Source organism: Pseudomonas sp. MHK4, assembly GCF_054600775.1.
The window spans coordinates 1-112339 of record NZ_BAAIAK010000005.1 but is presented as its reverse complement, the minus strand read 5'-3'; the positions used below and the strand labels follow the sequence as shown (position 1 = coordinate 112339).

The 112339-nt window shown below is 59.9% G+C and carries 108 protein-coding genes, 5 tRNA genes and 3 pseudogenes (1 of these 116 cut by a window edge); 35 read left to right on the top strand and 81 right to left on the bottom strand.

The genetic code is table 11. From position 1 onward, the window contains the following. Window positions 1-17, bottom strand: a pseudogene (locus tag ACYP2Q_RS14840) (DUF4113 domain-containing protein) (its annotated part extends 278 nt beyond the left edge of the window); the annotation flags it as partial. 349 nt (window positions 18-366) lie between these two features. Here ACYP2Q_RS14840 and ACYP2Q_RS14835 point away from each other — a divergent pair. Further along, on the top strand, window positions 367-1065 hold the full coding sequence (locus tag ACYP2Q_RS14835; RefSeq protein WP_459731133.1) for a hypothetical protein: 699 nt from the start codon (window positions 367-369) through the stop codon (window positions 1063-1065). Between the two features lie 505 nt (window positions 1066-1570). Here ACYP2Q_RS14835 and ACYP2Q_RS14830 read toward each other — a convergent pair. Next, window positions 1571-1924, bottom strand: a complete 354-nt coding sequence (locus ACYP2Q_RS14830) for a hypothetical protein (RefSeq protein ID WP_459731131.1) — start codon at window positions 1922-1924, stop codon at window positions 1571-1573. 76 nt (window positions 1925-2000) lie between these two features. Here ACYP2Q_RS14830 and ACYP2Q_RS14825 point away from each other — a divergent pair, with 76 nt between their 5' ends. Beyond that, window positions 2001-2126, top strand: a complete 126-nt coding sequence (locus ACYP2Q_RS14825) for a type II toxin-antitoxin system CcdA family antitoxin (RefSeq protein WP_459731426.1) — start codon at window positions 2001-2003, stop codon at window positions 2124-2126. A gap of 1033 nt (window positions 2127-3159) precedes the next feature. Here the strand turns inward: ACYP2Q_RS14825 and ACYP2Q_RS14820 are convergent. Genes ACYP2Q_RS14820 through ACYP2Q_RS14810 form a run of 3 tightly spaced genes read right to left on the bottom strand, consistent with a single transcriptional unit; the run spans window position 3160 to window position 4751 of the window. Beyond that, window positions 3160-3564, bottom strand: coding sequence for a DUF6957 family protein (locus tag ACYP2Q_RS14820; protein ID WP_459731130.1), 405 nt, complete (start codon window positions 3562-3564; stop codon window positions 3160-3162). A 9-nt stretch (window positions 3565-3573) separates the two neighbouring features. Further along, window positions 3574-3966 (bottom strand): hypothetical protein, encoded by a 393-nt coding sequence (locus ACYP2Q_RS14815; protein WP_459731129.1) that lies wholly within the window; start codon window positions 3964-3966, stop codon window positions 3574-3576. Between the two features lie 47 nt (window positions 3967-4013). Further along, window positions 4014-4751, bottom strand: a complete 738-nt coding sequence (locus tag ACYP2Q_RS14810) for a metallophosphoesterase (protein ID WP_459731128.1) — start codon at window positions 4749-4751, stop codon at window positions 4014-4016. Between the two features lie 188 nt (window positions 4752-4939). Here ACYP2Q_RS14810 and ACYP2Q_RS14805 point away from each other — a divergent pair, with 188 nt between their 5' ends. Beyond that, a complete protein-coding gene (locus ACYP2Q_RS14805) occupies window positions 4940-5404 on the top strand; it encodes a helix-turn-helix domain-containing protein (RefSeq protein WP_459731127.1) in 465 nt (154 codons plus the stop codon). 596 nt (window positions 5405-6000) lie between these two features. On the opposite strand, the pseudogene tmk reads toward ACYP2Q_RS14805, so the two are convergent. The 10 genes and pseudogenes from tmk to ACYP2Q_RS14755 form a co-directional block, all read right to left on the bottom strand. Then, window positions 6001-6306: pseudogene (gene tmk, locus ACYP2Q_RS14800) on the bottom strand (dTMP kinase); the annotation flags it as partial. Window positions 6307-6325: 19 nt separating this feature from the next. Next, window positions 6326-7627 carry an endolytic transglycosylase MltG gene (gene mltG, locus ACYP2Q_RS14795; protein ID WP_459731125.1) on the bottom strand — a complete coding sequence of 434 codons (1302 nt, stop codon included), beginning with the start codon at window positions 7625-7627 and terminating at the stop codon, window positions 6326-6328. Window positions 7628-7630: 3 nt separating this feature from the next. Then, a complete protein-coding gene (gene pabC, locus ACYP2Q_RS14790; protein WP_459731124.1) occupies window positions 7631-8446 on the bottom strand; it encodes an aminodeoxychorismate lyase in 816 nt (271 codons plus the stop codon). Continuing rightward, window positions 8446-9690 (bottom strand): beta-ketoacyl-ACP synthase II, encoded by a 1245-nt coding sequence (gene fabF, locus ACYP2Q_RS14785; protein WP_459731123.1) that lies wholly within the window; start codon window positions 9688-9690, stop codon window positions 8446-8448. The genes pabC and fabF overlap by 1 nt, the downstream gene beginning before the upstream one ends. A gap of 109 nt (window positions 9691-9799) precedes the next feature. Then, window positions 9800-10036: an acyl carrier protein gene (acpP, locus tag ACYP2Q_RS14780; protein ID WP_003175607.1), complete on the bottom strand. Its 237-nt coding sequence runs from the start codon at window positions 10034-10036 to the stop codon at window positions 9800-9802. 191 nt (window positions 10037-10227) lie between these two features. Continuing rightward, window positions 10228-10971 (bottom strand): 3-oxoacyl-ACP reductase FabG, encoded by a 744-nt coding sequence (gene fabG / locus ACYP2Q_RS14775; protein ID WP_274072961.1) that lies wholly within the window; start codon window positions 10969-10971, stop codon window positions 10228-10230. Window positions 10972-10987: 16 nt separating this feature from the next. Then, on the bottom strand, window positions 10988-11926 hold the full coding sequence (gene fabD, locus ACYP2Q_RS14770; RefSeq protein ID WP_459731122.1) for an ACP S-malonyltransferase: 939 nt from the start codon (window positions 11924-11926) through the stop codon (window positions 10988-10990). 125 nt (window positions 11927-12051) lie between these two features. Further along, entirely contained in the window at window positions 12052-13062 is a 1011-nt protein-coding gene (plsX, locus tag ACYP2Q_RS14765; protein ID WP_459731121.1) for a phosphate acyltransferase PlsX, read from the bottom strand. A gap of 4 nt (window positions 13063-13066) precedes the next feature. Continuing rightward, window positions 13067-13249 carry a 50S ribosomal protein L32 gene (rpmF, locus tag ACYP2Q_RS14760; RefSeq protein ID WP_003179396.1) on the bottom strand — a complete coding sequence of 61 codons (183 nt, stop codon included), beginning with the start codon at window positions 13247-13249 and terminating at the stop codon, window positions 13067-13069. Window positions 13250-13262: 13 nt separating this feature from the next. Further along, window positions 13263-13790 (bottom strand): YceD family protein, encoded by a 528-nt coding sequence (locus ACYP2Q_RS14755; RefSeq protein WP_008066540.1) that lies wholly within the window; start codon window positions 13788-13790, stop codon window positions 13263-13265. Between the two features lie 105 nt (window positions 13791-13895). On the opposite strand from ACYP2Q_RS14755, the gene ACYP2Q_RS14750 reads away from it, so the two are divergent. After that, a complete protein-coding gene (locus tag ACYP2Q_RS14750; RefSeq protein ID WP_459731120.1) occupies window positions 13896-14474 on the top strand; it encodes a Maf family protein in 579 nt (192 codons plus the stop codon). A 155-nt stretch (window positions 14475-14629) separates the two neighbouring features. Here the strand turns inward: ACYP2Q_RS14750 and ACYP2Q_RS14745 are convergent, their stop codons facing one another. The 3 genes from ACYP2Q_RS14745 to rluC are packed head-to-tail and all read right to left on the bottom strand — an operon-like array spanning window position 14630 to window position 17264. Beyond that, window positions 14630-15628 carry a S49 family peptidase gene (locus tag ACYP2Q_RS14745; RefSeq protein ID WP_459731119.1) on the bottom strand — a complete coding sequence of 333 codons (999 nt, stop codon included), beginning with the start codon at window positions 15626-15628 and terminating at the stop codon, window positions 14630-14632. A gap of 24 nt (window positions 15629-15652) precedes the next feature. After that, window positions 15653-16315 (bottom strand): HAD-IA family hydrolase, encoded by a 663-nt coding sequence (locus ACYP2Q_RS14740; RefSeq protein WP_459731118.1) that lies wholly within the window; start codon window positions 16313-16315, stop codon window positions 15653-15655. Beyond that, window positions 16302-17264 carry a 23S rRNA pseudouridine(955/2504/2580) synthase RluC gene (gene rluC, locus ACYP2Q_RS14735; protein WP_274072956.1) on the bottom strand — a complete coding sequence of 321 codons (963 nt, stop codon included), beginning with the start codon at window positions 17262-17264 and terminating at the stop codon, window positions 16302-16304. Before rluC ends, ACYP2Q_RS14740 begins: the two co-directional genes overlap by 14 nt. A 702-nt stretch (window positions 17265-17966) precedes the next feature. On the opposite strand from rluC, the gene rne reads away from it, so the two are divergent. Then, entirely contained in the window at window positions 17967-21206 is a 3240-nt protein-coding gene (rne, locus tag ACYP2Q_RS14730) for a ribonuclease E (RefSeq protein WP_459731117.1), read from the top strand. Between the two features lie 92 nt (window positions 21207-21298). Here rne and ACYP2Q_RS14725 read toward each other — a convergent pair whose 3' ends face one another. The 12 genes from ACYP2Q_RS14725 to ACYP2Q_RS14670 all read right to left on the bottom strand — a co-directional run bounded on the left by ACYP2Q_RS14725 (window position 21299) and on the right by ACYP2Q_RS14670 (window position 32754). Further along, window positions 21299-21889, bottom strand: a complete 591-nt coding sequence (locus ACYP2Q_RS14725; RefSeq protein ID WP_459731116.1) for a nucleotidyltransferase family protein — start codon at window positions 21887-21889, stop codon at window positions 21299-21301. Further along, on the bottom strand, window positions 21886-22869 hold the full coding sequence (locus ACYP2Q_RS14720) for an XdhC family protein (RefSeq protein ID WP_459731115.1): 984 nt from the start codon (window positions 22867-22869) through the stop codon (window positions 21886-21888). The genes ACYP2Q_RS14725 and ACYP2Q_RS14720 overlap by 4 nt, the downstream gene beginning before the upstream one ends. Next, window positions 22869-25190 (bottom strand): xanthine dehydrogenase family protein molybdopterin-binding subunit, encoded by a 2322-nt coding sequence (locus ACYP2Q_RS14715; protein ID WP_459731114.1) that lies wholly within the window; start codon window positions 25188-25190, stop codon window positions 22869-22871. Before ACYP2Q_RS14715 ends, ACYP2Q_RS14720 begins: the two co-directional genes overlap by 1 nt. Beyond that, window positions 25187-25657 carry a (2Fe-2S)-binding protein gene (locus ACYP2Q_RS14710; RefSeq protein WP_323608675.1) on the bottom strand — a complete coding sequence of 157 codons (471 nt, stop codon included), beginning with the start codon at window positions 25655-25657 and terminating at the stop codon, window positions 25187-25189. Before ACYP2Q_RS14710 ends, ACYP2Q_RS14715 begins: the two co-directional genes overlap by 4 nt. Window positions 25658-25898: 241 nt before the next feature. Then, complete coding sequence (gene murB / locus ACYP2Q_RS14705) at window positions 25899-26918, bottom strand: UDP-N-acetylmuramate dehydrogenase (protein ID WP_459731113.1); 1020 nt, start codon at window positions 26916-26918, stop codon at window positions 25899-25901. Continuing rightward, window positions 26915-27379, bottom strand: coding sequence for a low molecular weight protein-tyrosine-phosphatase (locus tag ACYP2Q_RS14700; RefSeq protein ID WP_459731111.1), 465 nt, complete (start codon window positions 27377-27379; stop codon window positions 26915-26917). The genes murB and ACYP2Q_RS14700 overlap by 4 nt, the downstream gene beginning before the upstream one ends. After that, window positions 27379-28143, bottom strand: a complete 765-nt coding sequence (gene kdsB, locus ACYP2Q_RS14695; protein WP_459731110.1) for a 3-deoxy-manno-octulosonate cytidylyltransferase — start codon at window positions 28141-28143, stop codon at window positions 27379-27381. Before kdsB ends, ACYP2Q_RS14700 begins: the two co-directional genes overlap by 1 nt. Further along, a complete protein-coding gene (locus ACYP2Q_RS14690) occupies window positions 28140-28325 on the bottom strand; it encodes a Trm112 family protein (RefSeq protein ID WP_007945752.1) in 186 nt (61 codons plus the stop codon). The genes kdsB and ACYP2Q_RS14690 overlap by 4 nt, the downstream gene beginning before the upstream one ends. A gap of 25 nt (window positions 28326-28350) precedes the next feature. Continuing rightward, window positions 28351-29361 (bottom strand): tetraacyldisaccharide 4'-kinase, encoded by a 1011-nt coding sequence (gene lpxK, locus ACYP2Q_RS14685; protein ID WP_459731109.1) that lies wholly within the window; start codon window positions 29359-29361, stop codon window positions 28351-28353. Next, window positions 29361-29789, bottom strand: coding sequence for an ExbD/TolR family protein (locus ACYP2Q_RS14680; protein ID WP_459731108.1), 429 nt, complete (start codon window positions 29787-29789; stop codon window positions 29361-29363). Before ACYP2Q_RS14680 ends, lpxK begins: the two co-directional genes overlap by 1 nt. Continuing rightward, window positions 29786-30421: a MotA/TolQ/ExbB proton channel family protein gene (locus tag ACYP2Q_RS14675; protein WP_459731107.1), complete on the bottom strand. Its 636-nt coding sequence runs from the start codon at window positions 30419-30421 to the stop codon at window positions 29786-29788. The genes ACYP2Q_RS14680 and ACYP2Q_RS14675 overlap by 4 nt, the downstream gene beginning before the upstream one ends. 98 nt (window positions 30422-30519) lie before the next feature. Then, window positions 30520-32754, bottom strand: coding sequence for a DNA internalization-related competence protein ComEC/Rec2 (locus ACYP2Q_RS14670; RefSeq protein WP_459731106.1), 2235 nt, complete (start codon window positions 32752-32754; stop codon window positions 30520-30522). A 136-nt stretch (window positions 32755-32890) separates the two neighbouring features. Here ACYP2Q_RS14670 and ACYP2Q_RS14665 point away from each other — a divergent pair, with 136 nt between their 5' ends. Next, a complete protein-coding gene (locus ACYP2Q_RS14665; protein ID WP_459731105.1) occupies window positions 32891-33406 on the top strand; it encodes a DUF2062 domain-containing protein in 516 nt (171 codons plus the stop codon). Window positions 33407-33599: 193 nt separating this feature from the next. Here ACYP2Q_RS14665 and ACYP2Q_RS14660 read toward each other — a convergent pair whose 3' ends face one another. The 4 genes from ACYP2Q_RS14660 to ACYP2Q_RS14645 all read right to left on the bottom strand — a co-directional run bounded on the left by ACYP2Q_RS14660 (window position 33600) and on the right by ACYP2Q_RS14645 (window position 36768). After that, window positions 33600-34379, bottom strand: coding sequence for an ABC transporter permease (locus ACYP2Q_RS14660; RefSeq protein ID WP_459731104.1), 780 nt, complete (start codon window positions 34377-34379; stop codon window positions 33600-33602). Next, on the bottom strand, window positions 34376-35308 hold the full coding sequence (locus ACYP2Q_RS14655; protein ID WP_459731103.1) for an ABC transporter ATP-binding protein: 933 nt from the start codon (window positions 35306-35308) through the stop codon (window positions 34376-34378). Before ACYP2Q_RS14655 ends, ACYP2Q_RS14660 begins: the two co-directional genes overlap by 4 nt. 132 nt (window positions 35309-35440) lie before the next feature. After that, the gene (locus ACYP2Q_RS14650; RefSeq protein WP_459731102.1) at window positions 35441-36064 is read right to left on the bottom strand and encodes a glutathione S-transferase family protein; all 624 of its coding nucleotides are present in this window, start codon (window positions 36062-36064) and stop codon (window positions 35441-35443) included. A 44-nt stretch (window positions 36065-36108) separates the two neighbouring features. Then, the gene (locus ACYP2Q_RS14645; protein WP_459731101.1) at window positions 36109-36768 is read right to left on the bottom strand and encodes a transglutaminase-like domain-containing protein; all 660 of its coding nucleotides are present in this window, start codon (window positions 36766-36768) and stop codon (window positions 36109-36111) included. A gap of 249 nt (window positions 36769-37017) precedes the next feature. Here ACYP2Q_RS14645 and ACYP2Q_RS14640 point away from each other — a divergent pair, with 249 nt between their 5' ends. Then, the gene (locus tag ACYP2Q_RS14640) at window positions 37018-39465 is read left to right on the top strand and encodes an acyl-CoA dehydrogenase (RefSeq protein ID WP_459731100.1); all 2448 of its coding nucleotides are present in this window, start codon (window positions 37018-37020) and stop codon (window positions 39463-39465) included. 81 nt (window positions 39466-39546) lie between these two features. Next, the gene (locus ACYP2Q_RS14635) at window positions 39547-39954 is read left to right on the top strand and encodes a PA2817 family protein (protein ID WP_007991629.1); all 408 of its coding nucleotides are present in this window, start codon (window positions 39547-39549) and stop codon (window positions 39952-39954) included. Between the two features lie 96 nt (window positions 39955-40050). Here ACYP2Q_RS14635 and ACYP2Q_RS14630 read toward each other — a convergent pair whose 3' ends face one another. Next, window positions 40051-41049: a LysR family transcriptional regulator gene (locus tag ACYP2Q_RS14630; RefSeq protein ID WP_459731099.1), complete on the bottom strand. Its 999-nt coding sequence runs from the start codon at window positions 41047-41049 to the stop codon at window positions 40051-40053. Window positions 41050-41140: 91 nt separating this feature from the next. On the opposite strand from ACYP2Q_RS14630, the gene ACYP2Q_RS14625 reads away from it, so the two are divergent. After that, a complete protein-coding gene (locus tag ACYP2Q_RS14625; protein ID WP_459731098.1) occupies window positions 41141-41767 on the top strand; it encodes an alanyl-tRNA editing protein in 627 nt (208 codons plus the stop codon). Window positions 41768-41884: 117 nt separating this feature from the next. Here ACYP2Q_RS14625 and ACYP2Q_RS14620 read toward each other — a convergent pair. The 5 genes from ACYP2Q_RS14620 to ACYP2Q_RS14600 all read right to left on the bottom strand — a co-directional run bounded on the left by ACYP2Q_RS14620 (window position 41885) and on the right by ACYP2Q_RS14600 (window position 42449). Beyond that, window positions 41885-41960, bottom strand: a tRNA-Gly gene (locus ACYP2Q_RS14620). A 76-nt stretch (window positions 41961-42036) separates the two neighbouring features. Next, a tRNA-Gly gene (locus tag ACYP2Q_RS14615) sits at window positions 42037-42112 on the bottom strand. Window positions 42113-42115: 3 nt separating this feature from the next. Continuing rightward, window positions 42116-42191: transfer RNA gene (locus tag ACYP2Q_RS14610), tRNA-Glu, on the bottom strand. A gap of 104 nt (window positions 42192-42295) precedes the next feature. Continuing rightward, window positions 42296-42371, bottom strand: a tRNA-Gly gene (locus ACYP2Q_RS14605). 2 nt (window positions 42372-42373) lie between these two features. Beyond that, window positions 42374-42449, bottom strand: a tRNA-Glu gene (locus ACYP2Q_RS14600). Between the two features lie 384 nt (window positions 42450-42833). Between ACYP2Q_RS14600 and ACYP2Q_RS14595 the strand changes: the two genes are divergently transcribed. Next, window positions 42834-43592, top strand: coding sequence for a hypothetical protein (locus ACYP2Q_RS14595; protein WP_459731096.1), 759 nt, complete (start codon window positions 42834-42836; stop codon window positions 43590-43592). A gap of 105 nt (window positions 43593-43697) precedes the next feature. Here the strand turns inward: ACYP2Q_RS14595 and ACYP2Q_RS14590 are convergent, their stop codons facing one another. From ACYP2Q_RS14590 to ACYP2Q_RS14580, 3 genes and pseudogenes are all read right to left on the bottom strand, one after another. Further along, window positions 43698-44561, bottom strand: a complete 864-nt coding sequence (locus tag ACYP2Q_RS14590) for a methyl-accepting chemotaxis protein (RefSeq protein ID WP_459731425.1) — start codon at window positions 44559-44561, stop codon at window positions 43698-43700. Further along, window positions 44556-44783 (bottom strand): annotated as a pseudogene (locus ACYP2Q_RS14585) (HAMP domain-containing protein); the annotation flags it as partial. The gene ACYP2Q_RS14590 and the pseudogene ACYP2Q_RS14585, both read right to left, overlap by 6 nt. 1012 nt (window positions 44784-45795) lie before the next feature. Then, entirely contained in the window at window positions 45796-46557 is a 762-nt protein-coding gene (locus ACYP2Q_RS14580; protein WP_008062892.1) for an SDR family oxidoreductase, read from the bottom strand. A gap of 235 nt (window positions 46558-46792) precedes the next feature. On the opposite strand from ACYP2Q_RS14580, the gene ACYP2Q_RS14575 reads away from it, so the two are divergent. Next, complete coding sequence (locus ACYP2Q_RS14575; RefSeq protein ID WP_459731095.1) at window positions 46793-47797, top strand: NADP-dependent oxidoreductase; 1005 nt, start codon at window positions 46793-46795, stop codon at window positions 47795-47797. 105 nt (window positions 47798-47902) lie between these two features. On the opposite strand, the gene pyrF is transcribed toward ACYP2Q_RS14575, so the two are convergent. Then, entirely contained in the window at window positions 47903-48601 is a 699-nt protein-coding gene (gene pyrF, locus ACYP2Q_RS14570) for an orotidine-5'-phosphate decarboxylase (protein ID WP_274072934.1), read from the bottom strand. Window positions 48602-48897: 296 nt separating this feature from the next. Between pyrF and ACYP2Q_RS14565 the strand changes: the two genes are divergently transcribed. After that, entirely contained in the window at window positions 48898-49656 is a 759-nt protein-coding gene (locus tag ACYP2Q_RS14565) for a response regulator (RefSeq protein WP_459731094.1), read from the top strand. Then, window positions 49656-50723 carry a sensor histidine kinase gene (locus ACYP2Q_RS14560; protein WP_459731093.1) on the top strand — a complete coding sequence of 356 codons (1068 nt, stop codon included), beginning with the start codon at window positions 49656-49658 and terminating at the stop codon, window positions 50721-50723. The genes ACYP2Q_RS14565 and ACYP2Q_RS14560 overlap by 1 nt, the downstream gene beginning before the upstream one ends. Window positions 50724-50725: 2 nt before the next feature. Here ACYP2Q_RS14560 and ACYP2Q_RS14555 read toward each other — a convergent pair whose 3' ends face one another. The 9 genes from ACYP2Q_RS14555 to ACYP2Q_RS14515 form a co-directional block, all read right to left on the bottom strand. Further along, a complete protein-coding gene (locus ACYP2Q_RS14555; RefSeq protein ID WP_459731092.1) occupies window positions 50726-51778 on the bottom strand; it encodes an AI-2E family transporter in 1053 nt (350 codons plus the stop codon). A 69-nt stretch (window positions 51779-51847) separates the two neighbouring features. Next, window positions 51848-52654, bottom strand: a complete 807-nt coding sequence (locus tag ACYP2Q_RS14550) for a DUF4892 domain-containing protein (RefSeq protein WP_459731424.1) — start codon at window positions 52652-52654, stop codon at window positions 51848-51850. Window positions 52655-52772: 118 nt separating this feature from the next. Next, the gene (locus tag ACYP2Q_RS14545; RefSeq protein ID WP_459731091.1) at window positions 52773-53627 is read right to left on the bottom strand and encodes an alpha/beta hydrolase; all 855 of its coding nucleotides are present in this window, start codon (window positions 53625-53627) and stop codon (window positions 52773-52775) included. Beyond that, a complete protein-coding gene (locus tag ACYP2Q_RS14540) occupies window positions 53624-54430 on the bottom strand; it encodes an alpha/beta fold hydrolase (RefSeq protein WP_459731090.1) in 807 nt (268 codons plus the stop codon). Before ACYP2Q_RS14540 ends, ACYP2Q_RS14545 begins: the two co-directional genes overlap by 4 nt. A gap of 113 nt (window positions 54431-54543) precedes the next feature. After that, window positions 54544-54987, bottom strand: a complete 444-nt coding sequence (locus ACYP2Q_RS14535) for a hotdog fold thioesterase (protein ID WP_459731089.1) — start codon at window positions 54985-54987, stop codon at window positions 54544-54546. A 32-nt stretch (window positions 54988-55019) separates the two neighbouring features. Further along, complete coding sequence (locus ACYP2Q_RS14530; protein ID WP_459731088.1) at window positions 55020-56675, bottom strand: AMP-binding protein; 1656 nt, start codon at window positions 56673-56675, stop codon at window positions 55020-55022. 150 nt (window positions 56676-56825) lie between these two features. Next, entirely contained in the window at window positions 56826-57281 is a 456-nt protein-coding gene (gene sixA / locus ACYP2Q_RS14525; protein ID WP_459731087.1) for a phosphohistidine phosphatase SixA, read from the bottom strand. Continuing rightward, a complete protein-coding gene (locus tag ACYP2Q_RS14520) occupies window positions 57278-57625 on the bottom strand; it encodes a DUF4389 domain-containing protein (protein ID WP_008062869.1) in 348 nt (115 codons plus the stop codon). Before ACYP2Q_RS14520 ends, sixA begins: the two co-directional genes overlap by 4 nt. A gap of 30 nt (window positions 57626-57655) precedes the next feature. Beyond that, on the bottom strand, window positions 57656-58681 hold the full coding sequence (locus tag ACYP2Q_RS14515; RefSeq protein ID WP_459731086.1) for an NAD(P)H-dependent glycerol-3-phosphate dehydrogenase: 1026 nt from the start codon (window positions 58679-58681) through the stop codon (window positions 57656-57658). Window positions 58682-58939: 258 nt separating this feature from the next. On the opposite strand from ACYP2Q_RS14515, the gene ACYP2Q_RS14510 reads away from it, so the two are divergent. The 5 genes from ACYP2Q_RS14510 to ACYP2Q_RS14490 all read left to right on the top strand — a co-directional run bounded on the left by ACYP2Q_RS14510 (window position 58940) and on the right by ACYP2Q_RS14490 (window position 64238). Continuing rightward, window positions 58940-59872: an ABC transporter substrate-binding protein gene (locus tag ACYP2Q_RS14510; protein ID WP_459731085.1), complete on the top strand. Its 933-nt coding sequence runs from the start codon at window positions 58940-58942 to the stop codon at window positions 59870-59872. Then, on the top strand, window positions 59869-61773 hold the full coding sequence (locus ACYP2Q_RS14505; protein WP_459731084.1) for an ATP-binding protein: 1905 nt from the start codon (window positions 59869-59871) through the stop codon (window positions 61771-61773). The genes ACYP2Q_RS14510 and ACYP2Q_RS14505 overlap by 4 nt, the downstream gene beginning before the upstream one ends. A gap of 247 nt (window positions 61774-62020) precedes the next feature. Further along, window positions 62021-62536, top strand: coding sequence for a 3-hydroxyacyl-[acyl-carrier-protein] dehydratase FabA (gene fabA / locus ACYP2Q_RS14500; protein ID WP_003179264.1), 516 nt, complete (start codon window positions 62021-62023; stop codon window positions 62534-62536). Between the two features lie 11 nt (window positions 62537-62547). After that, window positions 62548-63768, top strand: coding sequence for a beta-ketoacyl-ACP synthase I (fabB, locus tag ACYP2Q_RS14495; protein ID WP_007957797.1), 1221 nt, complete (start codon window positions 62548-62550; stop codon window positions 63766-63768). A 281-nt stretch (window positions 63769-64049) separates the two neighbouring features. Next, entirely contained in the window at window positions 64050-64238 is a 189-nt protein-coding gene (locus ACYP2Q_RS14490; RefSeq protein WP_459731083.1) for a hypothetical protein, read from the top strand. A gap of 70 nt (window positions 64239-64308) precedes the next feature. Here the strand turns inward: ACYP2Q_RS14490 and ACYP2Q_RS14485 are convergent, their stop codons facing one another. The 8 genes from ACYP2Q_RS14485 to ACYP2Q_RS14450 all read right to left on the bottom strand — a co-directional run bounded on the left by ACYP2Q_RS14485 (window position 64309) and on the right by ACYP2Q_RS14450 (window position 73848). Then, window positions 64309-64851, bottom strand: a complete 543-nt coding sequence (locus tag ACYP2Q_RS14485) for a DUF2058 domain-containing protein (protein ID WP_459731082.1) — start codon at window positions 64849-64851, stop codon at window positions 64309-64311. Window positions 64852-64879: 28 nt separating this feature from the next. Further along, window positions 64880-65713 (bottom strand): nucleoside triphosphate pyrophosphohydrolase, encoded by an 834-nt coding sequence (mazG, locus tag ACYP2Q_RS14480; protein WP_459731081.1) that lies wholly within the window; start codon window positions 65711-65713, stop codon window positions 64880-64882. A 133-nt stretch (window positions 65714-65846) separates the two neighbouring features. Beyond that, window positions 65847-68090: a GTP diphosphokinase gene (relA, locus tag ACYP2Q_RS14475; RefSeq protein ID WP_459731080.1), complete on the bottom strand. Its 2244-nt coding sequence runs from the start codon at window positions 68088-68090 to the stop codon at window positions 65847-65849. Window positions 68091-68211: 121 nt separating this feature from the next. After that, window positions 68212-69564 (bottom strand): 23S rRNA (uracil(1939)-C(5))-methyltransferase RlmD, encoded by a 1353-nt coding sequence (gene rlmD, locus ACYP2Q_RS14470; protein WP_459731079.1) that lies wholly within the window; start codon window positions 69562-69564, stop codon window positions 68212-68214. After that, a complete protein-coding gene (gene cysM / locus ACYP2Q_RS14465; protein WP_248687716.1) occupies window positions 69564-70466 on the bottom strand; it encodes a cysteine synthase CysM in 903 nt (300 codons plus the stop codon). The genes rlmD and cysM overlap by 1 nt, the downstream gene beginning before the upstream one ends. Window positions 70467-70572: 106 nt before the next feature. Continuing rightward, window positions 70573-71619 carry a PDDEXK nuclease domain-containing protein gene (locus tag ACYP2Q_RS14460; protein ID WP_459731423.1) on the bottom strand — a complete coding sequence of 349 codons (1047 nt, stop codon included), beginning with the start codon at window positions 71617-71619 and terminating at the stop codon, window positions 70573-70575. Between the two features lie 116 nt (window positions 71620-71735). Next, window positions 71736-73139 carry a histidine kinase sensor domain-containing protein gene (locus tag ACYP2Q_RS14455; RefSeq protein WP_459731078.1) on the bottom strand — a complete coding sequence of 468 codons (1404 nt, stop codon included), beginning with the start codon at window positions 73137-73139 and terminating at the stop codon, window positions 71736-71738. Beyond that, entirely contained in the window at window positions 73129-73848 is a 720-nt protein-coding gene (locus ACYP2Q_RS14450; protein ID WP_459731077.1) for a response regulator transcription factor, read from the bottom strand. The genes ACYP2Q_RS14455 and ACYP2Q_RS14450 overlap by 11 nt, the downstream gene beginning before the upstream one ends. Window positions 73849-74063: 215 nt before the next feature. On the opposite strand from ACYP2Q_RS14450, the gene ACYP2Q_RS14445 reads away from it, so the two are divergent. From ACYP2Q_RS14445 to ACYP2Q_RS14430, 4 genes are all read left to right on the top strand, one after another. Continuing rightward, window positions 74064-76817 carry a response regulator gene (locus tag ACYP2Q_RS14445; RefSeq protein ID WP_459731076.1) on the top strand — a complete coding sequence of 918 codons (2754 nt, stop codon included), beginning with the start codon at window positions 74064-74066 and terminating at the stop codon, window positions 76815-76817. Between the two features lie 142 nt (window positions 76818-76959). Beyond that, complete coding sequence (locus ACYP2Q_RS14440) at window positions 76960-77952, top strand: 2-hydroxyacid dehydrogenase (protein ID WP_459731075.1); 993 nt, start codon at window positions 76960-76962, stop codon at window positions 77950-77952. A gap of 77 nt (window positions 77953-78029) precedes the next feature. Next, window positions 78030-78464 (top strand): hypothetical protein, encoded by a 435-nt coding sequence (locus ACYP2Q_RS14435; RefSeq protein WP_020799714.1) that lies wholly within the window; start codon window positions 78030-78032, stop codon window positions 78462-78464. Further along, the gene (locus ACYP2Q_RS14430) at window positions 78464-78868 is read left to right on the top strand and encodes an META domain-containing protein (protein WP_459731073.1); all 405 of its coding nucleotides are present in this window, start codon (window positions 78464-78466) and stop codon (window positions 78866-78868) included. The genes ACYP2Q_RS14435 and ACYP2Q_RS14430 overlap by 1 nt, the downstream gene beginning before the upstream one ends. 118 nt (window positions 78869-78986) lie before the next feature. Here ACYP2Q_RS14430 and ACYP2Q_RS14425 read toward each other — a convergent pair whose 3' ends face one another. Then, window positions 78987-79454 carry a TlpA disulfide reductase family protein gene (locus ACYP2Q_RS14425; protein ID WP_459731072.1) on the bottom strand — a complete coding sequence of 156 codons (468 nt, stop codon included), beginning with the start codon at window positions 79452-79454 and terminating at the stop codon, window positions 78987-78989. A 114-nt stretch (window positions 79455-79568) separates the two neighbouring features. On the opposite strand from ACYP2Q_RS14425, the gene arsC reads away from it, so the two are divergent. From arsC to ACYP2Q_RS14410, 3 genes are read left to right on the top strand one after another with little or no spacing between them, the layout of a single operon-like run. Further along, a complete protein-coding gene (gene arsC, locus ACYP2Q_RS14420) occupies window positions 79569-79922 on the top strand; it encodes an arsenate reductase (glutaredoxin) (protein ID WP_459731071.1) in 354 nt (117 codons plus the stop codon). Further along, complete coding sequence (gene wrbA / locus ACYP2Q_RS14415) at window positions 79919-80515, top strand: NAD(P)H:quinone oxidoreductase (protein ID WP_459731069.1); 597 nt, start codon at window positions 79919-79921, stop codon at window positions 80513-80515. The genes arsC and wrbA overlap by 4 nt, the downstream gene beginning before the upstream one ends. 2 nt (window positions 80516-80517) lie before the next feature. Continuing rightward, complete coding sequence (locus tag ACYP2Q_RS14410; RefSeq protein ID WP_459731068.1) at window positions 80518-80943, top strand: DUF2069 domain-containing protein; 426 nt, start codon at window positions 80518-80520, stop codon at window positions 80941-80943. Between the two features lie 63 nt (window positions 80944-81006). On the opposite strand, the gene ACYP2Q_RS14405 is transcribed toward ACYP2Q_RS14410, so the two are convergent. Next, on the bottom strand, window positions 81007-81681 hold the full coding sequence (locus ACYP2Q_RS14405) for a DNA-3-methyladenine glycosylase I (protein WP_459731067.1): 675 nt from the start codon (window positions 81679-81681) through the stop codon (window positions 81007-81009). 41 nt (window positions 81682-81722) lie between these two features. After that, on the bottom strand, window positions 81723-82547 hold the full coding sequence (ttcA, locus tag ACYP2Q_RS14400; RefSeq protein ID WP_090324525.1) for a tRNA 2-thiocytidine(32) synthetase TtcA: 825 nt from the start codon (window positions 82545-82547) through the stop codon (window positions 81723-81725). Between the two features lie 345 nt (window positions 82548-82892). On the opposite strand from ttcA, the gene ACYP2Q_RS14395 reads away from it, so the two are divergent. Both ACYP2Q_RS14395 and ACYP2Q_RS14390 read left to right on the top strand, forming a co-directional pair. Beyond that, entirely contained in the window at window positions 82893-83495 is a 603-nt protein-coding gene (locus tag ACYP2Q_RS14395; protein ID WP_046817737.1) for a Yip1 family protein, read from the top strand. A gap of 157 nt (window positions 83496-83652) precedes the next feature. Next, window positions 83653-84150: a SprT family zinc-dependent metalloprotease gene (locus ACYP2Q_RS14390; RefSeq protein ID WP_459731066.1), complete on the top strand. Its 498-nt coding sequence runs from the start codon at window positions 83653-83655 to the stop codon at window positions 84148-84150. A gap of 76 nt (window positions 84151-84226) precedes the next feature. Here ACYP2Q_RS14390 and ACYP2Q_RS14385 read toward each other — a convergent pair whose 3' ends face one another. Next, window positions 84227-85408 carry a CaiB/BaiF CoA transferase family protein gene (locus tag ACYP2Q_RS14385; RefSeq protein ID WP_459731065.1) on the bottom strand — a complete coding sequence of 394 codons (1182 nt, stop codon included), beginning with the start codon at window positions 85406-85408 and terminating at the stop codon, window positions 84227-84229. Between the two features lie 142 nt (window positions 85409-85550). Beyond that, window positions 85551-86885 (bottom strand): dicarboxylate/amino acid:cation symporter, encoded by a 1335-nt coding sequence (locus tag ACYP2Q_RS14380; protein ID WP_459731064.1) that lies wholly within the window; start codon window positions 86883-86885, stop codon window positions 85551-85553. A gap of 337 nt (window positions 86886-87222) precedes the next feature. Here ACYP2Q_RS14380 and ACYP2Q_RS14375 point away from each other — a divergent pair, with 337 nt between their 5' ends. Further along, window positions 87223-88221, top strand: coding sequence for an AraC family transcriptional regulator (locus ACYP2Q_RS14375; protein WP_459731063.1), 999 nt, complete (start codon window positions 87223-87225; stop codon window positions 88219-88221). A gap of 23 nt (window positions 88222-88244) precedes the next feature. On the opposite strand, the gene ACYP2Q_RS14370 is transcribed toward ACYP2Q_RS14375, so the two are convergent. From ACYP2Q_RS14370 to ACYP2Q_RS14360, 3 genes are all read right to left on the bottom strand, one after another. Then, a complete protein-coding gene (locus ACYP2Q_RS14370) occupies window positions 88245-89588 on the bottom strand; it encodes an ATP-binding protein (RefSeq protein ID WP_459731062.1) in 1344 nt (447 codons plus the stop codon). Then, complete coding sequence (locus tag ACYP2Q_RS14365) at window positions 89585-90262, bottom strand: response regulator (RefSeq protein WP_459731061.1); 678 nt, start codon at window positions 90260-90262, stop codon at window positions 89585-89587. The genes ACYP2Q_RS14370 and ACYP2Q_RS14365 overlap by 4 nt, the downstream gene beginning before the upstream one ends. Before the next feature lie 118 nt (window positions 90263-90380). Beyond that, on the bottom strand, window positions 90381-90983 hold the full coding sequence (locus tag ACYP2Q_RS14360) for a hypothetical protein (RefSeq protein WP_459731060.1): 603 nt from the start codon (window positions 90981-90983) through the stop codon (window positions 90381-90383). Between the two features lie 147 nt (window positions 90984-91130). Here ACYP2Q_RS14360 and ACYP2Q_RS14355 point away from each other — a divergent pair, with 147 nt between their 5' ends. Both ACYP2Q_RS14355 and ACYP2Q_RS14350 read left to right on the top strand, forming a co-directional pair. Continuing rightward, on the top strand, window positions 91131-91922 hold the full coding sequence (locus tag ACYP2Q_RS14355) for a dienelactone hydrolase family protein (protein WP_459731059.1): 792 nt from the start codon (window positions 91131-91133) through the stop codon (window positions 91920-91922). A 114-nt stretch (window positions 91923-92036) separates the two neighbouring features. Further along, on the top strand, window positions 92037-92759 hold the full coding sequence (locus ACYP2Q_RS14350) for a 4'-phosphopantetheinyl transferase family protein (protein WP_459731058.1): 723 nt from the start codon (window positions 92037-92039) through the stop codon (window positions 92757-92759). An 81-nt stretch (window positions 92760-92840) separates the two neighbouring features. Here ACYP2Q_RS14350 and ACYP2Q_RS14345 read toward each other — a convergent pair whose 3' ends face one another. Continuing rightward, window positions 92841-94451, bottom strand: coding sequence for an ATP-binding protein (locus tag ACYP2Q_RS14345; RefSeq protein ID WP_459731057.1), 1611 nt, complete (start codon window positions 94449-94451; stop codon window positions 92841-92843). Continuing rightward, window positions 94448-95170 (bottom strand): winged helix-turn-helix domain-containing protein, encoded by a 723-nt coding sequence (locus tag ACYP2Q_RS14340; protein WP_459731055.1) that lies wholly within the window; start codon window positions 95168-95170, stop codon window positions 94448-94450. Before ACYP2Q_RS14340 ends, ACYP2Q_RS14345 begins: the two co-directional genes overlap by 4 nt. A gap of 738 nt (window positions 95171-95908) precedes the next feature. Here ACYP2Q_RS14340 and ACYP2Q_RS14335 point away from each other — a divergent pair. After that, the gene (locus ACYP2Q_RS14335; RefSeq protein WP_459731054.1) at window positions 95909-98803 is read left to right on the top strand and encodes a ribonucleoside-diphosphate reductase subunit alpha; all 2895 of its coding nucleotides are present in this window, start codon (window positions 95909-95911) and stop codon (window positions 98801-98803) included. Window positions 98804-99041: 238 nt separating this feature from the next. Here ACYP2Q_RS14335 and flgE read toward each other — a convergent pair whose 3' ends face one another. The 6 genes from flgE to ACYP2Q_RS14305 all read right to left on the bottom strand — a co-directional run bounded on the left by flgE (window position 99042) and on the right by ACYP2Q_RS14305 (window position 104074). Beyond that, window positions 99042-100391 carry a flagellar hook protein FlgE gene (gene flgE, locus ACYP2Q_RS14330; RefSeq protein WP_459731053.1) on the bottom strand — a complete coding sequence of 450 codons (1350 nt, stop codon included), beginning with the start codon at window positions 100389-100391 and terminating at the stop codon, window positions 99042-99044. 31 nt (window positions 100392-100422) lie between these two features. Continuing rightward, complete coding sequence (gene flgD, locus ACYP2Q_RS14325; RefSeq protein ID WP_459731052.1) at window positions 100423-101151, bottom strand: flagellar hook assembly protein FlgD; 729 nt, start codon at window positions 101149-101151, stop codon at window positions 100423-100425. Between the two features lie 15 nt (window positions 101152-101166). After that, window positions 101167-101610 carry a flagellar basal body rod protein FlgC gene (gene flgC / locus ACYP2Q_RS14320; RefSeq protein WP_459731051.1) on the bottom strand — a complete coding sequence of 148 codons (444 nt, stop codon included), beginning with the start codon at window positions 101608-101610 and terminating at the stop codon, window positions 101167-101169. Window positions 101611-101613: 3 nt separating this feature from the next. Beyond that, the gene (flgB, locus tag ACYP2Q_RS14315; protein WP_401318273.1) at window positions 101614-102021 is read right to left on the bottom strand and encodes a flagellar basal body rod protein FlgB; all 408 of its coding nucleotides are present in this window, start codon (window positions 102019-102021) and stop codon (window positions 101614-101616) included. A gap of 246 nt (window positions 102022-102267) precedes the next feature. Then, entirely contained in the window at window positions 102268-103095 is an 828-nt protein-coding gene (cheR, locus tag ACYP2Q_RS14310) for a protein-glutamate O-methyltransferase CheR (protein ID WP_046817752.1), read from the bottom strand. Window positions 103096-103141: 46 nt separating this feature from the next. Beyond that, window positions 103142-104074, bottom strand: a complete 933-nt coding sequence (locus ACYP2Q_RS14305; protein WP_020801355.1) for a chemotaxis protein CheV — start codon at window positions 104072-104074, stop codon at window positions 103142-103144. Between the two features lie 81 nt (window positions 104075-104155). Between ACYP2Q_RS14305 and flgA the strand changes: the two genes are divergently transcribed. From flgA to ACYP2Q_RS14285, 4 genes are all read left to right on the top strand, one after another. Continuing rightward, window positions 104156-104917 (top strand): flagellar basal body P-ring formation chaperone FlgA, encoded by a 762-nt coding sequence (gene flgA, locus ACYP2Q_RS14300; protein WP_459731050.1) that lies wholly within the window; start codon window positions 104156-104158, stop codon window positions 104915-104917. Window positions 104918-105085: 168 nt separating this feature from the next. Beyond that, on the top strand, window positions 105086-105412 hold the full coding sequence (gene flgM, locus ACYP2Q_RS14295; protein ID WP_459731049.1) for a flagellar biosynthesis anti-sigma factor FlgM: 327 nt from the start codon (window positions 105086-105088) through the stop codon (window positions 105410-105412). A gap of 48 nt (window positions 105413-105460) precedes the next feature. Further along, a complete protein-coding gene (locus tag ACYP2Q_RS14290) occupies window positions 105461-105928 on the top strand; it encodes a flagella synthesis protein FlgN (RefSeq protein ID WP_459731048.1) in 468 nt (155 codons plus the stop codon). 91 nt (window positions 105929-106019) lie between these two features. Continuing rightward, complete coding sequence (locus tag ACYP2Q_RS14285; RefSeq protein WP_459731047.1) at window positions 106020-106766, top strand: flagellar brake protein; 747 nt, start codon at window positions 106020-106022, stop codon at window positions 106764-106766. A gap of 63 nt (window positions 106767-106829) precedes the next feature. Here the strand turns inward: ACYP2Q_RS14285 and ACYP2Q_RS14280 are convergent, their stop codons facing one another. The 4 genes from ACYP2Q_RS14280 to ACYP2Q_RS14265 form a co-directional block, all read right to left on the bottom strand. Continuing rightward, window positions 106830-108194 carry an MFS transporter gene (locus tag ACYP2Q_RS14280; RefSeq protein WP_459731046.1) on the bottom strand — a complete coding sequence of 455 codons (1365 nt, stop codon included), beginning with the start codon at window positions 108192-108194 and terminating at the stop codon, window positions 106830-106832. Window positions 108195-108255: 61 nt separating this feature from the next. Beyond that, on the bottom strand, window positions 108256-109497 hold the full coding sequence (locus tag ACYP2Q_RS14275; protein WP_459731422.1) for a glutamine synthetase family protein: 1242 nt from the start codon (window positions 109495-109497) through the stop codon (window positions 108256-108258). 209 nt (window positions 109498-109706) lie between these two features. Beyond that, window positions 109707-110399: a sensor histidine kinase gene (locus ACYP2Q_RS14270; RefSeq protein WP_459731045.1), complete on the bottom strand. Its 693-nt coding sequence runs from the start codon at window positions 110397-110399 to the stop codon at window positions 109707-109709. After that, window positions 110396-112000, bottom strand: coding sequence for a response regulator (locus ACYP2Q_RS14265; protein ID WP_459731044.1), 1605 nt, complete (start codon window positions 111998-112000; stop codon window positions 110396-110398). The genes ACYP2Q_RS14270 and ACYP2Q_RS14265 overlap by 4 nt, the downstream gene beginning before the upstream one ends. Between the last annotated feature and the right edge of the window lie 339 nt (window positions 112001-112339).

Sequence of the window (112339 nt, the reverse complement as noted above, 5' to 3'; positions counted from 1 at the left end):
ACATCGTCGGTTGGGTAGCTGTCCGCTGCCTCTCCCTATGCGTTCATCGATTTGAGATCTGCTCGAGTGCATGGTGGGTAATTGCACGGACTTGCCCACCCATTCGCATTCGACCTGACCAGTCATTTGCATTGGATTTGACCAACATGATTCGTGGACACGACCGGCAGAGAACGACCCATTGCGGTCGGCCAGCACTGTCGATGGTTGATCATCCCAACAGGAATAAACACGACGCTTCGGTACGAACGGGTGCAAAAAAATGGGTGTGTTGGGAGAGAAAAACATCTTGGCTCGGCCTGAAATATGAACGTTAATCATCATGCTAACTTCAGTTCTGTGATTGAACTTCCATAAGGATGTGAGATGAATTTCTTTGTAACCGCCTGCACCATGACCATCTTGGCATGCTCCCTATCAGCCAATGCAGAGACCGCGATTCCAAAAGTTGTCGGTATGCCATATGACATTGCCAGAGCCGAGATGATGAAGGCAGGATGGCAGCCAGCGAAAAATCTCAAGCAAGATGTAAATGACGTATATGCCAATGACTTTCGCACGGACAATGGTTTCACGGAGGTGAAATCCTGCTCGGATAGCGGATTGCTCAGGTGTGCGTTCATCTTCACTGACTCCACCTCACCTGCACAGATCCGCCTAGTCACTGGCGGCGAAGGGATGCCACGCGTTGATGATGTGCAGATACGACGCCCCAAGCCTGCCGAACCTGCGGCAGCTACGGTGAAGTCGGCAAAACTGCCGCCAGCTGATAAGAAGCCCGCCCAACCTATCGAAGCTGTGGTGAATCCAGAATCTACAAACGACGTTCAGGCTCGTTGTACAAAAATCTCGAAGCAGTACCAAGCTGCTGCCATGTTTAGGGAAAAGGGGATCAGCGAGGAGGAAGCGCTAGCTTACATGGAACATCTCAAAACAGTGGATGACAGGCAGCCAATGCAGATCGCGGTTATGGGGGCGTATGAGGTGTACACAGCATATGATTCGGAGCAAATCAAAGTCGTGTCCTACCGGAAATGCCTAATAGACAACAACGTCCCCTTGTAGGGGGTAGTTCAGCTATAACATCAGGTTGAAAGCCTAGCCGGGCTCTCGACCTTTTTTATGCCCGCGACTTGGGTTTGCCTTTCGCTTTTCAAACCTTCAAAAAACATCGCGTACCTCTACTGCTGAACGGCTGCAGACATTCTTGAATAACATGGATTTGAATGATTTATGGATTGGGAAGTTCGGTAGGCAGGACTCGATAATGAATGCACTCACGGATCCGTCTTTTGGATGGCCTGAATGGCTGCAATTGGCCGTTCTCTGCCGGTGTCCGCTACCGCAAATTTTGGTCAAGTCGAATGCAAACGGCTGGTCATATCCCATGCAAACGGGTGGTCAGTAGCAATGCATATGAGTGGTCAAGTGGGGCGCAATTTCCCACATGGCGCTCCGAATCAGTAAGGAGTTGTTGGCGCTGATGGGGAGTTTGCTTTAGTCACTGCCAGCAGAGCGGTTGCCAGCAGTGCTGAGGCCATTGCGTTTGGAATTGGAACTCTGAAGGCAGTCAGTCATCTGACCAAGGATCGAATTTATCCCCGTATTTGACGCGTAAGGCTCGATGGCGGTTGATCCTCCAGATCCATGGATCGTAGTCCTTGGGCAATGCAGCCAGTTTGTCGCTGATAATCATTTGCACCGCATCGTCGCGCAAAAGTTGACTAGTCATCTCGCGGTATTCGCCAAGCGTAGTCAAACCATAAATGGCGTGATTTTCTTTCACGTAAAGGTCGGTCATACCCACGCGCATATGGCCGTAGTCGGCTACGTCGCCAGGATAGATGTCCTCCAAGCTGAGATGTCCCATATCGAGCTCCAAGGCAAAATGTACCCGCTGGAGAGTACTGTTTGCGCTGTCCATTTTCGTTGTGCCGCCGGCAGAAAAGCAATCGCTACTCCGCGTGAGCGGCTAGCAGTACGGACTAAAAAATGAGGTTCTGGCCGAGGCCCTGAGTACGATACAGCGCGAGCAATACCTGGCAGAGCACAGCGAAGCCGTAAATGCCTACAGCGAAGACGTAGAAACCCACGGCGTTTTCAGCGACGACGTACGGAGCTTCTGAAGCCTATCTCTCGCTACGTGGCTATTTTTCCGCCTGCAACAACGGGCCTCAGATGAGTATCGGTTGCTTCATCTCTCACCCGGTGGCGCGGGCCGACTCATCTGGCTGATACGAATATCGAGAGTTTTATCTCTCGGCCCCATGTTCGTTTGACCCAGCAAACACGGGCCTCAGACTAATATCGGGATTTCGTCTCTCACCGGGTAGCGCACGCTGTACCATCTGGCTGATGCGAATATCGAGAGTTTCATCTCTTAGCTCTGAATGGCGGTTTGAACCAGAAAACACGGGGGTCAAACGAATATCAGGAGTTTCATCTCCCGCCGGCTAGAGCGGGATGAATCAGCTGGCTGATACCAATATCAAGCGTGTCATCTCTCAGTTTCCCCTGGCCGTTGCGTCAGAAAATGCGGGCCTCAGACGAATATCAGGAGATTCATCTCCCGCCGGTGGAGCGGGTCGAATTCGCAGATGATACGAATATCGAGGGTTTTATCTCTTGGGGGCAAGGCTGTTGTTAGCAATACAACAGCAACCCGCCATTGAGCCTGGCCAAGGAACTGTGAGTAAGGTATCTGGAGCCAGCTCGGGTGTTCTCACTATTTGCGAGCGTTGCTGAATCAGACCTCAGCAACGCTCACCTGATTGAAGCAATTTAAGAAAGCTTTTCCGCCCAACCCCTCGCATGAAACTGCTGACGACGTAATTGCCGATTCGAGTTTCAAGTAGCCAGTAACGCCCTTCTTTCCAAGCCCTCTGAATTTTCCCAGTTCGAAGTAGGCCGCCATCCGCTGGACGATACGCGTCACCCTGCCCAACGTGATCGAAAGACACTCCAAGGCACGTATCCTCCGCGATGAATGCATCACTGATGAAGGCAGTGATCGGCACGGTGTATTGTCTAAGGTGCGCGTGCCCCAAGCGACACAGCAGAAAGTCACTCAAATCCTTACTGTGGAATTCCAACTCGATTATTTCAGGCATCCGACCAAAGCTCCAAAATGACTCGATATGTATTTACGGCGCTCATTGCTTAAACGGCCCTCATGGAAAACGCAGCCCCCACAGTCGCTTCTTTTCGCTGCCCTGGGCCCAACAGAAGGTAGACGGTGTTCTTGGTTTCAAACATGCTGCCGTCGGTGAAAGACAGGCCGAAATTGCTGCGCACCCACATGCCTGGCTGAAAGCGACCTTTGCTGTCCAAGACTATCTCGTGAGCGAATAGCGTAATGGGAAGCAGACCGAGGTTCGTGAGCTTTTCCTTTTCATCAGGTGTCACGGTGAGGTCGATCAAGATCCACTGCAGCACCACACAAGTAGCTTTGCCGGGGAACACCTTTCCCGCTAAGGAAACTAAATCTTTTTGGGAACCAGTCCAACCTGAAGTTTCCCCGTCATTACCGTAGAGGAGCTGAGCGATTTCATCCAACGTCACCATAGTGAAATCTCAAATTGATTTAGGTTGAGGAACGCTTGTATAGGTTTGTCCAGCCATGGTTACGAATTCGTAGATTGGTGGTTCTTTATCAGAACTTTGCAATCTGATTTCGGCAAGCGGTTCCATTAGACGTTCATTTTGCCGGTTCATCCAGGGTGGGGAAATGAGGTATACCTTGGTAACAGCAAGAAATTCGGAGTCCCCCGAATTGCATATGGTTTGAACCGATTCCGTGTCACTGACGAGGCGCACGTTTGGCCCGAAAGCACCATCGAATAAACCTACCCCTTCCACTAAGAAAGAATATTGGTTGTGACTAAGATCGACCGTCTTCCACAGCATGAGGTTTTCATCCGGCATTTTAAATCTGCCTTGCAGCTGACTCTCGTTTGTTCTGAACACAACACAGCTCCTGGCTGACGATTTATTTCTTTAGCGCTCATCTGAATTCAGATAGTAAGTATTAGATCACTTACAAAACCGGTCTCTTCAAAAGGATAGCCCCTCGGATTGGACGCATAGCGAATGCCTTCTATGGTTTTGTCGTAGCCGACGTGCGTATGTCCATGCAACCAAATGTCTATATTGCATCCTGCGAACTCCTGCCAATCATTGACATAAGCTGCAGCCAAATGCCCTATTTCATATTTGATCCCAGGCGCGCATTCCGGCAAGGGCGCATGATGGGTTACGACAACCGTCTTTCCTTGATGTTTGGTAGACAAATTCGAGAGCAACCATTGTTTCGCAAATTGCGACTTTTGCTGGAGGTCTATTGGCCTTATCCGGTGGTAATGATTTCCTGCTCTGATTTGTTTGTAGTCATTCAAGGAAATCTGAGCGGCAAGCATTGCAGTGGTGACGTTGTCTGTTGAGTAAAAATCAGTCCAGCTCGTTGTGCCAAGAAACCTTACGCCATCAATCACTACTTCATCGTTCTCTAAAACGTGAACATGAGGCAGCGCCTTCTCACGCATTTTTTCCAACGTTCGGTTTAGGTGGCCTTTGTAAAACTCGTGGTTTCCAGCAACGTAGATCACCGGGCAGTGAAAGGTCTTGTTCGCCCATTCCACACCACGAGTCCCTGTATCAATGTCACCGGCTAAAACCACGACATCAACGTCTAGGCGCGGCGGGTTGAACAGGGAGAATTCGTTATGAATATCTGAAAAAACTTGAATTTTCATTTTCCCCGCCAGACCGATTTTTCTGTCAATTTATAATCATTGTTATTACGTTGGCCTAATCCGAAGCCCACTGCACATCAGGCTTTTAGTGAATGTGAGCGCTGCAAACCAGAAATTAGCTACGTACAATATATAGGGTGGCAGCTAATCAATCAACATGGCCTGATCCTCGTTTTTGAGGGTCTTCAATGTCGTTGAGTCAGGCATTCGCAAAAGCGTTACGGGCTGCGCGTCGGGCCAAGGAGCTTCGCCAGGATGACCTGGCTAATGTGACCAGCCGAAGTTACTTAGCCTTGCTGGAGAGTGGGCGCTCTGGCGTGACGCTGGAGAAGCTTGATCAGATTGCCACAGCCTTAGGAGTTGATCCTTTGGCGATATTCGCTATGGCAATTTGCAGCCGGAACGAAGAGCCGATGGATGTAACGCTCTCGCGCCTGACCGCCGAAATTCAGTACCTAACTGAAGTTGGCGCCATCGATGAGCTTCGAGAGGAAACAGCCACCCCTAGGCTATCGCCAACAGAGAAAGGCCTGCTTATGACCACCAAAGTCCACTCATTGCGCGAGCAAGGACTTACTCAAAAAGAGATCGCAGATGAATTAGGTATCTCTACGGCTACCGTTCATAAGCACTGGCACAGAAGAATCGAGTGATTTTTATCAGCTTATCCTTAGCAGCTCAGGCACCTTCCGTCTCGTTGGACGTGACAGCACGACAGAGAGCCCATGGCGCTCTCAAGCTGAGCACAATTTCCTCACGTACAAAACTCGCGCTGTTGGCCCCTTAGAAGAGCTCTGGACAGCCAGAGGGCACTGAGCAATCCAGTCTGCCTTTCGCCCCACCTTTTCTTCATCAGTCGATTCGATTTCTCAGAAGCTAAAACACGCTCATCACACCATCTTTGCTCAAAGGCATGGTGACCTCTCGCATTCGGTTTGTGGGCAAAGAACCGCTTGGATGCGCTTGTCTGGCGAAATGTAAACTTGAAAGTCCCCGAAATACGCAGGCTTGAGGCTTTTTTTGCTCTCAACGCATGGACTACGCCGTTCACATCGCGAAGGTAGGTTTACATTTGATGTTGAGAAACACCGAAACGGAGGGGGGTTTACTTTTTTTTCGAGATCAGTGCTATGATTGGTTCAGCGAGGAGGTACTAGGCAGCCCAGAGCTCCATAGTTACGGCGGATCTTCCTATAAATCCGCGATTTCGTCCTAACCTCCAAGGACGTTTACATTCCTCCCCCTTAAAAAATAGCGTTGTGGTGAAGCGATCACACAACACCACGGCACCACGGGCCAGCGCCGGGCGAATGACTTCGGCCAGGTGCTGGGCACGCGCCGCGAACACCAGCAACAGCTCGGTGTCCGGGTTCATGACTTCGTCGACCGGCGCCAACAGCACTTCGCGGATGCGTTCGGCCAGTGGCGTGCCACCCGGTTCGCGGGTCAGCACCACCTCGATACCGGCCGCACGCAGGCGTTCGGCCAGGTATTCGCGATTGGTGCTCTTGCCGGCGCCTTCCGGGCCTTCCAGCGTAATAAACAAGCCAGTCACAGGCAGTCCTTAGTCAGATTCATTGCGGGCTTTGCGGTGTTGTTGCATTCGGTTCCGGCACCGATTCTGGCTCTGATGACGGTTCCGGCACATGAGGTGCAGGCTCTTGCCCTGGCACAGGCGGTGCAGCCTCGGGCGCTGGCTCGCGAGAAGCCGCCGGGACAGGGGGTTGTGCTTCGGGAGCTTCGGGAGCTTCGGGAGCTTCGGGAGCTTCGAGAGCCTCGGGTTGCGCCGTCTCGGTTTGCGGCGCCTGGGTATCCGGCGCTTCGGACGTTTCAGGCGTGGTCACTGGCGCCGGGCTGGAACGGTAATCGGCACGACGCTTGAGCTGGAACTCTCGCACGGCGTTGTTGTGCGCGTCCAGGTCATCGGAGAATACATGGCTGCCATCGCCGCGAGCCACGAAGTACAGGCTGCTGCCCTCCACCGGATTGAGCGCCGCGTGGATGGCTTCACGGCCGACCATGGCAATCGGAGTTGGGGGCAGACCGGCAATCATGTAGGTGTTGTAAGGAGTCGCTTCCTTGAGATGGGCGCGGGTCAGCTTGCCGTTGTAACGGTCACCCAGGCCATAGATCACCGTCGGGTCGGTTTGCAGCAGCATGCCGATCGCCATGCGACGCACGAATACGCCGGCAATCTGCCCGCGCTCCTGTGGCACGCCGGTTTCCTTCTCCACCAGAGAGGCCATGATCAGGGCTTGATAGGGCCCAGAGTAAGGCAGGTCGGCCGCACGCTGATTCCACTCCTTGGCCAGCACTTCGTCGAGGCGCTCGTAAGCGGTTTTCAGCAGCTCGGTGTCGCTCATGCCCCGCACGAAGCGGTAAGTGTCAGGAAAGAATCGCCCTTCAGGAAAGATCCCGTTATGACCGAGCTTTTCCATGACCTGGCTGTCGCTCAGGCCGTTCAGGGTTTGCTCAAGCTTTTCTTCCTTGGCCAGCGCCGCTCGGACCTGGTGGAAGTTCCAGCCTTCGACCAGGGTCAGGCTGTATTGCACCATTTCCCCGCGCTTCCACAGATCGATCAGACCTTCGACGGTCATGCCGGGCGTCATGCGGTACTCGCCGCTGTGCAACGGCTGTTTAGGCAAGTTGAAGCGCCAATAGACACGCAACCAGAAGGCGTCCTTGATGACGCCATCGGCTTCCATGCGCAGGAAGGTGCGGTTCGGGTTGGTGCCCTTGGGCACCTCCAGCAGTTCTTCCTGTGTGATATTCAGCGGTTGCACCAGCGCCGAGTGAATTTTCCAGGCAGAAGCACCTAACGTCAGCCCCGCCAGAACCAGTCCGGTTTCCAGCAGCAGCAAGAGTTTACGTCTCACGTATCAAGCATCCAGTAGCGCGCGGGCAATGGTTTGGAGTTTACGGGTGAGCGGGCCAACCGGCCAGCTCAGTGCTGCATAGGCGCGCACCGGCCAAACGCCATACACGCTGTTGCAGACAAAGACTTCGTCAGCGTCTTGCAGCTGCTCGAGCGTGATATCGGTGATTTGTACGGGGTTGCCCAAAGATTCGGCCTGAGACAACAACTCGGCACGCATCACACCTTCTACGCCGCAGCAGCTCAAATCCGCTGTGATCAACACGCCGTCACGCACCAGGAACAGGTTGCTGAAAACGCCCTCGATCACGCGACCGGCCTGATCGAGCATCAAGCCTTCGGCATGTTCGGTATCCTGCCATTCGGCGCGCGCCATCACCTGTTCAAGACGATTCAAGTGCTTGAGCCCTGCCAGAAGGGGCTGAAAGGACAGTCGCGTGGTGCACGGGAACAGGCGAATGCCCTGCTCTGAATGGGCATCCGGGTAAATCGCAGGAGGATTACCCGACAGGATACGGCGGGCCTGGGCCGAAGGATCGAAAGCGTAACCGCGCAGGCTGTCGCCGCGGGTAACGATCAGCTTGATTACACCTTCGTTCAATTGCTCGGCATAGGTCAACAATTCCGCGACCACAGCACCCTGATCAAGATTGATCGCCAACCGCCGGCAGCCCCTGGCCAGCCGCACCAGATGACGATCCAGCAGGACCGGAAAGCCATCATGCACGGCGATGGTCTCGAACAGACCGTCGCCATAGGCCAGGCCGCGATCCTTCAGCGACAATGCGTCAGCCGGCTGACCGTCGACCCAGCTGTCCATCAGCCTGCGAACCGGCGGAACACCAGCGAGCCGTTGGTTCCGCCAAACCCGAAGGAGTTGGACAGGACCACATCGATATCCATGTTGCGCGCGGTGTGCGGCACGAAGTCGAGGTCGCAATCTTCGTCCGGCTCGTCGAGGTTGATGGTCGGTGGCGCCACCTGGCTGTTGATCGCCAGCACGCTGAAGATCGCCTCGACCGCGCCCGCCGCGCCCAGCAAGTGCCCGGTCATCGACTTGGTCGAACTGACGGCCATCTTGTAGGCGTGCTCGCCGAACACCGACTTGATCGCATTGACTTCAGCGAGGTCGCCAGCGGGGGTCGAGGTGCCGTGGGCGTTGATGTACTGCACTTGATCGCCATTGATCTTGGCGTCACGCAGTGCGTTGGTGATGCAGCGCGCAGCCCCGGCACCGTCGGCGGGCGGTGACGTCATGTGGTAGGCGTCGCCACTGGTACCGAAACCGATCAGTTCGGCATAGATGGTCGCGCCCCGGGCCTTGGCGTGTTCCAGCTCTTCGAGGACCAACGCACCGGCGCCATTGGACAATACAAAGCCATCACGGCCCTTGTCCCATGGACGGCTGGCGCGGGTCGGCTCGTCGTTGCGGGTCGACAGTGCACGGGAGGCGCCAAAACCGCCCATGCCCAGGCCACAGGCGGCCATTTCGGCGCCGCCGGCGATCATCACGTCGGCTTCGTCGTACATGATGTTGCGAGCAGCCATGCCGATGCAGTGCGTACCGGTGGTACACGCCGTGGCGATAGCATAGTTAGGTCCCTGTGCCCCCAGGTGGATGGACAGGAAACCGGAAATCATGTTGATGATCGAGCCAGGCACGAAGAACGGAGAAATCCGTCGCGGGCCGGTCTCATGCAAGGTGCGACTGGTTTCTTCGATGTTGGTCAGCCCACCGATACCCGAACCCATGGCCACGCCGATGCGCTCACGGTTGGCGTCGGTCACTTCCAGACCGGCATTGCGCACTGCCTGAAAACCTGCGGCCAGACCGTACTGAATGAACAGGTCGAGCTTGCGAGCTTCCTTGACCGACAGGTATTCCTCGACATTGAAGCCCTTTACCGAGCCGCCAAAACGGGTGGAATAGGCAGAAAGGTCGGTGTGTTCGATCAGACCAATGCCACTGCGGCCAGCCAGAATGCCCTGCCAGCTGCTCGGCACATCAGTGCCCAGTGGCGACAACATACCCATACCGGTGACTACGACGCGTCTACGCGACACAGCACTCTCCTTTTTTCAAATGACGACTTTGCATCAGGCCTAAAGAAAAAACCGCACGCCATGATGGCAGTGCGGTTTTTCCATGACAGCGAGCAACGATTACAAACTATTACGCCTGGTGGCTAGTAACGTAGTCGATTGCAGCTTGTACAGTAGTGATCTTCTCAGCTTCTTCGTCAGGGATTTCGGTCTCGAATTCCTCTTCCAGAGCCATCACCAGCTCAACGGTGTCAAGGGAGTCAGCACCCAGGTCTTCAACGAAGGAAGCAGTGTTGACCACTTCTTCTTCTTTAACGCCCAGTTGCTCGGCAACGATTTTCTTGACGCGCTCTTCGATGGTGCTCATACCTTGTTTTCACTCCTAATGGACAAATTCAGGCAGCTGGCCAGTGGGTAAGTGTATAGAAAGACTTTTCAGCTTTTCAACTGAAAGCTTCACTCCTCTAACCCGGTGACCGGCTGCCTATAAATAGATTGCAGCTTTATAACGGATTTTAGACAGCTCGTATGACATTTTTTTGAAACGATCCGTCACATTTAACTCATGTACATCCCGCCGTTCACCGGGATTGTAGCCCCAGTAACGTAAGCCGCACCGTCCGACGCAAGAAAAGCGACCACAGACGCGATCTCTTGAGCTTGCCCCAGACGACCCAGCGGAATCTGCGTCTGCAAGGCTTCACGCTGTGCCTCGGGCAGCTCGCGGGTCATATCGGTATCGATGAACCCTGGGGTCACCGAGTTTACCGTAATCGAACGCGAACCGACTTCACGCGCCAGAGAGCGGCTGAAACCTTCCAGGCCGGCCTTGGCGGCAGCGTAGTTTACTTGGCCTGCGTTGCCCATGGCACCCACAACCGAGCCAATACTGATAATTCGTCCCCAACGAGCCTTGGTCATGCCGCGCAAAACGCCCTTGGACAGGCGGAACAGACTGTTCAGGTTGGTATCGACCACGCTATGCCACTCGTCGTCTTTCATGCGCATCATCAGGTTATCGCGGGTGATGCCGGCATTGTTGACCAGGATCGCCGGTGCACCGAACTGTGCCTGGATGCTCGCCAGGACAGCCGCCACGGACTCGTCGCTGGTGACATTGAGCTCAAGGCCAGTGCCCTGAATGCCGTTTTCCTTCAGGGTGGCGGCAATGCGCTCGGCACCCGAGGCGGAGGTCGCGGTGCCGACAACGATGGCGCCCTGACGACCCAGTTCCAGGGCGATGGCCTGGCCGATACCGCGGCTCGCACCGGTGACCAGTGCAACTTTACCTTGCAGACTCATGCAAGCTTCTCCTGATTCAGGCCAGCGCTGCGCGGGCGGCAGCGAAAGCGTCTGGGGTATTGAGATTGGAAGTCGATACGCCTTCGGCGCAGCGCTTGTTCAGACCGGCCAGTACTTTGCCAGGGCCGCATTCGACCAGATTGATCGCGCCTTTGGCGGCCAGGGTCTGCACGGATTCTACCCAGCGTACTGGCTTGTACAGTTGCTCGAGCAGATCACGCTTGAGGGTTTCCAGATCCGCCGGCACCTGGGCGCTGACGTTCTGTACCACGGGGATCTGTGGGGCCTGCCAATCGATCGCTGCGATCGATTCGGCGAAACGCTCGGCTGCCGGACGCATCAGTTCGCAGTGCGACGGCACGCTGACCGGCAACGGCATGGCGCGCTTGGCGCCACGGGCCTTGCAGCCTTCGATGGCACGCTCGACCGCCGCCTTCGCGCCGGCGATGACCACTTGCCCCGGGGAGTTGAAGTTGACCGCGCTGACCACTTCGCCCTGCGCCGCTTCGGCACAGGCAGCCAGTACGTCGGCGTCTTCCAGGCCGAGGATGGCAGCCATGCCGCCCTGCCCGGCCGGAACGGCTTCCTGCATCAGTTGGCCACGGCGCTCGACGAGCTTCACCGCGTCCGCCAGGCTCAGGCTGCCAGCCGCCACCAGAGCGCTGTACTCACCCAGGCTGTGACCGGCGACATAAGCCGGACGCGCGCCGCCTTCTGCCAGCCACAAACGCCACAAGGCGATCGAAGCGGTCAGGATCGCCGGCTGGGTTTTATCGGTCTGGTTGAGTTGTTCTTCCGGCCCTTGCTGGGTCAGGGCCCACAGGTCGTAACCCAGGGCATCGGAAGCTTCTTTGAATGTGTCGAGGACGACCGGGTATTGCGCGCCCAACTCGGCCAGCATGCCGAGGGACTGCGAACCCTGTCCCGGAAAGACGAATGCGAGGGAAGCAGACATGTAACAAGCCCCTAATGATCTGGTCGTCGGAGAATTGGCGTCCCACTCGGGGGACGCAAGAAACTGACAGTTGGATGGCCAATTGAACCAAGCGGTCACATTTAAGCATTGTCCGACGAAAACGCCTAAAGCAACAAATCCTCCAGACGACCGTGGATGCGTTCCGGCAGGTTTTCCTGAATCTCGATCAGAGCACGGGAAATGGCACTTTGAAAGCCCTGGACCCCCGCAGAACCGTGACTCTTTACGACAATCCCCTGCAAACCGAGGAAGCTCGCGCCGTTATGCCGCGCGGGTGCCAGGTCGGCCTGCAGGCGCTTCATCAGGGGCAAGGCCAAGGCTCCGACCATGCGTGATGGCAGGTTTTTCTTGAACAACGCCTCGATGCGCCCGGCAATCATGGTGGCCAGGCCTTCGCTGGACTTGAGCAGGATGTTGCCGACAAAACCATCGCACACCACGACGTCCGCTTCACCACGGTACAACCCGTCGCCTTCGACAAAACCGATGTAGTTGATGCCACGGGCTGCTTGCAGCAGGGTTGCTGCCAGCTTGACCTGCTGATTGCCCTTGATGTCCTCGGTGCCGATATTCAGCAACGCCACGCGCGGACGCACGATGCCCAGGGTTTCCGCCGCGACGGAACCCATCACCGCGAACTGCAAGAGATGTTCGGCGCTGCAATCGACATTGGCGCCCAGGTCGAGCAACTGGCAGTAACCTTTCTGCGTCGGGATCGCCGCCACCATGGCTGGTCGATCGATGCCCGGCAAGGTCTTGAGCACGAATCGCGACAACGCCATCAGCGCCCCGGTATTACCGGCGCTGACGCAGGCCTGAACCTTGCCGTCGCGCAGCAACTCAAGGGCCACGCGCATCGACGAGTCGGGCTTGCCGCGCAGCGCCTGGGCAGGTTTTTCATCCATGGCGATGACTTCGGAGGCCGCAGCAATCGACAGGCGCGCGCGATCCACAGCCGATTGGCCAGCGATCAATTCTTCAAGGAGGGAGGGTTGACCGACGAGGGTCAGGTGCAGCGAGGGCGTGGCAGACAGGCAAGCAAGGCTGGCCTGGACAATGCTGCGGGGACCGAAGTCCCCGCCCATTGCGTCAATCGCGATGACTTGAGCGGACAAGTGATTACTCGTCAGCGCCCTTGTCGATCACTTTACGGCCACGGTATACGCCTTCTGGCGATACGTGGTGACGCAGGTGAACTTCACCAGTGGTTTTTTCTACAGACAGGGTGCTAGCCTCGAGAGCGTCGTGCGAACGGCGCATGTCACGGGCAGAGCGGGATTTTTTGTTCTGCTGAACAGCCATAATTGATTAACTCCTAAACGTTTGGGTCACGCTTTAACTGCGCCAATACACTGAACGGGTTGGACCGCGTTACCTCGTCCTCGCTCGGTTCGGGCTCATCTGCTCCCGCCGGCTGCTGGCATTCTTCCGGATGATGAGCAGGCACAATGGGCAAGGCGAGCAGAAGCTCCTCCTCGATCAGTGACTGCAGATCCAATGGATCTTCGCCCAGTTCCAGCACGTCATAACCTTTCGGCAACGACTGGGTATTCGCACCCTCCTTCACCACAGCGTAACTGCATTCGCTATGGATCGGCAGGGTGACCAGCTCAAGACAACGCTGGCAAACCATTTTGACCTCGGTGTCGATAAAGCTGTGGATGACCACAGATTTACGTTCATCTCGTTCAAAAACGAATTTAGCCTGCACCGTACCGACATTGTCGGAAAGCGGGTCGCAGAGTCTCTTCAAATCGGCCAGCAGCATTTCACCCTGGAGGGTGGTGCCACGATCAGCCAATTTGCGCGGGTCAACGTGAGGTGGAATCGGGTCATTCAACATAGGCGCAGCATTATAGGGATGCACCCGCCCATGTCAAAGGAAATTCAGCCCTGTCCGTCACTTGGAAGCCTCGCTAGAATTCGTGCCTGTCATTTGGAGTTGCGCATGCTGCCTTTATTACTCGCTTCCAGCTCGGTCTATCGCCGGGATTTGCTGGCCCGCCTGCAGCTGCCATTCAGCTGCAGCTCGCCGGATATCGACGAAAGCCATCGCCCTGGAGAATCCGCCATCGAGCTGGTCAAAAGGCTCGCCGAACAGAAAGCGCGGGCACTGGCCGCCAGCCATACCGCTCATCTGATTATCGGCTCCGACCAGGTCGCGGTGCTCGGCGACCGGATCATCGGCAAGCCCCACACCTTCGAAAAAGCCCGCGAGCAACTCCTGGCTTCCAGCGGCGCCAGCGTGACCTTCCTGACAGGGTTGGCCGTGCTCAACAGCCAGACCGGCCACTGCCAGGTCGACTGCATCCCTTTCACGGTCCACATGCGCACACTCGACAGCGAACGCATCGAACGCTATCTGCGCGCCGAACAACCCTACGATTGCGCAGGCAGCTTCAAGGCCGAGGGGTTGGGGGTGAGCCTGTTTCAAAGCACCGAAGGGCCTGACGCTACCAGCCTGGTCGGCCTGCCGTTGATTCGCCTGGTGGACATGCTGCTGGCCGAGGGCGTGCAGATTCCCTGACCCCACCCCTCTGCAGGAGCCGGCTTGCTGGCGATCGATCGACCTTGAATCCTGCATCGATCCTCAGGACGCCATCGCTGGCAAGCCAGCTCCTACAGGGTTACGTGAGCTCACAAAAAAACCGGCAAGGGCCGGTTTTTTTATGCTTTGGGAAATCAGCGCAATGAGGGACCGTTAAAGCCCATCCACATCGCCAAATGTTCAGCCACGCTGGCACCGAGCTTTTTCGAGAAGCGGTCGAACGGCGATTCCTGAACGGTGAAGTCCACCAACTCCTTCTCACCAATCACATCACGCGCAACCGAACTGGCATTGCCCAGGCCATCGATCAACCCCAGCGGCAGTGCCTGCTCACCCGACCAGACCAGTCCGGAAAAGAGCTCCGGATGCTCCTTGTCTTTCAGGCGGTCGCCACGACCCTGCTTGACGCTATTGATGAACTGCTTGTGAGTGGTGTCGAGCACGCCCTGCCAGAACGCCGTTTCTTCAGGCTTCTGCGGCTGGAACGGATCAAGGAAGGATTTGTGCTCGCCCGAGGTGTAGGTGCGACGCTCCACACCCAGCTTCTCCATGGTGCCAACGAAACCGTAGCCGGCCGCTGTCACGCCGATGGAACCCACCAGGCTCGCCTTGTCCGCATAGATCTGATCGGCCGCACTGGCAATGTAGTACGCCCCGGAAGCGCCCAGGTCGGAAATCACCGCGTACAGCTTGGTATCCGGATGCAGACCCCGCAGACGACGGATCTCGTCATAGACGTAGCCCGACTGCACGGGACTGCCGCCCGGGCTGTTGATGCGCAGGATGACGCCCTTGACCTTATCGTCCTCGAAGGCAGCCCGCAGGCTGCCCACGATATTGTCGGCGCTGGCCGGCTCCTTGTCGGCGATCATGCCGGTGATGTCGATCAGCGCGGTGTAGTTACCGCTGCGGGTAGCGGCCTTCTCCATGTCCATCAGCGGCGTAAACAGCGCCAGCGCGACAAACAGGTACACGAAGGTCAGCAACTTGAAGAAAATCCCCCAGCGCCGGGAGCGACGCTGCTCCTGCACACCGGCCAGCAAGGTCTTTTCCAGCAGCTTCCAGCTTTTTTCGTCACCGCTCTCTGCGCTCTCTGCGCTCGCCTTGGCGGGCGCTTTCCATTCGTCGGCCATGCCATCTACCCCAGCAAAAACGTATTAAGCGCGCTGGCCCAGCCAGTCGTGCAATTGTGAAAAACGATCGATGGTCAGTCGCGGCTCGAACAGCTTCAGCGCCTCGATCGATTGCGCGCCGTAGCTGACCGCGACCGAATCCATGCCGGCATTGCGTGCCATCTGCAAATCGAAGGACGAATCACCCACCATCAGCGCCTGGTCCGCACGCACCTCGCAATGGGCGAGTATCTGCTCCAGCATCAACGGATGGGGCTTGCTGGCCGTCTCGTCGGCGGCACGGGTGATGTCGAAGTAATCCTCCCACCCATGGGACTTCAGCACCCGATCCAGCCCGCGACGGGCCTTGCCCGTGGCCACGGCCAGATGATAACCCTGGGCCCGAAACGCCTCGAGCGACTCGACCACGCCTTCAAACAAGGGCGAAGGCTCCGCCTCCGAGGCGATGTAGTGATCGGCATAGTGTTGACGGAACGCCACCAACTCCGCATCGCCGATGTCGGGATACAGGGTACGGATCGCCTCCGGCAGCCCGAGGCCGATGATGCCCTTGACGGCAAAGTCATCGCACTGGGCAAACCCGGACCGCTGCGATGCCACGTGCATCGCCTCGACAATCCGACCGATGGAATCGGCCAAGGTGCCGTCCCAATCGAAAATCAGCAGCTTGTAATCAGATGGGCGCACTCAATCGCTCCACAGTCTTGGCCCACATCTCGTCGACCGGGGCCTGCAACTTCAGCTCGCCGCCATCGGGCAGCGGCACGGTCAGCATGTAGGCATGCAGGAACAGGCGCTTGCCGCCCAGATCGCGGATTTCCTTGCTGAAACCTTCCTCACCATATTTGCTGTCGCCAGCGATGCAATGCCCGGCGTGCAGGGTGTGAACACGGATCTGGTGAGTGCGGCCGGTAATCGGCTTGGCTTCGATCAGGGTGGCGAAGTCGCCGAAGCGGCGCAGGACCTTGAACACGGTCACGGACTCCTTGCCCTCCTCCTCGTCGACCTCGACCATGCGCTCGCCAGAGCGCAGGTTGCTTTTGCCAAGCGGCGCACGGATTTGCTTGATCGAGCTCGCCCAGTTACCGCGCACCAGCGCCATGTAGCGCTTGTCGACGCCATCACCGCGCAACGCGGTGTGCAAGTGGCGCAACATGCTGCGCTTCTTGGCGATCATCAGCAGGCCGGAGGTATCACGGTCGAGACGGTGAACCAGTTCGAGCTCCTTGCAATCGGGGCGCAACTGACGAAAGGCTTCGATCACCCCGAACGTCAGGCCGCTGCCGCCGTGAACCGCAATGCCAGCGGGCTTGTTGATCACGATCAGGGCCTTGTCTTCGAAGACAATCGAGGCTTCCAGGCGCTGCAGCAGCCCCTGGGCCAGCGGCACCGGCTCGTCACGTTCAGGCACGCGAACCGGCGGCACGCGCACGATATCGCCCGCCTGCAGCTTGTATTCGGGCTTGATCCTGCCCTTGTTCACTCGCACTTCGCCTTTGCGCAAAATGCGGTAAATCAAGGTCTTGGGCACGCCTTTGAGCCGAGCGAGAAGGAAGTTGTCAATACGTTGGCCGGCATATTCCGGCGAGACCTCAAGCAGTTGTACGCCTGGAGTCGGGGGGGTAGTCGTCGTCATGCCGCGGATGATAACAATTTTTTATGGAATTGAAGCACTTAATCATTGCTGCTATAGTCGCGAACGCCGCCAAAAGCGGCCTGGACAGCGGACCAACGGTCAAAAACCGGCCCTGACCATCGCAATTCACCAGGACGCGAGGCCGTCCTACGGGGCTTTCGCTACGTAACGGTGGAGTTTGCAGGTGTAACAAGCGCAGGTGACATGAGGCCTGAATCAAGCCGCGGAACAGAGTTTTGACTCGTCCTGCGAGTGAATATTCACGGCCAGTTCACAAAGTGCAGTCAGCTGCGAATGACCCCGAGCGAATGCTTCGGAAACAACGCCTAAATTAGCCATGATGCGTGACCCTCCCCTTTCGGAGCTCACGGTAAATGCCAACCCGCTGCGGATTCTGCGCGCGGCAGCACCCGAATTATCAGGGATACGTGTAGGGTGGAGATGCACAACCGCTGGACTGTGTAGCAATAGGCTTTATCAAGACGCTTCATCTCGTCCACAGCCGCCGGTTGATTCCTCCTCCTGACTGAGTGCTTAAGTAGCCACAGCAAGCAGGACGCGTACGTCGCGATGAAGGCCCACATTGGCCGGATTTCGCTGGACACGGGAATGGCCAACCACTCCCGACGCACCTGACACCGACCATGAGAAGTCGTGTGTGCCGAACGCCGTTTCCGGCAGCCCGGAAACCGACGGTACTACATGAAAAGAATGCTGATTAACGCAACTCAACCCGAAGAGTTGCGCGTTGCACTGGTAGATGGCCAACGCCTCTACGACCTGGACATCGAATCCGGTGCACGCGAGCAGAAGAAGGCCAACATCTATAAAGGCCGGATTACTCGCATCGAACCAAGCCTTGAGGCTGCCTTTGTCGATTTCGGCTCTGAGCGCCACGGCTTCCTGCCCCTCAAAGAAATCTCCCGCGAATACTTCAAGAAAGCGCCTGAAGGCCGCGTCAATATCAAGGACGTCCTGAGCGAAGGCCAGGAAGTTATCGTTCAGGTCGAAAAAGAAGAACGTGGCAACAAGGGCGCAGCCCTGACCACCTTCATCAGCCTGGCCGGTCGTTACCTGGTGCTGATGCCGAACAACCCGCGTGCCGGCGGTATCTCCCGTCGCATCGAAGGTGAAGAGCGCAACGAACTGCGTGAAGCCCTCAACGGCCTGGTTGCCCCGGCCGACATGGGCCTGATCGTGCGCACTGCCGGCCTGGGCCGCAGCAGCGAAGAAATGCAGTGGGACCTCGACTACCTGCTGCAACTCTGGACCGCCATCAAAGAAGCGTCGCTGGATCGTTCCGCGCCTTTCCTGATCTACCAGGAAAGCAACGTGATCATCCGCGCGATCCGCGATTACCTGCGCCAGGACATCGGCGAAGTGCTGATCGACAGCGTTGAAGCCCAGGACGAAGCCCTGACCTTCATCCGCCAGGTGATGCCGCAGTACGCCAGCAAGATCAAGCTGTACGAAGACAGCGTTCCGCTGTTCAACCGCTTCCAGATCGAAAGCCAGATCGAAACCGCCTTCCAGCGCGTCGTCGAACTGCCTTCCGGTGGTTCCATCGTTATCGACCCGACCGAAGCCCTGGTGTCCATCGACATCAACTCGGCACGCGCCACCAAAGGCAGCGATATCGAAGAAACCGCCCTGCAGACCAACCTTGAAGCTGCCGAAGAAATCGCCCGTCAGTTGCGCTTGCGCGACATCGGCGGCCTGATCGTCATCGACTTCATCGACATGACCCCTGCCAAGAACCAGCGCGCCGTGGAAGAGAAAGTCCGCGAATGCCTGGAAGCCGACCGCGCTCGCGTGCAAGTCGGTCGCATCTCGCGCTTCGGCCTGCTGGAAATGTCCCGTCAGCGCCTGCGTCCATCCCTGGGCGAAAGCAGCGGCATCGTTTGCCCGCGTTGCAACGGCACCGGCATCATCCGTGACGTTGAATCGCTGTCCCTGGCGATCCTGCGCCTGATCGAAGAAGAAGCCCTGAAAGACCGTACCGCCGAAGTCCGCGCACAAGTGCCGATCCCGGTGGCCGCGTTCCTGCTCAACGAAAAACGCAACTCGATCACCAAGATCGAACTGCGCACCCGTGCCCGCATCGTCATCCTGCCGAACGATCACCTCGAAACGCCACACTTCGAAGTGCAGCGCCTGCGCGATGACAGCCCGGAAGCCGCGATCAACCAGTCCAGCTACGAAATCGCCGCTGCCGCTGCCGAAGTCGAAGAAGTCCAGCCAGCCGCTGCGACCCGCACCCTGGTTCGCCAGGAAGCCGCAGTCAAGACGGCGCCGGCCCGCGCCAACGCTCCGGTTCCGACCGAAGTGGTCGCCGCTCCGGTTGCCGCACCCGTCGCCGCACCAGAGCCAAGCCTGTTCAAAGGCCTGGTGAAGTCGCTGGTCAGCCTGTTCGCCACCAAGGAAGAGCCAGTGGCTCCGGCCGTGGTCGAGAAACCGGCTGCCGCCGAGCGTCCAGCCCGCAGCAACGAAGAGCGTCGCAACGGCCGCCAGCAGAGCCGCAACCGTAACGGTCGCCGCGATGAAGAGCGCAAGCCTCGCGAAGAGCGCGCCCCACGTGAGGAACGCGCACCCCGCGAGCCGCGCGAAGAGCGCCAGCCACGGGAAGTCCGCGAGCCTCGCGAAACCCGCGAAGAAACCCCGGCCGTAGCCCGCGAAGAACGCGCACCGCGCGCGCCACGTGAAGAACGTGCACCCCGCGCCCCACGCGAAGATCGCAAGCCACGTGGCGAGCGTGAAGAGCGTGTGCGTGAACTGCGTGAGCCTCTGGACGCCGTTGCTCCTGTCGCTGCTGCCGCAGCTACTGCTTCTGCTACTGCTACCACTGAAGAACGCCCGGCCCGCCCGCCACGGGAAGAACGCGCTCCACGCCCACCGCGTGAGGAACGTCAACCACGTGCCGAACAAGCGACTGCCGTTGCCGAAGAAGAGCTGACCGGCAACGAAGAGCAACTGCAGGAAGACGGTCAGGAAGGCGCCGAAGGCGATCGCCCACGCCGCCGCTCCCGTGGCCAGCGTCGTCGCAGCAACCGTCGCGAGCGTCAGCGTGACGCCAACGGCAACGTGATCGAGGGTTCGGATGAGTCCGAAGCCGGCGAGAGCAATGAAGCGCCAAGCACCGCTGACCTGGCCGCCGGCCTGGCTGTTACCGCAGCCGTTGCCAGCACCGTGATCAGCGCTCCGGCCGAAGCACAGGCCAACGAGCAAGCCGAACGCGCCACTGCCGCTACCCAGGAATCGGCTCCGGTCGAAGCTCCGGTTGTGGAAGCGACGACTCCGGTCGAAGTAACCGCATCGCCAGAAATCGAAGTGGCAGCAGCGCCGGAAGCACAGCCAGTGGTTGAAGCTGGCGCTGAGCCAGCCGTGGTTGCAGAACCGGTTATCGAAACCGTCACTGAAACCGTGACTGAAGCTGTTCGTGAAGTTCGCGAAGAGCAAACCGCGTTCAACTGGGTTGCCGAGCCAGCCGTAGCCGAAACGCCTGCTCCAGCACCCGTTGCCGAAGCCGAAGTGGCTGAAGCGTCGGTCTCCGAGCCGGTTGTCGCGGCTGGCGAACCTGCTCCAGTGGTTGAAGCACCGGTTGTTGCCGAAGAGCCCGCGCCAGTGGTCGAAACGGCCCCTGTCAGCGCCCTGACGCCAAGTGGCCGCGCACCGAACGACCCACGTGAAGTGCGCCGCCGCAAGCGTGAAGAAGAGCGCCTGCAGCGCGAAGCCGAATTGGCGGCCGCTGCTGCTCCGGTTGTCGCTGACGAGCCAGCACCGCCTGCTGCCGAAGTGGTCGAGGCAGCTCCTGCCCCGGCTGCCGAAGTCGCTGCCGAGCAGGCTGAATCGGTGATTGCCGAAGCCCCTCGCTCCGTTCAGGAAGCGGTTGTGCAACACGAGCAAGCCCAGGAAAAAGAGCACGAGCCTAAACCTCTCGTCTGATTTCCTCGGCTAATGAAAAGCCCCGCCTGGTGATCCCGGGCGGGGCTTTTTTTATTTGCGAACATCACACCGATCCCACAGCGAATTTGTGATTACTTGAAATTCAGCTTCTGCGGTACATCCACATCCCACAACACGCCTGGATCATCCACCGTCACTTCAACCACACGCCCCTGGGCAAAAAGCGCCTTGGCGCCACGATCACCCGCCAACGCCATCAAACCCGGACCAAAGCTGCGCCCGAAGCCCACCGGGTGCCCGTACTCACCCGCCTGCACCGGCACGCTGATGCAGTCATCAGCCATGTTCGCCACCACCTGTTCGATACTTGAAGGCAGGATGAACGGCATATCCCCCAGCATCATCAGCCAACCCTCAAGCTGCGCACAGGCCGCCACACCGGCCGCAATGCTGTCCCCCATCCCGGTTGATTCGATCAGGACGATCTCGCAGCCATAGGCCTTGGCCATGCGGTTCACCTGCGGGCGATCCGCCGTGGTCACCAGAATGCGTTTTTCCAGGGTGGCAGGCAGATTGACCAGGACCTGTTCAATCACCGAGCGAACCGTGCCATCGCGCCCTGTGCAATCCGCCAGCAGCTTGTCCTTTTCCTCACCGGCGACCTGTCGAAACCGCCTGCCCTGCCCCGCCGCCAACACGATCACCCCGATGGATTCACTCATATGCCCTCCCGTAGCGGTTTTTTCTGCTTGAGTTCGATGCCATTCTTGATGGCCACGATCTCGGCCATCAGCGACAAGGCGATTTCCGCCGGGCTGTGGCTGCCGATGTGCAAGCCAACCGGGCCATGCAGCCGATCGATGGCCTGTTGCGACAGGCCGAGCTGAGCCAGGTTGTCGCGACGCTTTTGGCTGTTGATGCGCGAGCCCAGCGCGCCGACATAAAAGGCCCGGGAATCGAGGGCCGTCAGCAGGGCCATGTCATCCAGGCGGGGGTCGTGAGTCAGGGCCACGATGGCCGTACGCTCGTCAGTCTGGATGTTCACCACCGCCTCATCGGGCATGCCCGAAACGAATCGACCGTGCTGCTCCTCCCAGCCGTAGACGAACTCGCTGCGCGGATCGCAAATCAATACTTCGAAATCCAGCAACCGCGCCATCTCGGCGACATAGCGGGACAACTGCCCGGCACCGATCAACAACAGGCGCCAACGCGGGCCATAAATGGCCCGCAGGGTCTGGTCATCGAAAGCCAGCACATCGGTCCTGTCGGCGGGCTGCAAAATCACTTCACCGGTGGCGATATCCAGCGAACGCGCGACGATTTCATGGGCCTGGCAGCGCGCCAGCAACTCGGCGACCCATGCAGGATCGTCGACGCGCTCCTCGGTCAAGCGCAAGGTGCCGCCGCAGGGTAACCCGAAGCGCGCCGCCTCCTCACGGCTCACGCCGTAGGTGATCAGTTGCACCGGCGGCCCGTCGGCCGTAATGCGACCGTCATGCAACCGGGCGATCAGGTCGTCCTCGACACAACCACCGGACACCGAGCCGATCACCACGCCGTCCTCACGCAGCGCCAGCATGGCGCCAGGCGCCCGGGGCGCGGTGCCCCAGGTCTGCACGACGCTGTACAACATTACCCGCTGGCCGGCGTGGCGCCACTCCAGCACGCTGCGCAGGACATTCAGATCGGCACTGTCCATCACGCCTGGACCTTCTGCCAGCCCTGCAATTGATAACGGATCGGCAGGTTGCGGATACGCTTGCCGGTGGCGGCGAAGATCGCATTGCACAGGGCCGGCGCAATCGGCGGCACGCCCGGTTCGCCGACACCGCCCAACGGCACGTTGCCCGGCGGCGTGACCAGGTGCACCGCGACTTCCCTGGGCGCCAGGGACATGCGCGCCACTTCGTACATGTGGAAGTTGTCCTGCTGGACCTTGCCGTCCTTGAAGCTGATTTCGCCCAGCACCGCGTTGCCCAGGCCCATGACACAGGCGCCTTCGAACTGCGCGCGAATCCGCTCGGGGTTGATCTGCGGACCGCAATCCACGGCGATGTCGGCCTTGTGCACGATCAAGGTGCCATCGTCCTTGACTTCGACTTCAATCACCGCGGCCACGTAGGTCACGAAGCTGTAATGCACCGCCAGCCCCAGGCCCCGGCCTTTGGGCAACTCGCGGCCCCAGCCGGCGGCCTTGGCGGCGGTTTCCAGCACCGTGCGCAATCGCGCGGTGTCGATCGGATAACGCTCGGGCGATTCACCGTAGTTCCACTCTTCACTCAAGTTACGCGGATCGATCTGACGGTCCGGGCCGAGCAGCCTGACCTGGTACTTGAGCGGGTCCTCCCCGGCCTTGTGCGCCAGTTCATCGATGAAGCTCTGGATCGCAAAGCCGTGGGGGATGTTCGACACCGAGCGATACCAGCCCACCCGCGTATGCACGGTGGCCTCGGGGTTTTCCAGGCGAATGTTGGGAATCGCGTAGGCCATGTTGGTGAACCCCATGCCCAATTCGAAGGCAGCCTCGTGGTTCATGCCCGGGGCGAACAGCGCGGTGATGCTCGGTGCCACCGTGCGGTGCAGCCAACCGGAGGGCAGGCCATCCTTGTTCAGGCTGGCCTTGAGGTATTCGGCCGACACGGTGTGAAAATACGAACAGTGGATATCGTCTTCGCGGGTCCATTGCACCCGCACCGCCTTGCCGGGGAATTCCTTGGCCAGGATCGCCGCTTCGATGATGAAGTCGGGTTTGGACTTGCGCCCGAAACCACCGCCCAGCAGCGTCACGTTGAACGTAACCTTTTCGAATGGTATGCCCAGGCGTTCGCCAATGCGCTCGCGGGTAACCTGTGGCGCCTGGCTTGGCCCCCAGGCCTCGCACACCCCGTCTTTGTAGCGAGCGATGGCGACCATCGGCTCCATTGGCGATTGTGACAGGTGTGGCAAGTAGTAGGAGGCTTCCAGGGTGCTGGTGGCACTGCTCATGGCCTCGTCGATGTTGCCGGTATTGCGCACCACTTTGCCGGGCTTGAGCGAGGCGGCCTCCAGTTCCTTGCGGTAGGCGATCGAATCGTAGCTGGCGTTTGGGCCATCGTCCCATTCGATTTTCAGCGCCTCGCGCCCCTTGATCGCCGCCCAAGTGTTGCTGGCCACCACCGCGATGCCGCCCAGGGGTTGAAACTCCGAGGGCAAGGGACGGCTTTCGATCTGGATGACCTTGACCACCCCCGGTACTTTCATCGCCGCACTGCCATCGAAGCTCTTGACCTTGCCGCCGTACACCGCCGGCCGGGCAATGGTGGCGAACAGCATGCCATCGAAATGCACGTCGGCGCCGTAGACCGCGCGACCGTTGACGATGTCGTCGCCATCGATGGCCCGGGTGCCTTCCTTGCCGATATAGCGAAACTCCGACGGCTGCTTGAGTCGCAAGCTGTCCCGGGCCGGCACGGCCAGGGCGCCCGCAGCGGCGGCCAGGGCGCCATACTCCAGTTCGCGCCCGGAAGGCTTGTGGATGACTTTATGCAGTTGGGCATGGCATTCGCCGACCGGGACTTTCCACTGATCGGCGGCGGCCTGTTCGAGCATGGTCCGCGCGGCGGCACCGCAGCGACGCATCGGCTCGTACCAGTGGCGCATGCTGCGCGAACCGTCGGTGTCCTGGTTGCCGAAGCGTACTTCATCACCCGGCGCCTGCTGCACCTTGACCCGCGTCCAATCGGCCTCCAGTTCATCGGCCACCACCATCGTCAGGCTGGTCCGTACGCCCTGGCCCATTTCCGAACGGTTGCACACCACTGTCACCGTGCCGTCAGTGGCAATGCTCACATACACCTTGGGATCGTCGACCCAGCCGTGGGGCATGCCGTCGGCACCGAACTTTTTCTGCGCTTCTTCGGCAAATGCGTCCTGCCAGCCCCAGCTCGCGGCGACCACCAGTGCACTGGCGGCGCCCACACCCTTGAGGAAACCACGCCGACTGAGGTTGCTCAGGGCGAAATCATCGGGTAACCGGCTCATGCCTTGGCCTCCTTCAGGTGAGTGGATGCCTGGCGGATGGCGGTCTTGATGCGGTTGTAGGTGCCGCAGCGGCAGATGTTGCCGACCATTGCCTCTTCAATCTGTTCGTCGCTCGGGTTCGGGTTGGTCTTGAGCAGCGCGGTGGCGGACATGATCTGCCCACCCTGGCAATAGCCGCATTGGGCCACGGCCGTATCGAGCCAGGCTTGCTGCACGACTTTGCCGACCGGGTCGGCATGCAGGTTATCGATGGTGGTGACGTTCTGGCCAACGACCGAGCCGATCGGCGTGATGCAACTGCGCGCCGGGGCACCTTCGATGTGAATCGTGCAGGCGCCGCAAAGGCCCATGCCACAGCCAAACTTGGTGCCGTTGTAACCGGCCACGTCGCGGATCGCCCAGAGCAAGGGCATATCCTCGGTAACGTCGAGCGGATGGTCTTGACCGTTGAGTTTCAGGGTAATCATGGGTACGCCCGCGTAGTGCTTGGGTTATGGGGTCGAGCAATCCGCCGCTGGATCTTTTGTTGGGAACGCAGATCGACTCAGGCTAATGGGCTCTCTTGTGCGAACGGACACGTCTGCACCGGGCCTTTGGTGGAGCAAATGCTTGCATCGTCGGCAGACCGGGTTAAGCCTGCATTAACAAAAAAGCCCTGCACAACATGAGTTGTACAGGGCTTTGGCAATCGGTCATGAAAGCTTAGCTTCAATACCGGTTGGGCTCCATTTCCAGGTCGACATGGAAACGCTCTGCAATGTCTTTCTGGATGCGCTGCGCCAGGTCCAGCAGTTGCAATCCCGTCGCACTGCCGTAGTTGACCAGCACCAGCGCCTGCATCTTGTGCACGCCGGCATCGGCCTCGCGGAAACCTTTCCACCCCGCCCGTTCGATCAACCAGCCAGCCGCCAGCTTCATCTGCCCGTCGGGTTGCGTGTAGGCCACCAGGTCCGGGTATTCGCCCTTGAGCTGGGCGACCAGCGCCGCTGGCACCAGGGGGTTCTTGAAGAAGCTGCCGGCATTACCGAGCACCGCCGGGTCCGGGAGTTTCTCGTTGCGAATGCTGCAGATGGCCTGACTGACGTCTGTCGCGGTCGGATGATCGATGCCTTGCTCGGTCAGGCGCTGACGCACCGGACCGTACTCCAGGTGCAGGTGTGCAGCGCGATCGAGGATAAAACGCACGCGCAGGATCAACCAGCGCCCAGGCTCCTGCTTGAACACGCTGTCGCGGTAGGCGAAGTTGCACTCTTGCAGGCTGAAGTCGCGCAACTCGCCACTCTGGCGATCGAGGGCGGTCAGGCCGGCAAATACATCCTTGATCTCCACGCCATAGGCACCGATGTTCTGCATGGGCGCGGCCCCCACGGTGCCGGGAATCAGGCTGAGATTCTCCAGGCCCGACAAGCCCTGCACCAGGGTGTGTTGCACGAACGGGTGCCATGGCTCGCCCGCTTCCGCCTCGATCACGACTTTGCTGCCATCGTCGCTGAGCACGCGGATGCCGCGGGTGGCCATGCGCAGTACCAGCGATTCAACGTCGGCCGTCAGCAGCAAATTGCTGCCACCGCCGATCACCAGCAAGGGCACCTGGTGTTCCCGGGCATAGGCCAGCGCCTCACGCACATCGGCATCGCTGTGGGCCTCGGCAAACAATCGGGCCTGGACATCCACGCCAAAGCTGTTGAACGGCTTGAGCGATACCCCTGATCGCAGTTGCAGGCTCATAACCGTTCCTTCAGTTCGATCACCAGCAGGTCACTGGCGCGCTCGATCAGGTCCAGCACCAGTTCAAAGCCATATTCACTGTCGTTATACGGGTCCGGGACTTCATCGATGTACAAGGGGTAGCGACGCAGGAACAGGTCCAGCTCCGCCCTGGCCTTGGCCGGTTGCAGATCCTTGAGGTTGCGCAGGTTGCTGTTGTCCATCGCCAGGATCAGGTCGTACTCGGCGAAATCGGCGCGGGTGACCTGCTGGGCGCGCTGGCCGGACAAATCATAACCACGCCTTTTGGCCGCCGCCTGGCTGCGCTTGTCCGGTGCACTGCCCACGTGCCAGTCGCCGGTGCCGGCGGAGGCCACTTCGACTTGATCGGCCAGCCCCGCTTCGCGCAATTTATGCCGCAGTACGCCTTCGGCCGTGGGTGAACGGCAGATATTGCCCAGGCAGACAAACAGAACCCGCATCAGGCCTCCAGCAGGCGACGAACGCGCTCAAGGTCTTCAACGGTATCGACACCGGCCGGCGGCGCGATCAGTGCATCGGCGACGTGAATCCGCACCCCGTGCCACAAGGCACGCAGCTGTTCCAGGCACTCGGTGTTTTCCAGCCAGCACGGGCCCCAGCTGACGAAGTCATGCAGGAAGCCGGCGCGATAGGCATAAATGCCGATGTGGCGGCGATACGGCACACCTTGCGGCATTTGCTCGAGGGTCTTGGCGAAGGTGTCCCGCGCCCATGGCAAGGTGGCGCGACTGAAGGTCAGCGCCAGGCCATTGAGGTCGCTGACGACCTTGACCACGTTGGCGTTGAACAGGCTCTGAACGTCTTCGATCGGTTCGGCCAGCGTGGCCATGCGCGCTTCGGTGTGGGTCGCCAGGTTGACGGCCACCTGATCGATGACACTTGGCGGGATCAGCGGCTCGTCACCCTGGACGTTGACCACGATCGCGTCAGGCGCCAGGCCCAGCTTCGCCGCGACTTCGGCCAGGCGATCGGTTCCGGAGTTATGGTCTTCGCGAGTCATCACCACTTGCGCACCAAACCCTTCGCAGGCCTGGGCGATGCGTACGTCGTCCGTAGCCACCACCACACGCTGGGCGCTGCTTTTGCACGCCTGTTCCCAAACGTGCTGGATCATCGGCTTGCCGGCGATCAACAGCAGCGGCTTGCCCGGCAGACGGGTCGAGGCATAGCGCGCAGGAATAACAACGGTAAAGGCTGTAGTCATTTATCCAGACGCTCGTCGGTGGTCAGGGTGCGCGCTTCGGTTTCGAGCATGACCGGGATGCCGTCGCGAATCGGGTACGCAAGGCCAGCGCCCTTGCTGATCAGCTCGGTCTTGTCGGCGCTGAGCTTGAGCGGACCTTTGCAGACCGGGCAAGCGAGGATGTCGAGCAATTTGGTGTCCATGAACATTCCCTGGATAGAAACGGAGTTAAGGCAAAAGACGAGCCGGCAACAGGCGCATCAACTGTGTATCGAACCAGGCCGTGAAGGCTGGCGACGGCACAGCGTCGACCGCCAGGTACCACCAGTCGGCGGCGGCGAAGGCACGGCACTTCACCGCATCCTTTTCGGTCATCACCAATGGCAATGGCGGATTGAAATTCAAGGCCTGCACGCTGTATTCGGCGTGGTCGGCAAACGCATGCAGGACTGGCTGCCAGTGTAACGTTTCGAGGGTCTTGAAGAAACGCTGCGGGTTACCGATCCCGGCCACGGCATGCAGCGTCTGGCCCGGGGGAAAGTGATCGAGCGGACGCCGTTCGCCGCTTTGCAGGTTGACCAGTGCCGTCGGTTGCAACTGGAAGGCAAAGCCGTCGCCGCTGTCAGCCGTGGCACCGTTGTAGAGCACCGCGTCGACACTTTGCAGACGCTCGACCGGTTCACGCAATGGCCCGGCCGGCAAGCAACGGCGGTTGCCCAGGCCACGGGCGGCGTCGATCAGCACCAGTTCCAGATCCCGCGCCAGACGGTAATGCTGCATGCCGTCATCGGACAGGATCAGGTCCAGCGGCTCACTGGCCAGCAAGGCTTTGACCGCCGCGCTGCGATCCGGATCGATCATCAATGACACGCCGGTACGCTGCACGATCAACAGCGGTTCATCGCCAGCGATATCGGCGCTTTGATCCGCCTCGACCCGCCACGGCAATTGCGCAGGCTTGGCACCGTAACCGCGGCTGACCACACCGACCCGCAAGCCGCTGCGTTGACAGTGCTGGATCATCCACAGGATCAGCGGGGTCTTGCCGGTGCCGCCGACGGTGATGTTGCCCACCACGATCAGTGGTACCGGTGGCTGATAGATCTCACCCTCACCCGCCAGAAAGCGCTTGCGCTTGTTGTTGACCACGCGCCGGTACAACCACTCCAGCGGCTGTAGCAGTTTCAGGGCCGGATGACCTCGGTACCACGCGGCGAGCAGGCGATCGGACATGGCCATCAGGGCGCGGGCGGCGCCGCCTCGACTGTGGTCATGCGCAAATGGCTGAAGCCGAGCTTGCCGGCGGCGTCCATGGCGGTAATGACTGACTGATGCTGGGATTTTCCGTCGGCGCTGATGGACAGCGGCCGACTGGTGTCGCCATTGGATTGTTTCTGCAGGGCATCCATCAGCGTCGCCAGGTCACTTTTGGGCAATACCTGGTTGTTCACCGAAAACACCCCGTCGGCGCTGATCGCGATATCCAGCTGCCGGGCCTGGTCATCGGCAGGCGCACCGCTGACCGCTTCAGGAAGTTCGACGCGCAATTGGGTTTCACGGGTAAACGTGGTGGTCACGACGAAAAACAGCAGCAGGATAAACACCACGTCGATCAGCGACGCTAGGTTGATGTCCACATTCTCCCGTTGCTTGCGGCGGAATTTCACGCTTTGACCCCCGCCAGATCCACGTCACGATCACCCTGCACCACTTCGACGAGCTTGATCGCTTCCTGCTCCATGCCGACCACCAGTTCATCGATCCGGCGTTGCAGGAAACGGTGGAAGAACACCGACGGGATACCGACCATCAAGCCGGCGGCCGTGGTGATCAGCGCCTTGGAGATACCCCCGGCCAGCACCGCGGCGTTGGTGGTCATGCCCGAGCCCATGAACGCGCTGAAAATATCGATCATACCCAGCACCGTACCCAAAAGCCCCAGCAACGGCGCCATGGCGGCGATGGTGCCGAGGGCATTGATGTAGCGTTCCAGCTCGTGGATGACCCGCGCGGCAGCCTCTTCGATGCACTCTTTCATGATCTCGCGACCATGCCGGGAGTTGGCCAGGCCCGCGGCCAGGATTTCACCCAGGGGCGAATTGGCGCGCAGTTCCTTGAGCTTTTCCTTGTTCAGTTGCTTGTCCTTGATCCAGACCCAGACCTGCCCGAGCAAATGCTCCGGGGTCACGCGACTGGCCCGCAGGGTCCACAGACGTTCGGCAACGATTGCCATTGCCGCGATGGAACTCAGGATGATCGGCAGCATCATCCAGCCGCCGGATTTGACCAATTCCCACACAGTGACAGTCCCCTCGAAAAAGTGCGCCACTCTAACATAGGGGGTGGGCGCACCGAAGACTGTGATGTCGCATCCGGTCGGCCTTAGATAACTTCCGGTTATTTGTCCGAGGGTGGCGGATCGCGCCAGAAGCGCCGTTCTTGACGCATCGAGCGCGGCGGCTCGAAACGCCCCAGTTGCAGATGAACGGCGCCTTGCTGCGCACTGTCATGGATCGCTGTCCCGCGATTTCGATAGCGTGTTATCACCACCGAATGCGGATGGCCGAACGAATTGCCCTGGCCACGGGAGATCAGCACCGCCTTGGGCTGCAAGACGTTGAGCAGCGCCATCGACGACGAACTGTGACTGCCGTGGTGCGGGGCCTGCAACCAATCGGTGGGCACGGCCAACGGGCTGTCGAGCAACGCGCGCTCGGCGCTGCTGTCGATGTCGCCGCTGAGCAGCAAGCGCTCGCCCCTGGCTTCGATCTGCAACACGCAGGAATTCTGATTGCTGTCCCTGGCCTGTGGCCAATGCCATAGCTGGAAACTGACGCCATCCCACGTCCATTGCCGGCCACTCTCACAGCCCTCGGACTGTAACCTGGCAGGCAGGTCGGCTGGTTCGCCACTAAGCACCCGTTTTACCGGCAACCCATTGGCAACTGCCTGGGCGCCACCGGCGTGATCGGCATGGGCATGGCTGATCAACATCAGGTCGAGCTCCTTCACCCCCAGTTTGCGTAACGCTGGCAGGACCACCCGTGCGCCCTGGTCGAGATCACGAAAACGCGGACCGGCGTCATACAACAGCGTGTGATGGCGAGTGCGCACCATGATCGCCAACCCTTGTCCCACATCCAGTTGCCAGACCTCGGCAATGCCTTCGGGCAGCTGCGGCCGCGGAGGAAAAACCAGGAGCAGCAGCAAAGGCCACCCCAGCGGACGCATTGGCACCCCTCGCGGCAACAGCAACAAAAAGGCGCCCAAAGTGCCCAGGCCCCAGACCCACAGCGGGATGGCCGCGGGCAGCCACGCGGGCACCTTGCCGGCGACCAGTGCCAGGCCGGTGAACAGCCAATCGATCAAACCGCCCGCCAGCCACAGTAGCCACTCGCCAATGTAGGGCACCGGCAACAACAGGGTCCCGAGCAAGGCCGGGGGCAGCACCACCAGGCTGATCCAGGGCACCGCCAGCAGATTGACCAGCGGTCCGCTGAGGCTGATCGGCAATCCCAGGACCAGCAAGAACGGGCCAAGGCCGATTGCGATCAGCCACTGGGCGCGGGTCCAGGCTTGCCACCAGGGCCAGGGTCCCAAGCGACCACCGAACGTGAAGATCAATACCGCCACCGCCGCGAAGGACAGCCAGAAGCCCGGTTGCAGACTCGCCAACGGGTCCATCAGCAATACGCCATTGAGTGCCAGCAACAGAGGCCACCAGGCCCCCAGGTGACGAAACCGCAGGCGCCACAGCAGCACCAGGCCGATCATCAGGCAAGCTCGGCGAACCGGCACTTCGAATCCAGCCAGCAGCCCATAGCCAATGGCGGCCACAAAAGCCAGGCCGCAGGCCCAGGGCAACCATGGCAGACGACCTGGCCACACGCCATAACGGGCAAGCCCGGCGATCAACAGGTAAACCAGTCCCGCCAACAAGCCGACGTGTTGCCCGGAAATCACCAGCAGATGCACGGTGCCGGTGTCTTGCAACACCTGCCAGTCTTCGCGACTGAGCCCCGCGCCGTCTCCCAGCACCAATGCCATCAGTACGCCCGTTCGACCCTGGGCGTCCACGACCTGCAGCCGCTGCCGGACACCGTCGCGCAAGGCCCAGCGGGCTGGCGCCAGGCGCTCCCCGGCCTTGACGGTCCCGGTCGCACCGATGCGTTGCGCCAGCAGCCAGGCCTCATAGTCGAAGGCATGCGGATTGAGCAACCCCACAGGTCGCTTCAGCTTGACCGCCAGCCGCCAGCGCTCGCCGCTGTTGACCGGCGGGCCGTCGTACCAGGCCAGACGCAGGCGTCGCGGCAGGTCGCTGCGGCGTGACTGGCTGTCACTCAATTCGAAACGCACCACACCGTCGGCGTTCTGCGGCAATCCGGTGACCCGCCCTTCGAGCCAGCGTGTTTCCCCGTCGAGGGCTGGCGCCAGCCGATCATCCAGGGCCCACTGTGCATGGGCGCAGGCCCAACTCAAGCCGAACAGGAAAAACGCCGCCGCATACGTCCTGAACGGCAGCAACATCAAGCCCGCCAACGGCATCAATAACCACAACCAGACCGGCGGTAACGCCGGTAAAAAACGCAAGGCCAGCAGACCCAACGCCAGCGCCATCATCCCTGTGCGCATAAGCCCGTCCTTGAGAGTCCCGTCCCTAGTCATAGCCCGCGCAGGGCACGTCCGTCGTTAACAATTGTCACAAAGTCTGAATGGGAGCTTCATGGAATCCAGACATACTTGCCGACCTGACCGACCGAGAAGCCTTATGCCCCGGCGATTATTCAAACGCTATATGCCAGACCCGACCAGCATCAGGGAACACAAGTCCTTACGCTTTCTCGGCACCCTGCTGCATGACCCGAACCTCTGGCACCTCAATCGCCATTCCGTGGCCCGGGCCATGGCGGTCGGCCTGTTCGCGGCATTCCTGCCAATTCCTTTGCAGATGCTGGTGGCCGCGATTCTCGCGATCATCGTGCGCGGCAACATGCCGATCGCGGTCAGCCTGGTCTGGCTGACCAATCCGATCACCATGCCGGCCGTGTTCTTCTGCACCTACCAGACCGGTGCCTGGCTGATGGACGTTCCGGCACGGCATCTGCCGGACGAGTTGACCTGGGAATGGATCAGCGGCGAGCTCTCGACCTTGTGGCAGCCATTTTTGCTGGGATCGGTGGTGATGGGGTTGGTACTCGGGGCTTTGGCCTATTGCCTGGTGATGATGTACTGGCGCTGGTGGGTGGCGCGGCAGTGGCGGCGGCGCAAGCGAAGTCGGATGTGAGAATGCAAAACGGCGCCTCAGGACGCCGTTTTGATTTGGAATGCGGCCCCCTGTAGGAGCGAGCTTGCTCGCGAAAAACCCGAGAGCACCGCGGGGTGCCAGTCTCCCCGCGTCATCGTTGACCTCCATCGCGAGCAATCGAGCGTCGACCGGCTGCTCCTACAGAAGATCGGGGACATCCGCTAGGCAGCGATCAGGTACGCATCCCCCGCCCACTCACCAGCAACCGCGCACACCCCAGGTACAGAATCACAGTCGCCACCAGCATGAACGTGATCGCGATGCTGATCCGGATATCCGACACCCCGAGAATGCCGTAACGGAACGCATTGACCATGTGCAGCACCGGGTTGGCCAGGGACACGGTTTGCCAGAACGGCGGCAGCAACGAGATCGAGTAGAACACCCCGCCCAGGTAGGTCAAAGGCGTGAGCACAAAGGTCGGGATGATCGAGATGTCATCGAAGTTGCGCGCAAACACGGCGTTGATGAAGCCCAGCAGCGAGAAGATCGTCGCCGTCAGCACCACCACCAGAATGGTCACGCCCAGGTGATGCACCTGCAAATCGGTGAAGAACAGCGACAGCAGTGTCACGATGACCCCGACCATCAGGCCACGCAGCACGCCACCGAGGGTGTAGCCGATCAGTATGGTGTGCGGCGACACCGGCGACACCATCAGCTCTTCAATGGAACGCTGGAACTTGCTGCCGAAGAAACTCGACACCACGTTGCCGTAGGAGTTGGTGATCACCGACATCATGATCAGGCCCGGCACGATGTACTCCATGTAAGTGAAGCCACCCATGTTGCCGATCTGTCGACCGATCAGGTTGCCGAAGATCACGAAGTACAGGACCATGGTGATCGCTGGCGGCAGCAGCGTCTGCGGCCAGATCCGGGTAAAGCGCCGGACCTCACGGTAAACGATGGTGTTGAGGGCAACGAGGTTGGGTTGCAGCTCGGAACTCATACCGCCACCTTCGACAGATTTTTCTCCACCAGGGACACGAACAACTCCTCGAGGCGATTGGTTTTGTTGCGCAGGCTCAGCACTTCGATGTTCTGCTGCGCCAGCTGAGTGAACAGCGCAGTGATGCCCATGCTTTTGTCCACTTGGACTTCCAGGGTGTGACCATCGAGCAACCGTGACGGATAACCAAGCAGTTGTGGCGGCGCGCTCACACTGCTCTTCAAATCCAGCAGGAAGGTCTCGACATGCAGTTGGCCCAGCAACTGCTTCATGCTGGTGTTCTCGACGATGATGCCGTGGTCGATGATGCCGATGTTACGGCACAGCTGCTCAGCCTCCTCCAGATAGTGCGTGGTGAGGATGATGGTGATGCCTTTCTTGTTCAGCTCGGTGAGGAAGGTCCACATCGAACGACGCAGTTCGATGTCCACGCCGGCAGTCGGTTCGTCGAGGATCAGCAGGCGCGGTTCGTGGACCAGCGCACGGGCGATCATCAGGCGACGCTTCATGCCGCCGGACAGCGAACGCGACGGCACATCGCGCTTGTCCCACAGGCCGAGCTGGGTCAGGTACTGCTCGGCGCGTTCCTTGGCGACTTTCGCCGGGATGCCGTAGTAACCGGCCTGGGTCACGACGATGTCGAAGGTCTTTTCGAACTGGTTGAAGTTGAATTCCTGGGGGACGACGCCGATGGAGCGCTTGAGCGCCGCCGGGTTCTTGTCCAGGTCGTGACCGAAGATATTCACTGTGCCGCTGGTCTTGTTCACCAGGGTCGAAAGAATGCCGATGGTCGTGGATTTGCCGGCGCCGTTGGGGCCGAGCAAGGCGAAAAAGTCACCTTCGGCGACATCCAGATCGATACCACTCAAGGCCTGGAAACCGTTGCCGTAGGTTTTGGTTAGCTGCCGGATGGACAGAGCGGAACTCATATCGGATTACGCACCAAGAAGGAAAGAAAGGGACAGATATGGGCGGGCGGCAGGCAAAACAACCGCGGCGCATGGACGCAATGGTGCTTGTCGCCGCCGCACAAGTACAGTCAAGTGTGTCGATAGTGAGTATTAAGTCAACGCGGTCATGACCGCCTTGCGATACGCCGGACGCTCTTGCAACCGTGCGTACCAGGCCTCCAGATGGGGCTTGGGCGAACGTTCGATCGGCATCTCGAACCAGGCATAAATGAAACTGCCCAGGGGAATGTCGCCCATGCCGATCTCGCCACCGGACAGGAAGGGCTGGGTGGCCAGCGCCTGGTCAGCCATCGCCAGCAGCGACTCGCATTCCTGGATCGCCGCCTTGATCGCGGGCCAGTCCTGTTGCTCGGCGGGGGTGCGCAAGACGCCCCAGAACACCGTGCGAAACGGTCCGGCAATACTGGACGTGGTCCAGTCCATCCACTTCTCGGCGCTGGCCCGCGCTTGCAGATCTGCTGGATACCACGGGGTATTCGGCGCATGCCTGGCCATCAGGTAACGCACGATGGCGTTGGATTCCCACAACACGAAGCCATCGTCCTCAATCACTGGCACGCGGCCATTGGGGTTCATGGCGCGGTACTCGGGCGTGTCGACGACACCAAAGGCACCGCCTGCATCGATCGCCTCATAGGCCAGGCCCAGCTCCTCGGCGGCCCACAATGGTTTCCTGACATTCGATGAATTCTTCCGACCCCAGATCTTCAGCATGACCGCCTCTTTATGGATGAATGCGCAGGGCAGCATACGCCGGATCAGGCGCGACTCAAATCGCTCTGCATGTCCCCCAGCAGCGGCGGCAATTGTTCGTCGAACAGGTGCGGATAACACTTTTCCAGGTGTTCGAAGAAGAACTTTTCAGGGACGTCGCTGAACTGGCCGTGATCGATCATGTACTCCATCAATTTCTCGCCCTCGCGATTGAAGGGATGGAAAACGCTGTCGTTGATCCCGTCGAACTCCAGCGGCGCCACATTGAACAGGTCGCACAAGCCCTGGTTGAACGCCGGGGTGGCCTTGACCCAAAGCCCGTTCAGATAAAGCTCGGTGTAGCCGTGCATGGCGAACACGTCGCTCTTGAGCAGCTTGAGCAAGCGTGGGGTCGACAGATGATTGCGTACGTCCGCCAGACCGATGCGTGCAGCAATCCCGCAATGCCGCGCGGCACCGGCCAGCAGCGTGGCTTTGGGTACGCAATAACTTTCGCCGCTCGCCAGCGCATGACTGCCGCACAAGGTCTGCGGATCACGGCTGAAGGTATAGGGGTTGTAGCGCACCGCTTCGCGCACGGCGTAATAGAGATGGACCGCCTGCTCAAGCGGGTCGCGACTGGCACCGCGGTGTTTTTCGGCGAACTCCACCACCGAGGGGTGGTCACTATCGATGAAGCGGCCGGGGCTCAGATACTCGTGCATGAGGGGCAATCTCCTTGGGAAGTCTCGAGTCTAGCGAGAGGTTAAGCACAGAGATAACGACGTTTCGGCCAAACATGGGCGCTTTACCGCCCGCTCAATGAACGATTTTTCACGGTCTGTCACGCCTAAGGCCTACACAATCATCCAGGGTTTCCCACGATTTCAATCCCATCGCTCTGACCATCCGGATTTACGGATGCCGTCTAAGCTCTGTGGGTTGATACGCCCTGGGTTCACGGAGGATTAAATATGCTGCTGTTGTGGATACTGGTTCTGGTTGTCGGGATAGCTTATTTGGCCCACCGTCGCATCGCGCCACTGCCTGCCCTGGGCATCGTGGCTGTCTATCTGCTGGCAATGGGCGCGTTCAGTCGCGCACCGGGTTGGCTGCTTTTGATTTTCTGGGTGCTGACCGCCGCCGTGGCGGCGCCCCTGCTATTGCCTGATCTGCGCCGTAAATTCTTCAGCGCACCGATGTTCAACTGGTTCCAGAAAACCCTGCCGCCGATGTCGGAAACCGAACGCGATGCCATCGAAGCCGGCACCGTGTGGTGGGACGGCGAACTGTTCAGCGGTCGCCCGGACTGGAACAAATTGCTGTCCTATCCCAAGGTGCAATTGAGCGAAGAAGAACAGGCCTTCATCGACGGCCCGACCGAAGAACTCTGCGCCATGGTCAGTGACTGGCAGCTCGGTCAAACCATGGACTTGCCGGCTGAGGCCTGGACTTACATCAAGGACAACGGCTTCTTTGCCCTGATCATTCCCAAGGAGTTTGGCGGCAAGGGTTTCTCGGCCTATGCCCACTCGCAAGTGGCGATGAAGCTGGCCAGTCACAGCGGCGACCTCGCCTCCACCGTGATGGTCCCCAACTCACTCGGCCCGGCCGAACTGTTGCTGCATTACGGCACCGACGAACAGCGCAACCACTACTTGCCCCGCCTGGCGCGCGGCGATGAAATTCCCTGCTTTGCCCTGACCGGTCCCCTCGCCGGTTCGGACGCCGGCGGCATGCCCGACACCGGGGTGATCTGCAAAGGCGAATGGGAAGGCAAGGAAACCCTCGGCCTGCGCCTGAACTGGGAAAAGCGCTACATCACCCTGGGCCCGGTCGCCACCCTGCTTGGCCTGGCATTCAAGGCGTATGACCCGGACCACCTGTTGGGTGAGGAAGAAGACCTGGGTATCAGCCTGGCGCTGATTCCAACCGATCTCCCCGGCGTTGAAATCGGTCGTCGTCACCTGCCCCTTGGTGCAGCGTTCATGAACGGCCCGAACTCCGGCAAGGATGTTTTCGTGCCGCTTGAGTTCCTGATCGGCGGCCAGGACATGCTCGGCAAGGGCTGGATGATGCTGATGAATTGCCTGTCCGTCGGGCGTTCGATCTCGCTGCCAGCGGTGGGCACCGGCATGGCCAAGTTCACCAGTCTGGTGACAGGCCAGTACGCGCAGATTCGCGAACAGTTCAACGTTCCGATTGCCGCGTTCGAAGGCATCCAGGAAGCCATGGCGCGCATCGGCGGCAACGCCTGGATGATGGACGCCGCGCGCATGCTGACCGCCAACGCGGTGGACCTCGGCGAGAAACCCTCGGTGCTGTCGGCGATCCTCAAGTACCACCTCACCGAGCGCGGCCGCGAGTGCATCAGCCAGGCGATGGATGTGCACGGCGGCAAGGCAATCATCATGGGGCCGAACAACTACCTGGGGCGCAAATGGAACGGCGCACCGATCTTCATCACCGTGGAAGGCGCGAATATTCTTTCGCGCAACCTGATGATCTTCGGCCAGGGCGCGATTCGCTGCCACCCCTTCGTGCTCAAGGAAATGGCCCTGGCCACTCGGGAGGACAAGGACCAGGCGCTCACCGAGTTCGATGGCCTGTTGCTCAAGCACATCGGCTTTGCCGTGGGCAACGCCGCCAGCACGCTGGTGTTGAACCTGGGCTTCGGGCACTTGGAACACGTGCCGGGTGACAAGCTCAGCCAGGGTTATTTCCGCGCGTTGAACCGTCAGGCTGCCGCCTTCGCCCTGCTCGCCGATCTCAGCATGATGCTGCTCGGCGGCGAACTGAAACGGCGCGAACGCCTGTCGGCACGGCTCGGTGATGTGCTGAGCAACATGTACCTGGCCAGCGCCGCGCTCAAGCGCTACAACGACCTCGACTCACCGGAGTACATGAAGCCGCTGTTTACCTGGGCCATGGAAGAAAGCCTCGGCCATGGCGAGCGGGCCATGGATGAACTGCTCAACAACTTTCCGAACAAGGTGCTGGGCTGCCTGTTACGGGTGATCGTGTTCCCGTTCGGCCGTCGCCACAAAGGGCCGTCGGACAAACTCGGTGCCGAAGTGGCAGCGGTGATTGGCCGCGCCAAAGGCGATCCGGCCCTGGAAGAAGTACTGCTGGGTTGCTACCGCCCGCAATCGGTCGAAGACCCTGTTGGCGTCCTGCAACACACCTGCAATCTGTTGAACGCAGCGCAACCCTTGCAAAAGAAACTGCACGTGGCGCTCAAGAGCGGTCAGGTCAAACCGGTCGCTGGGGAAAATGTCATCGACGCCGCATTGGAAGCCGGCGTGTTGCAAGCGGTGGAGGCCCAGGCACTGCGTGAGGCCCAGGCTTCGCGACGCAAAGTGATCGATGTGGATGCTTTCGATAAAGAGGACATAGCCCTGACCGAAGGTAGCGTGCGCTGATCCATCCAGCTCTCGATCATGGGAAAATGCGCGCGGGAGCTTTATACTCCCGCGCCCGTTTTGCTCTTGAGGACTTATCTCGTGTCCAACATCGTTGCCGATCATCTCGTTTTGCTCGACCACTTGCGCAGCATCCTGGTCGCCGTAGGTGAGGCCGAGCAGGTTCCCGAAGAAAGCCATGCCTTGTTCCTGGAGCGCTTCGACGAACTGCTGGCGTCACTGCCGATCGATCCGATCGAAAGCCAATACCTGGGCCAGGACATCCTGACTCAAGTCATTTCCCGTTATCCGCAAATCGCCCACCTGATTCCACGGGATCTGCTGTGGTATTTCGCCGGTGACTGCCTGCACTACCTGTCCGATGAAGAAATCGATCTGTACCAGGCACTGGAAGAGCGTCGTTTCGAAGCCGAACAGAATGACGAACCGTTCGACTGGAACCAGGAAAAACAGCTGCTGGCCTTGTCGAATCAGGACAGCAAGCACTGATTTCTGGATCAAAAGATCGCAGCCTCCGGCAGCGCCTACAGGGGGTACGCAATTCCCCTGTAGGCGCTGCCGAAGGCTGCGATCTTTGCTTTCGCGTCAGAACAACCCCTCACTCTCGGGCAATTCATACTCCGATACTGGCGTACTCAGGGTACTCGGCTTGCCTGGCTTGCCCAACGTCGGCTCCTTCTCCAGACACTCCACCAGGTAATCGATCAACACCCGTAGCTTGGGAGGCAGGTATCGGGTTGGCGAGTACAGCAACCAGGCGCCTCCGTGGTAGGACGCCAGGAACGTCCAGTCCGGCAGCACTTGCACCATCAACCCCTTCTCCAAGGCACGACGCGCCGTGAAATACGGCAGGCTGCCAATGCCGATGTGCTGCAACACCGCGCCAAAACGTACACCCGTGTGATTGGCGGCATAGCGCCCGCGCACACCGACGGTTACCGACTTGCTGCCTTTCTTGAACTTCCAGCGCGCATCGCTCGGGGTTTCGCCCAGGTAAATGCAACTGTGGTTGAGCAAGTCATGGGGGTGAGTCGGCGTACCGTGCTCAGCCAGATATTGGGGTGTGGCGCAGAGCAGATGGTCGATGGTCAGCAACTGTCGCCCCACCAATCCCGCTGGCGGCCGGTCGGTGATGCGAATCGCCAGGTCGACGTGATCGTCGATCAGATCCACCTGGCGATCCTCAAGCAACAGTTCCACATCCACCTTGGGATAACGGCGCAAAAACTCCGGTATATGCGGGTGAATCACGATTCGCCCCACCGCTTTCGGCACACTGATGCGCACCACCCCCTCTGGCTCTTCAGTGAACTGACCACTGATTTCCATCACGGACCGGGCCGCGTTGACCATCTCCTGGCACCGCTTGAATACCTCCTCGCCACCGTCGCTCAAACGTAACTTGCGCGTGGTCCGCTGCAGCAAACGGGTGGCCAGGGCCTTCTCCAGTCGCGAGATGCTGCGACTCACCGCCGAGGGCGAAGAGCCCAATTGGCGGGCGGCCTCGGAGAAGCTGCCGGTTTCGACGACCTTGACGAAAATCGCCATTTCACCCAGCAACGGCAGTGGTAGATTTATGCTCACAACGCAACAGTCCTTTGATGTTTGAACGGATTATCACGCTAATCCACGCTTCATATAATAAAAAATAGAAATTTGATTACGAGCTTGGAATATGACGCTTCGCCTCTTTTTCCACAGTGATGACCTCAAGGCCAATGTGGAAGTCCTGGACTGCACACCGCACGAGAGCGAATTCGCCGTGGTGCTGCGCGCAACCTTGTTTCACCCTCAGGGCGGCGGACAGCCATGCGATACGGGCTGGATCGGCGACAGCCGGGTACTGCGCGTAGTCCAGGATCCTGACCGGATCGTCCATTTCGTCGATCAGCCGGTCAATCCCGGCATGACCCAGATCCATATCGACGAGCAACGTCGCCAGTTCAATACCCGCATGCATTCGGCTGGCCACCTGATTGGCCACTTCGTCCAGGCCAAGGGCTGGATGCCGATCAAGGCGCATCACTGGCCCGGCGAAGGGCGCGTGCAATTCAAACCGGCAGAATCGGCCCAGGACGTTGACGCGCAGACCGTTCAGTGCGGCCTCGAACAGTGGATCGCCCATGATCTGCCGCGCCTGACATCGCTGCGCGAAGGCGTCCGGGAAATCAGCTTCGGTGAACTGCCCGCCTATGGCTGTGGCGGCACCCATGTACGTAGCCTGAAGGATCTGGGTACGGTCACGATCTCGTCTCTTGCGCAAAAGAAAGGCACGTTGTCCGTCCACTATCACGTGGACTGAGCCTGCGACGCGCCTGTAAAGGCCTGCACAGTCTGACTGGCGGGCCTTTTTTCTGCGCTGAGCATAAATCGCGCGCAAACAAAAACGCCGCTCAATGAGCGGCGTTTTTGTTAAATATGGAGCGGGAAACGAGACTCGAACTCGCGACCCCGACCTTGGCAAGGTCGTGCTCTACCAACTGAGCTATTCCCGCAAAAGCATCCCCGAGGGGACTCTAACACTTGTTACAAACAAAAACGCCACTCGGTGAGCGGCGTTTTCGTCAAATATGGAGCGGGAAACGAGACTCGAACTCGCGACCCCGACCTTGGCAAGGTCGTGCTCTACCAACTGAGCTATTCCCGCAAATGGCGTCCCCTAGGGGACTCGAACCCCTGTTACCGCCGTGAAAGGGCGGTGTCCTAGGCCACTAGACGAAGGGGACACGCTGCCCGGAACACATGGTGTGTGTTTCGGTGCCCAGATCCGCATCCGAAGATTTGGCTCTGGTTTCACTCAGCCCTGCCCGAGAGCAAGACTGTTTAAAAATGGAGCGGGAAACGAGACTCGAACTCGCGACCCCGACCTTGGCAAGGTCGTGCTCTACCAACTGAGCTATTCCCGCATTGGCGTCCCCTAGGGGACTCGAACCCCTGTTACCGCCGTGAAAGGGCGGTGTCCTAGGCCACTAGACGAAGGGGACACACTACAACATTCACTGCCTGCTTCGTTTCGCTGTGTGCTTTACGCTGCAAGTGGCGCGCATTCTATGGATGGATTGAGAGGTCGTCAACCCCCTGTTATAAATTTATTTAAATCAATGACTTCGGTCTGCTTTTCAGCCCCCGCCCGGCTTTTCCGTCGCCTGGGGTCTGGCGCCTATATTCTGACACCCGCCAAGACGTTATAGTCGACGCCATGAGTGATGGCAATATGCTCCAGAGTGCCAGCATTTATATAAGCGGGCGGTGGCCGATATAACCCTGGCCACGCCGAAGCACCCGTGGAGCGGCTCCAGGCGCCTGCAGGGCAGACCACTACACTCGCATGCAAACCCTATAAAGAGGTCTTACCGGTGACACCACTCATGATCACCCTGCTCGTCGTAGCCGGGATTGCACTCTTGATCGCCATTGGCTACATCAACCATGTGGTGGAAAACAATAAGCTGGAAAGGGCCCGTACCAAGGTTGAGCTCAATGACCGTCTGCGTCGCTGTGGTGAGATCACCGAGACATTTCCCGGCCAGTTGATGACGCCAGCGCTCAAATTGCTGCTGACCCGCCTGGAACTGAACGTTTGCCAACGCCTGTTGAATCTGGAGAAGACCAGCGCCAACCTCAAGGCACGCATCGTCGAACTGGAGGCTCTGGTTGCCCAGGGCGGATCGATTCCGGTCAACAACCCGCCGGCACCGATCCAGACTGAAGCCAAGGCCAAGGACGTGCGATTCCTGCTCGAAGCCCTGCACGGCCAAATCACCCGCGCGGCACAGGATGGTTTCCTGCCACCCAACGAAGCCAAGGGCTGGATCCGTGAAGTGCGCCATATCCTTGTGCTGCTGCACATCGAATTTTTCAACAACCTCGGCCAGCACTCCCTGCAACAGAACCAGCCCGGCCAGGCGCGCCTGGCGTTCGAGCGCGGCGTGCAGTACCTGCGCAAGCAGCAGGAACCCCAGGTCTACTCCGAACAACTGCAATACCTGGAAAAACTCCTGGCCCGCGCCAACGACCAGGTCATGGACCGCATCGCTCCGGTGGAAGGCGACGTCAACCAATTGACCGAAGGCCTCAAAGACGTCGAGGCGGATGCGGACTGGAAGAAGAAAGTGATTTACGACTGATTGGCGAGCGAATGTAGGAACAAGATTAAAAGATCGCAGCCTGCGGCAGCTCCTACATTGAAATGCGATCCCTGAGCTGCCGCAGGCTGCGATCTTTTAGCGGCATCAGAGCCTGAAGTGCCCCACCATCCCCTTCAACTCAACCCCCAACTGCGCCAGCTCGATACTCGACGCCGCATTGCCCTGCATCGCCAGCGAAGACTGGTCCGCACTCGCACGAATACTCGTGACGCTGCGATTGATTTCCTCGGCCACCGAACTCTGCTCTTCGGCAGCCGCCGCAATCTGCTGGTTCATCTGCTGAATCAACGACACCGCCGCCGCAATGCTCCCCAGCGCACTCTCGGTCTGCAGTGCATCGCTGACGGCCAGTTTCACCAACTCGCCGCTGCTCTGGATCTGCTGCACCGACGCCTGCGCAGCCGAACGCAAGGCGCTGACCAGTCGCTCGATCTCCTCGGTCGATTGCTGGGTCCGCTTGGCCAGGGCCCGCACTTCATCGGCCACCACCGCAAACCCCCTGCCCTGTTCGCCAGCCCGAGCCGCTTCGATGGCCGCGTTGAGTGCCAACAGGTTGGTCTGCTGCGCCACGCTCTTGATCACGCCGAGCACCGCGCCGATGTTCTGGATTTCCGCGCTCAGGCTTTCGATGCTTGAACTGGCCGAAGTGGCGGAATCGGCCAGTTGTTCGATTCGTACCATGCTCTGACGCACCACCTGTTGCCCACTTTCAACCTTGCCGTCGGCCGTTTGCGCCGCCTGGGCGGCCTCCTCCGCATTACGCGCGACGTCATGCACGGTGGCGGTCATCTGGTTCATGGCGGTCGCCACCTGCTCGGTTTCTTCCTTCTGGCTGCTGACTTCGAGATTGGTCTGCTCGGTCACGGCGGACAAGGATTGCGCTGAAGTGGCCAACTGCTCGATGCCTGCCTGCAAGCCGCTGACGATCTGGCTCAACCCTTCGCCCATCTGTTGCATCGCCTGCATCAACTGGCCAATCTCGTCACGACGGGTCACTTCAACCTTCGCGCTCAGGTCTCCGGCAGCGATCTGCTGCGCCACACCAATAACGGTGCGCAGCGGCGCCACGATCAAGCGGGTAATCACCCACGCCGCGATCAGGCCGACCAGCAAGGCCAGCACGGAAGAGCCGAGTATCAGTAGCGAGTTATTCTTCAGCTGCGTCTGCATCGACTGGTCTTGCGCGACATAGGCCTGATCCACCCGCTCCATTACTTGGTCAGCGCGTTGATGCAATTGCTGATAGACGGTTTTTTCCTGTTCCAGCAGGCCGGTGTACTCGGCGAGCTTGTCGCTGAAACTGGCGATATGGCCGGTCACTTCATTGAGGACAGTCTGATAGCCCTCATCCTTGACCGTGGTCTTGAGTTGTTCGGCCTGGGTCAGCGCCTGGCTGGCCTGCTCGATCTTGCCCTGTGCGGTGCCGTCGTCGCCCTTGCGGCTCTGGTCCAGGCGCACACGCGCTTCGTTCATGGCTTGCAGCATCAACCGCGAAACCTGGCTGACCTGATTGGCTTGCTCGATGAATTGCGCGCCATCCTTGCCCTCGGACTCTTTCAACGTATAAGCGCCGTCGTCGGCGAGCCCGGCTTGCAGGACATCAAGGTTGTTGGCCACGCTGGAGACCGACCAACTGGCCATTTCCAGTGCCAGGTCCTTGGCCTGGCTAAGCGAGACAAATTCGTCGAACGCCTTGCGGTAAGCCCCCAGGGACTGTTCGACGTCATTCATGACCGGTACGTTGACCGCCGACGCCGCCTTGAGCTGATTCGCCAGGGCGATCAGGCCGTCCACACCCGTGTGCAAGGCCTCGACGTTTTTCGGACTGCCGTGCAAGGCATATTCCTGCTCCAGCAGCCGCACCTTGAGCAAACCGCTGTTGAGCGAAGACATCTGTTTGAGCCCGTCGAAGCGCTGGCTGATGGTGTGTAGCGACCATACGCCGATGGCCGCCACCAGGGCCGTCAGCAACAGCACCAGCACAAACCCGACACCCAGTTTTTTTGCCATCCCGAGGTTGGCAAAACGTCCTTGCACGGCCGAAATCATTGCACTCAGTCCCCTGCCATTATCGTTGCGGCAGAGTCGCAACGGGCCTTCGGCAACACAAGTCTCTGGCGTCGCAATAATGGCAAAAAGCTACGCTCGCGTCGTTTTCAGAACGCTGGAGGTCGATCCGCTATCAAAACGCCGTAACTCCGCCATCCACGGCCAGGGAGTGCCCCGTGGTGAACGCCGCGCCATCGCTGCACAGGTACAGCACCGCACTGGCGATTTCCTCGACCTTGCCGATGCGACCCACCGGGTGCATGGCATTGGCGAACTCGCCCTTCTTCGGGTCTGCTTCGTAAGCGCGGCGGAACATGTCGGTGTCGATCACCGCCGGGCACACGGCGTTGACGCGGATTTTTTTCTTGGCGTATTCAATCGCCGCCGATTTGGTCAGGCCGATCACCGCGTGCTTGGACGCCGCGTAGATACTCATTTTCGGCGCAGCCCCGAGACCGGCAACGGAAGCCGTGTTGACGATGGCACCGCCGCCCTGGGCCAGCAACAACGGCAGCTGGTACTTCATGCACAACCAGACACCTTTGACGTTGACGCCCATGATCGCGTCGAACTCGTCGACCGTACCTTCGGCCAGTTTGCCTTTTTCGATCTCGATGCCGGCATTGTTGAAGGCATAGTCGAGACGGCCGTACGTATTGACCACTTCATCCATCAGATTTTTTACGTCGCTCTCCAGCGTCACGTTGCAACGCACGAACGTCGCTTCGCCGCCTGCCGTGCGAATCAGCGCCACCGTGCCCTCACCACCCGCGGTGTCCATGTCGGCCACCACTACCTTCAGGCCTTCGGCGGCAAATGCCTGGGCAGTGGCCCGGCCGATGCCGGCTGCCGCGCCTGTCACTACTGCCACCTGGCCGGAAAACGTCATGCTCATTGTGCTGTCCTCGAAGAGAATTTTGCGGGGGATCGCGTTTTTCCAGCATAGCCACAGCCTCTGACTCAAGGCAGCACTATCAAAAGCCCGGTTGAACGCCCATGTGTCACAGTGATGGAACTACCGTACCAACTATCACTGCACTGGATCAGAGCGTATTCGCCGAATCAGCCGAACTTGCGACATCGACCCTGAGGGTCTATCAACAAGGTTTCATTCATCCTGAGTGCCTGCCATGACGTCCCAGACCAATCGCCAATTTCTCCTCGCCAAACGCCCGGTGGGCGCCGCGACCCGGGAAACCTTCACCTATCAGGAAGTACCGGTCGGCGAACCGGCTGCAGGCCAGATCCTGGTCAAGAACGAATACCTGTCCCTGGACCCGGCCATGCGCGGCTGGATGAACGAAGGCAAGTCCTATATCCCGCCGGTTGGACTTGGCGAAGTGATGCGCGCCTTGGGAGTGGGCAAAGTCGTGGCCTCGAACAACCCCGGGTTCGCGGTCGGTGACTGCGTCAACGGCGCCCTCGGTGTGCAGGATTATTTCCTCGGCGAGCCGCGCGGGTTCTATAAGGTCGATCCGAAACTGGCGCCACTGCCGCGCTATTTGTCCGCGCTGGGCATGACCGGCATGACCGCTTACTTCGCGTTGCTCGACGTGGGTGCACCCAAGGCTGGCGATACCGTCGTGTTGTCGGGCGCTGCGGGGGCGGTGGGCAGCATTGCCGGGCAGATTGCCAAGATCAAGGGTTGTCGCGTTGTCGGCATTGCCGGCGGCGCGGACAAGTGCCGGTTCCTCATCGACGAACTGGGGTTTGACGGCGCGATCGACTACAAGAGTGAGGACGTCGTTGCCGGCCTCAAGCGTGAATGCCCGAAAGGCGTCGACGTGTATTTCGATAACGTGGGCGGCGATATCCTCGACGCGGTGCTGAGCCGCCTGAACATGAAAGCCCGGGTGGTGATCTGTGGCGCCATCAGCCAGTACAACAACAAGGAAGCGGTGAAAGGCCCGGCCAACTACCTGTCGCTGCTGGTCAACCGTGCACGCATGGAAGGCTTTGTGGTGATGGACTACGCCGCGCAGTTCGCCGCCGCCGGGCAGGAAATGGCCGGCTGGATGGCCAAGGGGCAGCTCAAGAGCAAGGAAGACATTGTCGAGGGACTGGAGACGTTTCCGGAGACGCTGATGAAGTTGTTCAGCGGGGAGAATTTCGGCAAGTTGGTCCTGAAGGTTTAACACAACCCCGTAGGAGCTGGCTTGCCAGCGATGCAGGCGACGCGGTTATTCAGGTGAACCGCGGTGATGCCATCGCCAGCAAGCCGGCTCCTACGGATTTGGTGTTTACGCGAGTTCGGCGACTACCGAAGCCAGCGCCTTGGCCGGATCCGCCGCCTGGCTGATCGGACGGCCGATCACCAGGTAATCGGAACCGGCGTCCAGTGCCTGGCGCGGGGTCAGGATGCGGCGCTGATCGTCCTGGGCGCTGCCCGCGGGACGAATCCCCGGGGTCACCAGTTGCAGCGACGGGTGCGCCGCTTTCAGCGCCTGGGCTTCCAGGGCCGAGCACACCAGGCCATCCATCCCGGCTTTTTCCGCCAAGGCCGCCAAACGCAGGACCTGCTCTTGCGGCTCGATGTCCAGACCGATACCGGCCAGATCCTCACGTTCCATGCTGGTCAACACGGTCACGCCAATCAGCAATGGCTGCGGGCCGCTGCGCTTGTCCAGCACTTCACGGCAAGCCGCCATCATGCGCAGGCCACCGGAGCAGTGGACGTTGACCATCCACACGCCCATTTCCGCAGCCGCCTTGACCGCCATGGCCGTGGTGTTGGGGATGTCGTGGAACTTGAGGTCCAGGAACACTTCGAAACCCTTGTCACGCAGGGTGCCGACGATTTCCGAAGCGCAGCTGGTGAACAGTTCCTTACCGACTTTGACCCGGCACAGTTTCGGGTCCAACTGATCGGCCAGCTTCAGTGCGGCGTCACGGGTAGGGAAATCCAGGGCGACGATGATAGGAGTCTGGCAGGCGGACATGAGTGGGCTCTCAGGCAAGTCGAAATCGGCGCGCATTGTAGCGGAACCAACGGCCCTGCGGGACCCGATGATCGGTAAATCGTCGAGAACGCTCAGGCAAGACTAGCCTCTGCGACAATTGTGTCGAGTTCGGTACAGTCACGACACGCCCTTAACATCCTTGCCCGGTACCCTCGACAACCGCAATACGTCCTAACCACAGCACTTCCCGCCTCCGGGCTGGACGCCTATGCTGGAACCACGACCTCGCAGCCTATCTTTGTGGTTGGCAGCCTACCTGGCAGATGAACCCACCCATGTACAACACTCCAGCCCCCGTGAACGACGATCAAAAAGCGCCCGGCGACGATAAACGCTGGAACATTCGCGCGCTGATCGTCGACGATGACGTGCCGATCCGCGAGCTGATGATCGACTATCTGGCCCGTTTCAACATCCACGCCAGCGGTGTCAACGATGGCGCCGCCATGCGCCTGGCGATGCAGGCGGAGCATTTCGACGTGGTGGTGCTCGACCTGATGCTGCCCGGCGAAGACGGCCTGTCGCTGTGCCGCTGGTTGCGCGGCGAGTCGGATATTCCGATCCTGATGCTCACCGCCCGTTGCGAACCCACCGACCGGATCATCGGCCTTGAGCTGGGTGCCGACGACTACATGGCCAAGCCGTTCGAACCCCGCGAACTGGTCGCGCGCATCCAGACCATCCTGCGCCGGGTGCGTGACGACCGCAGCGAACAACGGGCGAACATCCGCTTCGACAATTGGCGCCTGAACAGCGTGCTGCGCCAGTTGATTGCAGCCGATGGCCTGGTTGTGCCGCTGTCCAATGCCGAATTTCGCCTGCTCTGGGTGTTCATCGAGCGTCCGCGTCGGGTCCTGAGCCGCGAGCAATTGCTCGATGCCGCTCGCGGCCGCTCGATCGAAGCCTTCGATCGCAGCATTGACCTGTTGGTGTCGCGCCTGCGCCAGAAACTCGGTGACGACCCCAAGGCCCCGCAACTGATCAAGACTGTCCGTGGCGAGGGTTACCTGTTCGACGCCCGAGACATCGGCTGATGCGAGCGCGCGTCGATACGTTGTTCGGCCGCCTGTTTGGCGTGTTGCTGATCGCGATCATCCTGGCGCACCTGCTGGCCTTTGCCTGGTTTCACTATTACGGCCCGCCACCGCCACCGCCACCAGCTCCACCTCCACCGCCGGCGTTTTCCGAGGGCTTCGACGGTCAACGCCCAGCGACGACCCCACGCCTCGCCGAACGCCCTCCCCGGCCATGGTTCGGCGGACCGCTGGTGCCCCTGACCTTCCAGTTGATCTCGCTGATCATTGCCGCCTGGTACGGTGCCAAATTGCTCAGTCGGCCGATTCAGCGCCTGAGCGACGCGGCCGAGCGCCTGAGTGAAAATCTCGACAGTACGCCGCTGGAGGAATCCGGCCCACGGGAAGCGCGGCAAGCAGCGCACACGTTCAATAAAATGCAGCGGCGCATCATCGAGCAGGTCAAGCAGCGTTCGCGCATGCTCGGCGCGGTTTCCCACGACCTGCGCACGCCCCTGTCACGGCTCAAACTGCGCCTGGAACAGATCGACGACGACAAGCTGCAAGGCCAGATGCGCCAGGATCTGGACGACATGATCAGCATGCTCGATGCGACCCTCACCTACCTGCACGAACAGCGCACCAGCGAGGCGTCACAGTGGATGGATGTGCAGGCGCTGGTTGAGTCCCTGAGCGAAAACGCCCAGGACCAGGGTGCCGACGTCCAGGTCAGCGGGCATTGCGCGCCGTTGCAAGTACAGCCGATGGCGTTACGCTCCTGCATCAATAACCTGCTGGACAACGCCTTGCGGTATGCCGGGCAGGTACGGATCACTTTGCAGGACCACCGCGAGCACCTGCTGATCCGGGTCATCGACCATGGGCCGGGCATCGCGGCAGATAAACGTGAAGCGGTCTTCGAGCCTTTTTTTCGCCTGGAAGGATCACGCAATCGCAACTCCGGCGGCGTCGGCCTGGGCATGACCATAGCCCGCGAGGCGGCGCAACGGCTGGGCGGACAGCTAAGCCTGGAAGAGACACCTGGTGGCGGCCTGACAGCGATCATCCGCCTGCCCAGACAAGTTTGAATTCAGCGACGGTCGTCGACCCGCGCCTGGCTCTTGCTCCAGTCGGTCAACAGGCTGTAAGCCACGGCCAGCAAGGTCGGACCGATAAACAGACCAATGAAGCCGAATGCGATCAAACCGCCAAACACCCCAAGCAACACGATCACCAGCGGTAGATTCCCGCCCCGGCTGATCAGGTACGGTTTGAGCACGTTGTCCACGCCACTGATGATGAACATGCCCCAGATGCCGAGGAACACCGCCATCCCGTAATCACCCTTCCAGGCCAGCCAGGCCGTGGCCGGAATCCATACCAGCGGCGGCCCCATGGGAATCAGGCTGAGCATGAAGGTCACGATACCGAGCACCAACGCCCCGGGAACGCCGGCAATCAGGAAGCCGATCAGCGCCAGCACGGCCTGGGCCGCGGCAGTGCCGATCACACCGTTCACCACCCGTTGCACCGTGCCCGCCACCAGCTCGATGTAATACCCGGCACGGTGGCCGATCAGGCGCTCCAGCAAACCATGGACAAAGGCCGCCAACCGTGGGCCGTCGCGATAGAAAAAGAACACGAAGACAATGCTCAGGGTCAGCTCGAGAATGCCGCTGCCAATCTGCGCGCTACGTGCCAGCAACCAGTTGCCGACCTGGCCCAGATAAGGCTTGAGCGACACCATCATTGCCGCGCCCTGCTGATCGATGCTGTTCCAGATCACCACCAGCCGCTCGCCCACCAGGGGAACGCTGCCCAGCCAGTGCGGCGCTTCAGGCAAGCCGTCGACCTGCACATCCTTGATGAACGCCGTGGCATCGCGCACATGGTCCGCCAGGTTGAACCCGAGCCACACCAGGGGCGCCGCCACCAGCACCATCCAGCCCACGGTCAGCAAGGCTGCCGCCAGGGATTCTCGGCCATTGAGCCAGCGGGTCAGCAGGCGCATCAGCGGCCAACTGGCAAAGGCCAGCACTGCGCCCCAGAACAGGGCCGACCAGAACGGCGCCATCACCCAGAAGCTCGCGCCAAACAGCACCAGGAGCAGGATCTGCACCAACAGCCGATCGTTATTGATCATCACAGTCTCGAAAAAATCATTCAGCAAAAAGAGTAGGCGAACACGCCACGGGTGTTCGCCGGATAACGCCTATCGCAGCAGTTTGATATGCAGGCCCGAGCCTTCGATAGCACCGGTTTCCATCCGTGCCGCACGTACGCCCTGATCAATCAGCGACTGTCGCCAGGCTTCGGCATTGGGCCCGGAGACACTGACCCGCAAGGTGGCGTCCAGGTTCAGTCCCCGGGAGATCAAGCGTAGCCAAGTGTCATCGGGTGTTTCAGTGAGTTTGGGGAAGTCGAGTTCGCCGGTGCTCTTGAGTTCGCGCAGCAAGGTCGCGGAGGTGGGCAGCAAATCGCCCAGCGGGGCGGTGGCGTCGAATTGTTCGACGTGCAGGTAGGCTTTGCGATTGCCCCGGGTGATGCTGTAAAGCGCCACCAGGGTATTGTCCCGAGGCGCGGCCAGGCGCAGCAGCAGGTACGCCTGCTCGTTATCGGCGCCATAGAGCTTGGCGTTACCGAACACTTCGTTGGCCCACAGGCTGCTTTCGCCGCAATCTCGAGCCTGGCACCAGAACAGCAACTGCGCGTCCTGCTGCTGCAGCGCTTCGCGCGCCGCGGTGAAGGCCTCGGTCGATGAGTGCTCCGCAGGCAATTCATAGGTCACCGACGTGACCTGCCCGCGAGCACTGACCTGGCCGTCAAAGCGCAACTGGCCGCTGATCTTGCGGATCGAGCCGAGCGGGTAGATCCGCTCGAGCTCTGCCGCAGGGCGGTAGTCGACGATCTGCGCATCGGCCATGCGCGGCACGATCGGCAAGTCCTGACTGCCAGGCAGATCGGCGGCTAACGATAGAGGACTGAAACAACAGAGCATCAGCAAACTGAGTGAGCGTATGGATAGACTCATCGGATCAGCACGACCTTGTGTCCAATCGGGGGCGCAGCGGTGTAGAGGTCTATCATGGTTGTCTCCCTTTTCAACCCGCCCAGCCTCGACAGTTGCCCGGCGCAAGTCAAGGAATGACGAAGAACCGATTGAAACAGTCTGCGACAAGATCGGCGCCGGGTTCATCATTCAGGTGCAAATGATGACCGCCTGGCAGCTGTTCAATGCTCAAGGGTAGACGCTCCAGCAACTCGGGGTGCTTGGCGAGCATGCCGTCGGCGGCGACCACCAGTTTCGCCGGGCAAGCGATCCGCTGGACGAAGGCCATGGCCTGCTCGGTAGTAAGGCGCAGCGGCGACGGCAGCGTGAGGCGATTGTCGGTGCGCCAGGTGTAGCCCCCGGGCACCGGCATCAACCCACGCTGGGCCAGCAGCTCGGCGGCTTCGCGACTGACCGCCACCAGGCCTTTCATGCGCGCTTCGATGGCACGGTCGAGGGTGCTGTAGACCGGTTTGCGCTTCGCCCGCAGATCCAGTTGCGCCTGCAGGGCCAGGCCCATGCGTTCGGCAGCGTTTTCGCCTTTGTCCGTGGGTGGAATGACGCCGTCAATCAATGCCAGGTGGGTGACGCGCTGCGGAAACGAGCCGGCAATGATCAGCGATGCGATGGCGCCCATCGAATGCCCCAGCAACGCAAACCTCTTCAGCCCAAGCTGTTCTGCCACTTGCAGCACATCGTGGGCATAGTCCCACATGGCATAACCGGCGCCCGGCGGGCGGTGCCCGGAATGCCCGTGACCGGCCATGTCCAGGGCGATAATGCGCAGGCCTTTGAGCTTCGGTGCCAGGCGGGCGAAGCTGTTGGCGTTGTCCAGCCAGCCATGCAGGGCAATCACCGGCAAACCGTCATCGGGGCCAAACAAGTGCGCTGCCAACTCGATATGCGGCAGGCTCAGGCGGACTTCTTCGACTGCATGGCTCATGCGCAATCCTGCTGTTGACGACCGTCCCAGCGGTTGAACAGGTTTTTCAGCAGCGTGGCCGTGTCCTGCGGGCGTTCCAGGGGAAACATGTGACCACCCGGCATGCTCAGTGATTCACCATTTGGCATGCGCCCGACCGAACTGGCGTGATGGCGCATCACCACATTGCTCTTTTGCCCGCGAACCACCGCCAGCGGCACTTTCAGCTGCCGGGTGCTGGCAGGGCTGGTGTGCGGCACGCCACGGTAGATGCTGATTTCCGTAGCCGGGTCGAAACGCAGGCGCAGCTTGTCGCCGACCTTGTGCAAACCGTGTTGCAGATAGGCGTCGAAACATTCCGGGTCGAAGCTGCGAAACAGGGTCTTGCCGGCGAAATAGCGGCGGGCGCTGTCGAGATCGGCAAACTCTTCACGACGACCCAGGGTGCGACCGGCCGGGGTCAGGCGGTCGATGAAGCCAAAACGCTTGGCTGCACGGATGACCCATTGATCGGTGCGGGTCAGTACCGGCGAATCGAGCATCACCACACCGCGATACAACTCGGGGCATCGCAATGCCGCGTGCAGATGCAGTACGCCGCCGAAGGAATGACCGACACCCCACACCGGCGCAGGCTGTTGCTGCAGGTGGTGGATCAGTTCATCCACCAGGTTGTACCAGTTGTCGTCCGCCGGGAAACGCGGGTCATGGGCGTGCTGCTCCAGATGCGTCACCTGATATTCGGGCGCCAGCGCCGCAAACAATTTGCCGTAGGTCCCCGAAGGAAAACCATTGGCGTGGGCGAAAAATATCTGTTGCGACATACCTGCAAATCCATGAGCGAGAACAAAAGCTGATTGTCCGCAAGACCGCGTCCTACAGCAATGACCGTAACTGACAGGAATGATGACAGTCCGGTCAAAGCCATGACTGGCGATCAACGCGCGGGCGGATTCTCACCCAAAGGCACCACCGCCATGGTCAGCCGCGACACGCAGCTGGCCTTGCCTTCATCACTGGTCAAACGGATATCCCAGACATGGGTCGTACGCCCGATGTGAATCGGCTTTGCCACCGCCGTCACCCGCCCGCTGCGCAGGCCACGCAAATGGTTGGCGTTGATTTCCAGGCCCACGCAGTAGAATTTGCTGGTATCGATGCACAGGTAGCTGGCCATGGAACCGACGGATTCGGCCAACACCACGGAAGCGCCGCCATGCAGCAGGCCATACGGCTGGTGAGTGCGGTGATCGACGACCATGCTCGCGGTCAGGGACTGTTCATCGAAGGCTTCGAAACGAATGTCCAGCACTTCGCCGATGGTGTTTTTCTGAATGGCATTCAACTGTTCGATGTTCGGAGCGGTACGCCACAGGCTCATAGCAGATTTTCCTTGTTGATTTTATTCGTGACTCAATCCTGCCACAGCACCGCTTCGCTGTGCTCGCTCCATTCTTCGAAGCGGGCGCCGTAAGCAGCTTCGATCACATTGCGCTTGATCTTCAACGTCGGCGTGAGAAAGCCGTTCTCCACCGCCCAGCTGTCCTTGACCACCACCAGTCGGCGCAAGCGTTCGTGCTTGTCGAGGGCGTTATTGACCTCTTCCAGCAGTTTTTCCAGGCTTGAATGCAACCCGGCCCTTGCCTCCTGTTGCCCGACGGCCGAGAGCACGCACAGGCCCAGGGGCGCACTCAAGCCATCACCGACCACGCACACCTGCTCGATGCGCGAATGCACCGCCAGGCGGTTTTCGATGGGCGCCGGGGCCACGTACTTGCCTTTGCTGGTCTTGAAGATCTCCTTCAGGCGCCCGGTCAGGCGCAGGTTGCCTTGTGCGTCTTCCTCGCCCTTGTCGCCGGTGCGCAGGAAGCCGTCCTCGGTGAGGGTGTCGGCGGTTTTCTGCGGCTCCTTGAAATAGCCGAGCATGGTCGCGCCACTGCGCACCATGACCTCGCCCGATTCGTCGATGCGTACCTCAACCTCCGGGCAAGGCATGCCGATCCAGCCCGGTTTGTGCTGTCCCGGCAGGCAGATGTGCGAGTAGCCGCAGCTTTCCGTCATGCCGTACACCTCCAGCACGTCCAGCCCGAGCTTGCGGTACCACAGCAGCAAACTCAGCGGCACCGGGGCGGCACCGGACAGGGCAACGCGCAAGGCATCGAGCCCCAAACCGGCAAGAACCCTGTGCCCAACCCGTTTGCCGATAATCGGCAGACCGAGCAGGAAATCCAGGCGCTTTGCCGGAATCTGGCTGTAAACCCCCATCTGGAATTTGGTCCAGATGCGCGGCACCCCAAACAGCGCCGTTGGCCGGGCACGCCGCAGATCAGCCAGGAAGGTATCGAGGCTTTCGGCAAAAAACACGCTTTGCCCAGTGTAGATCGAGGCCAACTCGACGAACATTCGCTCGGCAACGTGGCACAACGGCAAATACGACAACAATCGATCCGACTCATTCAGGCCGAACAGTTGTGTGCCGCGCGTGGTGGCGAATCCCAAATTGGCAAAGCTGTGCATCACGCCCTTGGGCATGCCGGTGGTGCCGGACGTATAGATGATGGTCGCCAGTTGGTCGGCGGCGGGCTTGGGATCGTCCTGGATCGGCGAGCTGCGTTGCAGGTCGGCCCAGCTGAAATCGAAGGTTCCGGGTGGATGCAGCGGCAGGCTGATGGTCGGCAGATCGGGTTTGACGCCCCGGGACATACCAGGCCAGTTGTCGAGTTTGCCGATGAAGGCCAGCGCCGCTTGCGAGTGTTCGAGCACCTGGGCCACCGATTCGGCAGTGAGGTTGGGGTACAACGGCACCGAGACATGCCCGGCCATCCAGATCGCCAGGTCGGCAATGATCCAGTGCGCGCAATTTTTCGAGATCAGGGCGATGTGACTGCCTTGGGGCAGTTCCCGCGACCGCAGCCAATGGGCCGCGCAACGGGCCTGGTGACCGACGTCCTCCCAGGTCAAGGTCTCGACCTGCCCACCGCCCATTGGCTGGACAAGAAAGCGCTGGCGCGGATGACGGGCCTCGCGCTCGTAGAAGATGTCCAGTGGCAAACGAGAAGCAGCAGGCATGGGACTCGCTCCTTTATTTTGGTCTGGAGCAAGCGTAGTTAACCAAGCAAGTGCTTGGTTATATTTTTTTGGACAACAAGAGCAAAAGATCGCAGCCTGCGGCAGCTCCTACGAGGGGTGTAGGAGTGCCGCAGGCTGCGATCTTTGGCTTTACGGGTGCTTGATGCTGTTGAGCCTCATGGAACCGACCAACAGCTCATCGCCCTTGAGTTCCGCCAGGCCGGCCGTCTCGACCCTCTCCGGCGGATGCCCGGCACCATGTTGCAGGTAACTCAGCAGATTCCCCACCAGGGGGTTGTGACTGACCAGCAGCACGTCGCTGACCGCAACCATCTGTTCGGCCACCTTGTCCGGCTCGGTGTCCGGTGTCAGCCATTCGACAGTGCGGATTTCCGGTTCGAAACCCAACGCGTCGCGCACCAGCTGCGCGGTTTGCTGCGCCCGCAGGTACGGGCTGGCGTAGATGGCAGTCAGCGGTTGCCCGATCAAATTTGCAGCGCTACGCAGCACTTCCTCACGCCCGTGCTCCGTCAACTCCCGCTCCGAATCGTGGGGTTTGGAACCGTGTGGCACGGCTTCCCCATGACGCAATACCCAGAGTTTCATAGTTTGGGTTCCTCATCCCGGGCCGGATGTGGCGCAGGCGCCACGACGTGCGGCGCTTCACCTTCCGGCGTACGCGGCGTCGGCCAATCGGCGAACGGCCAGGGTTTCTGGTCGCTGTGAAAACTGCCGAAACGACCGATCTGTGCCAGGAACTGGCTCAGACTGTCGCCGAAGTTCATCAGGCTGGCGCTCGGGGCGCCATAAATCAAACGATAGATCAACTGCACCAGCACCACAGCGCCAAGCATGAACTGCGCCACCTGCCAGACCAGCAGGAACACCACCATCCACAGTACTCGAAGCAGAATGGACTCGTATCTGGCTTCTACTTTTTGATCACTCATGTCTCGCTCCGTTCCTGTGAAGTAAAGTTTTCAGTTGAAGCCGCTGGTGGAAATAAAGTCGACATCGGTCTTCGGCTCGCCGCGCATCAAGAGCCCGATCACCTGCTCAAGCGTGCGCCCTTCGAACAGGATCGCATGCAGCCCGGCGACCAACGGCATATATACGCCAACCTCCTGGGACTTGGCCTTGAGCACTTTAAGAGTGTTCACGCCTTCGGCGACTTCACCCAGGCGATTGACCGCCTCTTCGAGGCTCAAGCCCTGGCCGAGGGCAAATCCGACCTGATAATTACGGCTTTTTGGCGACGAGCAGGTCACGATCAGGTCACCCACGCCCGCAAGGCCGAGGAACGTCATCGGGTTGGCGCCCTGATTCACCGCGAAGCGAGTCATTTCCGCCAGCGCACGGGTAATCAGCATGCTCTTGGTGTTTTCGCCCATGCCCATCGCCACCGCCATGCCGGCAATGATCGCGTAGACGTTTTTCAACGCCCCACCCAGCTCCACGCCAAAACGGTCGGCGCTGGCATACACGCGAAAGGTACGGCCGTGCAGCACCTCCTGGACCTGTTGGCAGAGTTCTTCGTCTTCACTGGCGACCACCGTGGCGGTCAACGCGTGCTCGGCGATTTCACGGGCCAGGTTCGGCCCGGACAACACACCGATGCGTGCCAGTGGCGCAATCTCTTCGAGAATCTGGCTCATCAGCTTGAAGGTGTGGGCTTCAATGCCCTTGGTCAGGCTCACCAGCATTTTGCCGCTCAACCGTTCGGCGTGCGGGGCCAGCACCGAACGCAATGCGCTGGAGGGGAGCGCGACAAAACTCAGGTCGCAGGCGTCCAGAGTGGCCAGCAGATCGTTGACCGGCGTCACCCCGGGCAGAATCTTGATGCCCTTGAGGTACCGCGGGTTCTCGCGATTGACCCGGATGGCTTCGGCCTGTTCGGGGTCACGCATCCATTGCAGGACTTGATGGCCATTTTCTGCCAGCAGGTTAGCCACGGCGGTACCAAAACTTCCGCCTCCCAAGACCGCGATCGGGCGCTGTTCAGTCATATGCAATCCGTTATCCATACCAATGGCGATGCCGGCATTATACGGCGCGCCCCCGTGTCGGCCAGTCCCCGCTTCAATTACCGGCGTGCGCAGGCAGAAGTCCGGCAAAACCTAAGAAATGCTTGCATCGTGACTGGAAAACTCATCGAGCTCGGTTAACATGCGCGCCATCATTCGTTAACTAGAATGCGGCAATTATCAACAATAACTATAAAGAGCGTCGGATGATGTATTTCAGCGCAGAGCTGGCGTTTTAAAATGCTGCATCGTCCGTCACGGAAGACGCCAACCCTTGGCTGCCTGCTGGTCATGGCCTGCCTGATATTCGGTGGCTGGCTCAACAGCCTTTCGGCCAACGCTGCGGATATTCTCCTGATCGGTGTCGACGACAGCCCCGGCCGGCAATCCTTTGTCCAGGCCTTGCGGCAACTGCGACCGGCCGACAACGTGCGGTTCCAGGCGCTGGCCAGCCTGCCGCCACCGGGCAAGCTGGCGGGTGACACCCGCCTGGTCCTGCTCGACCTGCCCAGTCTCGACTGGCGCCTGCAGGACACACGCGGCCCAGCGACGCTGGTGCTGTGCATCAGCCGCCTGCAGGCGCAACGACATCTGGGGCACGCCCTGCCCGCGCACCTCAGCCTGCTTTGGAGCGATCCACCACTGGACCGGCAATTGCGCCTCGCCCGTGTGCTGCTGCCCCAGGTCAAACGAGTTGGCGTGCTGTACGACAGCCATAGCGAGTTTCTGTTGCGGGAACTACGTCAGGCCGCCCACCCCCTGGGGCTTGAGGTGGTCACCGAGCGTTGGGAAAACACTCAGGACAGCCGTCCTTTGCAGGCTTTGCTGGACAACAGCGATGTATTGCTGGGCCTCGACGATCCCGATCTGTTCAACCCGAAAACCGCGAAAAACCTGTTGCTCAGCAGCTATGCTCGACAACGGGCCTTGATCGGCCCCAATGCCGGATTCGTCAAGGCCGGGAGCCTGGCCACTACCTACAGTGACCAGAATGACTGGCTGGCGATTGTCGATGAATTGCTCGACCAGCTGCCAGCCACATGGCCACGCGCGCAGTACCCGAAGCGCTTCAAAGTCTCGAGCAATCCGCAGGTGTCGCGGTCCCTGGAGCTCGAACCGGTAATCGATGCGTCTGTCGCAACGCTGCTGGCAGAAGGAGAACGCCATCCATGACCTTCCGTCGACGCTGGGACATCAGTACCCGCACCCAGATCATCAGCCTCGGCCCTGCCCTGCTGCTGACGTTGCTGTTGATCAGTTTCTTCACCTTCGTGCGGATCCAGGACCTGCGCCAGGAACTCAACCATACCGGCCAGCTGATTGCCAACCAACTGGCACCGGCCACCGAATACGGGGTGATTTCGGGCAACAACGAGGTCCTCGAAAGCCTGCTCAAGGCCACACTGGCCACGCCCAACGTACGGTTCCTGGAGATACAGGACAGCGCCAACCGGATTCTGGTGTACGTCGAGCAACCCTCGGCAAGCTACCACCAGCCGCATCAGGTCGAAGTGTTCCAGGCTCCCGTGCGGCTGCAACGGATCGCGCTGCACAACGATTTTTTCCAGGACGGCAAAAAAGTTACCCCCACGGCTCCCGCCGAGGATTACCTGGGCCGGGTGATCGTCGGCCTGTCCAACGATGCATTCAACCAGCGCCAGCAGGAGATCCTGCTTAAAGCCGGCATTCTGGCGCTGTTTGCGTTGCTGTTTACCTTCCTGGTCGCCCGCCGCCTGGCCTCAAGCCTGTCGCAACCTCTGCGTGATATCGGCAATGCGGTCAAGGCGATCCAGGCTGGCGACTACAAAACACCCCTGCCCATCGTTGACGACACCGAACTGGGCGCTCTGTCGCAACACATCAACAACCTCGCCAGCGGCCTCGAGCAGGCCAGCCATGAACAGCATCAAGCCATGGCACAGTTGATCCAGACCCGCGAGGAAGCGGAAAAAGCCAACAACGCCAAGTCCGATTTCCTCGCCATGATGAGCCACGAATTGCGCACGCCGATGAATGGCGTGCTGGGCATGTTGCAGTTGCTGGAAACCACCAAGATGACCGAAGAACAGCTCGAATATACCGCGCTGGCTTCGGAGTCCACCGAACACCTGCTCAAAGTCATCAATGACATTCTGGATTTTTCGCGTATCGAACGCTCAGAACTGGAGCTGGAGCATATTCCCTTCAACCTCGCGGACCTGATTGGCAGTTGCGCCCAGTCGTTCCAGCACAGCGCCGTACAACGTGGACTCGATCTGCAGTTGCAGATACCGGCGGATATGCGCGCACTTCAGGTTCAGGGCGATCCGACCCGCATCCGGCAAATACTGGTCAATCTGGTCGGCAATGCATTGAAGTTCACCGAACAGGGCCGCGTCTGCATTGAGCCGCAGTGGCAGTCCCTGGATCACGAGCTGCTGTGGTTCACCTGCACGGTACGCGACAGCGGCATTGGCATTCCCCCCGAAAGCCTGGAATTGATGTTCGACGCGTTTCAGCAGGCCGACAGTTCCATTTCCAGACGCTATGGTGGTACCGGCCTGGGTCTGCCGATTGCGCGAACGCTCGCCGAACGCATGGGTGGCACCTTGCGTGCCCAGAGCGAGCAAGGCCGTGGCTCGGTGTTCACCCTGGAAATTCCGCTGGCGTTGTATCAACAGGCCTTGCCGGCACGAGTACCGCGCGTATCGACCCACAAGGGTGACGGCGAAGGACGCAATGTGCTGCTGGTCGAGGACAATCCGGTCAACCAGACGGTAATCGAAGCCATGTTGCGCAGCCTGGGCTTTACGGTCAGCGTCGCCGCCGATGGCGCACAGGCGGTACGCAGTGCCGAGAGCCTGATTTTCGAAGCGATACTGATGGACTGCCGATTGCCGATCATCGACGGCTATGAGGCCACCCGCCAGATCCGCGAACTGCCCGGCTGCACCGACTTGCCGATCATCGCCCTGACCGCCAACGCCTTGCAGGGGGATCGTGAAGCCTGCTTGTCGGCAGGAATGAACGATTACCTGGCCAAGCCCTTCAAACGAACTGATCTTCAGCAAATTCTGCAGCGATGGGTGCAGTAGTACAGGCCTTTCGAGCATCTGCGACTGGCGTGAAAGGCGAAAGTGCGGCAGTCTTAGGCACCCGTACAAGTCCGAAATTGGGCTTGATTAAAAATTTCAGTGCACAAGTGTACATTCATGTCCTTGGTGCTGTGACTTTCACTACAACGCAATAGTCTATGAGTAGGCTGCCGGTTCGAGGCATGAACGCTTCGATCGGCCGGGAAGATTTGCCCCACCTGCCGCATGGGACTATTGAGGAGCTCGCATGACCAAACAAAACGCCTTTACCCGGGAAGACCTGCTGCGCTGCAGTCGCGGTGAGCTGTTCGGCCCAGGTAACGCGCAACTGCCCGCCCCGAACATGCTGATGGTCGATCGCATCACCCTGATCAGCGAAGAAGGTGGCAAGTACGGCAAAGGTGAATTGGTCGCCGAGCTGGATATCACTCCGGACCTGTGGTTCTTCGCCTGCCACTTCGAAGGCGATCCGGTGATGCCGGGCTGCCTGGGCCTCGACGCCATGTGGCAACTGGTCGGTTTCTTCCTGGGCTGGCAGGGCCTGCCGGGCCGCGGTCGCGCCCTGGGTTCGGGCGAAGTGAAATTCTTCGGCCAGGTCCTGCCGACAGCCAAGAAAGTCACCTATAACATTCATATCAAGCGTGTCCTCAAAGGCAAGCTGAACCTGGCCATCGCCGACGGTTCGGTGACTGTCGACGGTCGCGAAATCTATACCGCCGAAGGCCTCCGGGTCGGCGTGTTCACCTCCACTGACAACTTCTAAGGGTTATCCGCATGCGCCGCGTCGTTATCACTGGTCTGGGCATTGTTTCGTGCCTGGGCAATGACAAAGAGACCGTCTCCGCTAACCTGCGTGCAAGCCGCCCTGGCATCCGGTTCAACCCGGAATATGCCGAAATGGGTCTGCGTAGCCAGGTTTCCGGCTCCATTGACCTCAACCTTGAAGAACTGATCGATCGCAAGATCTATCGCTTCGTCGGCCACGCGGCGGCTTACGCCTACCTGGCCATGAAAGACGCCATTGCTGACTCCGGCCTGACCGAAGAGCAAGTGTCCAACCCGCGTACTGGCCTGATCGCCGGTTCCGGTGGCGCCTCCACGCTGAACCAGATGGAAGCGCTGGACATCCTGCGCGAGAAAGGCGTCAAGCGCGTCGGCCCATACCGCGTAACGCGGACCATGAGCAGCACCGTTTCCGCCTGCCTGGCCACGCCGTTCAAGATCAAGGGCCTGAACTACTCCATCGCGTCTGCTTGCGCCACCAGTGCTCACTGCATCGGTACCGCCATGGAACAGATCCAGATGGGCAAGCAAGACATCGTCTTCGCCGGCGGTGGTGAAGAAGAACACTGGAGCCAGTCGTTCCTGTTCGACGCGATGGGCGCACTGTCCAGCAAGCGCAACGACACCCCGGAGCAAGCCTCCCGTGCCTACGACGCTGACCGTGACGGTTTCGTCATTGCCGGCGGTGGCGGCATGGTCGTGGTTGAAGAGCTGGAACACGCCCTGGCCCGTGGTGCCAAGATCTACGCGGAAATCGTTGGCTACGGCGCGACTTCCGACGGCTACGACATGGTCGCCCCAAGCGGCGAAGGCGCGATCCGCTGCATGCAGCAGGCGCTGTCCACCGTCGACACACCAATCGACTACCTGAACACCCACGGCACTTCGACTCCAGTCGGCGACGTCGCGGAAATGAAAGGTGTGCGTGAAGTGTTCGGCGACAAGGCTCCTGCCATCAGCTCCACCAAGAGCCTGTCGGGTCACTCCCTGGGCGCCGCCGGCGTTCACGAAGCGATCTACTGCATGCTGATGATGGAAGGCAACTTCATTGCCGGTTCCGCCAACATCGACGAGCTGGACCCTGAAGTGGCCGACCTGCCGGTGCTGACCAAGACCCGCGAAAACGCCACCATCAATACCGTGATGAGCAACAGCTTCGGTTTCGGTGGCACCAATGCCACGCTGGTACTGAAGCGTTGGGAAGGCAAGTAATTCCCCACTGCTGAGTCGCACAAAAAAACGCCCCGACTGGTTCGGGGCGTTTTTTTTCGCCTGGAAAAGACCTACCGCCTGCAGGCCTCCGGAGATGAAGCTTTTGTCATGAAACTTAAGCCCCTGCGACTGAATGTCGCGGTTTAAGCGGGCTGCAGGACTGTTGCCGTTTTTGCAAAAAACCCTTTCCAAACTCAGTCGTTTACTTAGCAAGCTACCAAACCCTATAACAGAGTCCTGCACATGCCTTGCTGCAGATAAACAGAGATTGGAGCTAGCAGATGACTGTAAAAGTAACTGAACGCGACGATTCACGCATGTCCCATGAAGGCGTAGCCGCCGGTGTCCGGATCTGGGATGTGTATCAACAAGACTTGCTGGTCGGGATGTTCCACTCCGAGACAGATGCCCACAGCTACAAGGCCGAACTGGAAACCCTGGAGCAGCAACGAGAACGACGCTCCGCCTGAGCAATGACCGCATTGAAAACGACAAACCCCGCCATCAGCGGGGTTTGTCGTTATTGCAGCCGTTAACCGCTTACCACATCAGATCGTCAGGGATCTGATAGGCCGCGTATGGATCGTCCTCGGCAGCGACTTCTTCGGTCTGTACATTCAGCTGCACGATGCGTTGCGGATCGCGCTCCTGGATCTTCAGGGCCGCTTCCCGGGGGATCACTTCATAACCGCCGGCGTGGTGCACGATGGCCAGCGAACCGTTGCTCAGCTTGTTGCGCATCAGGTTGTTGACCGAGAGGCGCTTGACCTTCTTGTCGTCGACGAAGTTGTAGTAGTCCTCGGTCGTCAGTTTCGGCAGGCGCGTGGCTTCGATCAATTGCTTGACCTGGGCAGCGCGGGCTTTCGCCTCGGCCTTCTCCTGCTGCTGGCGGTTGAGCTCCTGATCGCGCTTGACCTTCTCGGCCATGGCTTCCTGAGCCGCCCGCTGCTGGGAGTCATCGAGTTCGATCTGGCCCTTGTGGGCCAGACGCTGCTGCTTCTGTTTGTCTTTGCTGACCTGCTTGGCCTGCTTCTGGTTGACCAGCCCTGCTTTGAGCAACTGGTCGCGAAGGGAAATGCTCATGGTGCTTATTACTCACTTAGGCAACTGCTCAACCGCAGCTGGGCACATTCTTTTCCTGGCGTTTGGCTTCACCCCACAGGGCGTCCAACTCTTCGAGGGTGCAATCTTCCATGGGACGGTGGGTGTCGCGCAATGCCTGTTCGATAAAACGGAAGCGTCGCTCGAACTTGCCGTTGGCGCCACGCAGCGCGGTTTCCGGGTCGACCTTGAGATGCCTGGCCAGATTGACCACGGAAAATAGCAGATCGCCGATCTCGTCGGCCACGGCCTCTGGATCGTTTTCCGACATGGCCTCAAGGACTTCATCGAGTTCTTCACGGACTTTATCAAGCACCGGCAACGCATCGGGCCAATCGAAACCAACCTGCGCTGCGCGCTTCTGCAATTTTGCCGAGCGGGACAACGCCGGCAATGTTGCCGGGACATCATCGAGCAAGGACAGCTGTTGCGGTGCGCTGGAGTTTTCCGCGCGCTCCTCGGCCTTGATCTCTTCCCAGCGCTGCTTGACCTGTTCCTCATTCAAGCGCGGGACATCCACTGGCGCGTACAGGTCACCGGTGGGGAATACGTGCGGATGACGGCGAATCAACTTGCGCGTGATGCTGTCGACCACGCCGGCGAACTCGAAGCGCCCTTCTTCCCGGGCCAGCTGGCTGTAGTAAACCACCTGGAACAGCAGGTCGCCCAACTCACCCTGCAGATGATCGAAGTCACCGCGCTCGATGGCGTCGGCAACTTCATAGGCTTCCTCGAGGGTGTGCGGGACGATGGTGGCGTAGGTTTGCTTGATGTCCCACGGGCAACCGTACTGCGGGTCGCGCAGGCGGTTCATCAGGTGCAATAAATCTTCAAGGCTGAACATCAATCCCTCTCATCACAGGACTTCCCTGTGGGAGCGGGCTTGCTCGCGAAAGCGGTGTGGCAGACAACATTGATGTCGACTGACAGGCCCTCTTCGCGAGCAAGCCCGCTCCCACATTGGATCGGCGCTGATTTCACGGTGTGCGGTTACGCCGGGTTTCGATGATGTTCGGTAGCTGGGAAATCCGCCCCAGCAACCGCCCAAGCGCGTCCAGCCCCGGAATCTCGATGGTCAGGGACATCAACGCGGTGTTGTCCTCCTTGTTCGAGCGAGTATTGACCGCCAGCACGTTGATCCGCTCGTTGAGCAACACCTGCGAGACGTCACGCAGCAATCCGGAGCGGTCGTAAGCACGGATGACGATGTCAACCGGATAGGTCAGCACCGGTACCGGCCCCCAGCTGACCTGAATGATCCGCTCTGGCTCGCGCCCGCCCAACTGCAACACCGAGGCGCAGTCCTGGCGGTGGATGCTCACACCACGGCCCTGGGTGATGTAGCCGACGATCGCATCCCCCGGCAGCGGCTGGCAGCAACCGGCCATCTGAGTCATCAGGTTGCCCACGCCCTGGATCTGGATGTCGCCACGCTTGCCTGGCTTGTAGCCGGTAGCCTTGCGTGGAATCAGTTCCAGCTGTTCGTTGCCGCGTTCCGGCTCGACCAGCTGCTGCGCCAGGTTGACCAGTTGCGCCAGGCGCAAATCGCCGGCGCCGAGGGCCGCGAACATGTCCTCGGCGGTCTTCATGTTGGCCTTGTCGGCCAGCTTGTCGAAGTCCACCTGCGGCAGGCCGAGGCGATTGAGTTCGCGTTCGAGCAGGGTTTTACCGGCGGCGACGTTCTGGTCGCGCGCCTGCAATTTGAACCAGTGGACGATCTTCGCCCGCGCCCGCGAGGTGGTGACGTAACCCAGGTTGGGGTTCAGCCAGTCGCGACTCGGCGTACCGTGCTTGCTGGTGATGATCTCGACCTGTTCACCGGTTTGCAGGCTGTAGTTGAGCGGCACGATGCGCCCGTTGATCTTGGCGCCGCGGCAGTTGTGACCGATTTCAGTGTGGACGCGGTAGGCGAAATCCAGCGGCGTCGCGCCCTTGGGCAAATCGATGGCGTGACCGTCCGGGGTAAAGATGTAGACCCGGTCGGGTTCGATATCGACCCGCAGCTGTTCGGCCAGCCCGCCAATGTCGCCCAGCTCTTCGTGCCACTCGAGCACCTGACGCAGCCAGGAGATTTTCTCTTCGTAGTGATTGGAGCCGGACTTGACGTCGGTGCCCTTGTAGCGCCAGTGCGCGCATACGCCGAGTTCGGCCTCCTCATGCATGGCGTGGGTGCGGATCTGCACCTCCAGCACCTTGCCTTCAGGCCCGATCACGGCGGTATGCAATGAGCGATAGCCGTTCTCTTTCGGGTTGGCGATGTAGTCGTCGAACTCTTTCGGGATGTGTCGCCACAGGGTGTGGACAATGCCGAGCGCGGTGTAGCAGTCGCGCATTTCCGGCACCAGCACCCGCACGGCGCGCACGTCGTAGATCTGGCTGAACTCCAGGCCCTTGCGCTGCATTTTGCGCCAGATCGAATAGATGTGTTTGGCCCTGCCGCTGATGTCGGCATCGACGCCGGTGGCCTGCAATTCGTTCTTCAGCTGGCTCATCACGTCGCTGATGAAGCGCTCGCGATCCAGTCGCCGCTCGTGCAGCAGCTTGGCGATCTGCTTGTACTGGTCGGGTTCGAGGTAACGGAAGGACAAGTCCTCCAGCTCCCACTTGATGTGACCGATACCCAGGCGGTGGGCCAGTGGCGCGTAGATGTCGAAGACCTCGCGGGCCACGCGGTTGCGCTTCTCGTCGTCGGCTGTCTTGACCGCACGGATCGCGCAAGTGCGCTCGGCCAGTTTGATCAGGGCGACGCGCACGTCGTCGACCATGGCCACGAGCATCTTGCGCAGGTTTTCCACCTGGCCCTGGGTGCCCATCACCATGGATTTGCGCGGACTCAGGCTGTCGCTGATCGCCGCCATGCGCTGCACGCCGTCGATCAGTTTGGCGACCACCGGACCGAAGCGCTGGCTGACGGTGGGCAACGGGATCTGGCCTTCGCGTACACCCCGGTACAACACCGCGGCCACCAGCGAATCCTGATCGAGCTTGAGGTCGGCGAGGATCTCGGCGATCTCAAGGCCCGTGCGGAAACTCGAGTTGCCTTCCGTCCACAGATTCTTTGCCGCATTGGCTTGTTGTTCGGCCTCGCGAGCGAACTCGCAGGCTTCCTTCAAGGCTTCGCGATCCAGTGCCAGATCGACACTGACCGCGTGATCGAGCCAAGCCTCGAGATTGATACTGCCGTCGGTGTTGATCGGCTGGTGTGCTCTCACCTGTACCATCTTGCTTACCTTCCCTACGACGCAGATTCAATGCGTCAAATCGCTGACCTTCGTTGCCCATGAGCCCACGTCGGGCTGGTACGCGGCTGCACGGGCGGGCCAGTCGGACCAGACGAGCATCCTAGCTCGCTTCAAATAACGCCATGGCCTCGACATGCGCCGTCTGAGGAAACATATCGAGAATCCCGGCACGTTTTAACCGGTAGCCCTGCTTGATCAATTCGACCGTGTCGCGCGCCAGCGTCGCAGGGTTGCACGACACATACACCAACCGCTCGGCCCCCAGGGACTTGAGCTTGCGCACGACTTCGAAAGCGCCGTCACGCGGTGGGTCCAAGAGTACCGCACAAAAGCCTTCGCCGGCCCATTCGGCATCGGTCAAAGGCTGGGATAAATCGGCCTGAAAAAATTTCGCGTTATGCAGATTGTTGCTGATCGCATTCGCGGCGGCGCGATCGACCATCACCTGCACACCCTCCACCGCCACGACTTCGCGAACGGCTTTGGCCAGCGGCAAGGCAAAGTTACCCAACCCACAGAATAGATCGAGAACGCGCTCATCGGCTTGCGGTTTCAGCCAGTCCAGCGCCTGGGCGACCATCGCTTCGTTGACCGCGGCATTGACCTGGATGAAATCCCCAGGCCGGTACGCCAGATTCAGATCCCACTGTTCAAGACGATAGCCCAAGGACTGATCGGCCTCGACCGGGTGCGGCTCGCCGTCACCGTGCAACCACAACTGGGCTTGGTGAAACGCGCAGAAATCCTTGAGGATGGTCATGTCGCTTTCGGACAACGGCGCCATGTGGCGCAGCAATACCGCCAGCGATGAACCGCTGAACAATTCCACGTGCCCCAGAGCTTGGGGCTTGCTCAAGCGCCGCAGCATTTCAGGCAAGCGAGCCATGATCGGTTGCAAGGGCTGTACCAGCACCGGGCAATCATCGATGCCGACAATGTCCTGGCTGCCGGCGGCACGGAAACCGACTTCGAGTTTTTTCGCCTTCATGTCCCAACGCACCGCCACCCGGGCGCGACGCCGATAGGCGAATTCCGGACCGCTCAATGGCGCAGCCCATTCTTCCGGCTCGACCCCGGCGACCTTCGACAATTGCTCGGCGAGCATGCGCTGTTTCAGGGCGAGCTGTTCGCTGTGGGGCAGATGCTGCACGCTGCAACCGCCGCAGCGACCCGCATGGGCACAGGGTGCGGGGCGGCGCAGTTCGCTGGCCTTGAACACGCGCTCGGTGCGCGCCTCGACGACTTTGCCGTGGGCGCCGAGTACGCGTGCCTCGACCTCTTCACCGGCCAGTGCGCCGATGACGAACCAGGTACGCCCTTCGAAAAACGCGATACCACGACCGTCATTGGCCAGGCGCTCGATGCAGAGGCGCTGCTTTTTGCCGGTCGGGACTTGCGGGGCCTTGCTGCCGCCGGTGGGCTGGAAGCGCAGGCCTCTCTCGTGCTTGGCCATCAGTTGGGCGCGTCGAAAATGCCGGTCGACAGGTATCGGTCGCCACGGTCGCAGATGATCGCGACGATCACCGCGTTTTCAACTTCTTTGGACAGACGCAGCATCGCTGCCACCGCCCCGCCCGAGGATACGCCACAGAAGATGCCTTCTTCGCGGGCCAGACGCCGGGTGACGTCCTCGGCTTCGCTCTGCGCCATGTCGACGATACGGTCGACGCGCTCGGCCTGGTAGATCTTCGGCAGGTATTCCTGCGGCCAGCGGCGGATGCCGGGAATGGCCGAGCCTTCCATCGGTTGCAGGCCGATGATCTGCACGTTGTCGCTCTGCTCTTTCAAGTAGCGCGAGACGCCCATGATCGTGCCAGTGGTGCCCATGGAACTGACGAAATGGGTGATGGTGCCCTGGGTCTGGCGCCAGATTTCCGGACCGGTGGTGGTGTAGTGCGCCTCGGGGTTGTCCCCGTTGGCGAACTGGTCCAGCACCTTGCCACGGCCTTCTGCCTCCATGCGCTGGGCGAGGTCGCGGGCACCTTCCATGCCCTCCTCCTGGCTGACCAGGATCAGCTCGGCACCATAGGCGGTCATCGCCGCCTTGCGTTCGGCGCTGGAGTTGTCCGGCATGATCAGGATCATCTTGTAACCCTTGATCGCGGCAGCCATGGCCAGCGCAATCCCGGTATTACCGGAAGTCGCTTCGATCAGCGTATCGCCGGCGTGGATCTGCCCGCGCAACTCGGCGCGAGTGATCATCGACAGCGCCGGACGGTCCTTGACCGAACCCGCCGGGTTGTTCCCCTCGAGCTTGAGCAAAAGGGTATTGCTGGTGGCGCCGGGCAGGCGCTGCAAACGGACCAGCGGAGTGTTGCCGACGCAATCGGCGATGGTTGGGTACTGCAAGGTCATGGCGTATTCGCAATCCAGACTGCGGGGGCGCCTATCATACCGGCAAACCTTCCAAGGCCATATCACGCAAAGTGCGGTGCTTATGGCTTATGGAAATAAGGGCGGCTCACAAAGCAGGACTTGAAGCCGCTTCCGCGTCCTCCCCTTGCGCCATATTTAGCGCATAAAACTCATGCAACTTGGCCTGCAACAACTGTTTATCCGGTAGTTGTACCTGGTACTCGGCGATCAGCGCTGGCGACAGACTGCGGTTAAGGGCGTACTCGACGACTTCGTCCTCTTTACTGGCGCAGAGCAATACCCCGATTGCAGGGTTTTCATGAGGTTTGCGTTCTTCGCGATCCAGGGCTTCCAGGTAGAAGCCCAACTTGCCTAAATATTCAGGCTCGAAACGGCCGACCTTGAGCTCGATGGCCACCAGACAGTTGAGACCGCGGTGAAAGAACAACAGGTCCAGTGCGAAATCACGCCCGCCGACTTGTAAGGGATATTCGGAGCCGACAAAGCAGAAATCGCGGCCAAGCTCACTCAAGAACTGCTTGAGGCGCCCCAGCAAGCCCCGATGCAGATCGGTTTCGGCGTGGGCGCCGGGCAGGTCGAGAAACTCGACCATGTAGGCGTCGCGGAATATCTCTAACGCAGAGGGGTGGGTTTGCTTCAGAACTGCGGAGACTTTGGCCGGCTGGGTCACGCTGCGTTCAAATAGCGCTGTCTTGAACTGTCGCTCCAGTTCGCGCTTCGACCATTTTTCCTGAACGGCCATTCGCAGGTAGAAATCGCGCTCTTCCGGGCGTTTGCTCTGGCCAAAGATGATCATGTTGTGAGACCAGGACAATTGTCGCGCCAGTGGTGCGACTTTTTCTTCTGCGCGGTAGGTCTCATAAAATTGGCGCATGCGGAACAAATTCGACCGAGTGAAACCACGCAATCCTGGCTGAGTCTGAGCCAGATGCACAGCCAGTTGACCGACCACGGAATCACCCCATTCGGCGTTCTCCAGCTTGCGGCTGATATAGGCACCCACCTGCCAGTACAACTCGATCAGTTGAGTGTTCACCGCCTGCAAGGCCTGGCACCTGGCACTTTGAATCAGCGCAAGCACTTCATTGAAACGATCATCGGTTGTGCTGCCGGGAACGAAGGGTACGGTCATGCCTGGGTCCTTGAACACGAGTAAAAGCGTGAGCTTAAACCGCCAGGGATGCTTGAAATGACCGGTGATGCCCTTTGGGAAATGTCGTACAGAAACTCGGGAAGGCTCCGGCAAAATCAGAGCGTTGTAGGAAGGGAGAGCCTGCTCGCGTAGGAGTCATCACTGACAGCTCCATCATCCGCCACCAAGAGCATGTTCAACCGCAAGCCGCTCCCGGTGTTCTGCGCCCAAAGCTTTCCACCCTGACGCCGCACCGCATTCCTGGCAATACTCAAGCCCAGGCCAAATCCACCGTCCCCCGGCCGCGAGCCGTCGAGCCGGGTGAAGGGCAAGAAGATTCGCTCTAGATCAGCCTCCGCTACGCCGCCTCCCTCATCCTCCAGCCACAGGTGCCAGTAGTCGCCTTCGCGCTGCCCACCCAGATGAACAATGCCACCCTTGGGCGAATGTCGAATCGCATTGCGCAGCATGTTCTCCAGGGCCTGGGCCAGGGTATTGAGGTGGCCGCGCACCCAACAGGAAGCGTCCACCGAACATTGCAACTGCCCATCCGGCCAGCAACTTTCGTAGCAGGCGTTTTCCGTGAGCATTTCCCACAAGGCCTGGACCTGTATCGCTTCGTCGGGCAATCGAGTGCGTTCCGTGTCGAGCCAGGCCAGTTGCAGCGTGTCTTCCACCAACCGTTGCATGCCATCGACCTCGCGGCCGATGCGCTCGCGCAATTGCTCCAGGCCCTGCTCGCTTTCACTGGCCACCCGCAGGCGGCTCAACGGCGTTCTCAATTCATGGGACAGGTCGCGCAACAGTTGTTGTTGAAGCGCCACGGTGCTTTGCAGCCGTTCGGACATGTGATCGAACGCCCTGCCCAGTTCTCCCAACTCGTCGGCGCGGTTGGTGGTGCGGCGCGACAGGCGCACATTGAGTTGATCGGCACGCCAGGCATTGGCCTGTTCGCGCAGGTGATTGAGCGGCACCACCAGCAAGCGGTACAGGCCGACGCACAACAGCAAAGTGAACAACCCGGGAATGACCCCGTTGGTGATCACCCGCCAGAACACCTGGTAGCGCCCCGGCACGAACCGTTGCGGCAGTTCGATCACCAGGCTGCCAACGGAAGGGTCGCCGGGAAACGGCACCCGCATCCACGGCCGGCCTTTCTTGTGGATGGGCCAGTCCAGGCCGCGCAGAAACGTCAGGTGTTCAATTTCATTGTCCGTCAGCGCAAAGCTGCTCAAGGACTGCAGATCACCGCCGATGACACCGACCCAACTCTTTTCCCTTTGACGCATGGTCTGCAGCCAGTCATCGACGCCCTCGGTCCGACGTTGTTGCCACGCCTGTTCCGCCTCGGCCGCATAGCGCGTCAAGGTGCCTCGAGCCTCGTCCGAGAGGAACTGGTTGCGCTGCTCCATGTAGCGACCCCAGGACCAGCTCAACCAGATCATCAGCAGACAGAACGCCACCAACAGGCAGGCCAACTTCCAGAACAGCGAATGCCGGCCCGGCAAGTTACATTTCATCGCCGGCACTCAGGATGTAGCCCTTGCCCCAGACCGTGCGCACCTCGCGCTCGGTATAGCCGATGGCTTTGAGTTTGCGGCGAATCTGGCTGATGTGCATGTCCAGGCTGCGATCGTGAGCGGCATAACCGCGTTGCAGCACCTGCTGATAAAGGAAGGCCTTGCTCAATACTTCATCGACGCTGCGGCTCAGGGTTTCCAACAGTCGATACTCACTGCGGGTCAGGCCGGCAGGCAATTGGCGATAGAAAACGTCGGAAAGTTCGTCGTCGAAGCGCAGACTGTCCACCTCGGCCACGAGCGCCACCGGTGTCGGCCGGCGATCAAGGGCTACCCGGCGCAGGATGGCTTCGATGCGCACGCGCAACTCGACCATGCTGAAGGGTTTGGGCAGGTAATCATCGGCCCCGAGTTGAAAGCCGCTGATGCGATCGGCCTCGGCACCCAGTGCAGACATCAGCAACACCGGGGTGGAATGGCTGCGGCGCAATTGCGTCAGCGCCGCCAGTCCATCCAGCCCGGGCAGTAGGATGTCCATCAACACCACATCGAAGGCTTGCTCGCGTGCCATGTCCAGGCCTTCCTGGCCATTCTGGCACCAGGTCACCTGAAAGCCGCTACGGCCCAGATGTTCATGGACATAGGCGCCGAGTACGAGGTCGTCTTCGATGGCTAGGATACGGGGATGGCCAGCGCTGATGGTCGTCATTATTATCTGCAAATAATTCTCAGTTGTTAATTATTCAAGATTGCCTCGCCCGGAGCAACCCAAGGGTTTGCGCAGGGGGCAAAAAGCGCACGCGTAACCGACGAGTGACGACGTCAATTACCGAGGATCGCCCGCGTGCAAATCGCTACACTGCGCAAGTGGCGCGTGCCGGACGCATGCGCTGCCCTATAAATAGCCGGTTGCAGGAGAGAGGCGTGCTGACGAAACTGGGAATTAAAGGCCGCGTGCTGTTACTGACGCTGCTGCCGACCAGCCTCATGGCACTGGTCCTGGGCGGCTATTTCACCTGGATGCAGCAATCGGACCTGCAGACCCAACTCCTGCAGCGCGGCGAAATGATTGCCGAGCAACTGGCACCGCTGGTGGCGCCCGCCATGGGGCACCACAACAGCGAACTGCTGGAACGTATCGCCACCCAGTCCCTGGAACAACCGGACGTGCGCGCCGTGACCTTCCTTGCCCCGGACCGCACGCCACTGGCCCACGCCGGGCCGATCATGCTGACCCAGGCGCCAATGGGCGAAGGTTCGCAAATGCTGCGCCGCAGTGGCAGCGAAGCCACGCGTTACCTGCTGCCGGTGTTCGGCAAACACCGCAACCTGGCAGGCGACGTGATTCCCGATGAAGCCGACCGCCTGCTGGGCTGGGTCGAACTCGAGCTGTCCCACAACGGCATGCTGCTGCGCGGCTACCGCAGCCTGTTCGCCAGCCTGTTGATGATCGCGGCCGGCCTCGGGGGGGCGGCGCTGCTGGCGTTGCGCATGGGCCGCACGATCAATCGACCGCTGACCCAGATCAAACAGGCCGTAGCCCAACTCAAGGACGGTCACCTGGAAACCCGTCTGCCGCCCCTGGGCAGCCAGGAGCTGGACGAATTGGCCTCCGGCATCAATCGCATGGCCGGCACCCTGCAGAATGCCCAGGAGGAACTGCAACACAGTATCGACCAGGCCACCGAGGACGTGCGCCAGAACCTCGAGACCATCGAGATCCAGAACATCGAGCTCGACCTGGCGCGCATGGAAGCGCTGGAGGCGAGCCGGATCAAGTCCGAGTTCCTGGCCAACATGAGCCATGAAATTCGCACGCCGCTCAACGGCATCCTCGGCTTCACCCATCTGCTGCAAAAAAGTGAACTGACCCCGCGCCAGCTCGATTACCTGGGCACCATCGAAAAGTCCGCCGACAGCCTGCTGGGGATCATCAACGAGATCCTCGATTTTTCGAAGATCGAAGCCGGCAAGCTGGTGCTCGACCATATTCCGTTCAATCTGCGTGACCTGCTGCAGGACACGTTGACCATCCTCGCCCCGGCTGCCCACGCCAAACAGCTGGAGCTGATCAGCCTGGTGTATCGCGACACGCCCCTGTCGCTGGTGGGCGATCCGTTGCGGCTCAAGCAGATCCTGACCAACCTGGTCAGCAACGCGATCAAGTTCACCCGCGAGGGCACCATCGTCGCCCGGGCCATGCTCGAGGAAGAGCACGAAGACAGCGTGCAATTGCGCATCAGCATCCAGGACACCGGCATCGGCCTGTCGAACCAGGATGTGCGCGCGCTGTTCCAGGCCTTCAGCCAGGCCGATAACTCGCTGTCGCGGCAACCCGGTGGTACCGGCCTGGGGTTGGTGATCTCCAAGCGCCTGATCGAACAGATGGGTGGTGAGATCGGCGTCGACAGCACGCCGGGCGAGGGATCGGAGTTCTGGATCAGCCTGAACCTGCCCAAGACCCGCGACGATGCCGAAGACCTGCCAAGCGCGCCGCTGCTCGGCCGGCGGATTGCCGTGCTGGAAAACCATGAGCTGGCGCGCCAGGCCTTGCAGCATCAACTGGAAGACTGCGGCCTGGACGTCACCCCGTTCAATACCCTGGAAAGCCTGACCAACGGCGTCACCGGCGCGCATCAGACCGATCAGGCGATCGAACTCGCAGTGCTGGGGATCACCAGCAACGACATGCCACCGGAACGCCTCAACCAGCACATCTGGGACCTCGAGCACCTGGGCTGCAAAGTGTTGGTGCTGTGCCCCACCACGGAACAGACACTGTTCCACCTGTCGGTGCCGAACCCCCACAGCCAACTCCAGGCCAAACCGGCCTGCACCCGCAAGCTGCGGCGCGCGCTGTCCGACCTGGTCAACCCGCGGCAGTTGCGCAGCGAATCCACAGAGCCGGTGTCCAGCCGCGCGCCGAAGGTGCTGTGCGTCGACGACAACCCGGCCAATTTGCTGCTGGTGCAAACCCTGCTCGAAGACATGGGCGCCAAGGTGCTCGCCGTGGAAAGCGGATACGCGGCTATAAAGGCAGTGCAGAACGAGACGTTCGACCTGGTGCTGATGGACGTGCAAATGCCCGGCATGGATGGGCGCCAAAGTACCGAAGCGATCCGCCAATGGGAAAGCGAGCGGCATTGTACGCCGCTACCGATCGTGGCCCTCACCGCACATGCCATGGCCAACGAAAAACGCGCCCTGCTGCAAAGCGGCATGGACGATTACCTGACCAAGCCGATCAGCGAACGACAACTGGCGCAAGTGGTACTCAAATGGAGCGGGCTGGCACTGCGCAATCAGTCGCCGGAGCGCGCAGGCGACAGCCACGGCAGCACCTACGAGTTGCAGGTGCTCGATCACGAAGAAGGCTTGCGCCTGGCCGCCGGCAAGGCCGACCTGGCCGCCGACATGCTGGCCATGCTGCTGGCGTCGCTGGAAGCCGACCGCGAAGCCATCCGCCAGGCCCAGCAAAGCAACGACCACAACGCCCTGATCGAGCGCGTTCATCGCCTGCACGGCGCGACCCGTTATTGCGGCGTACCGCAACTGCGCGCCGCCTGCCAACGCAGTGAAACCCTGCTCAAGCAGAAAGACCCGAAGGCCTTCGGCGCACTTGAAGATCTCGACCGGGCGATCAATCGCCTGGCCACCCAGGCGCGCATCAACGCCTGATGCAGCGCAAGGCAGCGGGGGATGGAAGGGCTGATAATGTAGGAGCTGCCGCAGGCTGCGATCTTTTGATCTTAAAAGCAAAATCAAGAGATCGCAGCCTGCGGCAGCTCCTACAAAGGGTACGAAACGCCAGGGAGAACACATGCGCACGATTCTTTTCAGCAGCCAGACCTACGACCGCGACAGTTTTCTCGCCGCCGACCTGCCGCCCGGTATCGAGCTGCACTTTCAGCCGGCACGCCTGAGCCTCGATACCGTGGCACTGGCGGAGCATCACGAAGTGGTCTGCGCCTTCATCAATGATGATCTCGGCGCCCCGGTGCTCGAAAGCCTGGCCGCAGGCGGTACACGCCTGATCGCCCTGCGCTCGGCTGGTTACAACCATGTCGACCTCGCGGCTGCGAAGCGCTTGGGGCTGGCGATCGTGCGCGTCCCGGCCTATTCGCCCCACGCCGTGGCCGAGCATGCCGTCGCACTGATCCTGGCACTCAACCGCCGCTTGCACCGCGCCTATAACCGCACCCGCGAAGGCGATTTCAGCCTGCACGGGCTGACGGGGTTCGACTTGGTGGGCAAGACCGTCGGCGTGGTTGGCACCGGGCAAATCGGCGCGACCTTCGCGAAAATCATGCACGGGTTCGGCTGCCAACTGCTGGCCTACGACCCCTTCCCCAATCCCCAGGTCGAAGCCCTGGGTACCCGCTACCTGGACTTGCCGCAGTTGCTGGCCGAGTCACAGATCATCAGCCTGCACTGTCCGCTCAATGCCCAGAGCAAGCATTTGATCAACCGCCAATCCCTGGCGCACATGCAACCCGGCGCCATGTTGATCAATACCGGCCGCGGCGGCCTGGTGGACACCCCGGCGCTGATCGATGCCTTGAAGAGCGGCCAACTGGGTTATTTGGGACTGGATGTGTATGAAGAGGAGGCCCAACTGTTTTTCGAGGACCGCTCCGACCTGCCGTTGCAGGACGATGTACTGGCGCGGTTGCTGACCTTTCCCAACGTGATCGTCACGGCCCACCAGGCCTTCCTGACCCGAGAAGCCCTGGGCGCGATTGCCGCGACCACCTTGCAGAATATTTTGGCCTGGGCGGCCGGGGCGCCTGAGAATCAGGTCGAGGCTGATTGAACCTGATCGAAGGTCATATGCCCGCAACATGCTGCGCGTAAGCCCGTGCTAGCATATTGCGCATATTTGGAGGACCCATGGTCGAACACGATTTCCGCTACACCCTGATGAACCCGCAACACACCCTCACCGAATGCCGCGCCCTGGTGCCGGGGCGTTATCAGGTCACCGGTAACGGCGGCTCGATTCGTAACAACGACGTGCTGGTCGTGACCCTCAAGGGCGCCAAGGACTTGTCCATGCGCCTGACCGTCGAAACGGTTCGCCATCTGATCAACCCGCCGGGCCAATGGGTCGCGGTGGCCAGTGGCCCGGTGTTCGGCGAACTGGCGATCCATACCTGGCAGGTGAACTGCGACAGCTGCGCCAAAGAACTGAGTTTCGAGTTCGCCGTGGACGCCAAGCTCGGCAACAAGGCTGAAAAGCCTGCCGCCACCGCGCGGATTGCCGAGTTGGGCTGGACCACCGTTGGCGAGAAGCACCTGTGCCCCAAATGCCAGGAGCCTGCGTGATGAAACGCCTCGCTCTGACCGCGATGGTCGGTACCAGCCTGCTGGGCTGCGCCGCCGAACCGGTGCAACTTGAACAGAACCGCAGCTACATCCTGGAGTGGATCGGCGAGCGTCCGTTGATGGATTACAGCCACCTGACCATCACTCTGGGTGAAGACGGTCGCGCCTACGGTAACGGCGGCTGCAACCACTGGTTCGCGCCGTACACCCTGGAAGGCGACAAGCTGAGCTTCGGCAAGATCGGCAGCACCCGCAAACTCTGTGCGCCGGCACTGATGGAGCAGGAAAAACGCTTCCTGCAGGCACTGGAAGGCGTGCAGCGCTGGGACGTCTCGTCAATCGACCAGATGCGTTTCTGGCCAGCTGAAGGCAAGCCGCTGCGCTGGTGGCTGGAAGAGGGTTGATCCCCTCTGAACCTGTAGGAGCCGGCTTGCCGGCGAAAGCGTCTTTGACCATTTCGCTGGACTGTCGGGCCTCTTCGCTGGCAAGCCAGCTCCTACACGGTTTGTCGTTGCCACCCGCCTAATTTTTCGCCTGTAATGCTTCGAGCTTGGCCACTACCCCCGCCGCCGTCTGCTCGCCCATCAACTGCTCCCGCACCTTGCCCTTGTTATCGATGATGTAGGTCACCGGCAACGCCTCACTGCGCGGCAGATCGAATAACTCGGAAGGGTCCTGCGCCAGCACGGTGAACTTGATCCCGAGTTTCTCGCTGGCACTTTTCAGCTCTTCGCCCTGCACGTTGTCGAAGTTGACCCCGAACACGCCGATCTTCTTGTCCTTGAGCTGCTCGGCCAAGGTGTTCAACTCGGGAATCTCGGTCCGGCACGGGCCACACCATTCGGCCCAGTAATTGATCACCAGCCATTTGCCGTCCAGACGCTCGGCGGCGACCTTCTGTCCGTTCTGGTCGATCCCGTAGTCGTTACCGCAGCCCCCCAGCATCAACGCCCCGATAATCGCCAATGCCGCTGCCAGTCGCCTTGTCATGTCGTGTTCCTTGTCAAAAATTGAAAGCGCCTGCGACCCATCGCGTGCCAAGGTTCAGGATTAGGCGCTGCCCAGTTAGAATAGCCGCCACCTTACGCAAGATGCGACCCGCTCATGACCGATCTGACGCTTTATCACAACCCGCGCTGCTCGAAATCCCGCGGTGCGCTCGAACTGCTTGAAGCCCGCGGCCTGACCCCGACAGTGGTGCGCTACCTGGAAACGCCACTGGACGGCGCGCAAATCCACAGCCTGCTGGGCAAACTCGGGATCAGCGCACGGCAACTGCTGCGCACCGGCGAAGACGAATACAAGGCCCTGAACCTGGCTGACAGCAGCCTGAGTGAGGCGCAGTTGATCGCCGCCATTGCCGCCCACCCGAAACTGATGGAGCGACCGATCCTCGAAGTCGGCGACAAGGCCATCATCGGCCGTCCGCCAGAGCAGGTCCTGGAGCTGTTGCCGTGAGTGCGCCGTACATTCTGGTGCTGTATTACAGCCGCAGCGGTTCGACCAATGAAATGGCCCGGCAAATTGCCCGCGGCGTCGAACAGGCCGGCCTCGAAGCCCGATTGCGCACGGTACCGGCGATTTCCACCGAGTGCGAAGCCGTGGCGCCGGAGATCCCGGACGAAGGCTCGCTCTACGCCAGTCTCGATGACCTGAAGAACTGCGCAGGCCTGGCGCTGGGCAGTCCGACCCGCTTCGGCAACATGGCGGCGCCACTCAAGTACTTTCTCGACGGCACCAGCAACCTGTGGCTGACCGGCGCCCTGGTGGGCAAACCCGCCGGTGTGTTCACCTCCACCGCAAGCCTGCATGGCGGACAGGAAACCACCTTGCTGTCGATGATGCTGCCGTTGTTGCACCACGGCATGCTCATCACCGGCCTGCCCTACAGCGAGTCGGCATTGCTGGAAACCCAGGGTGGCGGCACGCCGTACGGCGCCAGCCATCACGCCGGTGCCGATGGCAAAAGCGGCCTGGATGCCCATGAAGTGGCGCTGTGCCGGGCCCTGGGCATGCGTCTGGGCAAGACTGCACTGAAGCTGGAGGGTTGAGGATGGCCAAGAAGCCGAAGGTCCTGCCCGCGATCGAATGGCTTGAACCACGGGTTCGGGCCATGCGCGTTATCAGTCTGATGTGTTTCTTTGGCCTGGTGGGATTGCTCTGCGTTTACTACTTGATGGTCGCCGACCTGCACGGTGCGCGGCCATGGGTGATTCTGCTGATCGAGCTGGTGCCGTTGCTGTTGCTCGCGCCTGGGATGATTGTCGGCAATGCCCGGGGGCATTCATGGATGTGCTTTGTGGTGAACCTGTATTTCATCAAGGGCGCGTTGGCCGCCTATGATCCGAACCGGCAGATCTTCGGCGTGCTGGAGATGGGCGCGAGTCTGGCGGTGTTCTGTTCGGCACTGTTGTATGTGCGGTGGCGGTATCAGTTGAACCGCAAGTTGGCTGGCGAGGGCGAGATGTCCGTCGCCTGACAGAATGCAATCGCCAGCAGTGCATGTGGGAGCCAGCCTGCTGGCGATTGGAACAACAGGGGCTTAATGATTCACTGTATAAGCCAGCATCATCGAAATCTGGCTCATCGGCCGCCCGCCACTTTCCTCATGCCACTGGTTGAACACGTCCTGCACCAACGCCAGGTCGCGCAAGCTGGTGGGCACTTTGTCGACGATCTGCTGCGCATTCAACGCCGCCACCACGTCGTAGCTCGGCACAAAAGTGTCCTTGCCGACCATGCGCAGGAAGCGCGGCGCCGACAGACCGCCCAATTGATGACCGCGCTTTTTCAGCAAGGTCCACAGCCCAACGATGTCGGTCACCGGCCAATCGGCAATCAGCGCGCCGAAGCTGCCCTTCTCCTGGGCCACGTCCAGAATGAACTGCGCATTGCGCGGCACGCTCTTGAGCTTGCCCAGGTGGCGGATGATCCGCGTGTCCTGCATCAGCCGCTCCAGGTGTTCGGCGCTCATCAGCACGACTTTTTCCGGATCGAACCTGAAGAACACCTCTTCGAAGGCCGGCCACTTGGCGTCCACCAGGCTGTGCTTGAGCCCGGCGCGGAAGACGCGCAATGCCATGGTCGAGAGGTAGCGGTCATCGCTGATCTTGCGCAATTGCGTCGGGGTCTTGGGCAGGGGCAGATGGGCTTCCAGTTCAGCGGCCGAACCGAAGCGGTTCAAGCAGTATTCGTTCAGCCACTTGTAATCGTGCATGCCCTCTCCTGAGGATTGAAAAAAGAACTGCCAACTTGTGGTCAGAGATTGACCACATTGACGAAGCGCGAAGCGGCGCTTTCGTCGATCTTGAGGCTGGTGAAGTCGAACAGGTTGCGGTCCGCCAGTTGCGACGGGATCACGTTCTGCAGGCTGCGGAAAATGCTTTCGGTGCGGCCGGGGGTCTTGCGCTCCCAATCCTGCAGCATTTCCTTGACCACCTGGCGTTGCAGGTTTTCCTGGGAGCCACAGAGGTTGCACGGGATGATCGGGAACTGCTTGAGGTCCGAGTAGGCCTGGATGTCCTTCTCGTTGCAGTAGGCCAACGGGCGGATCACCACGTTGCGCCCGTCATCGGCGCGCAATTTCGGCGGCATGGCCTTGAGCGAACCGTTGAAGAACATGTTCAGGAAGAACGTCTCGACAATGTCGTCGCGATGGTGACCGAGGGCCATCTTGGTCGCGCCGATTTCGTCGGCAAAGGTGTAGAGCGTACCGCGACGCAGGCGCGAGCACAGGGAGCAGGTGGTCTTGCCTTCCGGAATCAGCTCCTTGACCACCGAGTAAGTGTCTTTCTCGACGATGTGGTACTCAATGCCCAGTTCCTTGAGGTAGGCCGGCAGCACATGCTCGGGGAAACCCGGCTGTTTCTGGTCCATGTTCACGGCCACGATCTCGAACTTGATCGGCGCGACCTTCTGCAAGTGCATCAGCACATCAAGCATGGTGTAGCTGTCCTTGCCGCCCGACAGGCAGACCATGACCTTGTCGCCGTCTTCAATCATGTTGAAATCGGCGACCGCCTCACCGGCCTGTCGGCGAAGGCGCTTTTGCAGTTTGTTCTGGTTGACCGTAAGAGTGCCCATGACGCGAAATCCGTGAGGTGTGACGAAAGGCGGGCATTTTACGCAAAAACCCCGCTCTGTGTAGGAGCTGCCGCAGGCTGCGATCTGTTGATTTTAATCTTCGATGTCGCTGAAATGGCTAAAGATCAAAAGATCGTAGCCTGCGGCAACTCCTACAGATGCAACAGCGATTACCCCGGTGCTTTACAGCGCAATTTGCTCTAAGCCCTACCCCCTGTAGGGTTAAGACCTTCCTATACTGCGACATAAGGTCGCAATCACATACAGACCTATTACTTACTTGGCCAATTGGCCCGTAGGGCGCTCCACTGGGGGGCGACGGTAAAAACAAGAGGAGTGACTGGCATGATCCATCACGTAGTGGGGCTTTTCACCCACCCTGACCAAGAATGGAAAGAGATTCGTGGCGACCAGGAAGAAAGTATCAGCCACATGTACCTGACCCACACGCTGATCCTGGCGGCGATACCTGCGGTATCGGCATTTATCGGGACTACGCAGGTGGGCTGGGTCATCGGCAATCGCCCGCCTGTGATGCTGACCGTGGAAAGCGCACTATGGATGACAGTCATGTCGTACCTGGCGATGCTCGGCGGAGTGGCGGTGATGGGGGCGTTCATCCACTGGATGGCCCGCACCTATGATGCCAATCCGAGCCTCGCACGCTGCATCGCGTTTGCAACCTATACCGCTACGCCGCTGTTCGTCGGTGGCCTGGCGGCCTTGTACCCCCACTTGTGGCTGGGGATGGTCGTTGGCACTGCGGCCATCTGCTACACGGTCTACCTGCTGTATGTGGGGCTGCCAACCTTCATGAACATTCCATCTGACGAGGGCTTTCTGTTTTCAAGTTCGGTGCTCGCCGTAGGCCTGGTGGTGCTGGTCGCCATCATGGCGTTCACCGTGATTGTCTGGGGACTCGGCGTGGGGCCGGTCTATACCAATTAACACTCACCACAAAAAAATCAGATCTGCCGACACGGGCCGCCGCAAGGCGGCCTTTTAATGCCCGCGCCACAAGTGCGCCGAAGACCATTCGGCGCTTCGCAGATTCGCAAGGCCCCGGGCTTGCGGCATACTCGACTGCTCTGGAGATCCATCAAGCATGCCCGAGCAACTCAATATCCGCGTCGAAGACTGTTTCCAACAAGCCGAATCCTTTTTCAAACGACCTTTCAAACGCCCCGTGGTGAGTTTCAAGCTGCGTGGGCAAAAAGCCGGTGTCGCGCACCTGCACGAGAACCTGCTGCGCTTCAATCCGCAGTTGTACCGTGAAAACACCGAAGACTTTCTCAAGCAGACCGTCGCCCACGAGGTCGCGCACCTGATCGCCCATCAATTGTTCGGCGACCGCATCCAGCCCCATGGCGAAGAGTGGCAACTGATCATGCGCGGCGTGTACGAATTGCCGCCCAACCGCTGCCACACCTACGACGTCAAACGCCGTAGCGTGACCCGCTACATCTACAAGTGCCCCTGCGCCGACAGTGATTTCCCGTTCTCGGCACAGCGCCATGGCCTGGTTCGGCAGGGGCGGCGGTATTTGTGTCGACGGTGTCGCCACACCTTGGTGTTCAGTGGGGAAATGCGCGTCGAGTCGTGAGACTGTGTTGTCTGGATCGACCTCTTCGCCAGCAGGCTGGCTCCCACAGGGGATCATCTGTGGGGCCTGACAGGCACTAGAGAATGACTTTGGCACGACGCAATTCGGCAACCCGCTCAGCGCTGTACCCCAACTCCCCCAACACCTGATCGGTGTGCTGCCCCAGCGCCGCGCCAATATGCCTGGGCTCCGGCAACCCGCTGGAAAACTTCAAGGGACATGCCATCTGCGCCTGGCTAGAACCATCCCCCCTCGGCACTTCAGTCACCAGTTCCCGCGCCTGCAACTGCGGGTGCCGCACCGCTTCACCCAGACTCAAGACCGGCTCGACACACGCATCAAGCTCGGCGAACAGTGCACACAGCTCGGCAAAGTCATGCTTTTCGAACTCAGTCTTCAACGCTTCCTTGAGCTGGCGTTGCTGTGCAGGCTGCGCAGATAACCCCAGGCTCGCCCACCCTTCCAGCCCCAGCGCCGTGCACAGTTGCTTCATGAACCCCGGCTCCAGGCTGCCCACCGACAACCAGCGCCCATCCCGGGAACGGTAATAGTCATAGAAGCTGCCGCCGTTGAGCATCTGGTCTTCCCGACCCGGCTCGACCCCACAGGCCAGGTATCCGGCCCCCGCCATGGCATTCAGGCTGAACGCGCAATCGGTCATGCTCACGTCCAGATGCTGGCCCTGCCCGGTTTGCTGGCGTGCGATCACGGCGGCCAGCAGGCCGATGACCCCGTGCAGCGAGCCACCGGCGATATCTGCCACCTGCATGCCCAAGGGCAGCGGTCCACTGTCGGCGCGACCGCTGTAGCTCGAAAGCCCTGCCAGGGCCAGGTAGTTGATGTCATGGCCGGCGCGGTCCTTGTAGGGGCCGGTCTGGCCGTAACCTGTGATCGAGACATAGATCAGCCGGGGATTGATCGCTTTCAAGGCTTCATAACCCAGCCCTAATCGTTCCATGACACCGGGGCGAAATTGCTCCAGCACGATGTCGTAGTCCTGCAGCAACTGCGTGATCACTTCCAATGCTTTGGGCTGCTTGAGATCCAGGGCCAGGCTGCGTTTATTGCGATTGAGGTAGGCATGGCTGGCCGATACACCCTGATCGTGGGGCGGCAGCACGCGCAGCAGGTCCATGCGAGTCGGCGATTCGATACGTAGCACCTCGGCGCCCATGTCCGCCAGCAATAGCGAAGCGAACGGTCCCGGCAGCAGTGTCGAGAAATCCAGAACCTTGAGTGATGTCAGTGGACCGAGCATGAGAGTTCTCCCTGGAGGATGACCCAGCCTAGGCAGCGAAGCGTTTTGCAGCAATCACCTTATGCGCCACATGCAATGACCGTTGCGCTCAAATCCCGGGTATGAAAAAACCCGCAGAAGCGGGTTTTTCATTCAACAAGACTTACCTGGCGTTGGTCGGGGTTACCTCTTCGACGTGGCCCAGAACATCGTCTTTAGGCTCGTCGGCAATGCCGCGACCGCCCGAGGCCAGCTCGGACTGCAGCACGTCGGTGTCCAGTTCCTTGACCCACTTGGCCACGACGATGGTGGCAACGGCGTTACCGACCAGGTTGGTCAGTGCACGGGCTTCGGACATGAAGCGGTCGATACCCAGGATCAGCGCAAGGCCGGCAACCGGCAGGTGGCCGACGGCGGACAGGGTGGCGGCCAGTACGATGAAGCCCGAACCGGTCACGCCCGCAGCGCCCTTGGACGACAGGAGCAACACCACCAGCAAGGTGATCTGGTGCGTGATGTCCATGTGGGTGTCAGTGGCCTGGGCAATGAACACGGCCGCCATGGTCAGGTAGATCGCAGTACCGTCGAGGTTGAAGGAGTAGCCGGTCGGGATTACCAGGCCAACCACGGATTTCTGCGCCCCCAGACGCTCCATCTTGATCAGCATGCGTGGCAACACCGACTCCGAAGAGGAAGTACCCAGCACGATCAACAGTTCTTCACGGATGTAGCGGATCATTTTCAGCACGCTGAAACCGTGCAGGCGGGCAATCGAACCCAGCACGATCAGGATGAACAGCAGGCAAGTGATGTAGAAGCAGGCCATCAACTGACCCAATTGCACCAGCGAGCCGACACCGTAGGCACCGATGGTGAAGGCCATGGCACCAAAGGCACCGATCGGCGCGAGCTTCATGATCATGTTGATGATGTTGAACATCACGTGGGCGAAGCGATCGATGAAGTCCAGCAGCGGCCTGCCGTAGGCACCCAGGCGATGCAGGGCGAAACCGAAGATCACCGAGAACATCAGCACTTGCAGGATGTCGCCCGTGGCGAACGCGCCGACGATGGTGGACGGGATCACGTTGAGTAGGAAGCCGATCACGCTTTGATCCGCGCCAGCAGCGACATACTGGGCAACCTTGGAGGCATCCAGGGTGGTCACGTCGATGTGCATGCCGTCACCCGGCTGGACGATGTTGACCACGACCAGGCCCACCAGCAGCGCAATGGTCGAAACGATTTCGAAGTACAACAGCGCGTAACCACCGGTCTTGCCGACCGACTTCATGTCCTGCATGCCAGCGATACCGCTGACGACGGTGCAGAAGATGATCGGCGCGATGATCATCTTGATCAGCTTGATGAACCCGTCACCCAGTGGTTTTACGGCCACACCGAGCTGTGGATAGAAGTGACCGAGCAAGATACCGATGACAATTGCAACGATCACCTGGAAATACAGGGATTTGTACAGTGGCTGACGAGTCGTCATTGCAAAGTTCCTCAAGAGTGCGCGGTGACAACATCCAACTGTTGCCCACCCCACCTCAATTGCGAACCCTCCTGCACTGGAGGGATTTGTTTTTCGAGCTGCGCGACGGCAGGCATCTACTGGATCTATCGCAAGGCCCGTGCCACCTTGCAGGAAAAGCCTGTAAGCCTTTTGACATCAAGGGCTGCAGGTTATTCCGGGTCACCGCGCGGCGTTTGCGCAGTGGCGGATTTCCGCCCACCCTTCGAATCACGTCCTGTAATCTGGCGGATATCCGCCTTGTTCATGCACATCAAGCGCGGCTACCATCCGTCGCTCTATGGACGGACTTGCCTCTATGCGCGAACGCACCATTGCCAGTCATTTCGCCCGTGCCGCCCTCGGTGGCGCGCAACGGCTTGGCTACGATCATTCGAGACTCCTGGCGCAATTGGGGATCAGCCCCGAGTTGCTCCAAGAGCCTCGGGCGCGCATCCCTCCAGAACAATTCACCCGGCTGGTGCAGGCGTTGTGGCTCGCACTGGACGACGAGTACCTGGGTTTCGGCCGAGGCATCAGCAGGCCCGGCAGTTTCGCGATGATGTGTCACGCCGTGATCCATTGCCGCAATCTGGATAAGGCACTGCATCGCGGATTATTGTTTTATAGCCTATTCCCGGACGCCCCGCGCCTGACGCTGACGCACGAAGACGAAATGATTCGACTGAGCCTGGACGATTCGCAGTTCTGGGACCCGGACCATTTCCTCAGTGAAAGTCTATTGATGATCTGGCATCGCTTCGCGAGCTGGTTGATCGGCCAGCGTATTCGACTGGAGCACGCCACGTTCAGCTACCCGCGACCGGACCATGGTGCCGAATACGAGCTGCTGTTCTCGTGCCCGCTCGAGTTCTCGTCACAACAGAGCAGCCTGCTGTTTCACGGCCGCTACCTGAACATGCCACTGCTGCAAGACGAACGCACGCTCAAGCAATTCCTGGAGCGCTCGCCTGCCGACCTGTTATCGCGCCCGGACGATGGCCACAGCCTAAGCAGCCAGTTGCGACGCTTGCTCAGTCGCGACCGCTCACCCTGGCCGGACCTGGAGGCCGTGGCTGCGCACCTGCATATCAGCCCGCAGACGCTGCGTCGGCATCTGCGGGAAGAAAACACCAGTTTTCAGGAACTCAAGGACCAACTGCGCCGCGACATTGCCATTTATCACCTGGGCCGCAACGACTTGCCCTTGCAACAGATCGCCGAGCAATTGGGGTTTTCCGAGCCATCGGCGTTTCACCGGGCATTCAAGAAGTGGACCGGGCTAACGCCGGGGGCTTATCGGGCTCGGGAACACTGAGATGACGGGGCGACCATCCCTGATCACACCTGCGGAAAATGAATACGGAAGGCCGCGCCACCCAAGGGCGAGTCGCCCAGGGTAAGTTTTGCGCTATAGCTATCGATGATGTCCTTGACCACCGCCAGGCCAATACCCTGCCCTGGATGCTGGCGGTCCAGGCGTTCACCGCGCTGCAGGATCCGCGTGCGCTGATCGAGCGGGACACCTGGGCCATCGTCTTCTACGCATATCTCGATACCATTGAGGGTGCGCACGCTGATGCGTACTTCGCTCAGACACAGGCGATATGCGTTCTCCAGCAGATTGCCGAGCATTTCCAGCAAGGCGCCCTGCTCGATAGGTACCAGACACTGCCGAGGCAAATCGAAGGTCACCTGCACCTGTTTGTCGCGATAGACCTTGTCCAACGTATCGCAAAGGCTCTGCAACACGGGCTGCAGACGTACCTGATGGCGCACCAGGCCGCTCTTGCGCAGGCTGGCGCGTTGCAGTTGGTAACCGATCTGTTGGCTCATGCGCTCGATCTGGGCCTGCAACACCCAGGCCTGATCCCGATCCTCAGGGCGTTGTGCCATGCCCTCGCTGACACCCTGCAATACCGCCAAAGGGGTTTTCAGGCTGTGAGCCAGATCGTCGAGGGAATCGCGATAACGGCTACGCTGTTCACGCTCGCTGTACAGCAATCGGTTGAGAGAGCCGGTCAGGCGCAGCAGTTCACGTGGGTGTTGCTCGCTCAGGCTTTCACGGGTCCCGCTTTCGATTTCGTCCAGTTCCTGGCTCAGCCGGCGCAATGCCTGCAATCCCCAGGATAAGCCACCCCATAGCAATGCCAAAAGCACAAGCAGGGCAGCGCCGAAACCCAGGTAAAGGTTGTCCCGCAGGCCGCCGAGCGTGGCATCGTATTCACGCGCCGGTTGCAACGCGACGAAGCTGAACGCCGCGCTTTTGCCACCGAGCAGTTTGACCTCGACGTCATAGACGAAGAATTCCTGGCCATTGTCCTGGCGAATCCTGGCGAATTCGTTGCCGCGCCCGTCGTAACGCGGCGTGTAATTGATGTTCTCTTCAAGGGTGTCTTTCGAGCGCCACACCAACTGGCCTTCGCGGTTATAGATGTATCCGAGCAAATTGCCATCGGCCAGGTTAAAACGCTCATCGGGCAACTGTTCCGGCATCAGCAAGCCGTTGTTCTCGACCCGTGCGGCAGAGATCAACGTGGTGACGTCCGACGCCAGTCGCTGCTCGATGGCATCTTGCAGCGCCAGGCTGAACGCTCCCTGCATCGCTGGCAGCAACGCCAGCATGAACAATACCGCCAGGATCGTGGCAGCGAGCATCAGGCGAACGCGAAGAGAACCGATCAAGTACAACGCTCAGTGAACAGATAACCCAGGCCACGCACCGTATCGATTGGCTTGAAACCGGACGGACCTTCGAGTTTTCGACGCAAACGGCCGACCAACACTTCAATCACGTTCGGATCGCGCTCGTCATCGTCCGGGTAAAGCTGCTCCATCAAACGGTCCTTGGGTACCACCTGCTGATGATGGCGCATCAAATACTCGAGTATCCGGTACTCATACGCGGTCAATGCCAGTGGTTGCTCATCAAGGGACGCCTGCTTGCGATTGAGGTCCAGCAGCAGCGGCCCGGCAACGATCGTTGACTGGGTAAATCCGCTGGAGCGACGCAACAAGGCATTCAGCCGAGCCTCCAGCTCTTCAAACTGGAAGGGCTTGACCACATAGTCGTCGGCACCGGCAGCAAGACCTTCCACCTTGTCCTGCCAGTTACCGCGGGCTGTAAGGATCAGGATTGGAAAGGTCTTGCCCTGCGAGCGCAACTGACGGATCAGATCCAGCCCGCCCATACCCGGCAACCCGAGATCGATTACCGCCAGGTCGTGGTTGAACTGCTCGGTCTGATACAGCGCATCGACGGCGTTGGCCACGGACTCGACCACATGGCCGCTATCCGTCAGGCGGGTTTGCAGGTGATGACGCAATAGCGCTTCATCCTCGACAACCAGCAGTTTCATGTCGCTCTCCCCGGTAAATCAAATACTGCTCAGGCACGATCGACGCACCTCCATGACTGACAGGCAGCGCCGGACCAATCTCCTGGATTGATTCGGTGCTGCCTGTCGCACACGCTTCTCAGAAAGCATAGTTGGCTGAAAGGTAGGTCTGTGCACTGCTGTTCAAGCGCAGCGAACCCTGCTTGCTGCCACCGCGTTCGCTCATTTCGGTACTGGCGTTGCTGCGCAGGTAACGGTACCCCAGTTCAACCGAAGTGTTTTGCGAAACCTGTTGCAGGATGCCTGCCTGTGCGCCAATGGCGTAACCGATGTTGCTGTCGCGACTGAAGCCTGGTGATTCCTGGGTCAATTTGGTCAACCCGGCGGTGGCGCCGCCGAACAGCCTGGTGTCAGCACCCAATGGATGGAACAAATCGTAGCTGCCCAACAGGTTCTCCTGACGGAGTTTAATGCCATTGTGCGAGCCCGACACGTTATCGTACGTGGCGTAGTAGCGGCCCTGGCTGTTTTGCTGGCCAAAACGCAAGCCCCAGGTATTGTCCTTGCCAATCACGCCGTCGGCGTTCGGGCGGTCGAGATTATCGTTCAGGGCGTGGGACTTTTTGATCTTGTCGCTGGTCTGCCCATAAGTAAGGCTGGCGAAATTGTCGTTGGAAGCGAACGCAGCAGTGCTCGCGCCGAAAACGGTGAGTGCCAGCAGCAGTTTTTTGATTCCAGTCATAAGTGAAACTCCTCGTGAGTTCGTGTTTTCTTGCCTACGGAGCAAGACTACTCAGGCCGCCCTGAACTCACCCTGAACACGCGCTTAACCTGAGCTGAACCATATCCATCCAACTGTTTCGATGATTTTCCTGCAGGAGATCCGACCATGCGCATGCTCTTCGCCCTCTTCTTGCTCGCCGCCGGCGGGTTGGCCCAGGCCGCCCTCAAGACACAGGAAATCCCCTACCAAAGTACCGACGGCACCCGGATGATTGGCTATTACGCCTACGATGACGCGATAAAGGGCCCACGCCCCGGCGTCCTGGTAGTACATGAGTTCTGGGGGTTGAACGACTACGCCAAGCGCCGCGCCCGCGACCTTGCCGGCCTGGGTTACAGCGCCCTGGCCATCGACATGTATGGTGATGGCAAGAACACCGAGCATCCCAAGGATGCGATGGCCTTCATGCAGGCCGTGCTCAAGGACAAAGCGATTGCCAGCGCGCGGTTCCAGGCGGGACTCGACTTGCTCAAGCAGCAGGCGCAAACCGATCCGAACAGGCTTGCCGCCATCGGCTATTGCTTCGGTGGCGGTGTGGTGCTCAATGCGGCCCGGCAGGGTGTCCCTTTGGCCGGAGTCGTGAGCTTCCATGGCGCTCTGGCCACCAATACCCCGGCGACACCAGGCAGCGTCAAGGCGAAAATCCTCGTCGAGCACGGCGCCCAGGACAGCCTGGTCACCCCGGAAAACGTCACCGCCTTCAAGGCCGAGATGGACAAGGCCGGCGCCGACTACCGGTTCGTCAGCCTCGACGGCGCCAAGCACGGTTTCAGCAATCCTGATGCCGATCGCTTGAGCCATGGCGATCACGGTGGGCCGGATATCGGCTACAACAAGGCGGCGGATGAACGGTCGTGGGCGGATATGCAGGCATTCTTCAAGAAAATCTTTGGCTGAACCGATAGACCGCGGCGTGGCCATCGCGGGCGAGTCGAATCGCCCGCGATCGCCAATAGCGCTATCTGGTGCCAGGACTACCCAGCCTCAAGGCAACCCGGCAAAATGCCCGACATGAATCCTGTCCCCGCCCTGCCCGCTTGCTGCACCCCCCTCGATGCCCATTGGCCGCTGCCGCTGGTGCTGCCCGATGCGGTGCTGTTGAGTACCCACTTCGATACGTCGAGACTGCTCAGCGATGACTTCCAGCGCAGCGCCATCGAGGCGCCAGCGAGCATTCAGCGCTCGGTCGCCAAACGCCAGGCAGAATTTCTCGCCGGGCGGATCTGCGCCCGCGCAGCATTGCAACAACTGGAAGGCCTGAACTTCAGCCCGGCCATCGGTGATGACCGCGCGCCTGTCTGGCCTGCGCACATCACCGGTTCGATCACCCACAGCACCGGTCGGGCTGCGGCGATCGTGGCGAAGAAAACCCATTGGCGCGGATTGGGGATGGACATGGAAAACCTGCTCAATGCCGAACGTGCCGAACGCCTGGCCGGGGAAATCCTCACCCCCGCAGAACTGCAGCGCATGGCCGGGCATCGCGATCAGCTGGCGTTGCTGGTCACCCTGACGTTTTCAGTGAAGGAGAGCCTGTTCAAGGCGCTCTACCCCATCGTCCGGCAACGTTTCTACTTTGAGCATGCCGAGGTGCTGGAGTGGAACGAGTCGGGTGAGGTGCGGTTGCGGTTGCTGACCGACCTGTCCGGTGAATGGCGTAACGGCACCGAGCTGGATGCGCAGTTCGGGGTCAAGGATGGGCAGTTGTTGAGTCTGGTCAGTATCAAGGCCTGACGTTTATTGCTGTCTGCCAGGCCTCATCGCTGGCAAGCCAGCTCCTACAGGGGATTTGGGGCGTTGCGGGTGACCGCAAGCTCAGCGCTTCTCCTGGTTTCTCGGCCAGCTCAAGCTGAAACACGCGCCGCCCAGGCTTTTGCTCTTGCCAATCAACGCCCGACCGTCGTGCCAATGGATGATCCGCCGCACGATCGACAATCCCAGCCCATGGCCGCCCGAGGCCCGGGTGCGGCTGTCGTCGAGTCGCAGGAACGGCGTGAAGATTTTCTCCCAGGCCATTTCCGGCACCCCCGGCCCGTCATCTTCGACATCCACCCGACAGCGCTGCTGCCCCACCTGATAACTGATGGTGACTCGCGATTGTGCGTGGCGCATGGCATTGGTCACCAGATTCTGCAGTGCCCGGTGCAAGTAGCGCGGCTCGGCCTCGACCCACGCGTCGTCGCAGTCGGCGGCCGACAGGCACAACCCTCGCTGCACCGTGACCTCGGCGCGCAAGGGCGCCAGTTCCTCGATGACCTGATTGACCAGGGCATCCAGATCGATCCGCTGAAAGTTCAGGGCTGGCGAGCCTTGTTCCAATCGCGCGTATGTCAGCATCTCGTCAACCAGGCGGTCGAGGTCCTCGATATCGTGGTCCATGCCTTCGCAGTATTTTTCCATGTCTTGTGGGGTCTTGGCCGAGCCGATCATTTCCAGGCCAAACCGCAGGCGTGCGACCGGCGTGCGCAATTCGTGGGACACGGCACGCACCAGCTCCCGCTGGATGGCCAACAGCTGTTGCAGGTGCTCGGCCATGCCGTTGAACGCTGACGCCAGTCGCCCCACCGAGTCCGCTCCCCGCGCCGGCACACGGGTTTCCAGGCTGCCCTTGGCGATCCGCGTGGCCGCCGCTTCCAGCCCGCGCAGGCGGCGCTCCAGTTGCCGTACCAGCAGGTAGACGATCAAACCGATCAGGCTCAGCCCGAGTGCGGCAATGAGCACCAGCCACTCCGGCGGATAAGGATTCATCTGGTACAAGGGGCCAATTTCCAGCACCCACGGCGTACCGACCATGCCGGCGAACACCCGGATCGAATCGCCCTCCTTGCCCAGCGCCATCACGGTGTCGCCCTCGGACACCCGACGGCTCTGGTCTTCATCCATGTCGGCGTCTTCGACCGTGACCAGGCGCAGATCGAAGCCAAAACCCTTGTCCTGTTTCAGTTGCGCCAGGCGCACCGGTTGCTCGCCCACGGGGTAGCGCACCAATTCGTCCGCCAACAGATAGATAGTCGCCCGGGCGAGTTGTTCGCTGATCTGCTGGACTTCACCCGTGAGTACAAGCTGCTCCTGGTCGCTGACCAGTCGATAAACCCTGGCCGCATGCGGGCCGGTCTGTTCCACCAGGGCCTGGCCGCGCAAGACGCGGGTGCGCTGGGTAAGGTCGAGGTCGGTCTGGGCAAAGGTTTTCAGCGCCAGCGGAATCCCCAGCAGCCGCTCCCACACCAACAGGGCCCGGCGGCGTTCGGTCTGGTTCATCGGTTGCAGGTTGTCGGCCATCAGCGAAAACGTGCCGTGGGCCAGTCGTTCGCGGTACTGCTCGCCGCGCACCTGATTGAGCAGGTGCAACGCCAGTACACCGAGTACCGCCACCAATATCAGCGCGGCACACATGCCGCCGTAGATACGCAGGAAGATCGAGTTCACAGGGTCGGGTCTACGCAGGCCTCGGGGACAAACAGATAACCTTTGCTGCGTACGGTCTTGATCAGTCGCGGATGGTCCGGGTCATCGCCGATCTTCGGGCGGATGCGCGAGATGCGCACGTCGATGGAGCGATCCTGGCCGTCATAGCCGATGCCACGCAACGCGGTGAAGATTTCTTCCCGGGACAGGATGCGCCCGGCGTTGGCGACCAGCAGCCAGAGCAAGTCGAACTCGGCGCTGGTCAGTTCGATGCCGTTGTCGTGCAGCCAGGCTTCGCGCAATGCATTATCCACCACCAGCGGGCCGAATTGCAGGCGCCGCTGTTTTTCCGGGGCGACCTCCGGCGCTTCACTGCGTCGCAGCAATGCCTGGATGCGCGCCAGCAGCAAGCGCGGGCGCACCGGTTTGCACACGTAGTCGTCGGCTCCCAGGTCGAGGCCGAGGATCTGATCGGTGTCGTCGGTGCGCGCGGTGAGCATCAGGATCGGGCCGTCGTAACGGTCGCGAACCTTGCGGCAAATGCTCAGGCCGTCTTCGCCCGGCAGCATCAGGTCGAGAATCACCAGGTCCGGCTGTTCCTTGATGATGCGGGCCGCCGCCAGGGCACCATTGCCTTCGATCGAGACACGCAGGCCATTGGCTTGAAGGTAATCGCGCGTCAATTCGGCCAGACGCTGATCGTCCTCCACAATCAATACCTGCCAGGCTTCTTGCTCCACCGGTGACCTCTACTTGCCAGAACGCTAATAAGGAAGGATCCGCCCGTCTTTTTGTAATGATAGGGGTGGATAAATTGCATACATGCTGACCGATTGTATAAACGTCGCCCACGCAGAACACAAGCCGGTAAATGCGTTCGGACAACAGGGTTTTTTGTGATAGGGTTCGCGCCCTTAAAAATCCGCTCGAGCGTTTTCGATCATTGAAAATCGATGAAAAAAAGTCAGGTCCAGCAGCATCGCGGCCTGCACGCCGATTCCTTCCATAACACACAATTTACGCACAGGTTTATCCACAGGTAGTACGTTGCATTCCCCCCCCAAAACGCATTATCTTGTAGCTCAGCGTAAAAAAAACCCTAGATGTAGGGTTTTTCGCAAAAAACCAAACACAAACCGGATACCAATTTCAAGCGCTTTTATTGCCTCTTTCCGGTTGAACCAAACGTAATTTCCAAAGCCCAAAACCGCGCGCGCGGATGGCTACTGTATTTCGGCCCATGGGGTGAAAAACGGTACGGGTGTTGCAGTCCCAACTGTCACCTCACAAGGACCACCGGTCTCAGGCCCAAGGCGTGAGACCAAAGACTTCGGCATGGAAGCGGCGCCCAATAGCCCCCCTTCCTACTGTCCCGAAGTTGTTATGCCCGGCCTTCGCCGGTTGTAGTGCTTCAGGACGGAACGGTGGGCACCGTGATGGTGCCCAAACAAACATAGAGAATGTGGAGACACCCCCCCATGCAAACCGACACAACTCGCGAGAACCCGCAGGGTACCTTGCCGCAGGCCGCTGATTCGAATTCGGATCTGTCCGCCACCGCGCCTGGCCAGCTGCGCGTGATCAAGCGTAACGGCACTGTCGTTCCTTACACCGATGACAAGATCACCGTCGCCATCACCAAAGCGTTTCTCGCAGTTGAGGGCGGCACCGCTGCCGCTTCGTCGCGCATCCACGACACCGTGGCGCGCCTGACCGAACAGGTCACTGCCACCTTCAAGCGTCGTATGCCATCGGGCGGCACCATCCACATCGAAGAAATCCAGGACCAGGTCGAACTGGCCCTGATGCGTGCCGGCGAGCAGAAAGTGGCCCGCGACTACGTGATCTACCGTGACGGTCGCTCGAAAGAACGCGCCGCCCACGCTCCGGCCGAGCAAGCGGTCGACGCTCACCCGTCGATCCGCATCACCCGCGCCGACGGCAGCCTGGCGCCGCTGGACATGGGCCGCCTGAACACCATCGTGACCGAAGCGTGCGAAGGCCTGGAAGAAGTCGACGGCGACCTGATCCAGCGCGAAACCCTGAAAAACCTGTACGACGGCGTGGCCCTGACCGACGTCAACACCGCCCTGGTGATGACCGCCCGTACACTGGTCGAGCGTGAGCCGAACTACTCGTTCGTGACCGCCCGCCTGCTGATGGACACCCTGCGTGCCGAAGGCCTGGGCTTCCTCGGCGTCGCCGAGAGCGCGACCCACCACGAGATGGTCGACCTGTACGCCAAGGCCCTGCCTGCCTACATCGCCAAGGGTATCGAATTCGAATTGCTGAACCCGGTCCTGGCCGACTTCGACCTGGAAAAACTCGGCAAGGCGATCAACCACGAGCGCGACCAGCAGTTCACCTACCTGGGCCTGCAAACCCTGTACGACCGTTACTTCATCCACAAGGATGGCGTGCGCTTCGAACTTCCGCAGATCTTCTTCATGCGCGTGGCCATGGGCCTGGCGATCGAAGAGAAACACAAAGAAGACCGTGCGATCGAGTTCTACAACCTGTTGTCGTCCTTCGACTACATGTCCTCGACCCCGACCCTGTTCAACGCCGGTACCCTGCGTCCACAGCTGTCGAGCTGCTACCTGACCACCGTGCCGGACGACCTGTCGGGCATCTACCATGCGATCCACGACAACGCCATGCTGTCGAAATTCGCTGGTGGCCTGGGCAACGACTGGACACCGGTTCGTGCACTGGGTTCGTACATCAAGGGCACCAACGGCAAGTCGCAAGGCGTGGTTCCGTTCCTCAAAGTAGTGAACGACACTGCCGTCGCCGTTAACCAGGGTGGCAAGCGCAAAGGCGCTGTATGTGCCTACCTGGAAACCTGGCACATGGACATCGAAGAGTTCATCGAACTGCGTAAGAACACCGGTGATGATCGTCGTCGTACCCACGACATGAACACCGCCAACTGGATCCCTGACCTGTTCATGAAGCGTGTCTTCGATGACGGCAAGTGGACCCTGTTCTCGCCGTCCGAAGTTCCGGACCTGCACGACCTGACCGGCAAGGCCTTCGAAGAGCGCTACGAGTACTACGAAGCCCTGACCGAGTACCCGGGCAAGGTCAAGCTGTTCAAGACCATCCAGGCCAAAGACCTGTGGCGCAAGATGCTGTCCATGCTGTTTGAAACCGGCCACCCATGGCTGACCTTCAAGGACCCGTGCAACCTGCGCAGCCCGCAGCAGCACGTCGGCGTGGTCCACAGCTCGAACCTGTGCACCGAGATCACCTTGAACACCAACAAGGACGAGATCGCCGTTTGCAACCTGGGTTCGATCAACCTGCCGAACCACATCGTGGGCGGCAAGCTCGACACCGCCAAGCTGCAACGCACCGTGAACACTGCCGTGCGCATGCTCGACAACGTGATCGACATCAACTACTACTCGGTGCCGCAAGCGAAGAACTCCAACTTCAAGCACCGTCCGGTTGGCCTGGGCATCATGGGCTTCCAGGACGCCTTGTACCTGCAGCACATTCCTTACGGTTCCGACGCTGCCGTCGAGTTCGCCGACAAGTCGATGGAAGCGGTCAGCTACTACGCGATCCAGGCTTCCTGCGACCTGGCCGACGAGCGCGGCGCCTACGAGACGTTCCAGGGTTCGCTGTGGTCCAAGGGCATCCTGCCGCTGGATTCGCAACAGATCCTGATCGAGGCCCGTGGCCAGAAGTACATCGATGTCGACCTGAAGGAATCCCTGGACTGGGCACCGGTTCGTGCCCGTGTACAGAAAGGTATCCGTAACTCGAACATCATGGCCATCGCACCGACCGCGACCATCGCCAACATCACTGGCGTATCGCAGTCGATCGAACCGACCTACCAGAACCTGTATGTGAAATCGAACCTGTCGGGCGAATTCACCGTGATCAACCCGTACCTGGTTCGCGACCTCAAAGCTCGCGGCCTGTGGGACTCGGTGATGATCAACGACCTGAAGTACTACGATGGTTCGGTGCAGCAGATCGAGCGCATCCCGCAAGAACTCAAGGAGCTCTACGCGACTGCCTTCGAAGTGGACACCAAGTGGATCGTTGACGCGGCCAGCCGTCGTCAGAAGTGGATCGACCAGGCTCAGTCGCTGAACCTGTACATCGCCGGTGCATCGGGCAAGAAGCTGGACGTGACCTACCGCATGGCCTGGTACCGTGGTCTGAAAACCACCTACTACCTCCGTGCCCTGGCCGCGACCAGCACCGAGAAGTCGACCATCAACACCGGCAAGCTGAACGCTGTTTCCAGCGGCGGCAACCACGGTGACGACTCGGTCCTGGCAGCGCCTGCCGGCCCTGCTCCAGTGCCGAAGGCTTGCGCCATCGACGAGCCGGATTGCGAAGCTTGCCAATAAGCTGAGCCGGTAACACCAAACCCCCGACAGGCCCCTGGCTTGTCGGGGGTTTTCTTTTGCCTGTATGTAGGAGCGAGCTTGCTCGCGATGGTCGTTAACGATAACGAACTCATCTTGAATACACGCGTCGCTCTCAAGACCATCGCGAGCAAGCTCGCTCCTACAGGAAGTTTTGGCTGGTCACAAAAAAGCCCCTCTTGCGAGGGGCTCCTTGTGTAGCGCTTTCAGTCAACCCGCATCAGGCCATCTGAATGATGGTCTGCATGATGGTGCTCTGGGTAGAGATGGTCTTGGCGTTCGCCTGGTAGTTGCTCTGCGCCTTGATCAGATCGACCAGTTCATTGGTCACGTTGACGTTGGACTCTTCCAGGGAGTTGGAGCGGATCGAACCCAGCGAGCCAGTTTCCGGCGAGTCGTAACCCGGGATGCCTGAGGCGTAGGTTTCTTTCCAGCTGGTACCGCCGACTGGCTGAAGACCTTGTTCGTTGGTGAAGCTGGCCAACGCCAGCTGGCCGATCGGCTTGGTCTGGTAGTTGCTGAAGTTGGCCAGCAGCACACCGCTGCCGTCGATGGTCAGGTTGGTGATCTGACCCGTGGCGTAACCGTTCTGAACGGGAATGGAGCGTGCGGTGTCGGCGTTGAACTGGGTCGTGTTACCCATGGCAATCGTCAGACCGTCCGGATTGGCGGCTGCACCATTGGCCGTCCAGACACCATCCTTGACTGTACCCGGGGTCCAGTTGGCGACTTTCAACTCATTACTGATAACCGGAGCAGGCGCTGGTACGGTCGGTGGCACTGTGGGTGGAACCGGTGTGCTGACCGACACCAACTTGCCCGATGTGTCGAAGGTCATGGTCGAAGCGACTGGCGGCGTCGCAGCGTCCGTCGGGTCGCTGCCGTCCGGATTGCGATCATCGATCAGGGTGTAGGTATCCCAGGTGTTCGTCCCGGTCTTGACCATGTATTGATCCATGGTGTGCTGGTTGCCCTGGGTATCGAAAACCGGAGTGCTGAACTTCTTGGTGTAAGTTTCCACCTTGCTCGGGTCGAACTTGTTGAGCGCCACTGTCTGATCGATCACCGCAGCCGTAGAGTTCAGGTTGATCGTCGACGATACGGTGGTGGTGGATTTCGGCGCCAGGTTGGACGTGTCGATGCGCAGGTCGGTCAGCACGCCATTGACTATCTTGCCATTGGCATCCACGCCGTAGCCTTGCAGCCGCGAGGTACCGTCGCTGTTGGTAACAAAGCCTTCCTTGTCGACCTTGAACGTACCGGCACGGGTGTAGGACAGCGAGCCGCTGTTGTTCAATACGAAGAAGCCCGAGCCATTGATGCCCATGTCCAGCACATTACCGGTGGCGCTGATATCGCCCTGGGTAAATTGTTGGGAAACGTTAGCCAGGCGTACGCCGCTACCTACGACTTTGCTGCCCGTACCCAGCTTGGATGCCGAGTACACATCTTCGAATTCTGCGCGGGACGATTTGAAGCCGGTGGTCGCAACGTTGGCGATGTTGTTACCGGTGACGTCCAGTTGCTTGTTGGCGGCATAGAGACCGCTAAGGCCGATATTGAAAGACATGATCCACTCCTTTGTGCCGCGTTAGCCGGCTCTATATACCAATGGTTTGCACTTTGGACAGGGCGACACTGCCGAGCCCGGCCAGGTTGAGCATCAATTCACCGCCGGTCTGGCTGATGGTCACGCTGTTGACCGTTGCCGGCAGGTTGGTGACCAGTGCCACGCCCTTGTCATCGATGGTGGTGTTCGCCGCAAAGGTATAGGCACCTGATTCGACGACATTGCCGGCATCGTCCTTGCCATCCCAGGTGAAGCTACTGGTACCCGCTTGCTGGTCGTCCAGCTTGATGGTGCGGACAGTCTTGCCATCCTTGTCGGTGATTTTCACTGCCACTTCACCCACTGACTGCGGTATCACAACCGAACCGGTCATGCCCTTCGTGGTGTCGACCACGGATTTGTCACCCGGCGCGATGACTGAACGCCCGACCAAAGCCGAAGCCTGCAACGCCTGGGACGAGTTGTAGTTGCCGGCGATACCAGACACGGTATCGTTGAGCGTGGTGATGCCTTCCAGGCTGCTGAACTGCGCCAGCTGAGCCACGAACTCACTGTTGCCCTGGGGCTCCAGCGGGTTCTGGTTTTTCAGTTGGGTCACCAGCAGTTGCAGGAACGCATCCTTGCCCAGGGCCTTTTTACCGGTGGCACTACCCGTCGCCGCTGCCAGGCTATCGGCATTGGTAGTGGTAGTGGTCTTGATCGAAGAGTTGGCCAGGATGTCGTTGAGGCTCAAACCACTGGTGGTATCGGTAACACTCATCTGAGTCGCCCCTTATCACTGACCGAGGGTCAGGACCTTCTGCATCATGGTCTTGGCGGTGTTCATCATTTCGGCGTTGGTCTGGAACGAACGGCTCGCGGAAATCATGTCAGCCATTTCTTCCACCACGTTGACGTTCGGGTAATAGACATAGCCCTTGGCATCCGCGGCCGGATGGTTCGGCTCGTAGCGTGCCTCGAGGTTGCTTTGGTCTTCGACCACGCCCAATACCTGAACGCCTTGACCGGCCGCGTCCTGATTCTGGAACAGAGAATCGCTGCCCCCGCCCTGGCCGCCCTGGAACATGGTGGCGAACACCGGGTGACGCGCACGGTAGGTCTGGTCGATGCTCGAGGAGACTGTCTCGGCGTTGGCGATATTCGAGGCCACGGTGTTCAAGCGCGTGGTCTGGGCACTCATGCCGCTACCGGCAATGTTGAAAACACTGGATAGAGACATGAATTACTCTCCGCGCAGGGCTGACACCAGCCCTTTGAATTTGCTATTGAGCAGGGTGAAACTGGCCTGGAAGTTGACCGAGTTTTCCGCGTAGTTCGACTGTTCCAGCTGGGCGTCCACGGTGTTCTGGTCGATCGACGGCTGCATCGGCGTGCGGTACATCAGCGACTCGTCGCCATTGCCCAGGCCCTGGGCTTCGATATGACGGCTGTTGGTCATGTTCAAGGCGAAGGTGCCGTTTTTAGCCTTGTCGTTCTGCGCCTCGAGCACTTTCGAGAACTCCAGGTCCCGCGCCTTGTAGTTCGGGGTGTCGGCGTTGGCAATGTTGTTGGCCAGGACTTCGGCACGCTGGGCGCGCAAGCCCAGAGCCTTTTCGTGAATACCGAGCGCTTTATCGAAGCTGATGCTCATGTCGGGAAACCTTTGGGTGACCTGATTTTTCGTAGGATGGACATAGCAAGCGTCATGCCAATTCAGAAAACCCCGTAAACCGGGGCTTTGCGGGCACCGCCCCCTGCGGCTACGACAGAAAAGCGGCAACCGGTTTCCGCTGGATGCCGCTTTTCTGCCGCTTGCCGTTCCCTATAGGAATGCAAAAGCGGCAGACATAAAAAAACGGGAGCCCCTGAGGACTCCCGTTTTGATGACACCGACAAGTCATTTCGCCTGGTAAATAATCCCCGGGCTGCACTGCACCATTTGGTAATGATCCGGCAATCCGTTCAACGCTTCGGAAGCACCGAGGAACAGATAACCGCCCGGCTTCAACGTGCTGTGAATGCGCAACAGGATGTCCTTCTTCACTTCGGCGGAGAAGTAGATCAAAACGTTGCGACAGAACACGATGTCGAACTTGCCAAGGCTGGCGTAGCTGTCCAGCAGGTTGAACGAGCGAAACTCGACCCGGCTCTTGATCGGCGCCTTGATGGCCCAGCGTCCCGGCCCCTTGGGGTCGAAGTAACGCTGCAGCCGCTCGGGAGACAGACCGCGACCGATGGCCAGGCTGTCGTACTCGCCCGTCTTGCAGTTGTTCAGCATGGTGCCCGACAGGTCAGTGGCCACAATCTGCACGCCCATTCTCAATTGGCCTGGATTGAACCGCTCGAACTCATCGATGGACATCGACAGCGAATACGGTTCCTGACCCGACGAGCAGGCCGCCGACCAGATCCGCAGGCGCTGGCCGGGACTGGCCTTGATCGCTTCGGGAAGCACCTTGTTCTTCAACACTTCAAACGGATAGGTATCACGAAACCACAGGGTTTCGTTGGTCGTCATCGCGTCCACGACCATCTCGCGCAACCCGCTGCGCGGCTGGGTCTGAATGCGCTGGACCAGCTCACCCAGGGACTTTATGCCTTGCTGCTCCATCAGTTTGTTGAGACGGCTGGAGACCAGATACTGCTTGTTTTCACCGAGCAAAATGCCACAGGCTTTTTCCAGGAACACCCGGAACTGTTCGAAATCCAAATTACCCGTAGACAATGCTGCCGCCTCTAAAATCGTGTTGACTGCCGGGGGCCGAACGCCCCTAGCTGATATCTGCTGCTTTGATCCGGTCGACTACCCGGGATGCCAGGTCATCAGGGCGGAATTTTGCCAGGAAGTCATCGGCACCGACCTTCCTGACCATCGCCTGATTGAATACACCCGACAACGAAGTATGCAGGATGATATGAAGCTTTTGCATGCGCGGGTCGTTGCGGATCTCGGCCGTGAGGGTGTACCCGTCCATTTCCGGCATCTCGATGTCGGAAATCATCATCAGGAACTCCTCCTCCGGCCTCTTGCCCTCGTCGACCAGTTTGCGCAGGTAATCCAGCGCTTGCCGACCGTCGTTCAACGCCACCACTTCAACACCGACCGTCTGCAGGCAACGGGTGACCTGCTTGCGCGCCACCGACGAGTCATCGACCGTCAGCACGCGCAAGGAAAGCGCCTTGTGCTGGGTCTCGACATCCACCACCCCGGCGGAAATCGCTTCCGGGGTCGGCGCCACTTCCGCCAGCACCTTCTCGACGTCAATGATTTCGACCAACTGGTTGTCGACCCGAGTCACCGCCGTCAGGTAGTGATCACGCCCCGTGCCCTTGGGTGGCGGATGAATTTCCTCCCAGTTCATGTTGACGATGCGCTCCACCGAGCGCACCAGGAATCCCTGGGTCTTGGTGTTGTACTCCGTGATGATCACGAAGGGGTTGTTCTTGTCCTTCAAGCCACCGGAACCGGTCGCCATCGCCAGATCAAGGATCGGAATGGTCGCCCCCCGAATATTAGCCACGCCACACACGACAGGACTGGACTTGGGCATCAACGTCAGCTTGGGGCATTGCAGCACCTCCCGCACCTTGAACACATTGATCCCATACAGCTGCTGGCCGTCGAGACGGAACAACAGCAACTCAAGGCGATTTTGCCCCACCAGTTGCGTGCGCTGGTTTACCGAATCCATTACACCAGCCATGCCTGACTCCTACGCCAACGCTAAGTGTTGTTGCGACGCGCCTTCATCACTAAACGGCACGGCGCTTGCTTTTTATCTGTCATGAACACAGAACCGACATTTTTCCGCCGCCTGCCCCCCCCCTGCCGCCAATGGCTCGGGGTGTTGGCCGCTGTTTGCCTGTTCAACGCTGGCAGCCCTGCCCTTGCTGACGCGGTTACCTTGCCTGACATGCTTATCGGCGTCACCCAGGGCTTTCTTGAATTCACCGTAGAGGACTATCTGGCGACCAGTCAAACCCAGGGGCGCTATGAAATCCAGGTGAACCCGCTAGATCCGCGCCTGCGCATGCCAATGTGCGACAAGGAATTGACAGCCACACTGGAAAGTCCGGCCAAGCCTTTGGGCCGGGTAACGGTCAAGGTTCGCTGTGAAGGAACATCCCCCTGGACCGTCTTCGTGCCCGCTCAAGTACGCCTGTTTCGCGAGGTCGTCACCACCACCAGGCCCCTGCGTCGCGCCGGCATTGTCGAGCCGCAGGACGTCATGCTGCGTGAACGCGATATCAGCCTGCTCAACCAGGGATACTTGACCGACGTAGACCAGGCCATCGGGCAACGACTTACCCGACCAATGGTCAATGATCAGGTTATCAGCCTGGTGCACATCGAACAGGCGGAAGTCATACGCAAGGGCGACCAGGTGGTGATTACCGCACGCAGTGGCACGCTCAGCGTGCGAATGCCCGGCGAGGCATTGGCCAGTGGCGGCCTCAGCGAACAGATTCGAGTCAAGAACCTCAATTCCAAACGGGTCATCAAGGCGCAGGTCATCGCGCCGGGCCAGGTGGAAGTGTCGATGTAGGACTTAACGGGGGTGAAGAAGTGGCGCCGACCTCGACGGTTCCCTAAACTGTGTGCCAGGCACGGCAAGCGCTGGCGCGCGCAAGCTCATTTTGATTAATGAGCCTAAAGTTTTTCAGGGAATGGCCGAAAACATGGCAAGCGTCCAAATTCCCAGAGGTTTTTTACCATGGTCATTGATTTCAGCCGACTGAACAGCTCCTCGTCACTCACGGGCAGCACACGTACCAGCGCCCCCAAGGAAACTGCCGAAACCGGCAAGCCTGCCGAGCCCAACATTCCGGCCGAACAGGCAAGCACCGTCAAAAGCGGGGAATCGGTACATCTGAGCAATGAGGCGCAACAGTTGCAGAAGATCACCGATACGCTGCGCGATCAGCCTGTCGTCGACAAATCCCGCGTGGCCGAGCTGAAAGCAGCCATCGCCGATGGCAGCTATAAAGTCGACAGCAACCGTGTCGCCAGCAAACTGCTCAACTTCGAAGCCCAGCGCTAGGCCCCGGCCCGCGCCAGGCTTTTGGACGCTTAAACCCCAAGGCCAGCCATGCACGACACTCATTTACTGCAACTGATCACCGACGACTTTGCTCCAGCGCAACGCTTGCTGGAGATACTGCGCACCGAATCCCTCGCCTTGCATGGCCGCGACATGCAGTTGCTGGAAGAGATTCTGGCGCAGAAGCAGGCAATGGTCATCGAACTCGAACAGCATGGCCGCAAACGCAGTGAGATTCTCGTCAGCCTCAACCTGCCAGCCAACCGCAGCGGTCTGGAGCAACTGGCCAGCCAATCGAGCGTTGGCGAAGCGCTGCTGGCGCAAAGTGATGTACTGACCGACCTTCTGGCTCAATGCCACGCCGCTAACGCCAGCAATGGACAGTCGATCCTGGCACAGCAGGCCGCCACGGCCACCCAGCTGAGAATCCTCAACGGCGGTGAACAACCCGCGCTCTATGACGCCAGCGGATCATTCTCCAGGCTTGTTAAACCACGTCCGCTCAGTCAGGCTTGAGCCTGTCGATAAACACGCTCTATCAAGACGCGAAACATGCTGGCAATATGCCACTCGCCGTAGTCAAAAATTGTCTGGAGATTGATTAACCGTGTCCAATGCCTTAACCGCGGAAGATGCGCCGCAGCCACCCAAGGTGCTCAGCACACCCCTGGAAATCTCCGGCAATTTGCGCCAGCTGCTAGACAGTCATGACCCGCTGATCATCACGTTCCACGAGCGCAGCCAGCGCTTCCAGAGTTATCTGGTGGACCTTGACCGTGAACGCAACATGATCGCCCTGGACGAAATGATTCCCCGCGATGGCGAGCGTTTCCTGCTGGCCGGCGAACCTTTCAAGGTCGAAGGTTTTCATGAAGGCGTGCGCATCGCGTGGGAAAGCAATGGCCTTCTGACCATCGACGAATCCAACGGTAGCCGTTGCTACCGTGGCACCCTGCCCGATGAAGTCGTCTACCACCAGCGCCGCAATGCATTCCGTGCTGCCTTGAAACTGGCCCAACTGGTCAACGTCAATCTGGACGGTGAAAAGCTCAAGGCATCGATCAGTGGCAAGCTGCTGGACATTTCCGCCACGGGCTGCAAGTTGCGCTTCGAAGGCGACATCACTGGCAGCCTGCAACTGGGCCAGGTCTACGACCGTTTCAGCGCCGACCTGCCCTTCGGCAAAATGACGGCACCGGTTGAACTGCGCTACCTGCACTTTGAAGAAAAGATCTCCACCACCTTCGCCGGCGTTCGCTTCCACAACATGAGCGGGCTGGTGCAGCGTCAGGTCGAGCGGTTCGTCTACCAACTGCAACGCGAAGCGCGGCGTTTCGACAAAGACGACTTCTGAGTCAACCTCTCCAGCAAAAACGGGCAGACCCTTGTGGTGACTGCCCGTTTTTTTACCTGAATGTCATGGCCTGGCTTCGGTAAAACTCTGCTCCCTGCCCGAATCCGGTTCTTGCGGCGGCTGATCGGTTTCCGGTTCCGGTTCCGGACTTGGCTCCGGGGAAACCGGATTTTGCATCTGGTCCTGCACCACTTGCTCATCCACCCGCGGATCGAGGGCCGCCACCAGTGGCGAACTCGACATACTGTCCGGCATGGCGACGTGATGCAGCGGCGCGTCGTCCACCTGGTGCAGGTTGGTCACCGCTTTCGGACGAATTCGCCACACCAGCACCAACGCAAAGAAACTGAAGAACGCGTAGAGCATCTGGCTGCCGAACAACTTCATCAGCACACCCGCCACCAACGGCCCGATGCTGGCGCCAACGCCGTAGGTCACCAGCAACATCGCCGTCAGCGATACCCGTCGATCGCCCTCGACATGGTCATTGGAGAAGGCCACTGCCAACGGGTACAGACAGAACTGGACCAACGAACAAAGGAACCCGGCGACGAATAGGACCTCCAGCGGCACCTGCTGCATGATCGCCAACGGCAAGGCGGCCAATGCCAGGCTGAACGCAAAACACCGAATCAACAGCGCCCGGTCATATCGATCGGACAACCATCCCAAAGGCCACTGCACCAGCAACCCGGCAAAAATGCAGCTACCCATGAACAGGCCGACCTGCTCCGTGGACAACCCTTGCTGAGAGGCGTACAGCGGCGCCAGACCGTAGAAGGAGCCAACAATCAGCCCTGCCCCCAACACGGTACTCAATGACTGCGGTACGCGCTTGATAAAGAAGCGCGGCTCCATCGGCGCCGGATGCAGGGGTGCCGGGTGGATCCGTCGGGTCAGGGCTACCGGCACCAGGCAAAGGGTGAAACACAGGGCCACCAGCATCAGCAGTTCCAAGCCCAGGCCCGGGTGCATGACCAGGATCAACTGACCCAGCACCAGCCCCAGGTAGGAGGCGATCATGTAGCCGCTGAACACCAGCCCGCGCTGCTTGGCTTCGGCCTGCTCGTTCAGCCAGCTCTCGATGACCATGTACTGGCACATCATGCCAAGACCGACGATCACCCGCAGGAACAACCAGGCAGGCAACCAGTTCACCAGGCCATGGCCCAGTACCGCCGCACCGACGATCCCGGCACAGGCCGAGTAGGCTCGTATATGCCCGACCCGGGCAATCAATCGATGGCCGATCTTTCCGCCCAGCACCAGGCCGAAATAGTTGGCGGCCATCAACGCACCGACCCACAGGCTGTCGACATGATCGGCCGCCAGGCGCAATGCCAGGTAAGTACTCAACAGGCCTGAGCCGATCAACATCATCAGCGAAGCGAAGTAAAGCGCTCGAAAGGACTTCCAGATTTGGCGCAACGAGCGGCTCCTTGCAGTGAGTGACGGGCTATTCAAACGATAGCCCGGTGTCGATATTTCGTCAGGCCTGGGCGGCGAGGACGCGCCGCTCCCAGGGAGTGATTTCGTCAAAGAAACTGGTCAACTCCATGGTCTTCGAAGCGATGTAGCCTTCGATGAACTCCTTGCCGAACAGTTCCATTGCCAACTGGCTACGTTTCAGACGCTCCAGCGCTGCATGCAAGGTACAAGGTAAGGAAAGTTTATCCGGCACTTCGAACGCCCCCTGGATCGGCTCGTCGGGTTCCAGCTGGTGTTCGATGCCGTACAAGCCGCACGCCAGGCTCGCTGCAATCGCCAGATACGGATTGGCGTCGGCCCCCGGCAAGCGGTTTTCGACCCTGCGAGCGATGGGCGAACTGGCGGGAATGCGCAAACCGGCCGACCGGTTGTCATGTGACCAGCAGGCATTATTCGGTGATGCGAAGGGATGGTACAAGCGCTGATAGGAATTCACGTTCGGCGCAAACAACGCAGTGAAATCCGCCATGCCGGCTTGCTGACCACCGATGAAATGACGGAAGGTCGCGCTCGCTTGACCGCTTTCGTCGGTGAAGACATTCCGACCCGTGCCGATCTCGACGATGCTCTGGTGAATGTGCATCGAACTGCCCGGCGTATGCGCCAGTGGCTTGGCCATGCAAACCACGATCAAGCCGTGCTTGAGCGCGACCTCCTTGAGCAAATGCTTGAACAGGAAAGTCTGGTCGGCCAGCAGCAAGGGGTCGCCGTGCAGCAGGTTGATTTCGAACTGGCTGACACCCATCTCGTGCATGAAGGTATCGCGAGGCAGGCCCAGCTCAGCCATGCATTCATAGACCTCGCAGAAGAACGGCCGCAGGCCATTATTGGAACTGATACTGAACGCCGAGTGCCCCTCCTCGCGACGACCATCCAAGCCAGTCGGTGCCTGGAAAGGCTGGGTCGAATCGGTATTGGGAGCGAAGACAAAAAACTCCAGCTCGGTGGCCACCACCGGTGCCAGGCCAATGGCCGCATAACGCGCGATAACCGCCTTGAGTTGACCACGGGTCGACAGGTTGGAGCTTTCGCCCGTCAACTCATCCGCATCACAGATGGCCAATGCCCGCGGATGCTCGCTCCAGGGCAGGCGGTGGATCTGCGCCGGATCCGGGACCAGCGCGAGATCGCCGTCGTCGCAACCGTAAAAACGCGCCGGCGGATATCCGCCCATGATGCATTGCAGCATCACGCCCCGTGCCAACTGCAAACGGCGTCCTTCGAGGAAGCCCGCTGCAGTCATCACTTTGCCCCGTGGTACGCCATTCAAATCCGGCGTAACGCATTCGATTTCATCAATGCCCGTCAATCGCTGCGCGAGAGAACTCAGGCCATCGGTTGTCATGACGCAATCCTTGTTCTTATACGAGCCGCGAGCGGCAACTCGTACAAAATAGGCTCCGCGTGTTCAGAATATCAAGCACGATGCACAAAAATGTAGGCGCACCGGGCTCAAGGAAGATAGAGCCTGAAGACGCCCCCGCCCAAAGGGCCGCCATTGCTGATTTCCGTACGTCCACCTACGCCGTTACGTTGATGCAGCGCGGCAATCCGACCGGCAAAGTACAGACCCAGGCCGGTGCTGCCAGTGCTGTGATTGATACCCTGCACGTACTCGCCCTGGCGCTCGATCATCTGTGGTGGATAACCCTCACCATCGTCGTTGATGGTCAAGACCAGTTGCCCAGCTTCGTCGCTAGCACTGATCAACAGCGCATGACGGGCATAACGGATCGCATTATTAACGCTGTTGGCCAGTACCGAGGCGATCAGCTCACGGTCGAAAAAACCCAGGGGGCACAAGGGATCGACTTCAAACGTCGCGGCGATACCGCGGCTGGCGAAGACGTCTTGATGACAGGCCAGTTGCGCTTCGATGAAGTCATCCAGTTCGTGGTAGGCCGGCTGCAGGGGCATTTGGTTGACACCCAGTTTGTACAAACCAAGCAACTGCACCATCAGGCCATTGAGGTGCGCAAACTCGAACTCGATCACACCCTGCTCCGGGGTGTGACGCGCAGACACCGGCAAATTCGCCAGGCTTTGGCTGTGAGCCCGCATAAGCATGGCCAGCGAGTTCTTCATGTCGTGTACGGTGGAGGCTATTACCGTCGAGAAATCCAATGCCTGTTGCTGGTCGTTCATTCGCCAAATGCCTTGTTCTGGAGCTTTTTATAACGCGCAAAACGCGAGTCCGTATCCGGCATCAAGCCGACCATTTTCAGGCAAGTCCGACACTCCACCAGTTCCGCCGAGGGGACATTGGTATCTGTGCCATGCAGCAACGCCTGCGCAAGGTTCAGCGCAATACTGATGTTCTTGGGCTGCAGCGCCAGGGCTTTGCGGAAAATTCCCCGGGCCTGCACCAGGTCACCGGTCTTGTACACGCGCACACCCTGACGATTGAGATCAGCCGCAACGTTGCCGGAGTTGAGGATACTCGGATCATCGGTCAACTTGGCAATGCCCTTCATGACTGTGGGATCGTCGCCGTAGATCTCCGCACAGTTTTTCAACATCGTAGCGCCCGCATTGGCCTGACCCAGCATCTGTAATTGCTTGGCCACCAACAGCGCCGCTTCGGCACTCATGAACTGCTCCATGCCATCGAGTCGCATGATTGCTTGCTCGGTCAGTTTTTCCGCTGTTTCGGCGTCGTTGAGCAGCAGGCTCGTCGCCTTCATCAATCGCGCCCTGATTTGCAGACCAGGATCGGTCGGGTTCTCCTTGGCCACCGCACTCAGGGTCGTGTTGATTTCCAGGCGAGTCCGGGTATCCAGGCCTTTTTCACTGCCCTTGCTGATCAATGCGTGAGCCAGTCCAAGGTTGCTTTCCGCATCCTTGAAACGTGACTGGGCACCTTGGGCGACAGCCTGGCGGTAGGCTTTGGACGCCGTGTCAAAATCTTCATTGGTCATTGCCAGTTTGCCCAGTTGCGCTTGCCTGCGCACAGCCAGTGGCGACAAGCGAATCGCCTCTTCCAGGACGCGTTGGGCGGCCCTGGAATCCCCTTCGACAACCAGCACCTCTGCCATGCCATCGTAGAGCGCCGGCATCATCGGGAACACCTTCAGCGCTTTTTCATAAACGGCTTTTGCCTGGGTCACCTGACCCCGCTTGAACAGCAACTTGCCCAGCCCGGCAAATGCCCAAGGCAAAGGCCGGTCGGCGATGATGCTGTCGTAGAGACGCTCCAGGGCCTCGTTCTGATTGAGGTCGCGCAGAGCATCAGCGCGATAGCGCAAGCATAACGGTGAATAGCGGATGTCCTGTTTGCACAAGGCGATGCAGGCATTGAGGACCTCAAGCGGTTTACCTCTGTCCAGGGCTTGCAGTATCGGCTTGAGCAGGGTCTTGCGCTGCACCAGTCGCTCCAGGCGTTGGGCCAGGCCGGAACGGTTGAACGGCTTGGTCAGGTAAGCATCAGGTTCGTGCTCCAGGGCGCTGAGCACCATGGCCTGGCTGGTTTCCGCGGTGACCATCACGAATACACTTTCGTGACTGACCAGCTTGTCGATCATCAGGTCTTCGAGCACCTGCTGACCGTTCTTCTTGCCATCGCCCAGGTGAAAGTCCTGCAGGATGAAATCGTAGGATTTCTGCGAACACATCTTCAGCGCCTGTTCGCCAGTGTCGGCCGTGTCCACATCCTTGACCCCCAGCTCGCGCAGCATCGACCTGACCGAACTGCGGAAATCCGAGAAATCATCGACGATCAGAAAACTCTTTTGGTGATACGACAGCATCGAAGATTTCCAGGCAATTTAAGAGAAGAACCGAAAGGCAAATGCACGAACACGATCCGCTTCATTGCCCTTATGGCGCGCTGATAATAGCGGTTAGCCATCATCCATCAAGGGGTTTCTCTGGGAAGCGTGATGAGCATCGCTGCGATCCTATGGGTTATCGGCCAGCAATAGCATTCTCTTGAAGCGAGGGAGTGGAAATGTAGGAGCAAGCTCGCGCCTGCAGGAAAAGGCACCCCAAAAACAAAACCCCTACCTGCATGCGCAGATAGGGGTTTTGGAATTTAATCTTGACGATGACCTACTCTCACATGGGGAAACCCCACACTACCATCGGCG

Excerpts from the sequence above, each read along its gene's own strand:
- relA (WP_459731080.1), bottom strand. The coding sequence starts at position 68,090 with ATGGTACAGGTGAGAGCACACCAGCCGATCAACACCGACGGCAGTATC.
- ACYP2Q_RS14590 (WP_459731425.1), bottom strand. The coding sequence starts at position 44,561 with ATGGGCGAAGGGTTGAGCCAGATCGTCAGCGGCTTGCAGGCAGGCATC.
- ACYP2Q_RS14305 (WP_020801355.1), bottom strand. The coding sequence starts at position 104,074 with ATGGCTGGTGTAATGGATTCGGTAAACCAGCGCACGCAACTGGTGGGG.
- murB (WP_459731113.1), bottom strand. The coding sequence starts at position 26,918 with ATGAGCCTGCAACTGCGATCAGGGGTATCGCTCAAGCCGTTCAACAGC.
- ACYP2Q_RS14830 (WP_459731131.1), bottom strand. The coding sequence starts at position 1,924 with ATGGACAGCGCAAACAGTACTCTCCAGCGGGTACATTTTGCCTTGGAG.
- ACYP2Q_RS14390 (WP_459731066.1), top strand. The coding sequence starts at position 83,653 with ATGCCCGAGCAACTCAATATCCGCGTCGAAGACTGTTTCCAACAAGCC.
- ACYP2Q_RS14405 (WP_459731067.1), bottom strand. The coding sequence starts at position 81,681 with ATGCACGATTACAAGTGGCTGAACGAATACTGCTTGAACCGCTTCGGT.
- ACYP2Q_RS14545 (WP_459731091.1), bottom strand. The coding sequence starts at position 53,627 with ATGAGCCATGCAGTCGAAGAAGTCCGCCTGAGCCTGCCGCATATCGAG.
- ACYP2Q_RS14655 (WP_459731103.1), bottom strand. The coding sequence starts at position 35,308 with ATGAGTTCCGCTCTGTCCATCCGGCAGCTAACCAAAACCTACGGCAAC.
- acpP (WP_003175607.1), bottom strand. The coding sequence starts at position 10,036 with ATGAGCACCATCGAAGAGCGCGTCAAGAAAATCGTTGCCGAGCAACTG.
- ACYP2Q_RS14425 (WP_459731072.1), bottom strand. The coding sequence starts at position 79,454 with ATGACAAGGCGACTGGCAGCGGCATTGGCGATTATCGGGGCGTTGATG.
- ACYP2Q_RS14745 (WP_459731119.1), bottom strand. The coding sequence starts at position 15,628 with ATGGCCGACGAATGGAAAGCGCCCGCCAAGGCGAGCGCAGAGAGCGCA.
- ACYP2Q_RS14335 (WP_459731054.1), top strand. The coding sequence starts at position 95,909 with ATGCAAACCGACACAACTCGCGAGAACCCGCAGGGTACCTTGCCGCAG.
- ACYP2Q_RS14510 (WP_459731085.1), top strand. The coding sequence starts at position 58,940 with ATGCTGCATCGTCCGTCACGGAAGACGCCAACCCTTGGCTGCCTGCTG.
- ACYP2Q_RS14565 (WP_459731094.1), top strand. The coding sequence starts at position 48,898 with ATGTACAACACTCCAGCCCCCGTGAACGACGATCAAAAAGCGCCCGGC.
- ACYP2Q_RS14265 (WP_459731044.1), bottom strand. The coding sequence starts at position 112,000 with ATGCTGTCGTATCACCAAAAGAGTTTTCTGATCGTCGATGATTTCTCG.
- ACYP2Q_RS14670 (WP_459731106.1), bottom strand. The coding sequence starts at position 32,754 with ATGCGCACAGGGATGATGGCGCTGGCGTTGGGTCTGCTGGCCTTGCGT.
- ACYP2Q_RS14290 (WP_459731048.1), top strand. The coding sequence starts at position 105,461 with ATGCACGACACTCATTTACTGCAACTGATCACCGACGACTTTGCTCCA.
- ACYP2Q_RS14810 (WP_459731128.1), bottom strand. The coding sequence starts at position 4,751 with ATGAAAATTCAAGTTTTTTCAGATATTCATAACGAATTCTCCCTGTTC.
- ACYP2Q_RS14805 (WP_459731127.1), top strand. The coding sequence starts at position 4,940 with ATGTCGTTGAGTCAGGCATTCGCAAAAGCGTTACGGGCTGCGCGTCGG.
- ACYP2Q_RS14640 (WP_459731100.1), top strand. The coding sequence starts at position 37,018 with ATGCTGCTGTTGTGGATACTGGTTCTGGTTGTCGGGATAGCTTATTTG.
- mazG (WP_459731081.1), bottom strand. The coding sequence starts at position 65,713 with ATGTTCAGCCTTGAAGATTTATTGCACCTGATGAACCGCCTGCGCGAC.
- fabA (WP_003179264.1), top strand. The coding sequence starts at position 62,021 with ATGACCAAACAAAACGCCTTTACCCGGGAAGACCTGCTGCGCTGCAGT.
- flgB (WP_401318273.1), bottom strand. The coding sequence starts at position 102,021 with ATGAGCATCAGCTTCGATAAAGCGCTCGGTATTCACGAAAAGGCTCTG.
- ACYP2Q_RS14375 (WP_459731063.1), top strand. The coding sequence starts at position 87,223 with ATGCGCGAACGCACCATTGCCAGTCATTTCGCCCGTGCCGCCCTCGGT.
- ACYP2Q_RS14575 (WP_459731095.1), top strand. The coding sequence starts at position 46,793 with ATGACGTCCCAGACCAATCGCCAATTTCTCCTCGCCAAACGCCCGGTG.
- fabB (WP_007957797.1), top strand. The coding sequence starts at position 62,548 with ATGCGCCGCGTCGTTATCACTGGTCTGGGCATTGTTTCGTGCCTGGGC.
- ACYP2Q_RS14560 (WP_459731093.1), top strand. The coding sequence starts at position 49,656 with ATGCGAGCGCGCGTCGATACGTTGTTCGGCCGCCTGTTTGGCGTGTTG.
- ACYP2Q_RS14450 (WP_459731077.1), bottom strand. The coding sequence starts at position 73,848 with ATGACGACCATCAGCGCTGGCCATCCCCGTATCCTAGCCATCGAAGAC.
- ACYP2Q_RS14540 (WP_459731090.1), bottom strand. The coding sequence starts at position 54,430 with ATGTCGCAACAGATATTTTTCGCCCACGCCAATGGTTTTCCTTCGGGG.
- ACYP2Q_RS14485 (WP_459731082.1), bottom strand. The coding sequence starts at position 64,851 with ATGAGCATTTCCCTTCGCGACCAGTTGCTCAAAGCAGGGCTGGTCAAC.
- flgD (WP_459731052.1), bottom strand. The coding sequence starts at position 101,151 with ATGAGTGTTACCGATACCACCAGTGGTTTGAGCCTCAACGACATCCTG.
- ACYP2Q_RS14385 (WP_459731065.1), bottom strand. The coding sequence starts at position 85,408 with ATGCTCGGTCCACTGACATCACTCAAGGTTCTGGATTTCTCGACACTG.
- ACYP2Q_RS14430 (WP_459731073.1), top strand. The coding sequence starts at position 78,464 with ATGAAACGCCTCGCTCTGACCGCGATGGTCGGTACCAGCCTGCTGGGC.
- ACYP2Q_RS14360 (WP_459731060.1), bottom strand. The coding sequence starts at position 90,983 with ATGACTGGAATCAAAAAACTGCTGCTGGCACTCACCGTTTTCGGCGCG.
- ACYP2Q_RS14750 (WP_459731120.1), top strand. The coding sequence starts at position 13,896 with ATGCTGCCTTTATTACTCGCTTCCAGCTCGGTCTATCGCCGGGATTTG.
- ACYP2Q_RS14535 (WP_459731089.1), bottom strand. The coding sequence starts at position 54,987 with ATGAGCCTGTGGCGTACCGCTCCGAACATCGAACAGTTGAATGCCATT.
- sixA (WP_459731087.1), bottom strand. The coding sequence starts at position 57,281 with ATGAAACTCTGGGTATTGCGTCATGGGGAAGCCGTGCCACACGGTTCC.
- ACYP2Q_RS14580 (WP_008062892.1), bottom strand. The coding sequence starts at position 46,557 with ATGAGCATGACGTTTTCCGGCCAGGTGGCAGTAGTGACAGGCGCGGCA.
- rpmF (WP_003179396.1), bottom strand. The coding sequence starts at position 13,249 with ATGGCTGTTCAGCAGAACAAAAAATCCCGCTCTGCCCGTGACATGCGC.
- ACYP2Q_RS14380 (WP_459731064.1), bottom strand. The coding sequence starts at position 86,885 with ATGACGACTCGTCAGCCACTGTACAAATCCCTGTATTTCCAGGTGATC.
- flgM (WP_459731049.1), top strand. The coding sequence starts at position 105,086 with ATGGTCATTGATTTCAGCCGACTGAACAGCTCCTCGTCACTCACGGGC.
- ACYP2Q_RS14835 (WP_459731133.1), top strand. The coding sequence starts at position 367 with ATGAATTTCTTTGTAACCGCCTGCACCATGACCATCTTGGCATGCTCC.
- kdsB (WP_459731110.1), bottom strand. The coding sequence starts at position 28,143 with ATGACTACAGCCTTTACCGTTGTTATTCCTGCGCGCTATGCCTCGACC.
- ACYP2Q_RS14505 (WP_459731084.1), top strand. The coding sequence starts at position 59,869 with ATGACCTTCCGTCGACGCTGGGACATCAGTACCCGCACCCAGATCATC.
- ACYP2Q_RS14755 (WP_008066540.1), bottom strand. The coding sequence starts at position 13,790 with ATGTTGAATGACCCGATTCCACCTCACGTTGACCCGCGCAAATTGGCT.
- pabC (WP_459731124.1), bottom strand. The coding sequence starts at position 8,446 with ATGGACAGCTGGGTCGACGGTCAGCCGGCTGACGCATTGTCGCTGAAG.
- ACYP2Q_RS14410 (WP_459731068.1), top strand. The coding sequence starts at position 80,518 with ATGGCCAAGAAGCCGAAGGTCCTGCCCGCGATCGAATGGCTTGAACCA.
- ACYP2Q_RS14650 (WP_459731102.1), bottom strand. The coding sequence starts at position 36,064 with ATGCTGAAGATCTGGGGTCGGAAGAATTCATCGAATGTCAGGAAACCA.
- rne (WP_459731117.1), top strand. The coding sequence starts at position 17,967 with ATGAAAAGAATGCTGATTAACGCAACTCAACCCGAAGAGTTGCGCGTT.
- ACYP2Q_RS14515 (WP_459731086.1), bottom strand. The coding sequence starts at position 58,681 with ATGACTGAACAGCGCCCGATCGCGGTCTTGGGAGGCGGAAGTTTTGGT.
- ACYP2Q_RS14645 (WP_459731101.1), bottom strand. The coding sequence starts at position 36,768 with ATGCACGAGTATCTGAGCCCCGGCCGCTTCATCGATAGTGACCACCCC.
- ACYP2Q_RS14690 (WP_007945752.1), bottom strand. The coding sequence starts at position 28,325 with ATGGACACCAAATTGCTCGACATCCTCGCTTGCCCGGTCTGCAAAGGT.
- ACYP2Q_RS14820 (WP_459731130.1), bottom strand. The coding sequence starts at position 3,564 with ATGGTGACGTTGGATGAAATCGCTCAGCTCCTCTACGGTAATGACGGG.
- flgE (WP_459731053.1), bottom strand. The coding sequence starts at position 100,391 with ATGTCTTTCAATATCGGCCTTAGCGGTCTCTATGCCGCCAACAAGCAA.
- ACYP2Q_RS14455 (WP_459731078.1), bottom strand. The coding sequence starts at position 73,139 with ATGAAATGTAACTTGCCGGGCCGGCATTCGCTGTTCTGGAAGTTGGCC.
- ACYP2Q_RS14270 (WP_459731045.1), bottom strand. The coding sequence starts at position 110,399 with ATGAACGACCAGCAACAGGCATTGGATTTCTCGACGGTAATAGCCTCC.
- rlmD (WP_459731079.1), bottom strand. The coding sequence starts at position 69,564 with ATGGCCAAGCACGAGAGAGGCCTGCGCTTCCAGCCCACCGGCGGCAGC.
- ACYP2Q_RS14350 (WP_459731058.1), top strand. The coding sequence starts at position 92,037 with ATGAATCCTGTCCCCGCCCTGCCCGCTTGCTGCACCCCCCTCGATGCC.
- ACYP2Q_RS14700 (WP_459731111.1), bottom strand. The coding sequence starts at position 27,379 with ATGCGGGTTCTGTTTGTCTGCCTGGGCAATATCTGCCGTTCACCCACG.
- fabG (WP_274072961.1), bottom strand. The coding sequence starts at position 10,971 with ATGAGTCTGCAAGGTAAAGTTGCACTGGTCACCGGTGCGAGCCGCGGT.
- ACYP2Q_RS14725 (WP_459731116.1), bottom strand. The coding sequence starts at position 21,889 with ATGAGTGAATCCATCGGGGTGATCGTGTTGGCGGCGGGGCAGGGCAGG.
- ACYP2Q_RS14530 (WP_459731088.1), bottom strand. The coding sequence starts at position 56,675 with ATGCCTGCTGCTTCTCGTTTGCCACTGGACATCTTCTACGAGCGCGAG.
- ACYP2Q_RS14275 (WP_459731422.1), bottom strand. The coding sequence starts at position 109,497 with ATGACTGCAGCGGGCTTCCTCGAAGGACGCCGTTTGCAGTTGGCACGG.
- ACYP2Q_RS14520 (WP_008062869.1), bottom strand. The coding sequence starts at position 57,625 with ATGAGTGATCAAAAAGTAGAAGCCAGATACGAGTCCATTCTGCTTCGA.
- flgA (WP_459731050.1), top strand. The coding sequence starts at position 104,156 with ATGAACACAGAACCGACATTTTTCCGCCGCCTGCCCCCCCCCTGCCGC.
- ACYP2Q_RS14355 (WP_459731059.1), top strand. The coding sequence starts at position 91,131 with ATGCGCATGCTCTTCGCCCTCTTCTTGCTCGCCGCCGGCGGGTTGGCC.
- ACYP2Q_RS14625 (WP_459731098.1), top strand. The coding sequence starts at position 41,141 with ATGACGCTTCGCCTCTTTTTCCACAGTGATGACCTCAAGGCCAATGTG.
- ACYP2Q_RS14660 (WP_459731104.1), bottom strand. The coding sequence starts at position 34,379 with ATGAGTTCCGAGCTGCAACCCAACCTCGTTGCCCTCAACACCATCGTT.
- rluC (WP_274072956.1), bottom strand. The coding sequence starts at position 17,264 with ATGACGACGACTACCCCCCCGACTCCAGGCGTACAACTGCTTGAGGTC.
- ACYP2Q_RS14720 (WP_459731115.1), bottom strand. The coding sequence starts at position 22,869 with ATGGACAGTGCCGATCTGAATGTCCTGCGCAGCGTGCTGGAGTGGCGC.
- cysM (WP_248687716.1), bottom strand. The coding sequence starts at position 70,466 with ATGACCTTGCAGTACCCAACCATCGCCGATTGCGTCGGCAACACTCCG.
- ACYP2Q_RS14395 (WP_046817737.1), top strand. The coding sequence starts at position 82,893 with ATGATCCATCACGTAGTGGGGCTTTTCACCCACCCTGACCAAGAATGG.
- ACYP2Q_RS14715 (WP_459731114.1), bottom strand. The coding sequence starts at position 25,190 with ATGAGCCGGTTACCCGATGATTTCGCCCTGAGCAACCTCAGTCGGCGT.
- lpxK (WP_459731109.1), bottom strand. The coding sequence starts at position 29,361 with ATGGCCATGTCCGATCGCCTGCTCGCCGCGTGGTACCGAGGTCATCCG.
- ACYP2Q_RS14710 (WP_323608675.1), bottom strand. The coding sequence starts at position 25,657 with ATGATTACCCTGAAACTCAACGGTCAAGACCATCCGCTCGACGTTACC.
- ACYP2Q_RS14490 (WP_459731083.1), top strand. The coding sequence starts at position 64,050 with ATGACTGTAAAAGTAACTGAACGCGACGATTCACGCATGTCCCATGAA.
- fabD (WP_459731122.1), bottom strand. The coding sequence starts at position 11,926 with ATGTCTGCTTCCCTCGCATTCGTCTTTCCGGGACAGGGTTCGCAGTCC.
- ACYP2Q_RS14460 (WP_459731423.1), bottom strand. The coding sequence starts at position 71,619 with ATGACCGTACCCTTCGTTCCCGGCAGCACAACCGATGATCGTTTCAAT.
- pyrF (WP_274072934.1), bottom strand. The coding sequence starts at position 48,601 with ATGTCCGCCTGCCAGACTCCTATCATCGTCGCCCTGGATTTCCCTACC.
- ACYP2Q_RS14435 (WP_020799714.1), top strand. The coding sequence starts at position 78,030 with ATGGTCGAACACGATTTCCGCTACACCCTGATGAACCCGCAACACACC.
- ACYP2Q_RS14555 (WP_459731092.1), bottom strand. The coding sequence starts at position 51,778 with ATGATCAATAACGATCGGCTGTTGGTGCAGATCCTGCTCCTGGTGCTG.
- ACYP2Q_RS14365 (WP_459731061.1), bottom strand. The coding sequence starts at position 90,262 with ATGAAACTGCTGGTTGTCGAGGATGAAGCGCTATTGCGTCATCACCTG.
- ACYP2Q_RS14665 (WP_459731105.1), top strand. The coding sequence starts at position 32,891 with ATGCCCCGGCGATTATTCAAACGCTATATGCCAGACCCGACCAGCATC.
- ttcA (WP_090324525.1), bottom strand. The coding sequence starts at position 82,547 with ATGGGCACTCTTACGGTCAACCAGAACAAACTGCAAAAGCGCCTTCGC.
- arsC (WP_459731071.1), top strand. The coding sequence starts at position 79,569 with ATGACCGATCTGACGCTTTATCACAACCCGCGCTGCTCGAAATCCCGC.
- ACYP2Q_RS14440 (WP_459731075.1), top strand. The coding sequence starts at position 76,960 with ATGCGCACGATTCTTTTCAGCAGCCAGACCTACGACCGCGACAGTTTT.
- ACYP2Q_RS14595 (WP_459731096.1), top strand. The coding sequence starts at position 42,834 with ATGATCACCCTGCTCGTCGTAGCCGGGATTGCACTCTTGATCGCCATT.
- flgC (WP_459731051.1), bottom strand. The coding sequence starts at position 101,610 with ATGTCTCTATCCAGTGTTTTCAACATTGCCGGTAGCGGCATGAGTGCC.